This is a genomic window from Marinomonas communis (assembly GCF_004363305.1).
In the GTDB taxonomy this organism is placed as follows: Bacteria; Pseudomonadota; Gammaproteobacteria; order Pseudomonadales; family Marinomonadaceae; genus Marinomonas; species Marinomonas communis.
This window is the reverse complement of sequence record NZ_SNZA01000002.1, coordinates 461,374-575,095: the sequence shown is the minus strand read 5'-3', so window position 1 is coordinate 575,095 and position 113,722 is coordinate 461,374. Positions and strand designations below refer to the sequence as shown.

Sequence of the window (113,722 nt, the reverse complement as noted above, 5' to 3'; positions counted from 1 at the left end):
AGCCTGCCGCCAGCGTTCAATCTGAGCCATGATCAAACTCTTCAGTTTAAAAAAGCTTGCTCAAACTCATGAATCACGTCTGACTTTAACTATATCCTTCAACCCGAAGATTAAAGAACGTAAAGCGAATTGACATGGTCACTCATTTAAGACTTCTAAAGTTTTGAGAAGTCTCCAGCGAGCGCCCACACAAATTATCTGATTATCTATTTTAAAGAGCGTTGACACATTTTCTTAACCCTTAGGGCTAATAACTTACCGTTTCCAGTTCGCAATGCAGTCCGTGGTGGTCTGCCGTGTCAGTGGGTGCGTATAATACGCATCAGAATTTTCAGCGCAAGCACTTTTTTAAACTTTTAATAAAAAAGTCATTCCTTTGTCATAAAACATCCAAGGGATGTAAGTTTTAGTTCGTTTATTAATCAAAATCAAGAAAAAGGGGCACAAAATTCGCCCCTTTTCTATAAATATCACTACAACCCACCGGTCAGGTTGACTGCTTTTGTTCTTTGCGCCGCTTGAGTTCATACGCGACCGCTAAAGCAACCGTGATCAGAATCAGAACTAAACCAAGAGCATTGACTGCAGGTGTCAGGCCTGTCCTTACTTTTGAAGCAATGTAAACGGTTAACGTCGTGTCATAGCCTTTCACAAACAGAGTCGTATTGTAGTTCTCGAATGACTGTAGAAAAGCAATCACGGCCGCGGAGTAAATCGCAGGATTAAGGTAAGGCAGCAAGATTTTTCTAAATGCCTGCCATTGCGTTGCTCCCAAACTTAGCGCAGCTTGTTCCAACGTTCTGTCAAAACGTTGCAGTCTCGCCAATACCATCAGCATCACATAAGCAGCTATAAATGTTGTTTGAGCAATCACCGTCAACACAATGCCACCACTCACATCTAAGCTACGCCAGAATATGAGGGTTGAAATCCCGACAATAACACCTGGGGTTAACAGCGGAGACATCATTAAAGAGTAAAGGAATGTTTTCCCCTTCCCTTCAACCGTAGATAGAAAGAGCGCACAACTGACACCAATCGGTACCGCCACGATTAACACACCAATTGCCACAACAATACTATTACCTAATGCAGCCCACATAGCGCCATCTTGTGCAAGTGCTTCAAACCATTTTAAGGTGGCACCTTTCCAAGGAGATATGGTTGGGAAGCGGCTGTCATTGAAAGTCGCCAATCCCATCACTATCAGTGGCGTAAACAGATACAGAAAGAAGATGCCTATATAAAAGCGTACGCCTACTTTAAAAAGGGTTTCAGATTTCATCGCGCGATATCCCCCAACCCAACTTTAAAGACTTTCATAACTAGACCAATGAACCCAATACAAATCACCAGCAGCAAGAATGCGTAAGCCGCACCTTGGTTCCAGTCACCCCCTTCAAAGAACCAGTTATAAATAATCTGGGTAAACCATCGACTTCCAGGTGACCCTAACAATGCCGGCACAGCATAACTCCCCGCCGCCAGCATAAATGTCATGATGCAGCCTGTTGCAATACCCGGTTTCGCATGAGGAACGATGACGCGATAGTGTGTTCTAATCCAACCCGCACCCAAGTTACGCGCAGCTTTGATTTGATTACCATCCAAGCTTTCAATCGCGTTATAAATAGGAAAGATCATAAATAGAATGTATGCGTACACCATCCCGATCAATACTCCACCATCCCCCGAAAGAAAGCGTATAGGTCGATCGATAAACCCCAGCCCTAGTAGCAGTGCATTCAAAGGACCTTTGTAGGCAAGAATGATGTACCACGAGAACGTACGTAATATTTCATTGATCCAGAACGGAATTAATAGCAGCAAGAGACATAATGCAGCCTGTTTTGGTGTAGCTACCTTGGCAAGATAAAAGGCTAATGGGTAACTCACAAAAAGTGTTAAAAACGTCACTAGAACGCTCGACCAGATCGTCTTAAAGAAAATGGTCAAATGAATCGTGTTACCAAACAGTGTTGCATAGTTTTCTAACGTGTAGCGATCTTTATCAGATCCTATTTCACTGGGAAGTAAATTAGGCTTGAAGGAGTAATCGACCATTAATAATTGCGGCAAGATAACCATGCCAATCAGCCAAACCGCAATCAATGCCACAACCCCAACAGATAAGGGCGCACCAAATCGAGCTTTGAGCTGACTAAACATCACCCACCTCCCCCGCAATCACAATAGCATCCACCACACTATATGAAAGCGCGAGTTCTTTCCCTGACACCATATCCGACTGATATTGATTAGCGCCAAGTTGAATAGACAGCGCTCGTTGATCCAGTGTCCTACTATTAAGCGTCAGATAAGAACCCTCAAAATTCACTTCATCCAACTGTGTCATGATTTGGCAATCACGCTGTACATCCAAATGCAGTGATTCAGGACGAATGAATAATGTCGCGGTATCCCCAGTATTAAGCGGCTTATGTGCTTTCCCTATTAACTGGCCCAATGCACCAGCATCAATAACCGCCTCGCCATTGGCGTACGATAATACTTTCCCTGTAATGCCATTATTTTCTCCAACAAACGATGCCACAAAAGCTGTATCTGGCTGCTTATAAAGAGAAATAGGGTCCGCGACTTGCTGCAATTTGCCAGCGGACATGACCGCAACACGATCCGACATCGTCAGGGCTTCACCTTGATCGTGCGTTATATAAATGAAGGTTATTCCTGTCTTACGTTGAATTTCTTTTAGCTCCGTACGCATATGCTGGCGCAATTTCAGATCCAATGCAGACAGCGGTTCATCTAACAGCAACACCTGCGGCTCGACAGCCAAGGCACGAGCGATAGCGATACGTTGCTTTTGACCACCTGATAACTCTGATACTTTCTTAGTTCCACTACCTTCTAAGGCAACTAATTCAAGTAGACGGTCTGACGTTTTTCGGCGCTCAGCTTTGGATACACCACGAACCTCCAAACCGAACTCAATGTTCTCAGCAACCGTCATCAAAGGAAAAAGCGCCAAGTTTTGAAAAATCATTGAGGTTGGGCGTTTATTTGCCGGCACACCACGCATATCTTGACCACCTATGCGCACAGCTCCCTTTGTGGGCTCAAGAAAGCCACTTACCATATTTAGAATCGTGGTTTTGCCACAACCAGAAGGCCCTAGAAAACTAAAAAATTCTCCTGACTCAATTTTAAGATCCATTTGCTGAACGGCGGTAAAGTCACCAAACTGCATAACGACATTATCTAAGTGAACACTGCTGTCCATATTTCCTCTCAATCTTATTTTTGAAACGCGAAAAGCCCGCTGAATACTCAGCAGGCTTTATTAGGGTTAAAACAGCCTAGGCAGATAGGTAACGGTCTTGGTATTCGTTACGCAGCGCAACGTACCAAGGTTCCTGAATAGGCCACCACCACAGATTCGCTAAATCTTGTTGAGAGTATGAGTTGTTAAAGAATGCTTTCGTTGACTCAGGAAGAAGCTCTGAAGCACCTTTTGCTGTAGAGTTGTAGCCTGTTGCTTTGACGAACATCGCACCCGCTTCAGGCGTGTAATACCAGTTAATAAACTCGTACACCGCATCAACGTTGTTTGCATTTTTCGGAATAACAAAGCCCTCCATCCAGGCAAGGGCACCTTCTTTAGGCGCACCGTAGGCAATCGGCTCACCCTCTTCGCCCAATTTGAATGCCGTGCTATCCCATGTTTGGCCAATGACTGCCCCGTTGGTACGGAATGCACCCTGAGCTTCATTCTCTGTTGACCAGAACTGAGCAATCATATCTTTGTGAGCAACCGCTTCTTTAAGAATGACATCAAAGTTGGCACGCATGGCTTTTTCAGACTTGTATGACTCAAGCAATGGGAAAGGCAGCTTACCCATTTTCTCTAACCACAAACCAATCCCAACCAAGGCAGAATGGCCGCGCACCGTCACACCACTTGCATGCTCAGGCTTCCAAAGGTCGCCATAACTTAAATTCTTCGGATCCACGTCAGCATAGTCTTTATGATAAGCAATCGCCTCCGTGCCCCAATCAGATGGAGCAAAGTAGCGCTTACCTTCCACAACACCGCCCACTTCTGAGCCAGACATCGCACTGTCTAGACAGCCATCCCATTTGATGCGAGTTGTATCAAGCGGCTGCACCAAGTCATAGTCCACATAACCAGGCACTCGGTCAACGGTCGGCATGATGATATCAAAGCCTGTACCATCCGTTGCTCGAAGGGAGTTCATCAACTCATCGTTCGTACCATAAGGTGTAAACGTTGCATTGATACCTGTTTTTGCTTTGAAATCTGCCAACATTTCATCAGTAATGTAGCCCGCCCACGCATAAATCTTCAGTTCTTTATTCGCGGCAACAGCTTTGCTGATAGAAAAAGGGGTTGCGGCAACAGCGCCTGCAACAGAGGCCCCTTTAAGAAATTGACGACGAGAGATGCTCATGATTGCTCCTTGTATCCTTGTGACATTTGTTTCCAAGTGGAAGTCAGAAGCCACCTTATTATTAAATAGGTGTTCAATTATTGGCGGCTAATGTGTCAATTTAGTGACGAAAAAATGAACAGTCAATCAAAATCTAGACCAAATGGACAGGATCGTACGCACCTCAAAATATTAGCACCCGCTTACATATCGCTACATTAAAGGGGTGAAACGTACATTTCACTACATTACCCAGTAGCTGAAATATATCTGTCACATTTTCATAATATTGTTACCCCCATCGTCTCATTTCCTAGAAAGTAGAGAGAATATCTTGAAAATTTCCCACGTCACACGCGCAACAACCATCAGTTATTTTGTGATCGCTGTCGCTTTAGCGGCGCTTTTGCTCTGGAGTACGCAAAGCTATCGGATGGCTTTTGAGCAAAACAGTACGTTCAATCAGGTATGGGAAGCCTCTGCGATCAAACTAGAGCAGAAAATTGAACGCTATCTCACATCGGGTGAAGCATCACTTTTGCAAGAATCAGAAGCCTTCATTCTTGACGATATTCAACCAATGCTTGCGCAGCTTCCCGAATCGCTGCAAACATCGCTTAACGCTCGATTTAGCGCCATTGTAGAAAGCCTGCAAACCGACGTGCGCGCCGCAGGTAAATTGTCAGGAAATCCATATGCCTTAATTGAAAACAATGAGCGCCAAATGCAGCTCTCTCTCGCCTACTTAAACCAAACCATTAATGATTCTGGTGACACGGTAGAGTCTTCAGTGAAGATGCAGTATTTAGTTAGCCAAGCCAACATTTTTGCTGCGCTGGCCTCATTACAACAGGCGACAAAAGACTACTTAAACAGCTCAACCACCGAAAACCGAGCACTTGTCGATCAAGCGAATCGTTCTTTGATCGCTCAGGTGGATCGCCTTATTTCATTACCAGCTTGGCATAAAGCAGACTCAGATGAAGGTAGCGGCGCCGATGATCTTTCTGCATTGATGGGTTGGGGCAGCAGTGAAGAAAGCGAAGAAGAATCTGATGCTTTCGAAGAAACAAAGAGCGAGCTAAACACTTGGTCAAACCGCTATCTAAAAGATATCGACAATAGCCTCGCGGTCATTGAGCAAGCAGATCAAGCCAAGGGCGCCATGCGTGAGCTTATCGAAGGGCTCAGTTCTGACTTAGAAAAAGGTACCGCGACCATTCAAGCAGCTACAGCAGAAACCGAGCGAAACACTCTAATTGCTTTTGGTGCGTTCGTAATCGTGATGGTACTAACCACTATTATTGCTCACCTGTTCCAAAGTCGAGTAGTCGTACAAAGCGCCAAAGACCTTTACAACGCAGTCAAGGCATTGGTTGAAAGCGACGACATTCATACGCTCACCGTATCGAATAGTAAAAATGAATTATCTGACGTTGCCCGCTACCTGAATCGCTACCTTGAACAGATCGCGGTACAGCGTCAGCAACGAGATACCGAGCTTAAAAACATCTCCACATCGTTGAATGAAATGCTAAACGCCTTTGGCCAGGTACATGAGATAAGTGTTGCCTCCAAAGCTGCTCTTGAGCATACGGTCGAGCAAGCATCCCATGTGGATGTGCTGGCTAATAAAGCAGAAGTCAGAGCAAAAGAAGTGGAAAGCTACGCCAATGACACAAGTGTCGCGATGGAGCTTAGCTCTAAGCAAGTGGCACGTCTTGAGGATGCCAACAGCATCACAGTAGAGCGACTAGATAGCAGCAAATCAGCCCTACAAAGCCTTGAAACTTCCGTATCAAGCGCGAACTCCATTGTGAGTGGCATTCGAGACATCGCAGAGCAAACGAACTTATTGGCACTGAATGCGGCAATTGAAGCGGCCCGTGCGGGCGAAGCAGGGCGTGGGTTTGCAGTGGTTGCCGATGAAGTTCGTACCCTATCAGGCAGAACTCAGCACTCACTAGAAGAGATCACTTCTATCTTCGACTCATTAAACAGCTCTACCACCAACTTACGCAAAAACTTAGAGCTTATTGAGTCCTCTTCTTCCGAGCAGCGTACATTGACACTCGACTTAGGACACTCCGCGCAAGAAGTGCAGGAAAAGTCCCATCAGTCGACTGTCCTATCGCGCAAAGCCTCAGGCTATGCCGAAGACCAAAAGCGCAGCGTTAGCCTGCTGACAGAAACCGTCGAAAAGGTTCGCTCTCAAGCGGATGAATCAGAACGATTCTTAGCGCAAATGACAACGAATGTCAGACAAAAAATCGATGACATTACCTCAACTCTGGGCATTCGCTAACATTTAGACATAAAAAAGCCAGCACTAATATGCTGGCTTTTTTTCATCTTGCTACATAGAAGAGCTTAGAAAAGTACGCGGGCCTTAATCGTGCCGTCGACTTCTTTCACTTTCTCTAATGCAATTTCACCCATGTCCGCATCCACTTCCATCACCATGTAACCAAGTTTCTCGGTCGTACGAAGGAATTGGCCAGAGATGTTAATGCCATTGTCAGAGAAGATAGAGTTAATCTTAGACAATACACCTGGACGGTTTTCATGGATGTGAAGAATACGGTGCGTGTCCGCTTGCGCAGGCAGTGCCACTTCAGGGAAGTTAACTGCAGCCGTTGTTGTACCGATGTCAGAGTACTGAATCAGTTTCACTGCCACTTCAACACCGATGTTTTCCTGAGCTTCCATTGTCGAGCCACCAATGTGCGGCGTCAAAATCACATTATCCAAGCCACGTAGCGGTGATACAAACTCTTCCGCATTACCCTTCGGCTCCACTGGGAATACGTCAATCGCTGCACCAGCAATATTGCCTGCCTTGATTGATTCAGCTAATGCTTCAAGGTCGACTACCGTACCGCGAGAAGCGTTTAAGAAGATTGCGCCCTTCTTAATTTGCGCAATTTCTTCCGCGCCAATCATCATCTTAGTGCTTGGGGTTTCTGGCACATGCAGAGAGATCACATCACAGGTAGACAATAATTCTTCTAGAGACTTCACTTGACGTGCATTACCTAATGGTAGCTTAGTGATGATGTCATAGAAGCATACTTCCATACCCAACGACTCAGCCAACACGCTCAACTGAGTACCAATGCTACCGTAACCAACAATGCCTAAACGCTTGCCACGTGTCTCGAAAGAACCAACCGCAGATTTCATCCAACCACCACGGTGGGAAACCGCATTTTTCTCAGGAATGCCACGCAAAAGCAAAATCAACTCACCAAGCACCAATTCCGCAACACTACGTGTATTAGAGTACGGCGCATTGAATACCACGATACCTTTGCTAGAAGCCGCTTCCAGATCCACTTGGTTAGTACCAATACAGAAACAACCAATCGCAACCAACTTATTTGCGTGCTCAAGCACTTTTGCTGTCAGTTGTGTACGGGAACGGATACCAATGAAGTGTGCTTCAGAGATTTTCTCAATCAACTCATCTTCTGGCAGAGCGGTTTTATGGTACTCAATGTTTTCGTAACCAGCGGCATTCAACGCCTCAATGGCTGACTGATGCACGCCTTCTAATAACAAAATTTTGATTTTTGCTTTTTCTAAAGAAGTGTTGCTCATGGCTTTTTTCGTGTCTCTATGGTTTTTTGTGGGGGAATTTTAGGCGCTATGTTAACACACTAGTGTACGCGGCAAACCCAAAGAAACCGGAAAGTCGCTCATCTAAAGGGGAGTAATCCTCAACTCTACAAGAATTTACACCTTAGCTACGCATTTTAACTGGCAAGCGGCGTCCTTCGACACTAGAATGAGATTGTACAAAAGTTAAACGAAGAGGTGCGCTATGGCCATCGAAGGTATCAACAACAGCTACGTCAGCCCGTATGAAAATGAGCTTAGCGTTCCTGCTGTTCAACCCAGCACAGAGAATACAAGCGCTCAATCCGCTAGTGCTCCAGCCTCTGTGGACGTTGCCGTTACGCTATCACCGCAAGCTCAGCAATTGGCACAAGACAACATTGCGCAACAAACAGTAGCTCAGACGAACGAAACGGATGTTGGAGCAGACACCACAACAGCCTCTCAATTCGGAGCAAATGCAACGGCTAACAATTCTTCTGTAGCAGCGGAAGTTAACGGATCTTCAGGCAGCACATTGAATGCAGCACCATCGAACACCAGTCAAAGTGCCAGCGTAGCTTCTCAATACAACATCAGTCCCGACTCTTCACTGGGGCAGACCATCGACTTTTCCGCTTAGACAAGACCATTTCTAGAGTCGTCTAACGACGCTCTAGAAATACACCCGCTTCTACGTGATGGGTATAAGGAAACTGATCAAACATCGCAAACCGAGTCACCTTGTGGGTAGAAGATAACGCTTCAAGGTTGTTTTTTAATGTCTCAGGGTTACAAGATATATAAAGAATTTGATCAACTTTCCTGACTAACTCAACGGTGCCATCGTCCAACCCTGCTCGTGGAGGATCAACCAGAACCGTTGCTGGAGACAGTGTATCCATTCCTGCTTGCAATAATGCTTTCGGCAATTCACCTTCCCCATTCAATGCAGCGGACACATCTTCACTGGCCATCTTCACGACTTGAACATTGCTGACACCGTTCATGGCAATATTTAGAGAAGCTGAATTGACTGACACTTTAGCGATTTCTGTACCAATCACTCGATCAAAGCGACGCGCCAAAGGAATCGAGAAGTTACCATTACCACAGTACATTTCCAGTAAGTCACCAGAACAGCCCTGTGTAACATCTAACGCCCACTCCAGCATCTTTTCACTAATGCCAGCGTTAGGCTGAGTGAAGCTGTTTTCAACTTGCTGATAATGGTACTTGCGACCATTCACCGTCAGAGTTTCCATGACGAAATCACGAGTTAAGATTTGTTTGCGCTTACGGCTACGGCCAATGAAGTGACAGGATGGGAACAGGTCATTCAATTCATGAGCAGCTTGGTTCCAAACGTCGTCAATGGGTTTGTGATAAAGCATGCTAATCAGTGCTTCACCTGTTGTAGTCGTCAAAAAATCTACTTGGAATAGCTTATGACGCAACACAGGAATATCTTTAATCGCGGCCAGTAACTTTGGCATTAGTTCATTGATAAGAGTCGACGCTGCTAAAAACTGGTCGACACGAATCGGAGTACGAGGGTCAGCGGAGTCAAACATTGCATAGTAGAGATCATCCCCTTCATGCCAAATACGAAACTCTGCACGCATACGGTAATGGCTTGGCGCACTCTCAAAGACTTCCATTAATGGTAACTCTAAGTCTGCCATCAATTCAGATAAAGAAGCCTGCTTAGCCTGTAACTGTGCCGCGTAGTGTTCAGGATGTATTTGGTCGGGTCTCATGCAAAAGTCCACTAAACTAGTATTCAAAAAGGGCGCGAATTATACAAAGAGTTCGCCTATTTTGCGAACAATGACTTTTACAAAAAGCCTGGCCCGAGCAGCACTTCCAGTGACGCCGTCAACGATGCTTCTGACTGGTAATCATTTTCTCGCTCGTAAGTCACTTGTGGTTTAATTTGCCCTATTAACCAATTCCCGTACAAAATTCTTTGGTACTCTAAAAAGTACAAGAAGCTTTCAGCATGTGGTCGCGAGCCTTCTTGCAAATAACTGATTTGATATCGGAGTTTGCTAATATCTGACAGGGCGTGATTCACATAGAGGTTCTGACGCCAATAGGTTTCAGAGTCAAATTCTAAATAAGTAGCACCGAGTTCTGCCCCAAACTCAAATCGATCAGCGAAAGGAAGACGAGCAGCCAAACTGTAACGTCCTCCATTTCCTAAGGAATAATAAGCAAACAGGGTTTCATTTTGCTCAACCCCCCATCGCCCAAGATCATATTCCTGTTTGAACTTAACACGCACAAAAGGATCCATTGGCATGCGGACTAGCACCCCTAGATCAATATTGGCATTCCATTCATCTTTGATGTATCGCAGCATGGTAGCAAAACGCGTGTCCTGAGCAGATTGGAGAATATTTTGGCCAGGTTCGTTATCCATCAGACGATTATCTTGAGTCAACTCGTCTGCATCGGACTCAATGATCAGGTCAAGCCGGTTCTCAGTATTAGGAAGATGTAACCGCGCATCCAAATTAAAAAAGCCAGATACACCATCTTCGCTTTCGAGAATTGAGCCGAAACGCATGCTAACAAAGCTTTTCTCGTCGCTCTCATGACGCTGACCAGAGAAAAAGGCATCCAAGCCATTGGACCACTCTCCTACCTTATAAGACATGGTCTCATGAGTTGTCTGCCACCATTCTCTTTGGTCCGCTTCATCCGCTATTGAATCTGCCATTGCACTGTTCAAGGAGGCCCCTAACAGGCCCACTATCATCATGCAGCGCATTGCGCGTGATCTTCCTTGAATATGCTCCATCATAGTTCGCGTAGCATTTCTCGAATCATCAAAGAAGAGTTCTTGGCAGCCACACTTAAGTACTCTTCAAAGCTTGTAGGTGATTCTTTGTCGGCAACGTCCGAAAGAGATCGCACCACAACAAAGGGAATTGCGAACTTATGGCATACCTGAGCCACTGCAGCAGCTTCCATTTCGACCGCTTTTAGCGTTGGAAATGCCTCACGAACTTGCGCCACTCGGCTTGCTTCGCACATAAACACATCACCAGTACCGATCAAACCTACCTTGGCTTTCACTTGACCAACTCTCGCGACGGCATTTTTTGCAGTACTCACCAACGAAGCATCCGCAGTAAATGTTTCCGGCATACTAGGCAGCTGTCCTAAACGGTAGCCAAACGCCGTTACATCAACATCGTGATGAACCACTGCATCAGAGATAATGACATCGCCAACTTCTAATTCGGGATCAAAACCACCTGCCGAACCGATGTTAATCACGACCGCAGGATCAAAGCTGGCCATTAAGAGGGTTGTCGACACCGCGGCATTGACCTTACCAATACCAGACTTAAGAAGTACGACGTCTTTACCGTCAAGCTGTCCAGTAAAAAAGGCACAACCGGCAATAGAGGTTTCCTGAACATCTGTCATCCATTCTTTGATTACGGCAACTTCTTCGTCCATTGCCCCAATTAAACCAATTACACTCATAATGCTCTAACCCTATATGTTGAATATTCTCAGCAAGGACGCAATCACTGCACCATCAGGAACACGCCCGTCTAAATCCATAAAATGCATTGTATCAGGTCGTTCTGAAAAGTCCTCTAATACCACCCAACGAGTGTTCACAAGCTTCACCAAATGAAGTTTTTGAGCTCGCATGGCTGTTTCGTGATCCAGCACAATAATATTCACTGGACTGGTGTGGCGTAACACAGATACCAAGTTATCAATCTCTACCTCTCGCCTAACCACAAAACCATGGGCACTTAGCTCTGACTGCCAGATAACCTGACTCATTGACGAGCCACCAGTAATAATGAAATTGGTATCTTGTGTGGCCCAATCCCCCATATTGATAGCAGAGCAATGACGAAGGCTCTCCATCACTTTCGCTAAGGAATAAGCCATCAGCTGATGGGCATACAGTATTTGACCTTCCATTTGCTCTGCCGCATGATCAGCGAGATATAAAATCGGCAGTTGATCAGAACCACTCGTGTGCAGCAGTTTTTGTACATGGGTTTGCGCCAGCGTCTCATCCCCCAGCCCAATCATCAAGACATTATACTGACAGTGGTAAGGTTGGCTCGCACTCATAAACTCCGCAAACGAAGCATAACCGTCCCACTTGATAGCTAATTCGTTCAGCAGTTGCTTGACTCGGCTGACGTCGACATAATCGTTTTCGATAAACGCGACTCGTCCTTTTGCAGGAAGTTCTTCTGCAGCACTTCCTAGTTCGCGTTTCACTGTCGCCGTCATCTTGATAAAGCCGCCTTTTGCAGACTCAGTGCGCCCTTTCAGTACTTTAGGATATTCCTGACATAGCCAACCAAGCACTGCACTGCTTTCCTCAGCGCCATATACCTTAATCACCAGACCTTTCTTATCCCATGAAAATACCAGATGGCGGCCAGACAAAGAGCTGTCTAAGCACAACATGTACGCCAATCGGATCAATGCAGCATGATCTGATGTCCAATTTGCTTGCACCAACGTATCCTCGAGTGCTGCTTCGACAGTGCAATCACATCGTTTTAAACATACGCCTAGTTCTCGTTCCAACCATTCCTGCTGCTCACACAGCAGGTCACCTAAAGTTTGCACTTGCGATATTTCCTGCGCTGGCTCTGAGATTTGCTTCAGTAACTGCCCCAACACCCCGAACCAAGCAATCGCCTCTTCTGGGGCTTTTAACACGGCTTCAGAACGTTCTGAAATCTCATCAAAAATAAGGTGGGGGGATGGTTGAGGTCGATCAATAGCTTGACGGGGGAAACGATGGGTCAAATGCCAACGCAAACGCCTTACTTCACTCACGTCACGACCCACAAGCATGACGCTACGAAAACCATGCTCATTTACAAAAGTATGGGTTTGGAAAGCATAAACTTTCGGCTGATCTTTTAACTCCAACTCAAAACCACCCCCATACTCCCCTTTCAAGGCACGCTGTATGGGTTGATGACAGGCAATTGGCGTCATATCAAAAATAGTCTTAGCTGTTGGCGATTCAGGGAATAACAAGGCCGCTTCATCATTAATATCCGTGACCCTTGCCGATTCGTCACAAAATAGAATGGCTGCTTGTAGGGAGTTCAACAACAAATCTAAATGCTGGTCACGCGCTTTTAAACGCGTCTGAAAGTAGTTCATCTGAGCTAACAGGGGCTCAAATTCTTGATAGTTAAGTGTATCCATGCGACCAATCGCAGGCAGCCCAGCAATTGGCATAAACAAAGTACGTTGCGCATACCATCGAACTGCCCAGTTCAGCAGCAACAAGCCAGCCAAAATAGCTAGACTGCCTATTACAGCCCAGCTACTAAAAGACTCAAACAGCGGTCTTGAGTAACGCACCTCCACGGCCAACTTGTCTTTCAATACGGGCAGCGACAAAGTGCTTTCATGATGGACAAATGGTGTCTCATCACTAAAAGAGTTAAGTTGTTCGATCAGCAAGGGCTTTCCAACCACATCGTTGATCTTTAAATAGTCCGCACCTGCGCTACCAATTAAATCACTTGCCAACGCTAAGTTATTATCGAGAGATATAAAGCCATAGAAAAAGCCTTTACTTAACTTATCCTCATCGCTTGCTAAAGGCTTTTTATAGACTAACAACTCACTCTGATCCGTCGTGGATACATGCAACCAAACATCCGACTCAGCATTCTTGATTAAATCTGATAGTGCATCGCGGGTATAAAGACGCACGCGGGGATCCTCCATAGAGGTGCCATCCTCGAGCGCCACATAAAAGAAATCCAGCCCACCAAAGAACAACACATCATGCAGCTGGAAAAGGCGATCGATCGTTTCCCCATCACTAATCTGCTCTGATAGGTATTTCACCTCGAAATTTGCTCTATCAAGATACGCTGCAAAACTCACATGAACCGATTCGGCTCGCTGCTGCAGAACCTCTTGTGAATAGTAGCGTTGCGTAAAGAAGTCCATCACCCAAACCACCGAGCACAACAAAAAGCCAATAATTAGGAAAGCGGGTGAGATTGAGCGCGAAAAACGCTTACGGAGACTTAACGAGGCCATAACGTAGAAGAGTACTGCAAAGCTTGTTGAAAGATTATATTACGCGTTTGCTGGTCCATTTCTTGCGTTAAGAATGTGACCGTTTCAGAGAAAACTCTTGGCAGTAACCTCGACTCCATGTCTGCTTTGATCGCTTCCGCCGCTGCTATAGCCATATAATCCTTCATCTCTAAAACTGTAACCATTAACAATCCTTTTTGATGAGCATTTTCTAATCCATTTTGGCCCAGCCAAGCATTCGTCGTTGCACGACTCTGACTCGCTTCTAAAGCCGCTACAACGCCCTCACTAATTTCTGGAGTGCAAGAAAAAATGAATTGCTGAGCATCGTCTTTTGGGACACTTTGCAAAAGATTGTTAGCTACGTCATGAGCCTCAGACTTCGAATTCACGGATTGATATCGATAACGCACGTCTCTGTCAAAATGATTTAATTCATTTAGAAACATTTGGCATCGACTTTGGTCCATAACCTCATCAGAAGACAATATTGCATCAATAATGGTGTCCTCAGACAAGGCCCTGTGCAACAAGCTAGCCAAACGCTGCATCATACGTGAGACGTCCGTCCCAATATAAAGTAATGGAGGATGCAAATGCCAGTCAGGATATGGAGCAAAGCTGTTTAGAAGAATAACCTGCTGACTATCATCTCTTAACAAACGTTCGATCAAGGGACGACTGTAATCATCTACGCCATCCACAATAACATAATCAAAGTCCGCACTCTGAATCTTCTCGTAAATTTGCACTATCGACGCAGTACCAGCTGACCGCGGTGCATAAAACACATCTAGACGGAAATCAATGTTGAGTTCTTGCATACGTCGTTTAAACACAAAGAACCAAGCTTGATTCGGTGGTAAATCCGGACTATCGCGTAGTACTACCGCAATCTTCTGAGTTTCTGCATAGGTTGTCACCAACTGGACTGGCTGAGAATGGACTCGTACCGAGAACTGCTCTATCAGCGGAAGCTGACTTGGGTTTTCTTCCAAGAAGCGCTGTAGGCTCGTTGCAGGCTGATTGAACGTAAACGTCCAGCCAGCGCCAGTAAACACCAATGGCAATATGAAAAGAAAGATACGGAACAACTGCTGTCGCCTCACCAAATCCACTCCTAGAGTAGACATTCTAACGATAAGGCTTAACAAAGGTACATTGAAAGCATAAAAAGGCATAAAAAAAGCCGAGTCACTAAGTAACTCGGCTTTTTTTAATTTGGTGCGGAAGGAGAGACTCGAACTCTCACGCCGTGAAGCACTGGAACCTAAATCCAGCGTGTCTACCAATTCCACCACTCCCGCTTGGAATGGCGAGCATTATAGGTGAACCATTTTTCAGGTCAACACTTTTTTTAAAATAAATTTTAAAAGTCACTCGCTCATTCTTTTAATTAAAAACGACGGCCGTTTGAGTACTCACCATGCTCGTAACGGATCGCCATTTCTTCAAGATCGATCGTATGAATACGTGATGCTTGACCTGCTGAACCAAACGCTTCGTAACGGTCGATACATACCGCTTTCATTGCTTTGATACTTTCAGTTAAGTATTTACGTGGATCGAAGTTACCTTTGTGCTCTGCTAGGCTACGACGGATCGCACCGGTTGCAGCTAGACGCAGGTCTGTATCAATGTTGACTTTACGAACACCGTAACGAATCGCTTTCACGATCTCTTCTACTGGCACACCGTAAGTTTCTGGAATCTCACCACCGAATTCGTTGATGATTTCTAACCAGTCTTGTGGCACTGATGAAGAACCGTGCAACACGATGTGTGTGTTAGGCAATCGTTCTGCGATGCGGTTGATACGTTCGATGTCTAGAATGTCACCGGTTGGTGGACGGGTGAACTTGTACGCACCATGACTTGTGCCGATCGCTACCGCTAGGGCATCAATACCTGTTGCTTCAACAAAATCAAACGCTTCGTCTGGATCAGTCAACATCTGTGAGTGATCTAGAATGCCTTCTGCACCCACTCCGTCTTCTTCACCTGCTTGGCCAGTTTCTAGAGAACCTAGACAGCCCAATTCACCTTCTACAGAGACGCCACATGCGTGAGCGAACTCTACTGTACGACGTGTCACATCAACGTTGTATTCGTAGCTTGCTGGCGTTTTACCGTCAGCCATCAAAGAGCCGTCCATCATCACTGATGAAAAACCAAGCTGGATTGAACGTTGACAAATTGCTGGGCTCGTACCGTGATCCTGGTGCATGACTACCGGGATGTGTGGGTAATCTTCGATCGCCGCTGCGATTAAGTGGCGAAGGAAGTGAGAGCCTGCGTACTTACGCGCGCCAGCAGAAGCTTGCATGATAACAGGCGAGTTTACCTCGTCTGCGGCTTCCATGATCGCTTTTACCTGCTCCATGTTGTTCACGTTGAACGCAGGTAAGCCGTAATCATGCTCTGCTGCATGGTCCAGCAATTGACGCATACTAATTAAAGGCATAAAAGTTTCCTCTGACAATGAAGTTGATTGGTGTCTTTGCTAATAACAAAGCACCCATTAATGTTTATCCATGCGCATGTGTGTCACATGTGGCTTTACGCCTTATCGCTATATTGTCATTCTGTCTAATGACAGACCGGTCACTCTCTAAGTGTTAGTTATTATAGTGATGAGATGGTCATCATGACGCATCTCATCGTGCAGGGTTTTCCCTGTCTTATTCAAGTGTAAGCATTTAGCTTTACACTAATTTTGCGTGCGCGACTCTAACATAGCAACAGCTGGAAGCACTTTTCCTTCAACAAATTCTAGGAAAGCACCACCACCAGTGGAAATGTAAGACACTTTTTCAGCGATGTCATATTTGTCGACTGCTGCTAGCGTATCACCACCACCAGCGATTGAAAAACCTTCGCTATTCGCAATCGCCATAGAAAGCGCTTTGGTACCTTCACCAAACTGATCAAACTCGAATACGCCAACTGGGCCGTTCCAAATGATCGTTTGAGCACTTTCCAGTAGACCAGCAAGTTTCGCCGCCGCTTTTGGACCGATATCCAGAATCATATCGTCTGCAGCAACATCTTTCGCGTCTTTCACCGTCGCTTCAGCATCGGCAGAGAACTCCGTTGCGACAACCACGTCTTCAGGCAATGGGATGTTTACTTTTTCCATCAGCGCTTTTGCTTGCGGAATCAAATCTTCTTCGTACAAAGATTTACCCACAGGGAAACCTGCCGCCGCAAGGAAGGTGTTAGCGATACCACCACCAACAATAAGCTGGTCTACTTTGTCAGATAGAGACTCAAGTACCGTTAGCTTAGTGGATACTTTTGAACCACCTACAATCGCAGCCATTGGGCGTGCTGGTTTCGCTAACGCTTTTTCAAGGGCTTCAAGTTCTGCTGCTAACAATGGGCCGGCACAAGCGACTGGAGCGAACTTACCCACGCCGTGCGTTGATGCTTGAGCACGGTGCGCCGTACCAAAGGCATCCATCACGTAGATGTCACATAGCTCAGCCATTTGCTTAGACAATGCTTCATCGTCTTTCTTCTCGCCCTTGTTGAAACGTACGTTCTCAACTAGAACAAGCTGACCCGCTTCGACTTCAACGCCATCCAACCAGTCTTTCACTAGTGGAACGTCTTGACCTAGAAGACCTGCTAAATGATCGGCAACTGGCTGCATTGAGTACTGTTCTTCGTACTCACCTTCAGTTGGGCGACCAAGGTGAGACATTACGATCACTTTGGCACCCGCTTCTAGCGCAAGCTTAAGCGTTGGCAGCGCCGCACGAATGCGCGCATCGCTGGTTACTTTGCCATCCTTTACTGGCACGTTAAGGTCTTCACGAATCAACACTCGTTTGTTCGCAAGATCCAAATCGGTCATTTTAATTACGGTCATGCACGATTCCTCGTCGTTTTTAAAATCAATTAGTGCTGAGCACTATCTTCCAATAACTGTTGCCAATAGCATGCCACATCTAACATACGATTCGCGTAGCCCCATTCGTTATCAAACCAACATAGCAGTTTCACTAAGCGGCCATCGACCACTTGTGTCTGAGTACCATCAATGATCACCGAGCGTGGATCATGGTTAAAGTCCACCGAAGCATGGGCTTCCTGAGTGTAACCAAGTAGGCTGGCGTACTTGGATGAAGCAGCCACTTGCAACGCAGTATTCACCTGCTCCGCGGTCACATCTTCCTTCGTACGCACCACCATATCGATCAAAGAGACATTGATGGTGGGAACACGAACGGCATTTGAGCTGATCTTACCCGCTAGACTCGGGATCAAACGTGCGATACCACGGTCAAGACCAGTATTAACAGGAATAATCGAACTCATTGCCGAACGGGTTAAGCGCAAGTCTTTGGTGTGATACGCATCAATAATCGGCTGATCGTTCATCGCAGAGTGAATGGTTTGCGTTGCACCGTGCTCGACACCTGCTAACGCTTCTAGCGTATCTAATACAGGAATTACACAGTTTGTGGTACAAGAAGCCGCAGAGACAATCGAGTGCTCCGCACTGACATCGCTTTCGTGATTAAAACCATACACAATCGTCGCATCTACATCTGCCGAGGCAGGCTGGGACAACAGCACTCGTGGCACTCCTGCATCGATAAAACGCTGAATCTGCTCACGTTCTGCAAAGACACCCGAGCATTCAAGCACCATATCAACGTTCAAAGATGACCAATCTAACTCTTCAGGCGTCGGCGCACTGAAGCATTGAATTTCATCTTCACCAATCATCAGGCTACTGCCTTTAATCGATACAGGCTTAGGAAAGCGGCCATGAGTGGTATCGTAGCGCGTCAAATAACTGATCGTTTCAATATCCGATAATTCATTGATCGCCACCACATGCATTCGGCCTTGATAACCGTTTTCGTAGATTGCACGAAGCACTGATCGGCCAATGCGGCCATAGCCATTAATCGCTACTCGCAACATAGTTCTCTTAAATCAAATCAAAGCAACAAAAAAGAGGAGCCAGAAGCTCCTCTTTCGTTGTGAAGCCGTTAGGCGTTCAACAGTTTTTCTGCTGTGGCTACCACGTTCTCTACGGTGAAGCCGAAGTGTTTCAGTAGATCGCCGCCCGGTGCTGATTCACCGAAAGTGCGCATACCCACCATCGCACCACCAAAACCAACGTACTTGTACCAGTAATCAACGTGTGCCGCTTCAATCGCAACACGCTTCGTCACGCTGCTAGGCAGTACAGACTCTTGGTACGCTGCATCTTGTGCATCAAACGCATCCGTAGATGGCATAGACACAACACGAACTTTCGTGCCTTTTTCTGACAATGCTTGCGCAGAGTCTAGCGCTAGCGCTACTTCAGAGCCCGTCGCAATTAGGATTAGCTCAGGAGTGCCTTCACAATCAGACAATACGTAACCACCTTTGGCGATGTCCGCTACTTGTGCATCAGTGCGAGCAAGTGCTGGCAAACCTTGACGGCTGAATACCAAAGACGTTGGACCAGAGCGACGCTGAATACCCGCAGCCCATGCAACCGCTGTTTCCGTTGCATCTGCTGGACGCCATACTGACATGTTTGGTGTCATACGAAGGTTCGCAAGTTGCTCAACAGGTTGGTGAGTAGGACCGTCTTCACCTTGACCGATAGAGTCGTGGGTGTAAACGAAGATGTTCTGAATACCCATCAATGCCGACATACGTACTGCGTTACGAGCGTATTCCATGAACATCATGAAGGTTGCGCCGTAGTTGATGAAACCACCGTGTAGAGACACACCATTCATGATGCCGCTCATACCAAATTCACGCACACCGTAGAATACGTAGTTGCCCGCTGGGTCTTCTTGAATGCCTTTTGAACCAGACCATAGAGTTAGGTTGGAACCCGCAAGGTCAGCTGAGCCACCTAGTAGTTCAGGTAAGATTGCACCGAACGTACCGATCGCGTTTTGAGACGCTTTACGGCTAGCAATGTTTTCGCCTTTTTCTTGGCACTCTTTGATGTAAGCCGCCGCTTTTTCAGCGAAGTCAGCTGGCAATTCGCCTTTGATTACACGACGTTCAAATTCTGCTGCAAGCTCTGGGTAAGCCGCTTGGTAAGCTTCGAATTTCGCTTCCCATTCTGTTTGAGCTGACGCACCTTTTGATTTCGCGTCCCAACCTTCGTAAACATCAGCAGGGATTTCAAATGGTGCTTCTTTCCAACCAAGGAATTCACGTGCTGCAGCGATTTCTTCATCACCTAGTGGCGCACCGTGACAGTCGTGAGAACCGGATTTGTTTGGTGAACCAAAACCGATGATTGTTTTACAACAGATCAACGTTGGCTTAGACGTTTCAGCTTGTGCTGCTTCGATGGCTGCTTTGATCGCTTCTGGATCGTGACCATCTACATCAGCAATCACGTGCCAGCCGTAAGACTCAAAACGTTTTGGGGTATCGTCTGTGAACCAGCCTTCAACATGACCGTCGATAGAGATGCCGTTGTCATCCCAGAATGCGATCAGTTTACCAAGACCTAACGTACCCGCTAGTGAACATGCCTCGTGTGAGATACCTTCCATCATACAGCCATCGCCTAGGAAGCAGTATGTGTTGTGATCAACAACGTTGTGGCCTTCACGGTTAAATTGTGCTGCTAGGGTTTTCTCAGCGATCGCCATACCGACAGCGTTACTGATACCCGCACCTAGAGGACCAGTCGTTGTTTCAACACCTTCCGTATAACCATACTCAGGGTGACCAGGAGTTTTTGAGTGCAGTTGACGGAATTGCTTCAGATCTTCAATAGAAAGGTTGTAGCCTGAAAGGTGAAGCAAAGAGTAAATCAACATAGAGCCATGGCCGTTCGACAATACGAAACGGTCACGGTCGACCCATTTAGCGTCAGTTGGGTTGTGTTTTAGAAAGTCATTCCAAAGCACTTCTGCAATATCAGCCATGCCCATAGGCGCGCCTGGGTGTCCAGATTTTGCTTTTTGAACCGCGTCCATACTAAGTACGCGAATAGCATTAGCAAGTTGTTTACGAGACGGCATTGATTATCCACTCCTGGTTTGTATACGAAATGTCGTTTCATTCTCCATGCTAACCCCAGTTCTTGCAACGGCCTCGGGTAATGCACGCCCAATAAATGAGCAAAGAGAATGAAATTGCACAAAGATGGCAAAGATCATAGCAAAAAAGCAGCACTAACACTCTACCTTAAACGCTTAATTGCTTGAATTTTAGTCGTTGTTAGTCCATTATCCGTACCACAGCGTCGATTTGTTTCGGCTTGCGGACGCTATATAAAATCAGCTAAACAGAAGCAGGACAGCCTGTTTAGCAAATCCTTCAGCTAAGCGGGTTTTTTTATGCCTGTTTGGCGCTCTAGAATCTACATTTATAGAGGCACAAACATGTCAGAATATTCTTTATTTACTTCAGAATCGGTTTCTGAAGGCCACCCAGATAAAATCGCAGACCAAGTATCTGATGCCATCCTTGATGCCATTTTAAAAGAAGACTCAGAAGCACGTGTTGCATGTGAGACACTTGTGAAAACTGGCATGGTGTTGGTCGCTGGTGAAGTCCGTACTAATGCTTGGGTTGATATCGAAGACATCGCTCGCGGCGTGATTCGTGAAATTGGCTACAACAGCTCAGACATGGGCTTTGACTGGGAATCCTGCGCCGTACTTAATGCCATCGGTAAACAATCTGTGGATATCGCAGTTGGTGTCGATGAAGCGGATGCAAAAGAGCAAGGCGCTGGTGACCAAGGTCTAATGTTTGGTTTTGCTACCAACGAAACCGATGTTCTAATGCCTGCACCGATCACTTACTCACACCGTTTGGTACAGCGCCAAGCAGAAGTTCGTAAAAACGGTACACTAGACTTCCTTCGTCCAGATGCGAAAAGCCAGGTGACATTCCGCTACGACGAAAACGGTAAGCCATGCGCTATCGATGCTGTGGTACTTTCCACTCAGCACAGCGCTGCGATTAAGCAAGCAGACCTTCGCGAAGCGGTGATGGAAGAAATCATCAAGCCGGTTCTGCCAGAAGAGTGGTTGTCTAAAGACACTAAGTACTTCATCAATCCCACTGGCCAATTCATCATTGGTGGCCCAGTAGGTGACTGTGGTCTGACTGGCCGTAAAATCATCGTAGATACTTACGGTGGTATGGCACGTCACGGTGGTGGCGCATTCTCTGGTAAAGATCCATCAAAAGTTGACCGCTCTGCAGCGTATGCAGGTCGTTACGTAGCAAAAAACATCGTTGCTGCAGGCCTTGCTGACAAGTGTGAGATCCAAGTGTCATACGCTATCGGTGTCGCTGAACCTACCTCTATCAGTATCAACACATTTGGTACTGGTAAAGTAAGTGACGAGCTAATTTCTCAACTAGTACGCGAACACTTCGAACTTCGCCCAGCAGGCCTAATCAAGATGCTTGACCTTAAGCGTCCGATCTACCTGCCAACAGCGGCTTACGGCCACTTCGGTCGCGAAGGTGAGAACTTTACTTGGGAACGCACAGATAAAGCCGACGCACTTCGTAAAGCTGCCGGTTTATAATCTCTCGGATTTCCGTTATAAAAGCCCTCTCAACAGAGGGCTTTTTTATTTATGCGCATTCCACGTATCTACGTCGATCTACCACTTGCTGAACACTCCACATTCGACCTTCCCGACGGTGCTTTTCAACATTGTTGTAAAGTTTTACGTCTAAAGGACGATCACCCTATTATAGTGTTCAATGGTTTAGGTGGTCAGTACCACGCAAAATTAGCTAATGTTCAAAAGCGCAGTGCACAACTTACGGTAGAAAACTTTGTCACACTGGATAATGAATCCCCCTTAAAGGTAACCATAGGGCAATCAATTTCTCGCGGCGAACGCATGGACTATGCTGTACAAAAAGCCGTCGAAGCAGGTGTGTATAGAATACAGCCTTTGTTTAGCGAACGTTGTGAGGTTCGTTTGAACGATGCCCGCTTAGAGAAGCGCGTTCAGCATTGGCAACAAGTAGCCATCAGCGCAGCAGAACAGTCAGGTCGTGGGGTGGTGCCGGAAGTATGCTTTCCGATACCTTTAGAAGAGTGGGTAGTTAATTGTAACGATATGTTAAAACTAACACTTCACCACCACAGCGCTAGACCATTGCAAGACTTTTCAGAGCCTAAAAACCAACAAATAGCCCTGCTCATTGGCCCAGAAGGTGGTTTATCTGAAGATGAGGTTCGTTTCGCACAGCAGCATGAATTTACAGCTATCGCGCTAGGGCCTCGTGTATTACGGACAGAAACAGCCCCCGTTGTGGCGTTAACAGCACTTAATATGCGGTGGGGAGATATTTAGAATTACATTTCGTTACATTTATAAGGCACATGTAACACTAAGATGTTGTTAATAGACACATCTGTTTTCTAAACTTTAAAATTGGCATTGAACTAAAACAACGATCACGCGTTTATCAGATAGGTGGAGCCCATGTTTCGACAAAAACTAATTGCCAGCAGTGTTGCTTTGGCCACAACTCTTTGTGCCCTTCCTGCACTAGGCATCACCCTTGAAGAAGCAACCTATATGGCGGTGGAAAACAACCCGCGTGTTCGACAAGCCATTGCCCTTTATCAAGAAAGCCTTCAAAGCACGGAAGTGACTCGACGCAGTGGTTACTACCCTTCCATCGATTTGAACGCAGGCATAGGTCATGAAACCACTTACGATTATCAGAATTCCAATCAAGATGTTTCACTTACAAGACGTGAGCTTGGCCTAACTTTGACACAACCCTTATTCAGTGGGTTTGATACCAAGTACAACGTAAAGCGCCTAGAAGCTGAGGCCGAAGCCAACCGTTGGAATGCCCTAATACAGATCGAAAACAAAGCTTTAGAAGTTTCTGAAGCTTATACAAATGTGTTACGAAATCGTGAATTAGTAGAACTAGCAGAGTCTAATCTCGAGACACACAACCGAATTTACGATCAAATCCGAACTGCTACAGAATCAGGTGTTGGTCGCCAGTCTGATTTCAGCCAAATCTCAGCGCGACTTGCCAAAGCTGAAGCCAATCGCCTGTCCGCATTAGATAATCTGCGAGGTGCAGAGGCGAATTACAAAAATGTTGTCGGTGAATTGCCACCCGCTGAACTGGTGTACCCCGAACCAGATCGCTCACTACTGCCAACAAGTATGGGAGAAGCGGTTGACCAAGCTGTTCAACATAACCCAGCCATTGACTCCGCTCGCTGGGATGTTGAAGCGACAGAGCAATCCATTGAGGCCTCCAAATCCAACTACTACCCAGAGCTAAATTTCGTGGTAGAGCGTACATTCGACCACAATATCGATGGTAGCGAAGGTGCGAATGAAGACCTCACTGCAATGCTCCGCCTAAACTACAATCTATATAACGGTGGTGCAGACAGCAGAGCTAAGCAAGTGGCAGTCCAACAGAATGTTCAAGCCACAGAGATTCAACGTAATGCAGTACGCGAAGCCGAACTATCAGCGCGTTTGTCATGGGCTGCGTATGAAGCAGCTTTGGGCTCCAAAAGCCATTTACAACAATATGTCACTGCAACAAAAGAATCACAGTTATCCTACGCCCAGCAGTTTAACTTAGGTCGCCGAACATTGTTGGACGTATTAGACAGTGAAAACGAGCTATTTGAAGCGCGCCAAGATTACGTTAATGCAGATTACGATGAGCTTTACGCCGTTTTCCGCCTATTTAATACCAAGGGTGATTTGATGCGTGCTTTGCGAATCTACCAACCAGAAGAGCTTGGTTTCGAACAAGAATTTTTGCCACGTGAGCGTACCGCCAGCACAGCCCAAGCCAAAACAGCGGAAGCATTAGGCACCAATACAACACAGGCTGCTGTCACAGCCCCCGCTACCGCCCCTTATACACCTGCACAAAGCTTCCAGTCCACTCAACCTCAAGCAGGATCAGGTGTAACAGGCAGCTATCAAATACCTGTGCAACAACAGCTTTCGGCTCCAGTACAAAGTTACCAAATTCCAGCACCCCAACCGGTTAACCAAGCGCCTGCCGTATCGCCTGCTACGACCATTCCACCTACTAACAGTCAGCCTCAAAGTAACACTAGCCTAAGTGATGACGGTGTTATCTTTATTGATGCAACAGAAAGCATGGGCGGCTGGTAAGCTCTCTACTCGTAGCGGCGTGGCAAGATAGCCACGCCGCTTTGTTTGTCTTATATTTTCTTACTCGATACTTATCTTTCCCGTCCTGAGTCCTTATACTCATGCTTATATACACCGATATATAGGCAATTCATGCCTAGCAGCCGAAACAGGAAACGAATTTTATGACCATAAAACTCGGCATTGTGATGGATCCGATCCATACGATTAACTACAAAAAAGACACTTCACTAGCCATGCTTTGGGCAGCCGCAGACAAAGGTTGGTCTATCTACTATATGGAAGCCAAAGACCTGTATCTTCAAAATGGCAAAGCCCATGCTTTCACTCAACTGTTAAACGTCTATAAAGACCCTGATCACTTCTACGATCTTGGTGAAGAACAAAGTATCGAGCTTGGCGAGCTTGATGTCATTTTAATGCGCAAGGATCCACCTTTTGATATCCCATTTATGCACGCAACCATGATCCTAGATCAAGCTCAGCGTGATGGCGCGATAGTCGTGAATAACCCTAAGGCTTTGCTTGAGTGTAATGAGAAGTTATTCGCTACCCAGTTTCCACAATGCTGCCCAGAAGTATTGGTGACACGCCGCTCGGACTTACTAAAAGCATTCCACAAAGAACATAAAGACGTTATTTTCAAACCGCTTGATGGAATGGGTGGTAGCTCTATTTTCCGCGTTAAAGAAGACGATAGTAACGTCAGTGTTATCATCGAAACACTGACGAACATGGGCGCAGAGCAAATCATGGCGCAAAAATACATTCCTGAGATCAAAGATGGCGATAAGCGAATTTTGATTGTGGATGGCAAACCCATTCCTTATGGGCTTTCACGCATTCCAGCCTCTGGAGAAACTCGCGGTAATCTTGCGGCAGGCGGAAGAGGCGAAGGTCGCCCTCTTACAGAACGTGAGCTATGGATCTGTGATCAAGTCATCCCGACTCTGAAAGAGAAAGACTTAATGTTTGTCGGATTGGATGTTATCGGTGACTACCTCACTGAAATCAATGTCACCAGTCCAACCTGTGTACGCCAATTAGACGAACAGTTTGGCTTAAACATTGGCATGACATTATTGGATGCCATTGAGGCTCGTTTAGCGACACACTAACTCCTCTATGCGTACAGCCGATCGTTTCTCCATCACCTTGTTTATCGCCATCAGTTTGCACCTGTTGGCGATAACATTGGTCAACTTTGACTTTTCACTGGGTCAGCCGCCGGCTCGTAAAACGCTTGAAGTCACATTAGTTCAGCATATAACAGACGCCCCGAAAGAGGCGGATTTTATTGCTCAAGCAAACCAGCAGGCTAGCGGCACAGAGTTACGCAAGCAAAAGCTAACCACAACGGAGACGGCTCAATTTCGCGCTGATACCGTTCAAGATATCACCCCACCAGTTCAACCTGAGTTGGCCTCCGCAGAGCCCGTCAACGACCCCGATTTGATTGCCAGTCAAAATCAGAATGATGTTTTCCAAGTGCTCAAAGAACCTGAGCAGCAAAACAAAACCCTTGAAGAACAATTCTTAGGCAAAACACAGGTCCCTAGCCGCCTATCAAGTGATATTGCGACACTTGAAGCACTGCTTGATCAACAGCGCCAGGAGTACGCCAAACGCCCTCGTATTCGTCGCCTGACATCGGTTTCAGCAAAGTCAGCCATCGACGCAAAATATCTAGATGATTGGCGTCGACGAATTGAGCGAATAGGTAATATTCACTACCCTTCAGAAGCGAAACAGAAGCATCTGTATGGGCAACTAAGGCTTGCGGTATCGATCCTACCGAATGGCTATGTCGATGATATTGAGATTCTGCATTCATCCGGCATCCGTATTCTCGACGACGCTGCGATGCGTATTGTCCGTTTAGCTGAACCCTTCGACACCTTCCCAACTGAGCTGAAAAAAGAAGTGGATCAATTAGAAATCATTCGTACTTGGCAATTTGTGCCTGGGGACCGTTTACGTAGCCAGTAGGCGTTAAACTTACAGGCTTAACGCTGCATATACTCTCTATGGCTAAGGTGCTCTCAGTACTTTAGATAGGGCCACACTTGTCGATACTCTGAAGCCATTTACGCACAAAAAAGCCCTCACAATGGAGGGCTTCTTCGGTATCTGTAAACGCGGTAGCGGTTAGTGAAATTCCGCTTCGCCCATGGCCAGTCGGATTTTCTTCATAGCATTCTTCTCAAGCTGTCGAATACGCTCAGCAGAAACACCGTACTCATCCGCTAAATCATGCAACGTTGCTTTATTCTCGTTCAACCAACGCTTGATCAGAATGTCTCGGCTACGATCGTCTAGCTCAAGCATTGCGCTTTCAAGACGACGGTTGGAATCTGCTTCCCAGTTACCGTGCTCAAGCACAATCGCAGGGTCGTAGCTGGAATCTTCTAAGAAGTTAGCGGGTGCTTGGAAAGCATTGTCGTCATCGTCATCGCTGCCAGCGTCAAATGCCATATCAGTGGAGCTCATACGACCTTCCATCTGACGTACCACTTCAGGCGTTACCCCTAAATCGCTGGCCACTGACTCAACTTCGGAATTACTCAACCAAGTCAGACTTTTCTTAGCGCTACGAAGGTTAAAGAACATTTTACGTTGTGCTTTTGTGGTCGCCACTTTCACAATACGCCAGTTCTTCAAGATAAATTCGTGAATTTCTGCTTTGATCCAATGCACAGCAAAAGACACCAAACGTACCCCAACTTCAGGGTTGAATCGTTTAACTGCCTTCATCAGACCTACGTTACCCTCTTGAATCAGGTCGCCCTGATTAAGGCCATAGCCCGAGTAACTTTTCGCAATATGTACCACAAAGCGTAGGTGAGACATGACCAGTGAGCGCGCAGCTTCAAGATCGCCTTGGTAATAAAGACGTTCGGCTAATTCATGTTCCTCTTCCGCTGACAAAATCGGAATGGTACTAACGGCCTGAACATACGACTCAAGATTCTGTCCTGGAGTCATCATGTCGATTGGCTGGAGAGCTTTACCCATTTCTATTTCACCTCTTCGTGTTCATACTGAGTATGAGCAAATACTAGCAACAAAGTTCACACTATGTGTGCCGTAAATGTGGAGATTTTCGCGTTATTCGTCAATATAAACGCGCTTTTTCTTCCTCATTTACTGTAATTCAATATCGCGAATATGACGACTCACCGCTATCCAAGATCCGATCACGCCAATAAACGCGCTAATAGTTAAACACATTATAATTTCGACTGCATTAAAACTTTGCAACTCAAAGCCTGCATGGTATAGCTCAATCAAACGCTCTGCTGGAGCACTCACCCACCACGCTAAAATCATAATGCATAAGCATGCAAACACGCCCCCTAAGACACCGAACCAAAACCCCATGTAAAGGAAAGGACGACGGATATAGCTGTTCGTCGCGCCGACCAGCTTCATCACTAACACCTCATCGCGACGACTTTCCACGGCCATGCGTATGGTGTTACCGACGATTAAAAGTACGGCAATGACTAACAATGCAGAGATGGCGTATACAAAGCGTTGACCAAAGTTAATCATGGTTGCCAAACGCTGCAACCACTCGGCATCTAATTGCGCATATTCAACCTGAGGCAAGCTTTGTAGGTGGTCACGCAAAGACTGTAGCTCAGGCAGTGTATTCAAGTCTACGATCGCTTTGGGAATGACTTTGAGCACAATCGGCAGAGGGTTTTCAGGCAGTGTTGACATAATCTGCTCGTAACCACTGGACTGCTCAAAATAGCGCAACCCCTCTTCTTTAGAAATGTACTCCACCGACTCAACGTCAGCACGACTCGAGAGTTGGTGGGAAAGTGCCAACGCTTCGGTATCTTCCAAGTTGGAAAACAGATACAGCGAGATCACCGATTGCTGCTCCCACTGATCCGTCACTGACTGCACATTTTTTAACAGTACAAACAAGCCACCAGGTAATGAGAGGGAAATCGCCAACACCATTACTGTCATAAGGCTCGCGAGGGGATGAGCGATTAGGCGCGTAAAGCTTTCAATGAGGAAAGCTTGGTGCTGGCGTAAATACAGCTTGAAATCAAAGCTTGGTGCGCGCCACGCCGATTGACGATTATTGCTGAGGCTTTGGCGGGTCGCCCCTCTTTGCGCTGGGCGCTGCTGTGGAGGCTTGGCCATTTAAGCGAACCCTCCATCATTAACCATACGCCCTTGGTTTAGGGTTAAAACACGATGACGCATTCTCGCAACCAAGGCTAGATCGTGACTGGCAACCAATACTGTCACCCCCACACGATTAAACTCTTGGAACAAGTTCATAATCTCTGCTGAGAGTCGCGGGTCTAAGTTACCTGTCGGCTCATCGGCCAGTAGCAACTGCGGTTTATTCACAACCGCCCGGGCAATACCAATACGCTGCTGCTCACCACCGGATAACGCCATAGGGTTGAGCTTTTCTTTGCCAAGTAGACCCACTTTGTCTAACGCTGCACGAACACGCTTGCCTGTTTGCTCATCGTCAGCGCCACTGACTTGTAACGGCAACGCCACATTGTGAAACACACTGCGATCAAATAAGAGTTGGTGGTTTTGGAAAACAACCCCCACGCGACGTCGGTGAAATGGGATGGCGCTTTTGCCAAGCGTACGTAGATCAACGCCATCCACCAAGATTTTGCCCGTAGTTTGGCGCTCAATCATCATAATGAGTTTCATCAAGGTACTTTTACCAGCCCCTGAGTGACCTGTGAGAAATGCCATTTCACCCTGCTGCAAGTGGAAACTCACCTGCGACAAGGCATCATGGCCGCTCTCGTATTTCTTACCTACACGTTGAAACTCAATTTCCACGCCAACATCCCCTGTGGTTGATCGACTAAATCTACCTGTTACTCGCTATCAAATAAAGCGTCGATAAACTCTTGGGATTTAAACGGACGTAAATCATCAGCCTGCTCACCAACTCCAATGTAACGAATCGGTAAACCAAACTGCTTCGCAATGGCAAAAATAATACCGCCTTTAGCCGTACCGTCTAATTTCGTCAAAGTGATGCCCGAGACACCTACCGCTTCGGTAAACAGTTTCGCTTGGCTAAGCGCGTTTTGACCTGTTGCCGCGTCCAATACCAACATCACTTCATGTGGTGCTTCAACATCTAGCTTCTTCATAACACGAACCACTTTTTCCAGCTCAGTCATCAAGTTCGCTTTGTTTTGTAGACGTCCAGCCGTATCTGCGATGACAATATCCACGCCTTTGGATTTAGCCGACTCAATAGCGTCATAAATCACCGAAGCAGAGTCCGCGCCGGTATGCTGAGCAACCACAGGTACGTTGTTACGTTCACCCCAGACTTGTAACTGTTCAACCGCCGCCGCACGGAACGTATCGCCCGCAGCCAGCATCACGCTCTTACCTTCCGCTTGGTATTTCTTCGCTAACTTACCGATCGTGGTGGTTTTACCAACACCGTTCACACCCACCATTAAAATGACAAATGGGCCTGGCTTAGCAGTAGGGTCTAATGGCTCTTCAGAATTCACTAGAATGTCTTTTAACTCTCCTTTTAGGGTCGCCATCAAAGCATCGGTGTCTTTCAGTTCTTTACGGTTCAGTTTTTCTGTCAGTGTATTAATCAAAGATTGCGTTGCTTCTACACCCACATCGGCCATTAATAGCTGTGTTTCGAGGTCTTCCAGAAGATCATCATCGACCTTTTTGCCGCCCATCAATAGCGATGACAAGCCAAAGCCACCGCGGGTACGAGAAAGGCCAGCTTTAATACGCTGAGACCAAGACAATGCTGGCACGGACTCCGCGGCTTTTGGCGCTTCAACCTCTGCTACTGGCTCAGGTTGGGCTGATGGCTCAACTGCTGCGCCCGGCTTAGAGACTTCTGTGGTTTGTGCTTCGTCAGTCGACACAATAGGCTGTTCGGTTGAATCCGCTTCAGCTTTCACAGAGGTCTGGCTTACTGCTTCTTCATCCGCTGGCTCGGCAGACTCCTTTGCTTCGGCAACAGGCTCTGCAGGCTTTTGTTTCGCTGCTTTGATATCGGCATCCATGCTTTTCATTACTGAACGCTTGATATAAAAAGCAATGATAGCCAGTAAAACACCCAAGCCAATCGGCGCAAAACGAGCGTATTCACCAAAGTAAGGGGTTAAATAAGCGATAATCTGATCTACAAGTTCCATTCACATCTCTCTAAATTGATCCCAATGGATGGGTAACTGAATCGCGACGTCTCAAGCAGGTCTAGCCGTTTTAGACGATGGGTGCGTTAAAAGCGGTGATTTTAGCATCATTCCTAATGGCAAAAAGCCCCAGTTTCATGGAAAAATGTACCTAATCTTTCTCATTCAGCGACTTTTACCATGTTTCATCGCGATAAACCGTTATTTAGCCGTCCTGTTCTGGCCGTCATTATTGTCGCCTCGACATTGGCCGTTTGGCTGCTCAACCTAACCGATCCCAAAACCGTGTTAGAGCAGCCTAACATTAGGTCGTGGCAAACCAGCAGTCATATTCCGGTGTATTGGGTTGCACAGGACACTTGGTCTGGTAGCGACAAAGTAGAAATGACCATTGTCTTTCATGGTGAGTCTCAATATTCAGCGCTAACGAAAGCAACATGGGAATTGTTAACAGGCCCTACTCTCCCTTTGAGTACCGCCACAATTAATCAACGCTTAACGCCGTTAGCCGCCAAGGCTGAGAGCCACTTCACAGCGCAGCAACAGACGCTGCAAATATCCTTTAGCAACCAACCACAGTACCTCAGTGCCACCATGAAGGTACTGGATACTTGGTTAAATCAAACTCAATTCAAGTATTCAGCACTGCAAAATAGAGCCCGCAACAATGTACCGGACTCAGTGTCGCAACAACTTTTAATGCAGCTATGGCCTGAATACGATATTTCCGATACCGCCAACAGTCCCCTAACAACGGCTATGTTGGAACAACATTTGGCCAACATTAAACAGTCGGTTTCACATATTATCGTCGCGGGCGCATTAACCGAGTCCGCGCAATCACAGTTGCAGACGGCACTTGATCAACTGACGCAAACCATGGCGCACAGGACTATACATTCTTCTTTGGCCAATGCTTCAGAGCCTCAAACTAAAGTACTTGGTAACCATGATCTACAGGCCTTATATGGCGCGATTGCGTTAACTCCATTGCAATCGGTTACCGATTGGCTAGCACTGCAAATCTGGGCCAAGGACTCTCTGGAGCGTCAAAAACAACAGCTGCACAGCAACATCGGCCAATGGCAGCTGCATTTATCCCCTTGGCAACCTTATGTGACTTGGCAACTGCAAGCGGCCCAATCTGTCTTGGCAGCTGATGCCAGCACTCCAGCCCCTGAATCCAGCTGGATCCTCCCCAATACCCTACCCAGTTATCAAGACAGCAAAGCCTTCTCTGATCTAAAAGCTCAGCTGTTGGCTCAACTGGCCAATCTGAGTCAAAACCCCACATGGTGGAGCGCAATCGGAAGCCGTGTCGCCTACCCAAACTCCCCATTGGATCTGGCTACCTTCGCTGAGCACTACAGTGAGGCGGCAAACTCTTTTACAATGTCGCAATATCAAGCTGCAATTGACCGATTGCTCGTTATTTCATCTCGCCAAGAAGTGTTAGTTAAATTATGAAGAAATCTCCCTCTCGTGCCCGCCCCAAAACAGCCAGCAAAGGCGGCGCTTCCAAGCTTCGTATTATTGGTGGCGAGTGGCGCTCTAGGCAGTTGCCTATCATCGAGCTGGATGGCTTACGCCCGACCACGGATCGCGTTCGAGAAACCGTGTTCAACTGGTTAAGCTTTGAGGTTCCGGGCGCTCGCTGCTTAGACTTATTCAGCGGTTCTGGTGCACTGGGTTTAGAAGCGCTCTCTCGTGGTGCGAAGGAATGCACGTTCGTGGAACTGAATCGCTCCGTTGCACAACAAATCGAGCGCAACCTAAGCACCTTGCAGGCGAGCAATGGTACCGTATATAACACGGATGCTTTAAGTTTCTTACAAGCCAATCCAGCACCCTTTGATGTCATCTTCTTGGACCCACCTTTTCGAAAAGGGCTCCTAGAGCAAGTACTGCCAAAACTTGATGAGCGGTGGTTAGCAGCCAATGCTTACATCTACATTGAGAGAGAAAGCGAAGCTCAGTTGAGTCAACTCCCAGATCATTGGCAACTCAAAAAAGAAAAGCGTGCTGGGCAATTGACGTTTGCACTGTATCAAGTGTCCACTTAATTTAACTTCGTAAACTGTGCACGAAGCTTGCATACCCTAATCAAACTGCTCTACTTTTGAACAAGGCAGTACAAAAATGATGAGGGTATGCGGTATGTTGAATAACTTGTCTTTTCGAGCCAAGCTTATGCTGTTGCTGGCATGTGCTATCGTTGGTTTTACACTTGTGACCTGGGTAGCGATCCAGGGTATGAATGCACAGCAAGAAGCCAATCGGCAACTCCGTCTTTACGGGGATATTGGTTCAGGCGTGGATAAAATCAGTCTGGGGATATTAGAAGCCGCAGACCAGTTGCGAAGTTTAAATGAAGAGAACTTCGCAGATTATCAAGCGATGCTATCTGGCCGTAAAAATGAAGATTTGGAGATTCTAGAAAAAGACATCCATCTAGTGAACCAACCCGAGCTTCAACAGGCGCTACAAGATTCGAAAGACAAACTCAGCGCCTACGCTGATTCCCTCTTAATGATTGCTGAAAACCTAAGTATTACAGGCTTTGACAACCAGTCTGGATTAAAAGGAGAAATCACCCGCTTAGGCGATGAGATTTCAACCAGTATCGAGCGCCTCAGCCTGCTTAAAAAAGAGTTCATCAATGCACGCAAGTTTGAAGCCGTTTATTTAAGCGAACCTTCCGAAGTGGTTCTTCAAGACTTTCAAAAAAGTTTTGCCCGCTTTGAATCCAAAGTAGATAACTTTGGTTTTAACGACTCGATAGGCCCCGTCGCTAAACAATACTACGAAGCCTTAATGGGGTATGGGCCTGCTTTTAGCGCGCTTCAGCAAGCAGAAGCTCAATTCGATGAGAACAAGCTATCTTTCGCACAAGCACAATTTCAGTTGGCGGAACTCATTGCTGAATTTGTGAAAGAAGCTGAGGTTGCCTCTGATCAACAAAGCCAACAGTCCTTAATTACTCTCCTAATCGTAAGCATTGGTGTCTCAATCGTTTCCATTTTGCTGATGTTGAGTATCGGCCGCAGTGCACGAAATACCTTGATGAAAGTCATCTCTGATTTAACCAAGGTAAAAGAAGGTGATATGACGGCACAGGCATCGATTAATCATAAGCGCAACGATGAGTTTGATGCCTTAAGCCAATCGCTTAATGAAATGACCGGAGGCTTAGGTGGCGTATTAACAGAGGTGGTCAATACCACTTCTAACGTTAGCACCATGATCGATGAACTCAATGGCGCCATTACTAATATTGCGGACAACAACCGTTCCGTCACAGATAGAACAAAATCGCTGGCCGTCGCCACAGACGATATTTCCAGTCGGATCACACACTTATCGTCTACTACCGATGAATTACGTGAACACTCAAGCGAGACATATGAGTCAGCCAAAGCGGGCGCGAAAACGATTCGCGTGGTGCTAGACAACCTCAATGGGACCGTGGAAGCAGTTAACCTAACAGGCAAACAATTAGATGAGCTAGGACGACTATCCTCAGACATTGATAACGTTATCGGCATGATCAATGATCTGGCCAACCAAACGAACCTTCTAGCGTTGAATGCTGCCATCGAAGCTGCCCGCGCAGGAGAAGCTGGACGAGGCTTCTCCGTGGTTGCAGACGAAGTGCGCTCACTGGCGGAGAAAACCGTCGATGCCACCTCGAAAATCACCGATATTGTCGGCACGATTCAAAGCTCAACTCAAACAGCCATTAGCACCATGGAGCAAGGTCAAGAACGCCTGCGTGTTATTGAACAAAATGGTGGTGAAGCGGAAGAAGCGATTCGAGTGATTGAGAATAATGCCCAAACCAGTTCGCAGGCTTCTGACAACATGGCCGCAGCCATTCAAGATGTGGCCAGTACAGCGGTACAGATGAGTTCAGAAATGGAGCAAATCGCTCATCAGTTAGGTGAGGACAGCCACTCAATTGAACTCATCGTTAACAGTGCACAGCAGATTCATGGCTTAGCCAACACACTGGCCGACAAAACACGCGTGTTCACCCTCAAAAATTCATAGCAATGCTGCCGCCCCCGTAGCCTCAGGGCGGCTTTTACCTGCATCCGCTTGAAGCCCTCTTGCGCAAACGCTAGACTGTGCCTCCATTTACGTAAAATGCGTTAGGCCGCGGTTCTGCGGTGTTCAAACTTTCATTGGGAAACGCTAAACCTATGCCGGATACCATTCCTGTCGATTCAGTTGGGCTTGTCACGCCTCAGGTGGCACATTTTGATGAGCCTCTAGTGCTTGCGTGCGGACAAACCTTGCCAAATTATCAGTTGATCTACGAAACGTATGGCCAGCTGAACGCTGACGCTAGCAATGCAGTGCTTATCTGCCATGCATTGAGCGGCGACCATCATGCGGCAGGCTACCACAGCATGGACGACAAAAAGCCAGGTTGGTGGGATACAGCGATTGGTCCAGGTAAGCCAATTGACACCAATACCTTTTTTGTTATCAGCTTAAATAACCTAGGCGGCTGCTGCGGCAGTACAGGGCCAACCTCTGTCAACCCAGCAACAGGAAAGGTTTGGGGAGCAGAATTCCCAATGGTGACCGTGGAAGACTGGGTTGAAACCCAAGCACGCCTTGCCGATCGTTTTGGTATTCAGCAATTCGCTGCCATCGTTGGTGGCAGTTTGGGGGGTATGCAAGTGCTTGAATGGAGCATTCGCTACCCTGATCGTTTACGTGGAGCAGCGATCATCGCCTCAGCACCTAAGCTTTCAACACAGAATATCGCCTTTAACGAAGTGGCACGTCAGTCGATCCGCCGTGATCCTGAGTTCCATGACGGGAACTATCAAAGCCATGACACTATCCCAACGAACGGTTTAGGTTTAGCACGCATGTTAGGGCACATCACCTATTTGTCAGACGACTCCATGGGTAATAAGTTTGGCCGACAAATGCGTCACGATACTTACCAGTACAACTACGAAGTCGAGTTCGAAGTAGAAAGCTACCTGCGCTACCAAGGCGAGGCCTTTACCAAACGCTTTGATGCCAACACCTATATGTTGATGACCAAAGCGTTGGATTACTTTGACCCGGCTGCTCGTGAAGGCGGTGACTTAGCTAAGGTGCTGAGCAAAGCACAATGTGAGTTCTTATTGGTATCGTTCACAACGGACTGGCGTTTCTCGCCAGAACGCAGCGAAGAAATTGTCGATGCCTTAATCCGTTCAGGAAAGCATGTAAGTTACACCAAAATCGAAGCGATTGAAGGCCACGATGCCTTCCTATTTCCGATTCCTCGTTACATGGCAGCCCTGCGTGGCTTCTTGGGTCGAGCAGCAAAACACCTTTCAAAGGAGAATGCCTAAATGCGCGCGGATCTCGAATTAATCAGCGATTGGGTTGCTCCCAATACTCGTGTGCTTGACTTGGGTTGTGGTAACGGTGCGTTATTAAGCCACCTTTCAGAGCATAAAAATGTCACCGGTTATGGCCTTGAAATCGATGCTGAGAATATCAACATCTGTATCGAAAAAGGCATTCCTGTGCTTGAGCAAGACATTGATGAAGGTCTTAAGAACTTTGATGACCAAGGCTTCGATGTGGTGATTATGGCCCACGCGCTACAGCAATTCCGTCGTCCTGATCTACTATTAGACGAAATGCTACGTATTGGTAAAGAAGCGATCATTACCTTTCCGAACTTTGGTCACTGGCGCAACCGTGTACACCTAGGTATCAAAGGTCATATGCCGGTGTCTGAGTTTTTGCCATACAACTGGTACGACACGCCAAACATCCACTTCTGTACTTTTAAAGATTTTCGCGACTTATGTCAGTCAAAAGGCTTAAAAGTACAACGTTGGGCTGCCGTTGACGGACAATTACGCGATCACTGGTGGACTCGCTTAATGCCCAACTTATTTAGCGAGACTGCTATCTTTAAAGTTAGCCGCTAAATTAGGAGCTCTGTTATGAAATGGTTATTAGGCGTTGTTAGCGCCTTGATGATGTCCGCTGTGCAAGCCGATCAAGTGACCCAGTTTGGTGACTACCAACTGCACTACAACACCTTTGAGTCCACTTTCCTAACGCCCGAGATTGCCCATCAATATGGCCTGACCCGCACCAAGGGTCAGGCGCTTTTAAACGTTGCCGTAACGACCCAGAGCCAAGGCGAGTTACCACTATCGCAACGGGCACTGGTCAGTGCAAATGTAAAAAACTTATTAGGACAAATTGTCTCACTATCTTTTATAACCATCGAAGAAGGCGATGCGGTGTACTATTTAGCACCGTTTACCAAGACCGATGACGAAATCTTAAAGTTCACTGTTAACGCAAAGTTAAGCGCCGACAGCGCCCCCATGACAGTGAATTTCCAACGCCACTTTTACGTGGACTGAAGGTATTCCTATGAGCCAAACCATCGTGCTTGCCAGCAACAATGCCGGCAAAATCAAAGAATTTAACGAACTGTTAAGCCAATTTAACTTTGAAGTAAAACCACAAGGTGACTTTCACGTCGCGGATGCAGAGGAAACAGGCTTAACGTTTGTAGAAAACGCGATCTTAAAAGCACGCCACGCCTGTGCCGAAACTGGTCTACCAGCTTTGGCTGACGATTCCGGTATTGAAGTCGATTTTCTTAACGGCGCACCGGGCATTTACTCAGCGCGCTTTGCTGGGGAACATGGCAACAATGAAGCCAACAATGCATTGCTACTCGAAAAGCTTGCTGGTGTTCCTGAAGAGCAACGTACGGCTCGCTTCCATTGCGTGCTGGCGTTTATGCGTCACAAAGACGATCCAACACCGATCATTGCCCATGGCTCATGGGAAGGTCGCATTCTGGAATCGGCTGAAGGCGTCGAGGGCTTTGGCTACGACCCGATTTTCTTTGTCCCTGAAAAAGGCTGCAGCTCAGCGAGTTTGCCAAAAGAAGTGAAAAACCAACTTAGCCACCGCGCTAAAGCGTTAGCGGAACTGGTTGAGGCGTTTAAAGCCCGTCAAATGCTATGAGCCAATTGCCACCTTTAAGCCTTTACATTCATGTGCCTTGGTGTGTACGAAAATGCCCTTACTGCGATTTCAACTCACACCAAGCCGACCGCTTTGAGGATCAAGGCAAGCTGCCAGAGCAAGCTTACCTTGATCAGCTGATTGCCGATTTAGAGGTGGATCTGCCCTATGTGGCCGATCGCCCTATTCAGACCGCGTTTATTGGTGGTGGCACACCGAGTTTGATGAGTGCTGATTTCTACTATCTGTTGTTCGATCGCCTACGTGAAAAACTGAACTGGGTCGAAGATGCTGAAATTACCATGGAAGCCAATCCTGGTACGTTCGAGCAAGAGAAATTCGCCCATTTTCGTAAAGCAGGCATCAATCGTTTGTCGATCGGTATCCAAAGTTTTCAGCCAAACCTGTTGAAAACCCTAGGAAGAATCCACAATCGCGAAGAAGCAATCGCCGCTGTGGATAAGTCTCGTCAGGCAGGATTTGATAATATCAATCTAGATTTGATGCATGGCCTGCCTGATCAAAGCGTTGCAATGGCCCTTGAGGATCTAAAATTGGCCATTGAATTGAACCCAGAGCATTTGTCTTGGTATCAATTAACCATCGAACCAAACACCGAATTCTACCGTCGTCCGCCAACCCTTCCGGAAGACAATACCCTTTGGAACATTCAAGACGAAGGCCTCACTTTGCTTGAGCAAAACGGTTATTCGCAGTATGAAATTTCTGCTAATGCCAAAACGGAACGCCAAGCACAACACAATTTGAACTACTGGCGTTTTGGCGATTATCTCGGCATTGGTGCGGGCGCACATGGCAAAATTACGCTAACAAATGGGGAAATATTTCGTACCCGAAAGACCCGACACCCCAATCATTACCTAAATAATCTACCAGAAGCCCTTTGTATCAAGGAGGCGATCGCTCCTGAAGAGCTACCTCTTGAATTCATGATGAACCGCTTACGTTTGTTTGAGGAATTCCCACTTAGTGATTATGAGAAATACGCCTATCACACTGTTCCAAAAGAACTTTTTGAATCTTGCCAGAAAGCGGTCAAGTTAGGATTATTAGAGCAGGATGCTTGGCATCAAGGCATCATCCGTACCAGTGAAAAGGGCAAATTGTTCTTAAATGAATTGCTCGAATTATTCTTAGAGAGCTAATATTCTCACTCCTTACGATTGTTTGACATCAAATTAATATACTGCCATCCTCCCCACGAATTGCTGTAATTGCCTCTTATTGAGGCGATTTACAGTTAGTAAAGTACTTCTACCTCTAAGTAGAAATAAGATTCAAATAAGGGTCCATTCTAACGAATAGACACTGCGACAATTGGAATGCAGACGCAAATCCGGTCCAAGAGACTCGGCCTTCATTCCAATTGTTACTGCCTTAACCGTTTGGGAGTAAGTAACACTATGAGTAAAGAGAAACCGGCAGTCGGTCGGGATGAGTACGATACGGACTATAAAGCCGGCCAGGATAACGTACAGTTCCTCGGTTTAGATGTGCACAACCCTGTGTTTGGTATTTCAGCCTTCATCATTTTTGCATTTGTCATTGGCTCTATTGCCTTTCCTGACAGTGCGAAAGAGGTGCTCATGGCAGCGCGTGGTTGGTCGATCAATAATTTTGATTGGTTCTACATGATTGCCGGCAACATTTTCGTGCTTTTCTGTTTGGCGCTCATCTTCTTGCCGATGGGTAAGATTCGTCTTGGCGGCACCGATGCCAAGGCCGAGCACTCCACCATTGCTTGGTTCTGTATGCTGTTCGCAGCGGGTATGGGTATCGGCTTAATGTTCTGGAGTGTTGCTGAGCCTGTGGCTTACTACACAGGCTGGTATGGCACGCCACTTAATGTTGAAGCCCGTTCACCGGAAGCTGAGTCTCTCGCCATGGGCGCGACCATGTTCCACTGGGGGCTTCACCCATGGGCAATCTATGCAGTAGTTGCCCTAGCTCTGGCTTTCTTCGCTTACAACAAGGGTCTGCCGCTCACGATCCGCTCTGCTTTTTACCCTCTTTTTGGTGAGCGTGTATGGGGTGTTCTTGGTCACTTTGTCGATATCCTCGCAGTGATTGCAACGATTTTTGGTTTGGCCACTTCACTAGGCTTTGGTGCACAACAAGCCACCAGTGGTCTGCATTTCCTATTTGATATTCCGAATACGCTGACCACTCAAATCGTTGTGATCGCAGTGGTGACAGGTGTTGCGATTATCTCTGTAGCGCGTGGTCTAGATGGCGGTGTAAAACTGCTATCTAATATCAACATGATCATTGCAGCGTTGTTGGCTATTTTCGTATTAATCGTTGGCCACACCGGTGCGATCTTTGGTGCCATGGGCACCACGTTAGTGGGTTATATCGAAAATATCCTACCGCTAAGTAACATGGTGGGCCGTGAAGATGAAACCTTCTACCACGGCTGGACAGTATTCTACTGGGCATGGTGGATTAGTTGGTCACCATTCGTAGGTATGTTTATCGCACGTGTTTCACGTGGTCGTACCGTTCGTGAATTCATCATCGCTGTACTACTTGTACCAACCTTAGTATCGGTTGTTTGGATGGCCATCTTCGGTGGTTCTGCAATTGAGCAAGTGCAACAGGGCACAGGTGCACTAGCAGATGGTATCGGTGAAGTATCACTCGCAATGTTCCAAATGTTTGAGCACCTACCACTGACGTCTGTGATTTCTTTCATCGCTATCGTGCTGGTATTGGTGTTCTTTGTCACATCTTCTGACTCAGGTTCTTTGGTGATTGATGGTATTACTGCAGGTGGTAAAACCGATGCGCCAATGTCGCAACGTATCTTCTGGGCCGTTTTAGAAGGCATCATTGCCGTAGCTCTGCTAGTGGGTGGTGGTTCTGAAGCCCTGACAGCCATTCAAGCCGCGGCGATCACCATTGGTCTACCGTTCACTCTGCTATTGTTAGTGATGTGTGTTAGCTTGTTCAAAGGACTTAAGTCAGATCTTAAGTTCGTCAAATAACATTTCGTTGGACAAGGCTTAAAAACATCAGCGATGGCACAACTTGATTGAGTTGTGCCATCGGCTTGGTTATACTGGCCGCCTCTTAAGGGAGTAATCTTCTTCTTTTACGAAGATTCTATGTCAACATAATTGAGCCTCAAGCTCATGGCATAGAAGTCCATAGTTGCCAGCTTTGGATTGATGAGACTTAAGACGAGTACTTGGCTCAGGTGGGCACAAGTGGTTCGTCTTATGTTTAATCGCCCACCGCAGGATACGACTAATGGAAGCCGTCCTTACTTCAATCTCCACTGTTGCTTTAGCCGAAATGGGTGATAAAACCCAGTTACTGGCTTTATTCTTGGCAGCACGCTTTTCTTCTAAATTTCAAATTGTACTGGGCATCGTTGCTGCGACAGTGATCAATCATCTGATCTCAGCTTGGTTTGGGGTACAAATCACCAATTGGATTCCGGGATCATGGTTAAACTGGCTCATTGGTGCTAGCTTTATTGCCGTAGGTTTGTGGATTTTAATCCCAGATAAAGACGATAGTGGAGAGAGCAACGTCTTAAAATCTGGAGCTTTGATAGCTACGTTCGTTCTGTTCTTCATCGCAGAAGTGGGCGACAAAACACAGATCGCTACCGTATTATTAGGGGCTAAGTACCATTCAGTATTGTGGGTAACGATTGGCTCTACTGTCGGTATGTTATTAGCTAATGTGCCTGTCGTTTACGCTGGGCAATGGCTATTAAAACGTATTGATCCAAAGAAAACCCGTATCGCAGCCTGTGTATTGTTTATCTTAATGGGCATAGCTGCCATTCTCTACCCAGCCGTCTAAACGAGGATTTTAATGGACGTCGAACTCTCAGAAATTCTGGATACCTTATGCGAATACGCGCCCTTCTCAGACCTGAAGGACGAGCCTATTTTGCAGGATATGGTCAAAGATATTGAGATCCAATATGTGCGTGCAGGAGAGTGGGTGATTGCACCCGAAGCACGCAATGACACCCTGTTTTTTATTCGCTCGGGCGCCATCGAGAACAAAAGCAAAAGTGGTAAGTTGCTGCGTCGTATGCACGAAGGGGACATCTTTGGCTCCTCTTCTTTGCTACGTGGCGGGCGCTCATCACAAACCATGCGTGCACTCGAAGACTCTTTGTTGTATCGCATTCCCGCTCGATGGTTTATTCAGTTTTACAGTGAGTTCGACGCATTTTCTGACTTTTTCGAGCTATCTCGCGAAGTACGCCTGAAAACCGCCATGGACAATCAGTCTTCTGATTTGTCTCTTATGACGTGTCCGGTGCACTCTCTGCTGCGTCGTCCCCCTATTACTGCCAGCCATACGGTGGATATTAAAACCGCAGCCAATATTATGGCCAACGAGCGTGTCTCTTCTTTGTTAATCACCGAAGATGACGCGCTTGTGGGCATTTTGACCGACCGAGATTTACGAAACCGAGTGGTTGCGCAAGGACTGCCTCTCGATGTTCGTGTCGATATGATTATGACGCAAAACCCCATCACCATTGATGCAGGAGATTTTGCCGCGGAAGCCGTGTTGAAAATGATGGCCACCAACATTCACCACTTACCTGTCATCAAGAATGATCGACCAGTTGGAGTGATCAGTACTGGCGATCTGGTTCAGCGTGAAAGCCATGGCTCAGTCTATGTGATCAGCGATATCTACAAACAAGAAGACGTCGAAGGTTTGGTTGCGATCAGTAAGAAAATGTCGCACATATTCACGCAACTCGTTAACGCGGACGCCAACACACAAATGATCGGCAACGCCATGTCCCATATCGGAGTCGCCTTTGTGAAGCGTTTGATTCAACTGGCGGAGCGACAACTGGGCCCTGCGCCGATTCCCTATTGCTTCTTAGCGTTAGGCTCGCAAGCTCGTGAAGAACAAATCATCAGCACCGACCAAGACAATGCGCTGATTCTGCATGACCGCTATGATCCAGCACTTCACGGGGATTACTTTCGCGAGCTAAGCGACTTTGTCTGTGACAACCTAGATCGCTGTGGCTACCCTTTGTGTACCGGCGATATCATGGCGAAAAACCCGAAATGGCGCTTATCTTTATCGGATTGGAAACGCACGTTCGGCGAGTGGATCGAAAAGCCTAAAGCCGAAGCTTTATTACACGTGTCTATTTTCTTCGATTTGCGCGGCATCTATGGCGATAAAACCTTAGCCCGCCAGTTAAACAGCCATATTCGTCAACTGGCGAAAGCCAATAAGGGCTTCTTATCTGCTCTGGCACGTAATGCGAACCAACGTACGCCACCGCTGGGCTTTTTCCGTCAGTTTGTACTAGACGGTGAAGGCAAACAATCTCGAACATTCAACTTGAAGTCTCGCGGCATCGCTCCTATTGCAGACCTAGTGCGCGTGCACGCTTTGGCACTGGGCTCCAATAAGCTTAATACGTTTGAGCGATTAGAAGACATCGAAGAGGCAGGCGTGATGCCAGATGGGCGCGCTCGTGATCTCATCCTCGCCCTAGAAATGATCGGCATGGTGCGCATTAAAAACCAGAAAACTCAGGTCGAAGCAGGAGAGGAACCAAATAACAAAGTGGACCCAGAAACCCTGTCCGAATTTGAGAAGCGCCATTTACGCGACGCATTTAACATTGTCTCTCGACAGCAAGAATTCTTAAAATACCGTTACCCAGGAAAAGGCTAACCACAGCGTATGACGCTCGACAATCTTCCAGAAAACTGGCAGCAAGCCTACCAAGAGATGGCCAACAGCACCCAATCCGACGCCTTAAAGCGGTTTTATCAAGCCGGCGTGAAGGGCCTTGATTGTCCTTTAGAGGAAGCCCCTTTGGTCGCCTTGGACATTGAAACCACTGGGCTTGATTCGGATGAGAATGAAATTGTCAGCATTGGCTTGGTGTCCTTCTCGTTGCAAGCCATCAAGCTGCGCAGCGCCCAATATTGGTTAGCCAAACCGCATTCGGCGTTGACTGCTGAGTCGGTTACTATTCATGAAATCACCCACTCTGAAATCCAAGATGCGCCACGCTTGTCGAGCTTTCTGGATGAAGTATTGGATGCGATCGCAGGGAAAATCGTGGTGGTGCACTGTGCCGCCATTGAGCGGCCATTTTTGTATCGTGCCGCCATGAAGCACTATGGGGAGCCGTTATTATTTCCGATGATCGATACCATGGCACTGGAGGCGAACATCACCTTTAAACCTTGGTGGAAACGCTTTGGTCGACAGCCTTCGTTGCGCCTAGATGCCTGCCGCCAACGCTATCACTTACCTCGCTATCGCGCCCATCAAGCATTGATGGACGCGGTATCCTGTGCTGAGCTGTTTCAAGCACAAGTGGCACATCAACATGTAAACAAACAAGATTTGACTAAGCTGTACTGCTATTAACAGCAGGGCAGCTCAATCCTACTTTTAACTTAGTTTGTAGTTCCACATTACACGAAGGACGCAAGCCCAAAAACATTTCTGCTGCGATACGCCCTTTCTCTACCGTTTGCTGATGCACGGTTGTGATGGAAGGATGAAAGGTATCACTCTCTGGAATACCGTCGAAGCCGACCACATGTAACTCTTCTGGTACACGCATCCCCATATGTAATGCAGCTTGTACTGCAGCTAAAGCAATCCGGTCACTCATACAAAGCAGCAGCTGGGGGCGATTAGCCATCATTAAGGCCTCGCGCGCCGCTTGATAAGCTAACTTATGAGTATTATGTGGAATGTTCCAAATCTGTTCCGAGGAGATTTGCATGCCGTTCTGTTCGAGAGCTCGGCGATAGCCATGCAAACGTTGGATCGAAATCGATGTATCAGCGTCCAATAATTCATCATCAAAAATACGACAAACACGATCGGTCTCTAATAGCTCAAGTCCCATGATCGCTACCGATTGGGGACGATGCTGTAATGCATGAACCGCAATATCAAAAGCCCCCTGCTCATTCGTCACGTTTACGGATGAAGCACCGGGAATATGACTGTCGACTACCACCACATTCTTGCTCTTATCTAGCCAAGGCGCATCACGATATTGTTGCGATTTATAACCATAAACGATGAATCCATCGACCATGGAAGACTGCATACGCCTTTGCGAGTCGGACGATAGCTCTGATGCAGAGAGCAGCAGCATATTGTAATTGTTCTTTTCTAATACCTCTGCCATGCCCGTAATAAACTGGTTGGCAACAGGATCTGAAAGCGAATAGCTCAACTCGTCAGACAAAACAATGCCGACAATGCCCGTGCGCCCGGTTCTCAAACTGCGTGCCGCGGCGTTGGGGCCGTAATACCCCATCTCCTTACAGCGAGAGAGAATACTCTCCTTAAGCTTGGCAGACAGCTGATCGGGGCGATTAAACGCATTGGAAATCGTTGCTGTCGAGACGTTCAATTGCTCCGCAACATCTTTAAGTGTTAATTTCTTTTCATTTTTCATAAACGCACAATATCAGGCGCCATAAGCGCCTGATATCCATTTTTAAGCTAATCGAACATAGCACGCCTGATAAGGTGGTAGCTCCAGCTCTCCTGCTTTTAGTGCCGATAAGAAACCATGGCCTTGCAATACTTCGCCGTATGGCACTGTCAGTTGGGCCGCTTGAGTCTCGCCCGTCATATTGAGCACGACTGCTACGTTACTGCCTTCATAGCTACGCACAAACGCAACCAACTGCTCATTGTTCACATCTAACAACTGCAGATCACCATTCACCAACTCAGGTTGTTGCTGACGCCATTTAATCAGGTTACGTACTTTATGTAATAAAGAGTCTGTATTGGCTTCCTGCTCGGCCACACTCATTGGCAGATGGCGCGCATCCACTGGCAACCACGGCTCAACAGAAGAGAAGCCGCCTTGAGCACTGTTTTCCCATACCATTGGCGTACGACAACCATCGCGCCCTTTGAAAACAGGCCATAGAGGAATGCCATATGGATCCTGAATGCGCTCAAAAGGCACATCAGCCTCTGGCAAGCCTAATTCTTCACCTTGATACAAACACACGCTACCACGTAAGGACAGAATCAGCGCCATGGCAATCAAAGGATACGCTTGGGCATCTTGACCTTCTCCCCAGCGAGTACTCACACGCACCACATCGTGGTTAGATAACGCCCAACAAGGCCAACCATCGCCCACTATCTCATTCATATTTTTCAGTACATTGCGAATGTACTCCGGTGAGTGAGGCTTATTGAGCAGGTCAAACGTATAAGCCATATGAAGCTTATCGCCGCCAGAAGTATATTGCGCCATTCGTTCTAACGGGAAGTCATCCCCAATTTCACCCACAGTAGTGGTACCAGGGTACTCATCCATCATGCGGCGCATTTCTTTTAGGAAGTCTAAATTTTCAGGGCGACTTAAATCGTATACGTGACGCTGGTAAGTGTATGGGTTGTCATGAGGCGCTCCCATCGTTTTAGGCTCACCAGGTGGCACAGGCGGATTATCCTCCAAGCCCTGACTGTGGAAGTAAAAGTTCACGGTATCAAGTCGGAAACCATCTACACCAAGATCTAGCCAAAAGCGCATATTATCTAAGCTTGCTTGACGCACTTCTGGGTTATGGAAGTTCAAATCAGGCTGCGATTCGAGGAAGTTGTGCAAGTAATACTGCAAACGACGGCTGTCCCACTTCCATGCACTGCCACCAAAGATAGATAACCAATTATTTGGCGGTGAACCATCAGGCTTAGGATCCGCCCAAACATACCAATCCGCTTTAGGGTTCGTCTTATCTTGGCGACTTTCTTCAAACCATGGGTGTTGATCCGATGAGTGACTAATCACTTGGTCGACCATGACTTTCAAGCCTAGCTCGTGAGCACGATTAACCATGTTTTTGAAATCGCTCAGTGAGCCAAACATAGGGTCAATATCGCGGTAATCTGAGACATCGTAACCAAAATCTTTCATTGGAGAAGTAAAGATTGGTGACAGCCAAATCGCATCAACACCTAACGACGCAACATAGTCGAGCTTGCTTGTGATCCCTTTTAAGTCACCCACACCATCGCCGTTGGAATCCATATAGCTGCGGGGATAAATTTGGTAAATGATTCCGCCTTTCCACCAATTCAGATTGCTTGTCATAACTGTCTCCATTAAATGATTAATCAAAAGCTTACAAGCAGCGATAAGATTGCTGGTCTTGATTAAAAAGATGTAGTTTTTCAGGTAATGCTGTTAGGCGTACTTTGTCGCCTTTATGGATATTAACCGTGCCTTGTTGCTTAGAAATCACAGCGTCTTTCACACCAGGAACATGAACATAAAGCAATGTCGCTTCGCCCAATGATTCGACAAATGAGACGTCACCTTCTAGAAGCGCAGCGTCCCCATCCTGCACCATAACAAGATCCTCAGGACGAACACCTAAGAAACCTGGTTTGCCATTGTCTTCGGTAGGAGAAGCGATAGGTGCTTGTATCATGAATTTGTCAGCGACCCTCACTGCTGTGCTTTCACCCGCGGACGCGATCACACATGGCATAACATTCATGGCAGGAGAGCCAATAAATTTCGCGACAAAGACGTTTTCTGGGTTCGAATACAACTCAAGTGGCGAACCGACTTGCTCAATATTACCCGCAGATAATAGAACGATACGATCGGCAAGGGTCATCGCCTCAATCTGATCATGGGTCACATAGATCATAGTCGAATCGGGCATACTTTCTTTCAGGTTGGCAATTTCCATACGCGTTGCAACACGCAATGCCGCATCTAGGTTAGAAAGCGGTTCGTCAAATAAGAACACTTTTGGACGACGCACAATCGCGCGACCAATTGCAACACGCTGACGCTGACCACCCGATAGCGCTTTCGGTAAACGATCTAAATAAGGCGTTAACTGAAGCATCTCAGCGGCACGACGCACCTGTGCATCGATTTCTTGTTTACCCATCTTCGCAATTTGAAGACTGAATGCCATGTTGTCGTACACCGTCATGTGTGGATAAAGCGCGTAGCTTTGAAATACCATCGCCACACCACGTAGAGAGGGAGGCACATGCGTCACATCTTGGTTATCGATTTCCAACGTACCGTCAGAGATTTCTTCCAAACCAGAAATCATTCGTAGTAGCGTGGATTTACCACAACCTGATGGGCCGACGAATACGATGAATTCACCTTGTTGAATATCGAGGTTAATGTCGCGCATGACTTCGACATTGTTCGAGTAGACTTTTTTTACATTGGTTAGCTTTACATTTGCCATCTTAATCTTGCTCCGTTGTCGCCCTACTTGGGCGTCATGCCTTCCGTTCTTGTTACTGATCAAATTCAATAGAAGGAAGACACAAGTTATTTTTTGCTGTTTTCTACTTAACAGAACCTGCTAGCAGGCCGCGAACCAAGTAACGTTGCAGACCAAAGAACACCAGCAGTGGGATAATAATCGTGATAAACGCCGATGCTGTGAGGATTTCCCAGTTGCCACCCCGTGACCCTAGAAGTTCACGCAAGCGCCCTGTTAAAACCAAGCTTTCTTCGGTGTTACCCAAGAATACCGTTGCAATCAACAGATCATTCCAGACCCAAAGGAACTGAAAGATCGCAAACGAAGCCAGCGCAGGAAACGACAAAGGCAGAATAATCTTGCGGAAAATCACAAAATCCGACGCGCCATCCACTCGTGCCGACTCGATGATTTCACCCGGCAAGCCCGAGATATAATTACGCAGAAGGTAAATAGCGAGGGGCAAGCCAAAACCGGTATGGGCGAGCCAAATGCCCACATAACCTTTCGCCTCAATACCGAAAATTGCGCCAATCTTACTGTAAGCCGTTAACAGTGGAATCAAAGACATTTGCAATGGCACGACCAGCAAGCCAACCACACCTGCGATCAACAAAGCTCGTCCAGGAAATTTCATCCATGCCAAGGCATAGGCAGCAAATGCGGCAATCAAAATAGGAATCACTGTCGCCGGAATCGTGACCGTTAGCGAGTTAATGAAGGATTGCCCTAATCCCTCAGAACTTAGTACCGTACGATAGTTATCAAGCGTAAAACGTGGTGGTACTTCGGCGGTGTAGAAGATACGTACACCGCGACGGAATGACTTATCTGACGTTACTTCATAATCGCCATTCGCCATAATCTTGAAGGTGACGCCGCGACGATCTTGGGTTTCGGTTCCTGGTTCAAATGCCTCAGGTTTTAGCGAGCTAATACCAAACTTAACAACTTTGCCACTTCCGCCTTCTAGCAGGTTGCCGCGTAGCACGTATAAACCATTCTCTTGAATTTCTGAGTCAGCATCGGGCGTTCGGTACACGATTTTCTGCTCAGAAGAAGACAAAGCCGTCCACCAGCCAGAAACTGACAGCTGGTCTTTATCTCGGATAGAAGAGATAAACAAGCCAGCGGTCGGAATCGTCCACATAATCACGAGGAAAAGCACCGTCGCATGAACCACCATAGTTAATGCAGAGCCTTTTTTTGACGTCACCATGATTATCGGCCCTCCATTTCAGCGTTCGCATTCTTAATGTTCCAAACCATAATCGGTACAACAAGGATCATAATGACCAACGCAATAACCGCGCTTCGACCGTAATCTCCTCCCCCCTGGAAGAGCCAACTAAACATCTGATTCGCAAGGACTTGCGTACCCCATTGTCCATTAGTCATGGCCAGTACAATATCGAACACTTTGAGCACAAGAATGGTAATAGTTGTCCAAACTACCGCGATCGTGCCCCAAATTTGCGGCACCATAATACGGAAGAAAATCTGTAACCCGCTTGCACCGTCTAGTACCGCCGCTTCAATGGTTTCATCAGGGATACCTCGCAGCGCCGCAGACAAAATCACCATCGCGAAACCGGTTTGAATCCAAACCAAAATAACCATCAAGAAGAAGTTGTTCCAAAATGGGATTTGAATCCAAGTCTGAGGCTCGCCACCAAAGAACACGACAAGCGCATTGAGCAAACCAATTTGCTCATCGCCACCGCTACGGTATTCGTAGATGAACTTCCAAATAATGGAAGCACCAATAAATGAAATCGCCATCGGCATAAAAATAAGCGTTTTTGCGATGTTGCCCCACCAAATACGGTCAGTCATCGTCGCAATAATCAAACCAAAAAAAGTCGACAACGTGGGAACGACGATCAACCACAACATGTTGTTGCGAAAGGACTCAAGAAATTCACCGCTTTGAAAAAGCCATAGGTAGTTATCTAATCCAACAAACTCTTCACCCGTACGGCCATAAAAAGAAAGGATCACAGACTGGACGACAGGGTAGAAAAGGTAAAAGAACAAAAGCAACAATGCTGGCCCTAAAAACAACCACGGACGCACTTGATTGACGATACGCAGATTACGCGCAACCACTTCAGGTGGGCGATTTTTTGAGGGAAAGATAACGTCCAAGAGTGCATTTGAGCCATAGAAGTAGCCAGCACAAGCCAGCACCCCTAGGGTCATGGTCACAAACGCTACAGCGAGCTGTCCCATAGAGACTCCGTTTTACTATATTGATGGATGGTATCGGGTGAAAACAGGGTAAGAAGTGACTAACTTCTTCGAAAAGGCGGGAGGAATGCGTCAAATCAAGAGGATTTGACGCAAACGCCCTAACTCAATTACTTCAGTGCATCCCAGGTTTTCTGAATCTCTTGTGCGACCGATTCGGCACTGTCACCATTTGAGTAATTGACCATACCGGTCCAGAATGCACCGGCACCGATTTTGCCTGGCATCAGATCAGAGGCATCAAAACGGAATGTCGTTGCATAACGCAGGATCTCACCTTGTTTCTTAGCCGTTTCCGTTGCGTAAAGCTCTGGATTCGCTCCAAGGTGCGCACTTAGGAAGCCTTTTTGAGCCATCCAAAGCTCGTGAGCAATCGGAGAACGCATGAAGTCGATGAACTCACGAGCCGCTTCAGAGTCATTAGTGATACTCACCAAGGTCCCTGCGCCAAGGACTGGATTGCCCAAGTCTTTATCAGCATAAGACGGGAAGTAGAAGAAATCTGCGTCGATACCCAGCTCAATTTCATCTGGGAAAAACGCTGGTACGAAAGACGCCTGACGGTGCATGTAACATTTTGGCGGAGACGCGAATAAGCCTTTAGGGCTGTCACGGAAGTCTGTCGCCGCAACCGCTTTAATACCACCGTCTACAAATGCATCGTTGTGAGCAAACCAGCCGAACTCTTCGATTGCACCCACCACACGAGGGTCATCAAATTTGACCTCATTTTTCACCCACTGATCGTAGACATCGGCAGGCTGTGTACGAAGCATAAGGTCTTCCACCCAATCGGTCGCAGGCCACCCAGTTGCTGCACCAGAACCCAGACCAATACACCAAGGCGTGCCACCATCGGCAGCGATTTGCTCGGTCAAGGCTTTCAAGTCTTCCATGGTTTCAGGCACGTCATAGCCTGCATCATAGAAATTATCGGGTGAGTACCAAACCAAGGACTTTAAGTCAGCACGGTAAAATACACCGTAAAACTCGTTATTGCCGTCTTGGTCTTTAAACGTAGCAAGGTCGACCCAAGACTGACCTGCAGCGTAGTCTTTCTTAACCGCCGCTTCGTCTTCTGCATCAAGAGGTGTTAATAGACCTTTGGCCGCTAAATCTGCCGCTAAGCCAGGCTGTGGAAAGATCGAGATATTCGGTGCGCTACCAGCTTGAGCATCAATAACAATCTGCTGTTCAAAGGAATCCGAACCTGCGTAACTAACTTTTGCACCGGTTGCCTTCGCAAAATAGGCAATAACGTTATCGAAACGCTCTTTCTCTGAGCCTAACCATGGGCCAAATACTGTGAGTTCTTGACCTGAAAGATCAATTGCTTTCAGTTGCTCAAAACTCGCCCAATTGAACCGTGTATCAGCACCTGGTTTAAAGATGAGCTCATCTTGACTAGCCCAAGTATTGGTCGTGCTAGCAAGTGATAAAGCGATAAACATAGAGAGGGTGGACTTCTTCATTTTCACTCCTTTAAGGGCACCAAACGTTGCGTGCTCTATAGTTTTTATTATCAGTTAGGATTGAATCGTCTTAATTTTAAAAAACATCTTTAAGGATTAAGAATGTGCAAATTATTGTCAAAGTGACTTGTAACTTCAAGGCGACAACTATCTTAAAAACAACTTAAATATAGACTTTTAACGAAGATATGCAGGAAAAAGTAATAGTTTTACTACTTTTAATGTGAGTTTTTAAAGGGATAGTATAAAAATCAGACAACTAAATAAGGGGGTGTGAAACGGTAGAACAAGAGAGGAATGTCGCACCTTATCGGGCTAACCCCTCTCCTAATTAAGTTTTTCTTAATGCTTTAAGTGAAATCAGAAAAGCTCTAAACGAGCATTCGCTTCTGCTAACGTTGGTAATGATGGGTACGCGCCAGGCTTCGTCACGGCTTGTGCGCCACAGGCCACTGCAAAGCGAATACACGCTTTTAGCTCATCTTGGCTAAAATGAGACAGAGACTCACGATCACCGCCACGCTCAGCCAGTTGATACAGCAAGCCACCGACAAAGGCATCACCGGCTGCCGTGGTATCTTTCACATCCACTTTAGGTGTCGCAATTTCACCTTGTCCTGAGGCCGTGAAATAACGCACAGGCTGAGCGCCATCGGTTAGAACAAACAAAGACACGCCACCTTTTAATAGCTCTTGAATCAGCGCTAAGGGCTCGCTTGATAGCACTTCAAGCTCTTCCAAGCTGGCTTTGATCACATCACCCTGACGCATCCATGCAATCACTCGATCCGTATCGACCTGATGATTAGGCCATAGGTTAATACGCAGGTTGACATCAATGCTGACAATCCATCCAGCTGCTTTTGCCATCACAATCCCAGCCATGGTTGCCGAGCTGATATCGCTGTCTGTCAGTGTGTTCGAACAGGTGTGGAACACGCCACGAGGTGCGTAGAACCATTCGCTTTTGAAATCTTCTCGACGAAACAACATATCAGCAGAAGGATTGCGGTAGAACTCAAAACTGCGCTCGCCCGTTGCATCCAAGCTGACAAATGCCAAAGCGGTTTTCGCCTCCTTAGTCATCAGCATACTGTCTGTTTTGACACCGTAATGTTCCAGTGACTCTTTCAGGAAGTGGCCAAACGAGTCGTCTCCAACTTGGCCAGCAAAATGGCTATCGCCACCCAATCGCGCAACGGCCACAGCAACGTTAGCTGGTGCACCGCCAGGGTATTTCGCAAACGACTCCAATCCATCGAGGCCTGTTTGTCCATTCGACAAGAAATCAATCAGGGCTTCCCCGAATGCCATTACTTTTGTAGTCATCGTACTATCTCTCTCTTATTGTTAAGATGCGCCACTTATTCAAGCAATACATGTTACTGATACATGCTATTATAGCGATCACAGATGGTTACCGACTCTATTATCTCGGCCGTTGGTTAACAAACGGTTTCTTGCTAGACTCTTTTCCTTATCTGCTTATTTACTATTCAAAATAGGTTTTTATGACAAAAACGAAATGCGTCTATGTTGTGGATGACGATGATGAGATCCGCTCACTCCTCAAATCCTACTTAGAAAAAAACCAGTATCAGGTACTGACTGCCGATTCTGGCGAATCCTTTTTAGCCGCATTTAACCCCGATCTTGGGGTCGACTTAGTGATTTTAGACGTGCGTCTGCCAGGCGCTGATGGTTTCTCTGTGTGCCGCACGCTACGCACGCAATCCAACGTTCCCGTCATTATGCTAACCGCTAACTCAGATGAGATGGACCGTATCATAGGCCTAGAAATTGGTGCCGATGACTATCTGGCCAAGCCTTTTAATCCTCGTGAACTGTTGGCACGCATCAAAGCCATTCATCGTCGAATGGAACATATTGCGGAAGTGCCTGAAACCGTTGTCGAGCCTATTCCTGAGTCCTATCGTTTTTATCGTTTTGCGCAATTTGTCTTAGACACACTCACACGCGAATTATGGGTGGAAGGAGTCAAAGAGCCGTTAAGTGGCGCGGACTACAACTTGCTTATGTTGTTTGTCACCAACCCTGGCACGGTTCTGTCGCGGGACTATATTGCCGAGAACACGCGAGGTCGTGATACCACACCACTGGACCGCTTCATCGACGTTCATGTCAGCCGCTTACGTCAGCGTTTACGTGAAGACGCACGTCAGCCTCAGCTGATTAAAACTGTGCGTGGACAGGGCTATATTTTGACGGCACATGTCGACGCCAACGACCATGACGACACTATTGAAGATTAAACAGTGGCTGCAATCCCTAACAGGACAAATCGTCATCATCATGACCTTTGGTGTGGCCGCTGTGCAGTTAATCGGTTCCACGATCTGGCTACATCAAGTCGAGGCTGACACCCGTGAAAATGTGCGTGAAGTCTCGAAACATATGGCGTTTCGCATCGCTGCAACGGTCAGCTACTTTTCATCACTGCCCCAGAATTACCGCCATATTGTCATTGATCAATTGCAGGATATGGGAGGAACGCGCTTCTTCGTTACCTTAAATCGCGAAGAAATCCTCATCAATCCGATTCCCAGTTCCCCCCTTAAAGACATCGTCAAAGACGAGGTGCAGAGCACCTTGGTTAAGCAGTTGGGCATTAGTAATGCCAAGATTGCGTTTTCTAGCCCAGACGATTTGCATGTGATTAATAATCACACTCGATTGGTGGACTTACCGGAGCGCTGGGGGCACCACAGCCTTTTAGTTAAACCGCTCACACCGCCTATTATCGTCATTCAGATACCAATCAATGACTCTGATTGGCTATACCTCGCCAGCTTGATGCCGGATCCATACTTCTTAGAGGAAACGTCTCCTCTAAGTCAGGACCGTGTGTTTTCTCTGGTGGTCTCAGTCACGACGGTACTGCTACTGACGCTCTTGATTTTACGCCGCACGACACGACCTTTAGCGGTGCTGGCACGCGCTGCAGAGCGCTTTGGTCAGGGTGACTTTAAACCACTACGAGAAGTCGGGGCTTTAGAAGTACGTCATACAGCACACGCCTTTAACGATATGCAGGCACGCATTCAGCGCTATCTCAACGACCGCGAGAAACTGTTCGCTGCGATTTCCCATGATTTAAAAACGCCTATTACTCGGCTGAGACTTCGAGCAGAGATGCTCGATGATGACGACTCTCGCGAAGCCATGATTCGTGATCTTGAAGATTTGGATATGCTAGTAAAAGGCGCTATTCAGAGTGTTAAAGAGACAGATATTCATGAAAATCGCGTCGAAATCGACATTATGCGCTTTCTCCATGACATTCAAAAAAGTACCCAGCACACGCCGCAAACTCTGGTGATCCAAGGTACATTAAAAGCCCCCTATACAGGCAAGCCACTGGCGATTAGGCGTTGCCTTGGCAACCTCATCGATAATGCGTTGTACTATGGCCACAAAGCCGATGTGATCTTGGAAGATAGTGACAGCGAACTATGCATTCGCATTTGTGACAACGGCCCAGGTATTCCGGATGCAAAAATCGATCGTGTTTTTGAGCCCTATACGCAATTAGCAACTGCTCGAGGCAGTCGCCCCGGTAGTGTCGGACTTGGCTTAAGCATTGCTCGAAACATTGCTCGCGCCCATGGTGGAGAAGTCACCCTGAGAAACCGTGAACAAGGCGGTCTAGAGGTGCGCTTACGCCTGCCTCGTCATTGATCAATGATTCGCCCTTAATAAATTAATTAGTACGTGGTTTGGCAAAGGTCTAGCAAATAAAAAACCTTGCCCTTTTTGACAACCTTGCGCTTTTAAAGCTGCCACTTGCTCAGGTGTTTCAATGCCCTCGGCAACTAGGTCTAAGTCCAAACCTTCCGCCAGGAAGCCGATTGCTTGAGTAATCATCGGGTCAGACAAATGAACTCCACCTCCGCCTGATATAAAACAGCGATCGATCTTGATACGATCAATTGGCAAACTCTTTAGATAGCGCATAGATGAATAGCCCGTACCGAAGTCATCAATCGCAATGCGCACCCCAACTTTACGGATTTCATTGAGTACATAGAGGCTGGAAATACCACTATCGACAAACACCTCCTCTGTCAGTTCAAGCATCAATCGCCCTTCAGGAATCTGGTAACGCTTTACCGTTTCAATCACTAGTTCGTCAAAACCTGCTTGACGTAAATGTCGTGGGGAGACATTGATCGACATGTTTAAATCAACATCATTGTCTAACCACACTCGCAACTGCTTGCAAGCGGCTTCCAGGACCCACTCCCCCAAAGCACCTATCAGGCCAACACGATTGACCTCTTCAATGAACTCTCCCGGTAGTAATAGCTTGCCATCAGCTTGACGCCAACGAATCAGAGCTTCTACTCCCTGGATTCGTTGTGTATCTAGCTCAACAATCGGTTGGTAATGCAGTTCAAATTCATTATTAGCCAACGCTTGATGCAGACCATTTTCAACTCGTGTTTCCTTTTGCAAACGCGCCTGTAAGCTGTCACTAAACACCATATGGTGACAGCTACCTTCCTGCTTTTTACTTTCGTATAAGGCCATATCAGCCTTGCGCATTAGCTCAGACACACTGTTCCCTTGATCAGGGTATAAAGCGATGCCCATGCTGGCCGACACTTCGAGATGTTTGCAGTCTAGTACCGCATGACGTGTCACTTCTGCTAGAACTTTATTAGCAATAGCACTCAAACTCTCCACATCCTGAACATTGTCCAGAAGCAATGTGAATTCATCCCCGCCAATTCGCGCGACAAAATCGCTGGCTCGGATCGCATCTTGTATACGTTTCCCAACCAATGTGAGCAATAAGTCTCCCATGTGATGACCCAAGGTATCATTTACATTTTTAAAACGATCCAAGTCTAAGAAAGCTACTGCTAAGCGGGATTTATTGCGCTTGGCACGAGCAATGGCAAGCTCTGCATGCTCTTCGAAAATTAAGCGGTTACCAAGTCCTGTCAAAGGGTCTCGCTTAATTAGTTGGGAAATTTGTTGTTCCGCGCGCTTGCGCTCTATTGCGTGTCGGATACTGCGTTCTAACAATGCAGTAGTGAGCTCTTCCTTCGGGATAAAGTCCGAGGCACCTAATTGCATTAAGACATCATCTAGTTCAGATGCAGCCATACCGGTTAGCACGACAATAGGGGTGTCTATGCCGATCAGCTTCACATGTTTGAATAAGTCCGTCGCTGTATGACCATCCAGAAAATAGTCCGCCAAAATAATATCAAACGACTGTTCGACTAAGTATTTCATGGCGTCTTGGAAGCTCTGAGCATGACTTAGCTCAAACTGGGAACGGGTTGCTCGAGACAAATACGTTCGCAAAAGAATGAAATCTTCCAAGTCATCCTCAATGACCAAAATTGATAAACTCACTTTCTCCATCTTTACCCCTACCTACGGTGTCCAATCCAGCGGTGATATAAATCCGTCAGTCTATGAGCCAGCTCTCGAACGCTATCAGGTTTCCCCAAATGGTCATTAGCTCCCAAGGATAAGCTTCGAGCTCTCTCTTCTGCCATATTCGACGTCGAAAAGACTACAATAATAAGTCCTTCGTAACGACTGTCTGAGCGTAGTTCTTCAAGCCATTCCAAGCCCCCTTTACAAGGCATGTTTAAGTCTAATAAAAGCACTACGACCTCGTTCTCATGACTCACTAATGAAGTGCGATGCAAATATTGGGAAAACGCTTCACTGGTTTGAAAGTACATAAAAGACAGCGGTAAACACGAGCGTTTTATAGCCGTTCTCACTAAAAATGCATCTTCTGGATCATCATCCAGCATCAATATTCTCATTAATGTTTCATTATGACTCTTCATGGCTCCCAACCTGCTTTGAAAGCTCAATGTACATGGTCGTCCCAACATTTTCTTTTGAGCGCGCTACAATCGTGCCACCATGGCGCTGCACAATTTTTCGACAAATTGCTAACCCCATTCCGGTGCCAGAGAACGACTGTTTATCATGTAAGCGTTTGAAGATTTCAAACACTTGTTCCGAGTACTGTTGATTAAAACCGATGCCATTGTCTGATACTTCATAACGAACGAAGTAATCGTCTTCACTACCTGCGATGCGAATACGAGGAGGTCTATCTGGATCATGATATTTTAGGCTGTTGCCAATTAAGTTCTGAAATAGCTGGCGCATTTGAACTTGGTCAGCTATGGCATCAGGCAACTCCGCAACATCAACCTGAGCATGAACTTCATCGATAGCAAGCTGCAAATCATCCAATACTTCAGCAATCAAAAGGTTAACCCGCACCCTCTTAAATGGATTCGCCTTTGAGGTCACACGACTGTACGCCAATAAGTCAGTTAACAAATCACGCATGCGCTGAGCGGCATTAACGATATAGCCCGAGAACACCTTCCCCTCTTCGTTAAACTCGCCGTATTCACCCTCTTGTAACAAGGTCGAGAAGGAAATGATTTTACGCAACGGCTCCCGTAAATCGTGCGAAGCAATAAACGCAAACTCTTGTAACTCACGGTTGGACGTTTCGAGGGCTTCATTACGCTCGTGAATACGCTTTTCGTAGGCTTTTCGTTCGCTGATATCAACCACTGCGGCCACAATTTCAGTCCCTCCGTCCAGTGCAACGGGATGTAATCCGACCTCTAATGGCACATAGGAGCCATCAAACCGCGCGCCAAAAAGATCCCGGCGCGCCCCCATTTTGCGTTTAGACGGTTTGTCTTGAAACTCTTGTCGGTCTGTCACATGTTGGTGGCGAATTTCATTTGGCACCAAACGCTCCACCGACTGACCAATTAAATCGTCTACCGCACACCGGAAAATCGACGCGACCATAGAATTTGCCTGAGTAATGACGCCCTCTTTGTTGACGACGAGCATGCCGTTGGGTGCCGCATCAAAAATACTGGTCATGCGTTTGTTAGCCTGCTCCGTCGCTAACACTTCTTGCTCTAGACGGTCTTTGATGTCTTCTAACTCGCGAGTACGTTGCGCGACTTCGTTCTCAAGGGAATCTGACACTTGGCGCAACTTTTTCTCTACCGCCTGACGCCTTTCAACTTCTTGTTTCAAAAGTAGGTTGTTGTCCTGCAGTGCTTGGGAACGCTGTCGGTCACTCTTATTAAGCAACACAAATAAAGCAACTAAACAGGCGCCTACAATGTAGACCATCCCCATACCGGCAGTCAGGGTGTTTAACAGCGAATCAAATTGTCCGTAGCGAGTGGTATCCAGTAATACATCGCTTACAGATAAAATCACTAACGTAAGCGAAATGCCTTGCAGAGAGGTTACATCGGATTGGCGCGACTCAGCACGGCTCAGACGCCAAAGCCACCAGAGCAATGCGCTGTAGCAAATGAGGAAAAATACATCGACCCCTGTCTGAATTGGCGTGCTCATGGCGCCCCCTTGGCATCATTTTTTTAGACGGACACATTTATGTGAGTATAGATGAAGATTCTTGAGTCACTAGGGCAGCAAAAGAAGTGTTACAAATCTTACCTTTGCAAGACTTTGATACAATTGGTTGCTCTACTTTACTACCTGCGTGCATAAGGTTTGCTACATTTACTCCGTCTAAGGTGAGCATTTTTTATGCACATAACCTAGATTAAATAAAACGTTAGTCAGAAAGTCCCATAACAATAACAAGGGTTACTAATCATGAAGAAAATTGCATTAGGTTTGTCTAGTCTTGCCATTTCTGTTGCTGCGGCGACAGCTCATGCAGGTGAAGTAGAAGTTCTACACTGGTGGACATCCGGTGGCGAAGCGAAGTCTATCAACGTTCTTAAAGAGTTGATGACAGAGCAAGGCCACACTTGGAAAGACTTCGCTGTTGCTGGTGGCGGCGGTGAATCTGCAATGACCGTTCTAAAATCTCGCGCAATCGCTGGTAATCCACCTGCGGCTGCCCAAATCAAAGGCCCTACTATTCAAGAATGGGGTGACCTAGGCTTCCTAACCAATCTTGATGCTGTTGCTGAAAAAGGCCAGTGGGACGTTGTTCTTCCTCAGGTTGTTAGTGATGTCATGAAATATGATGGCCACTACGTAGCGGCTCCAGTTAACGTACACCGCGTAAACTGGCTATGGGCGAACCCTGAAATCTTCAAAAAAGCCGGCGCTTCAATCCCAAGCACTTGGGAGCAATTCTTTGAAGCAGCAGACAAAATCAAAGCAGCAGGCTTCACGCCACTTGCTCACGGTGGTCAAGCTTGGCAAGACGCTACTTTGTTCGAAGCCATCGCTTTGGCAAAAGGCTCTCAGTTCTACAGCGCAGCATTCGTCGGTCTTGATGATGCGACACTTCGTGGCGCAGACATGATCGATGTATTCAAGACGTTCAAGAAAACACGCGAATACGTTGACCCAGGTTTCTCTGGTCGTGACTGGAACATCGCTACGTCTATGGTGATCAATGGTGATGCAGCAATGCAAATCATGGGTGACTGGGCGAAAGGTGAATTCACAGCAGCGGGCAAGAAAGCGGGTATCGATTACGTTTGTTACGCAGCGCCTGGCACAAGCGGCCAGTTCACTTTCAACATCGACTCTCTAGCAATGTTCCAAGTGGATGACGAAAGCGCTCAAGGTGCTCAGCAAGATCTTGCTAAGCTAATGCTTGAACCAACTTTCCAAGAAACGTTCAACCTTAACAAAGGTTCGATTCCTGCTCGTCTAAACATGCCTCGTGATAAGTTCGACACTTGTGCACACGCTTCTATGGATGCCTTCCTAGCAAGCTCAACAACAGGCGACCTAGTACCAAGTATGGCGCACGGCATGGCCGTAAGCTCAATGGTACAAGGTGCGATTTATGACGTTGTCACTAACTTCTACAACAGCGACTCTATGACTGCTGAAGAAGCCGTTGACCGTCTAGCTCGTGCTGTTAAAGCAAGCATGTAATTTGTGTTAAAAAAACGAGGCTAGCCAATAGGTTAGCCTCTCTTCTCTCCCTTAAGTAGAAGCACCCATTATGAATAAAAATGCCGCCAACGCTGGGTCTGGAGCGACTCCAGCTGGTCGTCCTGCACGCCTAAGTTTGGCTGATTGGATGCCCAAAATTGTTATGGCACCGACGGTTATTGCTGCCATCGTGTGTATTTACGGCTACATGATATGGACCGCCGTACTCTCTTTCACCAACTCTCGTATGCTGCCAACGTATAAGTTCGTCGGCTTTGATCAATACGAGCGTTTGTTCATGAATGATCGCTGGATGGTAGCCCTATCAAACCTGGGTATCTTTGGCGGCCTATTCATTCTGATCTGTCTATTTCTTGGTGTCATGCTGGCCATTTTCTTGGACCAGAAAATCCGCGCAGAAGGGGCGATCCGTACGATTTACCTTTACCCAATGGCGATCTCATTCATCGTAACGGGTACCGCTTGGAAGTGGCTATTAAACCCAACCAACGGTATCGAAAAAATGATGATCGAGTTGGGCTTTGAAGATTTCCGTTTCAATTGGTTATCTGACCCTGACATGGTGGTGTACTGTTTGGTCATCGCAGCAGTATGGCAAGCATCTGGCTTCGTCATGGCTCTGTTCCTAGCGGGCCTTCGTGGCGTCGACAGTGAAATGATTAAAGCAGCACAACTAGATGGCGCAAGCACCATTACGACCTACCGTCGTATCATTTTGCCATCACTAAAACCGGTATTCTTCAGTGCCTTGGTTATCCTGTCGCACATCGCGATCAAGTCATTCGACTTGGTAGCCGCGTTGACCAATGGTGGTCCAGGTTATTCATCAGACCTACCAGCAAACTTCATGTACGCACACGCCTTCACACGTAGCCAAATCGGCTTAGGTGCCGCGTCTGCGATGGTAATGTTGGGCTGTGTATTGGCCATCCTAATTCCTTACTTGTACTCAGAATTACGAGGTGAGCGCCATGAGTAATGTAGCAAAACGCCAAACCTCTACGTTAGATAAAGTGCTTCGTATCGCGCTATATGTCTGCCTTTTTGGCATGGCAGCTGTTTACCTAGCGCCTTTCTTAGTCATGCTGTTAACGTCTCTTAAAGACGTAGAAGAAATCCGCTCTGGCACGTTGCTGTCGCTGCCAAGCTCGCTGAACTTTGATGCTTGGTCTAAGGCATGGAGTGGTGCGTGTACTGGTAGCCAGTGTGAAGGTATGGCGCCGTACTTCTTTAACTCGTTCCAGATCGTTATCCCTGCCGTTGCCATCTCTACATTGCTGGGTGCTTTAAACGGCTACGTGATTTCACACTGGAAATTCAAAGGCAGCGACGTGTTCTTCGCAGCATTGCTAGTGGGCTGTTTCATCCCATTCCAAGTAATCCTATTACCAATGGCGCGTACTCTGGGTTGGTTGGGCATTGCGAACACGACAACAGGCTTGGTCATGGTACACGTGGTGTACGGTGTGGCATTTACCACATTGTTCTTCCGTAACTTCTACCAGTCTATTCCAGTAGAACTTGTGAAAGCAGCACGTCTAGACGGTGCCGGCTTCTTCACTATCTTCTACCGTATTATCTTGCCGGTATCGACGCCAATCATCGTCGTAACGGTTATTTGGCAGTTCACGCAAATCTGGAACGACTTCCTATTTGGCGTGGCGTTCTCTGGCTTCGACACACAACCTGTGACGGTAGCTCTTAACAACCTTGTAAACACCAGCTTCGGCGGTAAGGAATACAACGTCGACATGGCTGCTGCCATCATCGCCGCCCTACCGACATTGGTGGTTTACATCTTAGCGGGTAAATACTTCGTTCGCGGTCTAACAGCGGGCGCAGTGAAAGGCTAAGTCTTAAGGTTCAATTTAAAGGTTGACGGCCGGCGACAACATCCGCCGGCCAGTGAAAGAATTTGGAGAAAAAATCATGGCAAGTTTAACGATTGATAATGTAAAAAAACGCTACGGCCAAACGGAAATCCTAAAAGGCATTAACATCTCGATTGAAGCAGGTGAATTCCTAATTTTGGTCGGCCCTTCTGGTTGTGGTAAATCGACTCTGATGAACTCGATTGCCGGCCTAGAAGACGTATCTGAAGGTCGTATCCTAATCGGTGATAACGACGTTACTTACGCAAGTCCAAAAGACCGTGACATCGCGATGGTGTTCCAGTCTTACGCCCTATACCCAAACATGACCGTTGCTGAGAACATCTCATTCGGTTTGGAAATGCGTAAAGTGCCAAAAGAAGAGCGTGAAGCGGAAGTGGAACGCGTTGCAGAGATGCTACAAATCGGCCACCTGTTGAAGCGTAAACCAGCGCAGCTATCAGGCGGTCAGCGTCAGCGTGTGGCCATGGGCCGTGCCCTAGCGCGTCGTCCTAAGATGTACCTATTCGACGAACCGCTATCGAACCTAGACGCGAAACTTCGTGTGGAAATGCGTACTGAAATCAAGAAGCTACACCAGAAGCTTGGTACCACGATCGTCTACGTTACCCACGATCAGATCGAAGCGATGACCCTTGCGGATCGCATCGCGGTTATGAAAGACGGCGAAGTACAGCAACTGGGTACACCACAAGAAATCTACGACAACCCAACCAACTTGTTCGTGGCAGGTTTCATGGGTTCACCAGCGATGAACTTCATCCCAGCAAAAGTGGTTGAGCAAAACGGTTCATACGCACTGGAGCTACAAGCGGCAACACCAACCGTTGTTCCTTTCCCGAAACCAGACAGCCTAAAAGCACACGTTGGCAAAGAAATCCTACTAGGCCTTCGTCCAGAGATGATCACCGAGCCACAGCCACACAAAGAAGGCAAAGAGTTCGTCGTCACAGCAGACATTGATGTGGAAGTAACAGAGCCAATGGGTGCCGACACAATGGTACTGACACGCATTCAAAGCGCGGAAGTGAACTGTCGTTGTAACCCTGCTTACCCAGCTCGTGCAGGGGAAGCGATTGCTATGATGTTTGATACATCAAAAGCCGTTGCCTTCGACAAAGACAACGGTCAACGTATTGATAACTAACGTTTTGTAGGTAAGACTCACAGAACTTTTCGCCGGCGCAAGCCGGCTTTTTTTTGCCTGCTTAAGACATTTTTGTACATAAGGTCAGGTTTAGTCTCGCAGTTGTCATCTTGTTGGGTTACATTGTTTTACAAGTGAGCGCCCGTCTCATGTTGGAATCTTGAATAATACAAACTCACGCAAAGGACAAAAGAATGAACGCACATCGATTGATTGCGCCACTCGCCTTATCAGGTGTTGTGATCGCTTTGGCTGGCTGTTCAACCATGAACAGCGAAATGACTTCCAGCCCAATGTGGCAAGAAGGCAAGGAATATCACCTAACCATCCTACACACCAATGACCACCACGGTCGTTTCTGGCAAAACAGTAATGGCGAGTACGGTATGGCGGCTCGTAAAACCTTGATCGACAACATTCGTGAAGAGGTTATGTTAGAAGACGGCAATACCCTGCTATTGTCAGGTGGTGATATCAACACCGGTGTGCCTGAATCCGATTTACAAGATGCCGAGCCAGATTTTAAAGGCATGAACATGCTGCAGTACGATGCCATGGCTCTAGGTAACCATGAGTTTGATAACCCTCTGACCGTATTGAAGCAACAGCGTGAATGGGCAGGCTTCCCATTCTTATCTGCTAACATCATCGACAATAAGACGGGCAAGCCGTTATTTGATGCTTACAAGATCTTCACTGTTGATGACCTACGTGTAGCCGTTGTCGGCTTCACTACCGACGATACGGCTAAGATCGGTAACCCTGAGTACCTAGACGGCCTGACCATAAAGTCACCGATCGAAGTGGCGCAAGACCTGATTCCAGTACTGGAAAAGAAAGCGGACCTGATCGTCGCGGTCACCCATATGGGCCACTACGATAACGGCAACCATGGTGGTAATGCCCCAGGTGATGTGACATTAGCACGCACCGTTCCTGGTATTGATGTGATCGTGGGTGGTCACTCGCAAAACCCGCTGTTTGAGCCTGACGTACAGAGCGGCACTTTGATTCTTCAAGCCCACGAATGGGGTAAATACGTAGGCCGCCTCGATATGACCATTAAAGATGGCATGATCGTCGCGTCGGACTACGAACTGATCCCAGTCAACCTGAAGAAAAAAGTGAAAAAAGCCGACGGCTCCAGTGAGCGTGTTTTCATCGATAAAGAAATCGCCCAAGACCCAACCATGCTGTCTATGTTGCAGCCTTACCAAGACATCGGCCAAGAAAAACTGGGTGTCAAAATTGGCTTCACCGACGGTAAGTTGGTCGGCGAACGTGGCATTGTCCGTTCACAAGAAACCAACCTTGGTAACCTTATCGCGGCGGCCATGATGAAGAAAGTGAACGCAGACGTCGCGGTCATGAACTCTGGTGGTATCCGTGACGATATTCCAGCAGGCGACATCACTTACAAATCTGTATTACAGGTTCAACCATTTGGTAACGCTCTAGCTTACGTTGATCTAACGGCAGACGAGCTGACTGATTACCTGTCTGCGGCAGCCGCTAAAGAAGCGGGCTCTGGTGCCTTTGCTCAATTCCAAGGCGTGTCTTTGGTATTAATGGACGGTAAAGCGACCAATATCAAAGTCGGTGGTAAAGCATTGGAAGCAGGCAAAACATACCGTATTGCCATGAACAGCTTTACAGCAACCGGTGGCGACGGTTACCCGAAAGTCACTGATCACAAAAACTACGTGAACTCAGGTTACGTAGATGCTGACGTATTGGTTGAGTACATCAAAGATTACTCGCCAATCATGATCAATAACTACAAACCAACGGGTGCGGTGATTCGTTAAACACACCAAGCTCTAGGCACAAAAAAGCGAGCTTAGGCTCGCTTTTTTAATGTGTGATGGTGAAGTAATTATCGATATTGAAGCGACCATTCGAGGGGCTTAGGTAGCTTCTCAGACTCTAAAATAGAGCGATACATCACCCCGTCTGCTTGTCGCTGCCACTGGTGAGTACGTACACCTCGTTCAGAGCGTAACGTCACTGAAACGCTGTCCCCTAGCTGGGTGAACGTCGCCCGAATATCCCTTCCGTCGTCGCCTTTTAACGCAGTGTCACCTTGGGTATTTACTGTCCACATTGCCCCGTCTTCACATTGCCAAGAGAAAGACTGCTCGATACGTTTAATGCGCCATTCTGGACACACTTGCGCCTCTTCTTCTAATCGAGAACGAGCAATACCGCGAACAAAGAAGTTCATCTCTTTCACGACACCTTCAATAGCAACCGCTGTGTCTTTGGACGCTTGGTCCATATTAGCGATTTGCCAGTTTCCTGTTAAACCAGAGTCTGATAACACAGGCAGAGAGAACCCCAGCCCAACGATCAGCGCGAGTTTTTTCTTATTGTTCATTGCGTGCCTCCGTTTTTTTAAGGATTAAGCATGGCATAATCAAGCGATCAAAAAACGTACAAGTTAACGCAATTCAAATAACAATTCGGTTCATGAGCGCATTTCACAGGCACAAAAAAAGGGAGCGAATATCACTCCCTTTGATTACCTATCTAGCGATAGATTAAGCTTCTTGGAACAGGGCTTCACGCTGCATTTCCATGATTTCGCTGATGCCTTTACGCGCCACAGACAGCATCCCCATCATATGCTCATCGCTGAATGCTTCGCCTTCTGCTGTGCCTTGGATCTCGATAAAGCCGCCTTTATCGTTCATGATCACGTTCATATCCGTTTCCGCGCTAGAATCTTCTGGGTAATCCAAATCCAATACTGGCGTACCTTGGTAAACGCCCACAGAGATCGCTGCGATCTGCGATACAATTGGGTTCTCTTTGACCTTTTTGCTTTCTACCAGTGTTTTCACCGCATCCGCTAGAGCAACGAAACCGCCTGAGATCGATGCAGTACGGGTACCACCGTCGGCTTGAATCACATCACAGTCAATCGTGATGGTGTATTCGCCCAGCTTTTTCAGATCCAAAGCGGCACGCAAAGAACGACCGATCAAACGTTGAATCTCAACCGTACGGCCACCTTGTTTGCCGCGCGCCGCTTCACGGTCCATGCGGCTATGGGTCGAGCGTGGCAACATGCCGTATTCTGCTGTGATCCAGCCTTGGCCTTTGCCTTTCAAGAAACGTGGTACGCCTTGCACAACCGTTGCCGTACAAATGACCTTGGTATCACCGCATTCCACTAATACGGAACCTTCCGCGTGCTTTGTAAAGTTACGCGTAAACTTCATTGGACGTAATTGATCTGCTGCTCTACCGCTTGGACGCATAAAAGTCTCACTGTTATTCGTTTCTAAAGTGGGGATTATAACGAACCTTGGCAAAAATGACTGCCCATCCTGACGGGAAAGTCAGTCTTAGGTTACACTAACCGCATCTTTTATTTCGCTGTTAGGAATCAACATGACTGCAAGCATGACCGCGTTCTCGCGCCAAGAAGCCGTATACGACTGGGGCACCATCAGCTGGGAAATCCGCTCAGTAAACCAACGTTACCTTGAGCCACACTTCCGCCTACCGGAACAATTCCGTGAATTGGAATTTGGCTTCCGTGACAGCCTACGTAAAAAGCTAAACCGCGGTAAAGTGGAATGCCAGCTACGTTTCTACGCTGAAGACACCGCTGCCAAAGGTCTTAACATCAATGCTGAAAATGCCCAAGCACTGGCTAACGCAGTGAAAGAACTGGGTACTTGGTTTGATGGCATCAAAACCCCATCACCACTGCAAATCCTACAATGGCCAGGCATTCTAAGCGATGAAAGCGCCGATGCCGACGAAGTGAAAAAGGCCGTAATCGCTTTGTTCAACAAAGCCCTAGACGACATGATCAGTGTACGTCAGCGCGAAGGCGAGCAACTCAACGCCATCATCGAAGAGCGCCTAGACAGCATCGACGCCATCGTTGCCGATGTAAAAGAGAAACTACCGACCATCATCGCCGCACAAAAACAAAACCTACTGGATAAGCTAGAAGCCGCTAAAGTCGAACTCGACCCAATGCGCGTTGAAGCAGAAATCGTCATGCTAGCGCAAAAAGCCGACGTGGCTGAAGAAGTGGATCGCCTAGCGACCCACACCAAAGAAGTCCGCCGCCAGCTTAAAGAAAAAGGGCCAATCGGCCGCCGCCTAGACTTCCTCATGCAAGAGCTAAACCGCGAAGCCAATACGCTTTCTTCTAAGTCTATTGTGGTTGAGACAACGAACAGCGCTGTTGAGCTGAAGGTATTGATTGAGCAAATGCGAGAGCAGATTCAGAATATCGAGTAATTTCGATTGGTAAGTGGATAGCTGTGCTATCCACTTTAATCATTTCAGTTTCTATGTCCCTCAATATCTTCATAACCCCAAATCCAGCAGTGCTTGTCGCATTACCTTAGGATCGGCGTCGATGCCAGTCCAATATTTGAGGCCGATCACGCCTTGACCCACGAGCATTTGTAGTCCGTCGACGGTTTGACAGCCTTGAGCCTGCGCCGCTTGTAGCAATTTGGTTTGCGATGGGTTATGGATACCATCGGCGACGACCATGTTTGGCAGTAGTGATTGATGGTCAATGTCCGGCGTGTCATCGATGTTGGGGAACAGCCCGATAGACGTCGCTTGGATCACGATGTCGGTATCCGCTGGAATTTGGTAAGTGGTATCCCAGACATGATATTCAGCCTGGGTTGGGGTTTTGCCATTAAGCAATGCCGTGAGGCCATTGCCACGATCAGGGTTACGATTCACGACCGTAATGTGTGTTGCACCAGCAAGGGCCATTTCCACCGCAACAGCGCGGGCAGCACCGCCAGCTCCGAACAATACAACCCGTTTGCTGGATGGGTCGACGACTTTCGATAACGCCTGAACAAAGCCTTTACCATCGGTATTCTCTCCGATCAATCGGCCATCGTCCTGACGCACGATGGTGTTCACCGCACCAATAATTTGCGCCGATTCTCCAAGCCCATCCAGATGTTCAATCACTGCGACTTTATGCGGAATAGAGCAATTAAAACCGCGCCATCCCATAGCACGTGCGCCCTCCACCGCCGCAGCGAGATTGTCTGGCGACACTTCGGTATTGATATAACGCCAATCTAAACCATGATGAACGAACGCCGCTTCAATCATGGCGACGGTAGGGTTTTCCGCCGCAGGTTGTGCAAAGGAGCCGGTCAGCGGAAGTAAGAAGTTATGTGTCATAACGTGCATCTCATGCTATTAGCTTTTTAAAACGAATGTTCCGATAAGCGTAGACCGATGGCTACAGCAGTGCATTCATAAAACACGCATTGATTTGTACAATTACCGCATAGAAAATAACTTCTCAGTTTTAACTCGGTCACGATTCATGAAACCATGGCTAGAAACCGTTAGCATCCCTACTTCACAGTCCTGTCTTATTTATGATCGGCAACTGCCAGAGTTTGGATTCAATTGGCATTTCCATCCAGAATACGAACTGACCTTTACGTTAGATAGCGAAGGAAAACGTTTTGTGGGTGGATCTGTTGAGCAATACACCGATGGGGACTTGGTGCTCGTTGGGCCAAATTTACCTCATGCTTGGCAATCACAGTCTACGACAAATCAAGGCAATACCCACCGGGCAGTGGTTTGCTGGTTCACTCTGTCATGGATCGAGGGTTTGATTAAGCTAATGCCCGAGTACAACAGCCTCTCTTCCATGCTTTCTCAAGCATCCGGTGGCCTAGCTTTTAATCAAGACATTTCCAAAGATCTTCGGGACATCATTCTTACCCTACCCCACATTTCACAAGCGGAGAAAGCGCTCTCTTTACAGAGTATTCTGCTGAATTTAGCAACACAGAAAGCAACTTGCAGCCGTATCTTGAACCCAGAACGCTTGCCAGAACCCTACTATGATAAACACCGCATGACGAGAGTTTTGGCTTGGTTACATCAGCACTATGCCGCCCCCATACGACTTGCCCCACTATGTCAGAACATTCACTTGTCAGAGAGTCAATTACAGCGGATTTTTAAACGCAGCACCGGCGTCAGCATCAGCCATTACGTGGCACGTTTAAGGATTGCAAAGGCCTGTAGTTTGCTGACAGAGACCGATTTGGCGATGGCAGACATCGCCGTACAAAGTGGCTTCTTCGATAGCGCGCATTTCTCACGTAGCTTCAGTAAAACCGTTGGCATAACGCCAACGCAATACCGAAGACACCATAAGGACTTGGTGCATCACACACCAGATCGTAATTTGGAGCTTTAACTCATTAGAGTCAGTCTTTCGCTTCAATACAAACCAAGGCTTTTTGCAAAGCTTGTTCGCGGGTTTCGCAGTCGTTGCCTTCTTGAATAAAGCTCATCACGTGGAATTTATCAAGCTGCTCACGGGTGCGTTCATTCGGGCACAACAGTAAAACTTCGCAGTTCACGTCGTTGGCGTCTTTGATGGCGTTTTCAAGTGCTAAACCTACGGTGACGTCGATCATAGGCACGTCGCTCAAGTCTAAAATCATGACATCGTATTCATCAATGCTGGCATGTTGGCGTGAGATAGCTTTGGACACACTAAAGATCATTGGGCCTGATAAGTAGAAGAACAGCACCTTGCCTTGAGCTTGATCCAGCATGGCGCGTTCTTCATCGGTTAGAGGAACGTTGTTGTTATCCGAGTCACTGATGGCTTTTACATGACGGGTTTGTTCGCGGCTCAGTTTTTCGATAATGATGATGTTAGAAATAAATACACCAAGGCCGACCGCTGCAATTAAGTCGACAAACACCGTCAGTAGCATCACACCGTACATAATCGCCATGCCTGACAAGCTGACTTTATGAGCCCGTTGAATAAAGCTCCAATCGAGAATATTAAAGCCTACATAAACCGCAATACCCGCCAAGACCGCCATTGGAATCGGTTCGGTGAGTCCACCCGCAACCAGAACCACTAGTGCTAGTACCAATGCTCGTACAATACCCGATATTGGAGAGCGCGCGCCCACTTGGATATTGGTTACCGTACCCATAGTTGCCCCTGCGCCTGGCAACGCGCCGAACAAGCCTGAAATCATGTTCGCAAGACCTTGGCCGCGTAGCTCTTTATCAGAGTCGTGCTCGGTACGCGTCAAAGAATCGCCAATCACCGCAGTTAGCAAGGTATCAATACAACCCAGAGTACCTAGAACTAAGGCATCAATGACCATTTTGGTGAACATATCCGCGCTAAAATGCGGCAACACCAATGATGGCAAACCAGAGGGGATTTCACCGATACGACGGATGCTATCGCTATCAAATAGAATGACCGAAATCAAAGTGATCGCCACCAGCGCCACCAATTGAGCGGGAACGTATTTTCGATACTGCTTCGGAAAGAAAAATAACACTGCCAACGTCAAGACACCGAGTAACAGCTCGCGCCATTGCAAGTTCGCTAGAGTCTCAGGGATTGCCATCAACGTGCCGCCAACGCCACCTGGAGGTGCTGGGGACCCTAGCAAGGGGGATAACTGCAAGATAATCAGAATAACGCCGATACCGGACATAAAGCCCGACACAACACTGTAGGGCATTAAGGTGACGTACTTACCGAGTTTGAGCCAGCCAAGTAGCATCTGGAAGGCCCCCGCCATCATGACCACGGTAAAAGCCATCGCCATGCCGTGTTCTGGGTACTCAGCCATCATGCTGGTCAAGACCGCTGTCATAATCACGGTCATTGGGCCAGTCGGTTCAGAAATCAGCGTGGTAGAACCACCAAATAACGCTGCAAAAAAGCCGACCATAATCGCGCCCCAAAGGCCTGCTTCTGCCCCAGCACCGGATGCCACACCAAATGCCAATGCCAATGGGAGAGAGATGATTGCAGTGGTCACACCACCAAACACATCCCCTTTAAAATCGAATGCAGCAAAACGCTGAGAATCTAACAACAAACACCCCCAATGGTTGCGAGAAAAACACGAATAACAAAGGCTAAAACGTTATAAGAATAACATATTTCGAGGGGCAGAAAGACAAAAGACTCATCCTGACGACAGGATCTCCGCCAATGCTTTAAAAATAGTGTCGTAGCGTTTTGGTAAGGTTCGGTAACGCTTGTGCACCAAATATAAGGTCTCTTCGACTGGCTGTTTCGGCACCACGACATGCAAGCTCTCCTGATGCGCAAAGCTCGCCACGGCCGCTTCTGGTAAAACAGTAAACCCTAGCCCTTTTGCAACGGGTAAGAGAATCTGACTCAGCTGGTTAATATAACCCGTTACAGCAAGGCGTTCGGTATCTAACTCAGCTAAGGCTGGGTCACCACAGCGTTCTAAGTACAAGGGAAGGTAATGCTTAGCATCTGGGTGATTAATCAGCCCTACTTGATGCAATAACTCTGGCTGTATCACCGCATCTTGATAGGCACTAGGCAACACCAGGCATAAAGTTTCACTGCCGATGACGCTACTTTGATATTGGGTCTCGTTAGGTTGATGGGTCACGATTCCCAAATCGACCGCGCCTGTTTGCAGATCCTGCAATGTCTTATGATTGGGAGCGACTTCTAGTTGGACGATTAAGTTGGGATGCTGTTTCTGTAACGCCAGCAACGGTGTGTACAACAGCAGTGCTAGGGCGCCAGAGCACGACAATTTGCAGACACCGGAAAAGGGGTCATCAAAGCTTAGGCGTTCTAGTAAAGTGGCTTCGTCCTTTGTGACCTTTAACGCATAGTCGTACATCAAACGCCCCTGCTCGGTCAGCTCAAAGCGCTTCCCTTCTCGCTTAATCAGAAGATGGCCGCAGGCGCTTTCCAATTTATGAATGTGTTGACTCACACCAGGCTGAGTCATGTGCAGCGCATCAGCCGTCTGAGTAAAGTGCCCCACTTCCACTAAAGTTTTAAACGTATTCAGCCAAATAGGGTTTAGCATTGACGCCCCTTGATAACAATAAATTATTATTTTGAGAATAAATGATAATTTTTAATTTATCAGCCTCGATCTTATAGTGACCTCATCGAATCACATAGTATCTATAGCGAGGTTAATATGTCTGTTCACGCAACGACGCCCTATCCAAGAACATTCTCACACATTGGTATCTCGGTACCGGACCTAGAAGCAGCAGTGAAGTTTTATACCGAAGTTTTGGGCTGGTATCTGATCATGGAGCCGACCGAAATCGTCGAAGATGATTCTGCCATTGGTGAGATGTGTACCGATGTCTTTGGCGCAGGCTGGGACAAGTTTCGCATTGCCCACCTGTCAACAGGTGACCGCATTGGTGTTGAGCTTTTTGAGTTTAAAAACCAAGAGAATCCAGAGGACAACTTTGAGTACTGGAAAACGGGTATTTTTCACTTCTGTGTTCAAGACCCAAATGTCGAAGAGCTGGCTGAACGCATCGTCGCAGCAGGCGGCAAGAAACGCATGAAGGCTCCGCGTTACTACTACCCTGGGGAAAAGCCATATCGAATGATCTACATGGAAGACCCATTTGGCAACATTCTTGAAATCTACAGCCACAGCTACGAGCTACATTACGCTAGCGGAGCCTACACAGGTTAATGCTTTATCGCGTCACAGATGCCAGCGTCCATGCTGGCATCTGCACGATAATCTAGACGATTATTTCTTTTCCCAAGCATACACTTTGAACACATCGTCCACTGGTGTTTGCGCTAAATGATTAACGTAGTTGCTCATCACTTTTTGCGACAATCCCAAGATAATTTCCAGCAACTGCTTCGGACCATAGCCCGCCGCAAAGAAGGTCTCGACCTCTTGCTCTGATAAATTACCGCGGCTTCGTACCATGGCCAGAGTCGTATCATGAAGAGCTTGCAACTTAGCCGTTGGCATCGGTGCTTCATTACGTAGGGCTTCCGTTAGTGCTGGATCCACCTTCATCATATTGGCAATCCCTGTATGGGCTGGCACACAGTAATGGCATTCATGCTCAACGTTAATGGTTTGCCAGACGACGGTGAGCTCTTCTGCATCAAAGGATGTGTCTTGAAACAACTTGTGCAGCACCTGATAGCCTTCTAACAACTGTGGCGATTCTGCCATCACCTTATGTAACCCTGGTAAACGACCGAATGCTTTCACTGAATTTTCGATCAGCGGCTGACTCTCTTGCGGCGCAGTCTCAATAGTATGAAATGTAAAATGACTCATCATAATCTCCTCACCTTTGACAAAAGGCGCTCTTTGAATGAATAGAACCAAAGCACATTAACTGGATTTGAACGATCGTTCAAGCCATAATTGAACAAATGTTCAAGCAATTATTCGACTCCCTATGAAATTCGATCGACAAGAAGCATTACATCAAGCCACCGACTTATTCTGGGCCAAGGGTTTCCATGCCACGTCTATGCGTACCATTCAGCAAGCCATGGACATGCGCCCAGGTAGCATTTACGCCAGCTTTGGCAGTAAAGAAGCACTCTTTAAGCAGGCGCTGCAGTACTACGCCGCCAACAGTCAGGCACGGCTCGCCGCTTGCGTCGAACAGGCAGACTCGCCACTAGCAGGGCTAAAGCGTTTTATCACTGAAGTGGTTATGGGCTGTGACCAAGCGCCAAGCAGCATGTGCATGTTAGTCAAAAGCATTACTGAGCTAACCGAAGACAACGCCGAGCTGCTTCTAGAAGCCAAGCGATTGTTAAATGGTATGGAACAGGCGTTTGCAGAAGTGCTCGCCCAAGCTCAAGCGCAGCAGCAACTTTCAGGCGACGTAGACAGCACGCGTCTAGCACGCTACTTGCAAATGCAGTTAATGGGGTTACGTGCTTACGTGCGCGCTAATGGCGATGCGAAAGAACACTTAGAAAGCTTGATTGATGATGTGTTTCAATTCCCGCAAGGCGAGTCGTAACACACAGGGAAGACAATAAAAAAGCCTAGGAAGTCATATTCCTAGGCTTTCGAACATCACCGCTACGTCAAACGATCTTAGAACGTGTACGATGCAGAGACTTTGATGTTACGACCTGGCTCTAGGTCTGCTTCACCGCGTGCTACATCACTTGAGTGAGAGGCATACGCTTTATCAAATAGGTTATCAATACCAGCTGTTACAGTTAGGCCAGCGACTTGTTCTGGGTTCCATGTCGCAGCAATGTTATGAACATTATAACCTTCTTTGTGCTCATCACCTTCATCGAAGTCTAGAGTAATCATGGAAGTCCAGCTTAGGCTAAGATTAGCTGTTGGCACATCAGTCGATACTCCAAACGCAATACTGTCACCAACGTACTTCCCACCGATGTTCGAGCCATCTGTAGAATCTGAATGTGCGTAAGTTAGACGAGCGCTTGTATTACCAAGGCGAGCCGTTAGCTTGGATTCAAAACCTTCGATGGTTAATGTCCCATTGTTGCTAACACCACGCATAGTCACACGGTCATTGATGTAGTCGTCAATCTCTGTACGGAACACTGTAGTAGAGAAACCAAAATCATCAAGACCAGCAAAATCCGCTTGCTGGAAGCTAAAGCCAATTTCACTGTTTACACCTGTTTCAGGTTTAATATCAGTCGAAACAGTACCTGCTTCAGCATTGAATGCTTCACGTGCCGCAGGTCCCTCAAACAAAGTGGTAGTACTTGCTTTTAATGTCCATTGATCGTTCACCAAATACTTACCAGCTAATCCGTAAGTAACTTCGGTGAATTTCTTACTGAATTGCCCAGTGTAATCAATTTCATGAGAGTTAAAACGAACCCCAGGCGTTACAAACAGCTTTGAGCTTAATGCAATTTCGTCTTCAGCATAGATCGCAAACTTAGTGACTTCATCTTTACCTGCGTCTTCGCGGCCAGCTTCTAGTGCATCGAACTCAAAACCGTAACGTACTTCATGATTATTTAGAGTCGTTTCAGCAAGTGACTTGATACCATTGTGCTCGGAAATAGCAGGGTTACCGTCATTTCCTCGCTCATGAGAAAGCTGAGTGTTATAAACAGTTGTCTTAACGAATGTATCTAAGCCATCGTATTCATGAGCAACCAACATTGTCTCGCGAGTATATTTCGTATCGTCTGGTGCAGATCGAGTAAAGCTACTGTTGAACGCTGAGCCAAAGTTAGTACGAAGGTAGTAGTAACCTTCATCTTGATATCTGTCGTACTTTGCTTCTAAACGATGACGTTCATTGACATCCCAACCGACTTTTACCATGCCATTTTGGATCGTACCGGCATTATTATCTAATTCGAAGCCATTACCATCTTCAGGGTTATTCTTGTCTGTGTGAGATAGATAGATCAAACCATCTACTTCTTCTGTTAGCTGAGAGTAAGCTGTAACCGAGGCACCAGCAGAATCATTGCTGTTGTAGCTAGTATGAAGACGCGCACCTGCCTTTTGACCTGGGGCTAGCAGTTCCTGCGCATCTTTAGTTTCAAATGCTGCTCCACCTCCTAAACCGCCTGTCAAAACCGAGTTGGTGCCCACTTGGATATCAACACTTTTAAGGATATCAGGAGCAATTAGCAGGTTACCCACATGGTGGAAAATATTGTTACTTTGCGTCACACCATCTGTCGTGATGTCTAAATCTGAGTCGTCCAATCCTCGGATATTTAGCACTTGGTGAGTTGTGTGAGTCCCACCTACATCCACACCTGCTTGATCACGCAAAAGGCCACTTAGATGGGTCGCTTGCTTAGTTTCAATATCGTCGGTCAAAAGAGAGTTATCAGAGGTTACCTGAGTACCCCAAACTTGAAGGGTATCTAGCTCCTCTGCCGTAGCATGTAGAGAGATGCCGCCTAGTGTCGAAGCAACAAGAATAGCCAAAGGGGTTCGCGTGAAGGAAATGGTTTTATCCACAATAGATCCTAAAATATTATAGTAATGATAATGCCTATCATTACTATACTCAAAACTGACACTAGATTCTATTATTTTGTCATTTTATCAATAAGAGATCAGACTGATATTCCCTTAAGTTATAACAAGAGGAGCAAGCAGTTGCTTAGAAAATGATTTTATCGCGTCCCGTATTTTTGGCTTGGTAGAGTTTGGAATCTACATCATGGATCAGATCAGCCAGACTCATATCTTGGATGCTTGCAAGGTAGGTCATACCAAAACTCAGTGTGATGGGCATTTCTTGTAATATCGGCTTATTTGATAGGGTTTGACGGACATTTTGTAGACGTTCCATCAATTCTTGCTGAGAAATCCCCACTAACACCAGCATAAACTCTTCGCCACCATATCTGGCGATCATATCTTGAGAACGGAAATGGCCCTTTAATACTTTAGCCACCGCATGCAGGGCTTTATCACCCACACTGTGTCCTAAAGAGTCATTAACATGCTTAAAGTGGTCGATATCGCAGAGTACTAGAGCGAAGGACTCATGATCGTGCTCCGCTCGTTGCAGTGCTTGTTCTGACAACACATTAAAGCCACGACGATTATAAAGCCCGGTTAATTCGTCCGTCGTACTTTGCTCTAAAAGCACTTCATTTTCGTCTTTCAACTGGGAAGTGCGTTGTGCGACTTTCTGCTCAAGGTTTTGCAAAATATCCGACAACTCGCTGGCCATCCCCTTCAACCCCTGCCCGAGTGAGTGGATCTCTCGCACGTGACTAAGAGAGTTCGGCAAAGCACCTATTTGGCGTAACGAATCCGCATTAACGGCGTTATTCAACCGCATAATCGGCACACCAATAAACCGTGCAATCAGCGACCCAACTAAGGCAATACTGATAAAAATCATCGCGACCATTACCAGTAAACCCTCTGAAAAATCAGACAGCATGTTTTGATAATACGCATCTGGAATCATGACACCGATTAACCAGGTCTGACCATAGGGCAATTCAATCGGCCGAATGTTGTATAAATAACGCTCTCCAGCCACCTCAATACGGTGAATGCCTGGCTCTAATTGCTGAGCAGCTTCTCTAAGTATCGGGTTTTGATGAGAAACAAGTGACACACGCTGAACGACACCATCAACGTTGGTATATAAGGGGTCATTGCTTGATGCAGCAATCAAATCTCCGTTTGGCTCGGCTAAAAAGACAAAAGCACCATCGACCAACTCTATGCTTTGCAAATAACTATCTAATGCCACCAGCGCAACACTGGTCGCCATCACAGCCAGTAACTGGCGATCGGTATCGTATATAGGAACAGATAGCCCTACACCAAGCGACTGATATCCATAATAAGGTGTGATACGACTCCAAGCGGTATCCCCTTTTCGAACAGCATCTAGGTAAAAAGGTCGTGTTCTGGGATCATAGTTTTCATACACTGGTTCGCTTTCAATACGTCGACCAACATAGTGGATAGGGTCATACTCAAACGCTTCAAGCTGTCCGGGCCTAGAGGTGTAGTTGGTTGCAACGTGGTGGCTGGTAGTACCAAACGGGGCTCGAGTGGAATTGACGTAACGACCATCTGCAGCAGTGGCCAACGAGATAAACGTCACATAGGGGTATGGAATAGCTTGCTCGTAAAAACGCCCCGCCAAAAGATCTAAGTTATCTAACCATTCAGGGTGATGGGTGATGGCATCTCGATTTAGCTCTGCAAGGATGCTCAAAGGCGCCATAAAGGCGGTCACACGATCGTTTACTCGGTTTTCAACTTCTCGAATGTAATGCAGACCGACATTATCCGAAACATTCGACAATGTGACGTTGGAAAACAAATAAATGGTGGTGCCCGCCAACGCTGCGAGCAACACAAATGGAATGACAATTAACCCTCGTAACGACACCAACTTCATGTCTACACACCTTTTTAACCTTCCTGGTAGGGGGTTGCGTCGTTCAGCGCCTTCTTAATGAAAAAGCAACGCTGAACGAATCAAGGCGTTTATCATCAGCTTATATGTGGATCAAATCAACCCAATATTGGCATTAGCGTTGTCGTTCGTACACACTCAGGTTAACTGCTGTTGCTAGGTTGAGCGATTCAATTAGCCCAACGCCAGGGATGGTAAAGGCTTTCGCCTTTAGGCTATCCAAATGCTCACGTGGTACGCCACGGGCTTCGTTGCCAAAGATGTAGCAATCACGCTGTTTGAACTCTAGCGAGCTTAATGGCTCACCTTGCATATCCAAGCAGCCAATCGCCTCAAAGCGCTCAGGTAACGTCGTAATGTCCACATCCAGTTCCATTGGCACATGGAACAAAGCGCCCATGCTGGAGCGAATTACTTTTGGATTAAACGGATCGACACTGCCAGGGCTGAGTAATAAGCGAAAACCACCAAACCACGCTAACGTGCGCAAAATAGTGCCTAAATTGCCGGGATCTTGGATTTCATACAGATATATGCCAACCGCCTTCTCATCTGCTACAGGTGAGATAGCAGCCATTGGTACAACCGCCAAAATGCCCTGTGGACTCTTGGTATCGGACATGCCCGCCATCTGCTTGGTGCTAACTTCGACCTTTTCAAACTGAGTTGACCAATCGGCATAGTCCGCCGTGACATAAAGCTTGGCCGCCGCCAATTTAGGGTTGTGCTTGGCCGCATTTTCCAGCTCCAGCACCAAATGTTCGCCTTCCACTAGGCAATGACCTAGCTCTTGACGGTATTTCTTTTGGTGCAGCTTTTTGATCTGGTCAATTTTCATCTTAAGCACCTTGTTGCTTCAGAATGTCCAATGCCACGGCCTCCGCGACTTTGATACCATCGATGCCCGCAGACAAGATACCGCCCGCGTAACCCGCGCCCTCACCCGCTGGGTATAGACCCTGAGTGTTCAAGCTTTGGTAGCCTTGATTATCGCGAGTAATGCGGATTGGTGATGAAGTACGGGTTTCGATACCGGTTAAGATCGCATCATCGCGGTCAAAACCACGGATTTTCTTACCAAACGCTGGCAACGCTTCACGTACCGCTTCGATAATAAAGTCAGGCAGTGCATCCGCTAAATCACATAACTGAATGCCAGGCTTGTAAGACGGCTCAACTTCCCCCAACTCAGTCGATGCTTGGCCTTTGATAAAGTCGCCAACAAGCTGCGCTGGCGCTTTGTAGTCTGAACCGCCCAGTTTGTAAGCCGCTGCTTCCAAGCGTTCTTGCAGTTCGACACCGGCCAAAATGCCATCTGGGTAATCTTGTTCTGGGTTAATGCCCACGACGATGCCAGAGTTCGCGTTACGCTCGTTACGCGAGTACTGACTCATACCGTTGGTCACCACGCGGCCTTCTTCAGACGTCGCAGCTACTACAGTACCGCCAGGACACATACAGAAGCTGTAGACCGCGCGACCGTTTTTCGCATGGTGAATCAGTTTGTAATCCGCTGCGCCCAGCTCAGGGTGACCGGCGTATTTGCCCAAACGTGCTTTGTCGATCAACGACTGCGGGTGCTCGATACGAAAACCGATGGCAAATGGCTTCGGCTCAATAAACACTTCTTGCTTGTGCAGCATACGGAAGGTATCGCGAGCACTGTGACCCAGCGCCATCACCACATGCTTGCTGTGCAGTTCGGTACCGTCAGCCAGCACCACCCCAGTTACTTTTTGGTCTTCCAGCAGCAAGTCCGTGACTTTCGATTCAAAGCGAATTTCGCCGCCTAGCTCGATGATTTCTTCACGCATTTTCGCGACCACGCCGGTTAGACGGAAAGTACCGATATGCGGCTTGCTAACGTACATGATTTCTTCTGGCGCGCCAGCGCGAACGAATTCGCTCATAACCTTACGGCCATAGAATTTTGGATCTTTGACTTGGCTGTATAGCTTACCATCCGAAAACAGGCCTGCACCGCCTTCGCCGTACTGAACGTTCGATTCCGTATCCAGTTTCTTTTGACGCCATAGCGCCCAAGTATCTTTAGTACGTTGACGCACATTGCGACCACGTTCTAAGACAATCGGCTTAAAGCCCATTTGAGCAAGGGTCAGAGCCGCAAACAAACCGCAAGGACCAAAGCCCACCACGATTGGGCGCTCGGTTAGATTTTCAGGCGCTGTCGCCACAGGGTGGTATTCGATATCCGGTGCCACTTTCACATGCACATCGTCTTCAAAACGAGCCAAGACTGCTACATCATTGCTGGTAGTTAAGTGAATGATGTAAACGAAGGTGATTTCCGTATTCTTTTTACGCGCATCGTAGCTGCGTTTAAACACAAAGAAATCCAGCAGTTCTTCGTCTACAAGGTTCAGGCGCTTGATAATCGCCTCACGCAATGCAGCTTCTGGATGGTCTAGGGGTAGAGAAAGTTCAGATAAACGAATCATGGAAAGGTCCTGGCCGATTGACTCGGCAAAAGATAGTCCGGCGACAAATGTCGAAAAGTAAATTGTGGTCGCATTATACGCCTGCCTTGATTACAAGTCAGTCAGAAGCGTTATCTATCACGGAAAAACTGTTATGTTAAAGCCTTTAATGCGCGTGACGAGAACACCCCATGCATCAGAATATTAACCTTAACTTGCTGCGATCGTTAAAAGTCCTCTTGGAGGAATGCCATGTCAGTCATGCGGCACACCGACTCAACCTGACTCAATCCGCTGTCAGCCGCCATTTAAGTGTTCTGAGAGAAATGTTTGCAGACCCCTTGTTAGTGCGCGATGGCAACCTGCTGATTCCGACCCCCAAAGCGCTACTTTTACAACAGAAACTGGAAGGCTGGTTCATTGAGCTGGATGACTTGATGAGCGATGAGGTGTTCGACCCCAAGCTGTGGCAAGGGGAGTTTGTGTTCTCTTCTAGCGACTACGTTGCGCAGTATATTTTGCCAGAAATTACCAAGACCTTGATGCAAGAAGCACCGCAAGTCACCTTAACCTATCGCTTATGGCAGCCGAGTTTGCTCCATCAATTGCATGATGAAGGTATCCAACTAGCTTCCAGCATGTCCCTAGAAGCACCAGCTGGGCTATCCTCGGTTCAAATCGGTGAAGATCATTCTGTGTGTTTAATGGGCGCTCATCATCCACTGGCGTCAGCAGAGTCGATTAGCCTTGATCAGGTTCTTCATTATCCGCATATCAAAATAGTCGGGGGCGGTGATAAAGATGGGCTGTTCGATGTTGCGCTTAAAGCAAAAGGTAAACAACGCCGAATCGCACTGAATGTACCGTTCTTCTTTGCTGCAGCCCAAGCGCTTTGTGACAGTCAACTGCTACTGGTGACACCAGAGCACATTGCTAAAAACCTTTCCGAACGCTATGACCTAACCTATCACCAACTCCCTTTGAAAACACCAAAGCATAAATACTGGCTCACATGGCACAGCAAATACGACCTAGACCCTGCCCATCTTTGGGCTCGAAGCGTGATTGAGGAGATCATGACGCGGGTAAAAGGTTCGGTAGCTTATGATTTTAAATCATAGCCATATTGATTAATCATGATTTCATTTGATATTCACGACTTGCTAAAGTGCATTTCTTCAAAAGGAGAACATCATGACACTAACACTCTGGCTTTCTTTATTAGCGATTTGTTTACTGGGTGCCATGTCACCAGGCCCAAGCTTGGTAATGGTCACCAAACACAGCTTAGCGGGCGGTAAAGCCAATGGCCTAGCGGCCGCGTGGGCCCATGCGTTTGGTATTGGGGTTTACGCGTTTATTTCTATGGTTGGCTTGGCGGTGATTTTCCATCAATTGCCTTGGCTCTATCAGATCATCAGCTATGCGGGCGCAGCGTATTTAATCTATTTAGGTGTGAACGCCATTCGCTCCAAAGGCGGTATTGCTGCCAAGCTAGAAGCGGGTCAAACCATGTCTGTTTGGCAATCCGCCAAAGAAGGCCTGCTGATTTCATTGTTAAGCCCTAAAATTTCACTTTTTTTCGCTGCGCTGTTTAGCCCCTTTGTCGCCTCCGTACATTCGATCGATGGCAAAATATTAATGGTGATGACGCCTTTCATTATCGATGGTTTGTGGTACACCCTGATTACCTTAATGCTTTCAAATCAACGCCTTCTGAATGGACTACGTAAAAAAGCGGTGCTTATTGATCGCCTCTCTGGGCTGATCCTGGTTGCCTTGGCTGGCAAAATTATCTTGTCCGCTTAGAGCTCTGTCAGAGCCTTGCTTCCTTTGCTGATTGGCTGTCAGCGGTTACAATAGCGTTTTTATTCAATCCGGCAGCGAAATCACCATGGCTCGATCAAAAAGCAGTAACCGTTGGCTCGAAGAACACGTCAACGACCCGTACGTTAAAAAAGCTCAAATAGACGGTTACCGTTCCCGCGCCAGTTACAAACTGCTGACCCTGAACGAGAAAGATAAGCTGATCAAACCAGGCAACTTGGTACTGGATTTAGGTTCCGCTCCAGGCGGCTGGTCACAGGTGGCATCTAAGCTAGTGGGCGACAAAGGCAAAGTCATCGCATCGGATATCTTGCCGATGGACACCATTGCAGGGGTCGAGTTTATCCAAGGTGACTTTACCGAGCAGGAAGTGTTCGACCAGATCATGACCGCGGTCGATGGTGCACCGGTGGACGTGGTGATTTCTGATATGGCACCGAATATGAGCGGTGTCTCAGCGGTCGATCAAGCCTCTTCTATGTACCTTGTTGAGCTTGCATTGGATATGGCCATCCAAACACTTAAGCCGAAAGGCTTATTCGCAGTGAAAGTGTTCCAAGGGGAAGGCTACGAAGAATTCGTTAAGCAAATGCGCCCACACTTTGACAGTGTCGTGGTACGTAAGCCCGAGTCTTCACGCGCTCGCTCTCGTGAAGTATACCTAGTCGGCCGTGGCTTTAAAGGCTAATTCGATGCAGTTAAAAACTTCCATTCGTCTGAATAAATACATCAGTGAAAGCGGTCTTTGCTCACGTCGTGAAGCGGATCGTTTTATTGAGCAAGGCAGTGTTTACATCAACGGTAAGCGGGCTGGCATTGGCGATCAAGTCACCCCTGGTGACTTGGTGAAAGTCAACGGCCAAACCATTGAGCCAATGGAAGCCGAAGACCTGATCTTTATCGCGGTGAACAAACCTGTCGGTATCGTCAGCACCACTGAGTCGAGCGAACCGAACAACATTGTTAGCTTCGTAAAACACGGTGCGCGTATCTTCCCGATCGGTCGTTTAGACAAAGACTCTCAGGGGCTGATCTTTATGACCAACAACGGTGACTTGGTTAACAAGATCCTGCGTGCGTCGAACAACCACGAAAAAGAATACCTAGTAACGGTCAACAAACCGATCACCGATGCCTTTATCGAAGGCATGAGTAATGGGGTGCCGATCTTGGGTCAGATGACCAAGAAATGTAAGGTGCACAAAGAGTCGACCTTTGTTTTTAACATCACCTTGGTGCAAGGCTTAAACCGTCAGATTCGTCGTATGGCGGAGCACTTTGGCTACGAAGTCGTTCAACTTGAACGTATTCGCATCATGAACGTTTCTCTTAAAGGACTCGCCTTGGGTGACTGGCGTGACCTGACGCAAAAAGAGATCGCCACCATTGCCGAAATGACCAAAGACTCAGACGGCAATGCCGCACCAAAAGCCTCTAACCCACGTAAACCTAAACCACGTCCTCAAGGACAAGGCAAAGGCAACCGTGACGGCAAACCTCGTGTGGGCAGCCCAGGCACGGGTGGTCAGAATCGAGGTGGTCAAGGTCGTTCAGGTGATTCGCGTGGCAATGGTAAGCCCGCCGCAGGCGGTCGTGGTAAGCCTGCGAATGGACGTGGTGCACCCGCTCAAGGTAAGCCAAACGGCAAAGGCGGAAAACCTCAAAGCAACGGTGGTAAACCAACTTCAGCAGGAAAAGGCGGAGCAGGACGCAGTAAACCCATGCCGAATGGCAAAGGTAAGCCTGCTACTGGCGGTTCACGCCGAGGCCCAAAACCACGTTAATGCTGCCAGCGTTGACGCTGATACTGCTTCGGTGTGCAGCCAAATTGCTTTTTAAAGAATGTAATAAACGCCCCAACGGATTCGTAGCCTAACTCATCAGAGATGCGTTGTATTGGTCGCTGTTGGGCCAACTTTTCAAGGGCGAGTACGGTATGTAAACGTGCTCGCCACTGTCCAAACGTAAGTTGTACATGCTGACGGATTAAGCGTGCTAACGTTCGTTCACTCATTGCATAGTCCTGTGCCCATTGCGCCAAGGTACGGCGATCGTCTGGCTGATTTAAAAGCCGTCGCGCTAAGTCTCGCAACCTAGGTTCTTCTGGGATCGGAAAATCAAACGACTCCTGTGGCGCCTGTTCTAACAACTCCATCAATACCTGCACCATGCGCTCTGCTTGGCTACCAGGCTCATGCTTAATGGGCAAAGTCGCAATATGTAAGATCAGCTCGCGCATCAAGGGCGTCAGCGCCAAGGTACAGACGCTATCTGGTAAGCGAGTGACTGCCACATCGATAAACACCATGCAGACGTCTGAGTTAGGCGCAAATGCATTGCGGTGCACTTGTTGACTTGGAATCCATACCGCGCATTTTGGTGGCACAAGCCACATACCTTGTTCTACATAGCTTGTGACCGTGCCCTGCAAAGCAAGAATCAGCTGGCCTTTCTTATGTTTGTGCCATGGCGTTTCTTGGTGATGGCTCTCACGCTGGAGGATCATCGGCTGGGCCAATGTATCGGCCGGACCAAAGTCCGTTAGTACAGATTGCTCATCTTGTCTGAATTTCGTCATTTTTTGTCTTAATTTCACAATACCGTAAAGCACGCTATCCCATATACTGCTCGTGATTCAAGCTTTAACACCTATGGAATGCGAAACATGCCTACCTACATTCGGCGCGACACCCTTTTATTGCTAGCGTTTATCATGTTGCTAGCCCTTTGTTTAAGGGGGCCTGTGGTCGGTATTGCGCCTTTGATTGAGCGCATCGAACATGACTTGTCACTGAGCAGTTCCGCATCCGGTTTATTGACCACACTGCCTTTGCTTAGCTTTGCCTTTTTTGCCCCGGTGGCCACTTGGCTCGCTCGTCGTTGGCAAATTGAAACAGCACTGCTCATCGGCGCTGTGTGTATTCTGATCGGTATGACACTGCGCTCCTTGGGCATGCTGCCCTCGCTCTATTTGGGGGTGTTTTTAATCGGAGCTGGCATCGCTGTGGGCAATGTTCTACTGCCCATTTTGCTAAAGCGGGATTTTGCGCAGCACATCATTCAGCTCACAGCACTGTATGTTCTGATGATGAATGTAGGCGGCGCACTGATGACGGGAACCGCTATGCCCATCGCGCTGTTCTCAGAACAGCATTTATCTGCACTGGGACAAAGTTGGTCACTGTCCTTGGCTAGCCAAATGCTGTTGGTACTGGTGCCTGTTGTATTGTGGTTCTGGTTGCCAAAACCGGAGTCCAGCTCTTCTCCTGCACCCGCTACCGCACCACATATTAATTTATGGCGTTCACCATTGGCTTGGCTCATTACGCTGTTCATTGCTTTAGATTCAGTGATCAACTACATCGTCAATGCATGGCTACCGACTATTTATATAGATCAAGGCATTGCACCAGTCACCGCAGGGATTTACCACAGCTATGTTCAAGTAGGAGGAGCCTTGCCTGGCTTGCTGTTGCCCTTCCTCCAACGCGTACTCAAAAGCAACCGCCAACTAAGCGTAGCGGCTTGTATTTGTACGTTAGTCGGATTGTTTGGCATTGCTGAATTCAGTGCTTGGGCCGCTTATTGGTCGCTATTATTTGGTTTTGGCATCACCTTAGGGTTTGTCATTGGTATCGCGTTAATCAGCTTACGTACGGATAGTATTAAACAAGCCGCCGCGCTGTCTGGTATGGCGCAGCTGGTCGGTTATACCTTGGCAGCGATGGGGCCTGTCGCGATGGGCGGTTTACATGACTGGTTAGGGCAATGGCAAACAGGGCTCTATGCGCTCATCGCCCTGTGCCTCATTTGGAGTGTGCTAGGCTGGTATGCAAGCAAAGAAGCCTAAGGCTCATTGCTCTCAGGAATCGGAAGGTACAAGGTAAAGCGAGTCTGTCCAGGCTCGCTATGGACCGTCACACGCCCCTTTAAGAGCTTCGTTACCCACTGATGCACCATAAATAATCCCAGCCCAGAGTGCTGCTTTATACCACGCTCCGTCGTAACAAATGGCTCCCATATATGATCAATGATGTCTTTGCGAATCCCTTTGCCATTATCGGAGACCTCAATAACGTATTCGCTTTCACAAATGGCCGTAAGGGTAATCACACCGGATTGCTCGTTGTCGAAAGCATGGTCTAACGCATTCATGATCAAGTTTTGTAATACTTGAGAGATAACGCCTTGCGCAGCAATGATCTCATCTGTGGGATCACAATGACGCTCAACTCTTACATTTGGGTGTTTTTTTAACACGGCTTTCAAAGGAGCTAATGTGTCATCAAACATAGCATTCACTGAAAAGCATTCGCTATTAGGGCTCATCTGATTCTCAGTAATACGCTTAAACTGCGCTACCACTTGCACCGCACGATTTAAGTTTTGAGTCGCCAAGTTCAGACTATTCTGAAATAAAGTGGACTGCTGTTCACTTAATTCAGACTGAATTTGTTTTATCAAATGCTCCAAAGAAGAAAGGCTTAAACGTACGCCACCCAAAGGCGTATTCAACTCATGGCCAACCCCAGCAACCATCAAACCAAGCGAAGACAGTTTACCTTTTTCAACCAACTCATTCTGCAGCGTCACAAGATCTCTATTGTTGTTTTGCAGTTCCGATTGGGCGATTTCCAGCTGCTGTTTTTCATGTTGCAAAGCCTGCATGTACGCACGTTTTTGCTCAGCGTTTTTCCACCACAACAACATTATGGCAACCAGTAATCCGTAAACAATCAAACTTGTCGATATCACACTAAACATCGCAAGCTGTGCACGTTGTTGCCAAACGTTAGCTCGAACTTTTGATAAGAAGAAATAGCTGGGAACCCCACCTTGCCTATCATCCACAAAGCTGGGCAGCACTGTTAATGGTCGACCACCTGCTAACTCGATCCCTTGTAATGTTCGACTTTGTTTAATGTTTGGCCAGCTGTTTGGAAATTGATTAGCGAAAGAAGATAAAATATCGCCATAAAGATGCAACCACTCAATCTCCGGCGTCTGAGACAGCAACCAGAAGCCTTCAGAGTCGATCATTTCAAAGGTGTTGGTCGCTGTTTGCATGGCGCGCAGTCGAGCAAACAGGTAATTAAGATTGTAATTGACCACTAACAGACCAAGTTCGCTACCAGCGTCATCAAGAATCTTCATGCTCGCCCGCACGGTGATTTCATATGGGGTAACAATGGAGCCACGTTCTACATTCAGATCTATTGGCGAGAAAGAGGCACTCTCACCATCCCCCGCCATGCCATCCAGGAAGTAATATCGGTTGGACTTATCCTGTAACTCAGAATTAGCAACGACCTCCGCTTGCTCACCTGCAATATTCACTCGAACAGCTTCTAAGCCTTCAGGTGTCAGCCAACGGACCTGCGAAATGTAATCTGACAGACCTGCCGCTCTGATAAAGTAGCTCGCTACCCCGTCTTGCCAGCGTTCCATGTCGTCAAACTGATCTGGGCGATAGTATTTCCCTAGTACTTGGTCCATATAAGCCAGCGTTTTCTGTATGTGCCCAAGCTCTCTGGACATCAACACTGCCCCTCGGTTCAAGAGGTCTACTTGCTCCTCACGCCACTGCTCTCTTGAACGGTCTTGCCAGAAGCCCCAGGACAGGTAGCCCAAACTCGCCACCAACAACAGTGGCAATAATACAATCGCTAATAGTGGGCGCTTCATCAATTAAGCGTTACCTTGATGATGTGACAGCCACTCTTGTACTGCCTTCAGAGACATAGGTCGGCCAATAAAATAGCCTTGCCCAGCATCGCACCCTAATTGCTGCAAGACTTGGTACTGCTGTTCGGTCTCAATCCCCTCGGCAATCACTTCCATTTTTAAAAGGTGCCCCAGCTCAATAATCATTTTTACGATCTGCTGATCCTGACTAGACTGGGTCATACGAGCAATAAAGTGTCGATCAATTTTGAGAACAGATGCATTCAACATGGATAAATACGACAACGACGAATAACCCGCACCAAAGTCATCAATGCTAACTCGCACGCCTAATTCACCCAACCGATCCAGGCAACCTGACGCCGTGCGCATGACTTCAATAAGCTGAGTTTCCGTGACTTCAATCTCAATTTCTTTGGTGGATATACCCATTTCCTTGAGAGTTGCTTCAAAGCGCGCCACAAAATCAGAACGGGATATTTCCGAACCCGCCACGTTGACGGATAATGGCACCTCAATACCTAACGTTCGCAACGTTTTAATCGCCTCGCAAGCTCGTCGAGTGACATAATCATCCAGTTTATCAATTAGACCCGACGTTTCTGCGAGGGGGACAAAACGATCTGGCGGAATAATGTTTCCTTCCTCATCGCGCCAACGCACAAGCACTTCGAAACCTTGTAATGCCCCATTATCCAAGTCAATTTTCGGCTGTAGATGAATAAAAATTTGCTCATCCGCGAGGGCACAGCGCATTTTTTTCATCAGCTCATAGCGTTCTTGCATCCCTTCCATTTCAGTCGAGTCAAACAGGCCAAAATCAACATTGCGGTGCTTCGTCTGCTCCAAGAAGCTTTTCGCTATGCCCAATACCTGTGAAGAAGATTGATGCGGAGGTAGATCAGATAATTTTAGAATAGTGCCAGTCAAATCAATGGTATGGACAGCACCATCGATATTCAGCTGTGGGTGCAGCACATGCTCTAGCTCTTCACGCTGGTAATCTTTGTTATCGTAAACCAATAACAGCAAGGTATCGCGCTCGTATAAGACAACATCAATAGCTTTAACAAAACAAGCTTTGAGATGGGCAGCGAGGTGGGTCATCAAGGTACGACCAAACTGCACCCCGAGCAGCACTTCACTGTAAGACAAGTCCTCAACGTAGAGCATTAGTAACTTGGTATTCTGACGCTCGTTTAAGGTCAATCCATCTAGCTGCTTTAAGAACCAGTTTTTGTTGTGAAGCCCAGTGGTACTGTCTTGATACGCCAGCTCAGAGAGACGGTTGTGCAGCGCGACATTACTAAAACCAGCATTGATGTTTTCACCAAAAATCTGCAGTAAATCAATTTCGAATTCGGTCAGGGGCTGGTCACATTTCACGACCACCACATAGTCTCGCTGATCTACTTCATCGCTGGAGAAATACAGTGCGGATAGTGGAGTTTCAATAATATGTCCCTGAGTTGAGAGGCTTTGCTGCACGATGCGAAGCAGTTCTGCTTCTGGAGTGACTCGCCCTAAGAACTGATTAGCCCAAGCACTAAATTGACCCGCTGCAGCGAACACTAGCGCTTGCTCAGGGGATTCATCGTGTTTGTGAGCAATACAAACAATGCCACCTTTGTTTAGGTTAAACACTCTCGCCAGCTCATTAAGAATAGATTGGGTGTAACTTTTTAAATCCAGCTGACTACTAATACGCTGGCTTGACTCGATCAACATTTGCAGGCCATGACGGGCTTGTTGCATGGCATACAAATGCTCCCAAGTACGTAAATTGCCAAGTACAATGGTCTGTAAGTGGTCGTGACTCAGTTCACTTTTATTCCAGTAGTCATCGATATCATAATTGGCCATTAGATCATCAAGCGGCATCATGCCCGGCTGCCCAGTTAGCAAAATGATGCGAACCAGCTGATTGCCTAAACTGTGGCGTACACTGCGCACCAACTTTAAACCGGAATCATCATCCTCCATCACCACATCCAGCAATACCAGACTGATATCGGGGTGCTTAGCGATGACAGAGGCCGCTTCTTGTGCGCTATTTGCAGACAGAAGCTCAATCTCACGACCACCATAATTCAATGTTTGCAGCGATAATAATAGTGCTGCTTGGTAATCTACGTCATCTTCGACTGATAGTATTTTGCAGAGTTTTTTGGTTTTTCGGGTTGCTTCCATGTTCCGAGAGTCACTCATTATGATGCCTTTCAATATGAACGATTTGTCTCATAAACTTAGCACTAATTATTAATACTTGTAGTGAAAACTCAAAAGTTAACCCTGCCTGCATGAAACTCACACAATAGATTGCATGGACTCCAACTTAACACCCTTATATATGTGCTATAGTGGCGGTTTCATTCGACTTATTTCTAAAGCAACATCTTGCTCGGCAAGGTAGGGTTATGATTAAACAAAAAGGCAATCTATATATTCTTTCGGCGCCATCGGGTGCAGGTAAATCGTCGCTGTACAAAGCGCTTCTACAGGCAGATCAGCAGGTTCGTATATCGGTTTCTCATACCACTCGAGCACCGCGCACTGGTGAAGAGCATGGGCGAGAATACTTTTTTGTTGATGTGGACAGTTTTCTCGACATGATCGCCGAAGATGCCTTCTTTGAGCACGCACAAGTGTTCGATAACTACTACGGCACATCGAAACAAGCTATTTTCGATATGTTGGATCAAGGCTTAGATGTGATTCTAGAGATTGATTGGCAAGGAGCGCGACAAGTTCGTGAGCAATACCCTGATGCCATCGGTATCTTTATCCTGCCTCCGTCCCTTGCTGCACTAGAAGAGCGCCTAACAGGCCGCGGAACGGATGCAGCCGACGTCATCGCGCGCCGTATGTCGAAAGCAGTCAGTGAAATGTCCCATTACGATGAGTACGAATACGTGATCATCAACGATGATTTTGAGCAAGCATTAGGGCAATTAAAGGCGATTTTCGCTGCTAACCGCGCGAGAACAGCATTAATACAAGATATTCACCGTGATCTGATCAATGATCTCTTGTCATAGAGAGTGCCCGTTAAGTAAAATTAACCACACTAATTAGTGATCAATCCTTACCCTATATAGAGGTCTAACATGGCTCGAGTGACAGTTGAAGATTGTCTTGAAAACGTAGACAACCGTTTTGAACTAGTAATGGTGGCAGCAAAGCGCGCTCGCCAATTGGCAACAGGTGGTGCCGACGCAAAAGTGCCACTAGAAGAAGATAAAGTGACCGTTGTGGCGTTGCGTGAAATCGCAGAGGATCTAATCAACGCAAAGAACGTCGATTTCCAGACCAAGCCAACAACTGAGTTCTAATTGTATGGTATGCATCGCTCAACGCACGATTTTCTGGTTTAGCTTTTCCTGATGTGAGGTGAGCGGTGTCGACTATTGAACAATTAGCTGAGACTCTCAGCCAATACTTGCCTCAAGAGCAAGTCGCCACAGTAAAGCGAGCGTATTATTACGCTGAACAAGCCCATGACGGGCAAAAGCGTAAAAGTGGTGAACACTATGTCACGCATCCTTTAGCGGTGGCATTTATCCTGGCAGACCTAAGAATGGACTGCGAAGGACTCACAGCCGCCTTACTGCACGACGTCATTGAAGATACTGGAATTTCCCGAGAGTCTTTAGCGGAGCAGTTTGGTGAAGGCGTTGCAGGTCTAGTTGACGGTGTGAGTAAGCTGACACACCTTGAGTTCAACAGCCAGCTTGAGAAACAAGCGCATAACTTCCAAAAAATGGCCATGGCCATGGCTGATGACATACGCGTCATCATGGTGAAGTTAGCGGACCGTTTGCATAATATGCGTACACTCGACGCTATGCCTGGCCACAAAAAACGCCGCATCGCTCGAGAAACCCTAGATATCTACGCGCCGATCGCCAACCGACTCGGTATGTACGATGTCAAAGTCGATCTAGAATCTCTCGCCTTCGAAGCTTACTACCCAATGCGCTCGCGCATGCTGAAACGCGCGATCAACAAGCGTTACGGTCAGCGTGAAAAAGCCATGCAAAAGCTTGAGGATTTTATTCGCTCAGAGTTGGCAGCGGACTATATTGATTCATCCATCAGTATTCGCGAGAAACACACTTACAGCATCTATCAAAAGATGAAGAAAAAGCGTCGCTCGCTAGAAGAAATCATGGATGTTATGGGCGTTCGCATTGTCACCGATCGACAGGACAGCTGCTATCGCATTTTGGGTGTGATCCACGCCCTATTTAAGCCGATCGAAGGTCGCTTTAAAGATTATATTGCCGTACCGAAATCCAACGGCTATCAGTCCCTTCATACAACAGTGGTAGGCAACAATGGTCTACCATTAGAAGTGCAAATCCGCACTCAAGAAATGGACGTGGTTGCGATTAATGGTATTGCAGCCCATTGGTCTTACAAATCCAATGGCCAGTCTGGTATTTCCCAGACAAACCATGAACGCGCAACAAAGTGGGTAAAAAGCTTACTTGAGATTCAAGAAAAAGCGCATAACCCGATGGAATTCATCGACAACGTTAAGAGTGATTTATTCCCTGACGAAGTCTATGTATTCACTCCCAAAGGGCAAATTATCGAGTTGCCTTCTGGCGCAACCCCAGTTGATTTTGCCTACGGGGTTCACACAGAGATCGGCAACACCTGTATTTCATGCCGTATCAACCGTCGCTTAGCACCACTGAGCACTCAGCTTGAAAGTGGTCAGACCGTTGAGATCATTACCGCTAAGAGCGCCCAACCGAACGTTGCGTGGCTAAGCTTCGCGATTACGGGTAAAGCACGAACGAATATTCGTCACTACTTAAAATCGAAACAGCGCGAGAACGCCATTTCCTTTGGTTATCGCTTGCTAACACGGTCACTCAATGCCTTCCGCACAACAGTAGAAGAGCTAGCACAAGATTCCGTTCAAGTAGTGTTGGACCATTACCAGCTAGAAAATATGGATGACCTGTTGGAATCCATTGGTAAAGGTCGTTTGGTGGGTTATGTAGTCGCACGACAATTGTTCCCGAACTTCAATGAAGAAGAGCTGATCACACCTAAGTCGTTCAAAGTAAACGGCTCTGAGGGCATGCTGATCTCATATGCGAAGTGTTGCTCTCCGATTCCTGGGGATCCGATTGTCGGCTACGTTCAGGTTGAGAAAGGCATCATCATTCACCACCAGAACTGTCCAAATATTCAGGACCATTTAGCGGCGCCTGAGCGTTACATTCGCATGACATGGAGTAAAGAGATCGAAGAAGAGCTCAATGTCAGCTTGATTGTCTCGTATGTGAATGAACGGGGCGCGGTGGCAAAAATAGCCAGCTCTATTACGGACACCGACTTCCAAGTGTCCAATCTGGACATTATCGAACGCGGCAAAATTTCTCGTTTACGCTTAAACATCGCGATCTCAAGTCGTGTTGGCTTGGCCGATGTGATGCGTCGTATTAAGGCAGTTCGCTGTGTGGAAAAAGTCACCCGCGAAACGCTAGTGGGACGTTAATACGTCCCCTATTCGATTAACTCAATAAGGATACTTAACATGGCAAAACAAGTGATTTTCTCTGAAAACGCACCTGCAGCAATCGGCCCATACTCTCAAGCGGTTCGCGCTGGCAACACTGTGTACCTTTCAGGCCAAATCCCATTGGTTCCAGCGACAATGGAAATCGTCAGTGAAGACGTTGCAGAGCAAACCACTCAGGTTTTCAAAAACCTTCAAGCGGTTTGTGAAGCGGCAGGCGGTTCTTTAAAAGACATCGTTAAGCTAAACATCTACATGACGGATCTTGGCAACTTCGCCACTGTTAACGAAGTGATGACTCAGTTCTTCGAGCAACCTTACCCAGCTCGTGCAGCACTTGGCGTTCGTGCGCTACCAAAAGACGTTGCCGTAGAAATCGAAGGCGTGATGGTTCTAGAAGACTAATCTTCTGCAACCTAGTCAAAAAGAAAGGCGCTTGGGATAACTCAAGCGCCTTTTTTTGTGGTTGGATCAAGGGTTGTTACTCCCTTCAATCAAGCCACTCATGGTAAGCATCCATCATACTTTCATAACCCGCCACATAAGATGGATATTGCGGTGCCCAACCTAATGCTCGTAAAACGTGCGGCACAATACGCTTACCGCGAGCAGGCAAATAATCCGCACGGTTGATGGTTTCACACAGCGGGGTCGATACCTGCAATCGCTCAGCCAACCACAATTTGACCTCCCACATAGACGTCGGTTGTCCATCACTGGCGATGATATGTGATGGTAGCGACTCTTCTGCCAATGCTCGTTCTCCCAACAAACACAGTGCGGACACCACATCATCACGATGAATGCGATTAGTCCATTGATTCGCTCCCCAAGCGTCCTTTCGCTGTACACCTTGCAATAAACGGTAACGACCTGGGCCATAAATACCCGAGCAGCGCAGCGCAACCGTTGATAGATTCGAAAGCAATAGATTTTCCGCTTCAAGCAGCTTGCTGGCCGTCTCCGATGCCGCCACGGCTTGCGTTTGATCATCAACCCACTCGCCATTGTTTTGCCCGTAAACACTGGTACTGGAAACAAAGATCACTTTTGGCTGACGTCTACCTTGGTACGCCGCAACCACTGCCGCAGCAGTCATGACGTAAGCCGTATGGTAAGCCTCTGCAGTTCGACCTTGGGGCGTCATGATCAAATACAGCAAATCCACGTCTGGCCATTGCTCAGCAGGCAATGTGAGTAAATCGTGGGTCATACCACGCACCCCATCCGGGAAGACGGTACCAGAGCGACGAATACCCGTTACCTGTGCCTGTTTCTTCACAAAGTACTGCGCAACCCCTTGTCCTAAGTCACCACAGCCCGCAATCAACACTTGTGTCATGTTCGCCTCAATCATTGCAAATAAAACGCATCTTTTCAGAAGCAGTACACTTTATCAAATTATGTATTATCATAGTTAATACCAATCAAAAGGGTAAATGACTATGACGCTAACAGAACTCAAATACATCGTGATGCTAGCAGAAGAAAAGCATTTTGGTCGTGCAGCGGAACGCTGCCACGTTTCTCAGCCAACTTTAAGCGTGGCGGTCAAAAAGCTGGAAGATGAGCTCGGCGCTGCGATTTTCGAACGTAGTAAAAGTTCGGTATACATCACACCGATCGGCGAACAGATTGTTGCCCAAGCTCGTCGTGTGCTTGAGCAAGCCAACATGATTAAAGAGTTAGCGTCATCAGGGAAAAACCAACTTAGAGGCCCTCTAAAGGTCGGTGCAATCTTCACGATTGCCCCGTATTTATTCCCATCAATGATCCCTGAGCTGAAGCGCATTGCCGAAGGCATGCCACTGCTGATTGAAGAAGATCTAACAGAAAACCTTCGCCCTAAACTACGCAACGGTGAATTGGATGCCATCATCGTGGCGTTACCATTTCGTGAGCCGGACGTGGTGACTCGTCCGATTTATGAAGAAGAATTCGTTGTGTTAATGCCTAAAGATCACCCGTGGACTCAGCTGGAGCACATTAGCACGGATCAGCTCACCACCGACAACTTACTGCTGTTGGGTAAAGGCCATTGTTTCAGCGATCAGGTAATGGAAGCCTGCCCGATTGTTGGTGAAAACGAGCTAAACGAAGGCCATACGATTGTTAATGGCAGTTCACTGGAGACCATTCGTTACATGGTGTCTTCTGGCTTAGGAGTGACGGTTCTACCCAAGTCTGCGGTCACCCATGTGGATGAGCAAATCTTAGCCGTACGCCCATTCAAATCCCCTGTTCCTAAAAGAACGGTGGCCTTGGCGTGGCGCGCTAGTTTCCCGCGTCCCAAAGCCATCGAATCACTGAGCCAGTCGATCAAAGAAGCGTGCCAGAAGCTTAACCTAGATTAACGTTGGACCAACATGATTGACGCACTTGAAACACTAGATATTAAAGAGCTAAAAGGAGTGGGAGCAGCCATGGCTGAAAAGCTCGCTAAGCTCCACATTCATACCGTTCAAGACGCTTTGTTTCATTTGCCAATCCGTTACCAAGATCGTACCCGCGTCGTGCCTATCGGGCAGCTACGCTTTGGCGATGAAGCCGTGATCGAAGGCGAAGTGAGCGGCTGTGAAATCAAAATGGGCAAACGCCGCAGTTTGATTTGCCGTGTAAGAGATCATTCTGGCTCGCTGTGTCTGCGTTTCTTTCATTTCAACGCCGCGCAAAAAAAGCAACTGGAGCAATCTGGGCGTGTACGCTGTTTTGGCGAAATTCGCCGCGGCAGTACAGGGTTTGAAATGTACCACCCTGAATATACGGTGCTCAAAGACGATGAACCCCATGAAGGCAGTGAGCAACTGACCCCCATTTATCCGCTGACGGAAGGGGTGACACAAACAAAGATTCGCCAGATTTGTGAGCAGGCCCTAGAGCGTTTGACGCCTTACAACCTGCGCGAGTGGCTACCAGACAACATGCGTCAGCAGTTCAGCCTCCCCTCCTTGGCGGACGCCATTCACTTTTTGCATCACCCCACTCGCGGAACCGATTTAGAACAATTGAAACGCGGTGCGCACCCAGCCCAATATCGCTTATCTTTCGAAGAGTTAATGGCACACCAATTATCGTTGATCGGCAAACGCCAAATGGCTAAGCATGATCGAGCGATTGTAGTACCAGAGCCTGGTCAACTGGTCGATCAACTTCTGGCTGAGCTGCCCTTTTCTCCCACTGGAGCACAACAGCGTGTCAGCCAAGAGATTCTTCAGGATCTTGGCACAGGACACCCCATGCTGCGCCTAGTACAAGGGGACGTGGGTTCAGGGAAAACTCTAGTGGCTGCCATGGCAGCAGCGGCAGTCGTTCAACAAGGGTATCAAGTAGCCGTCATGGCACCGACGGAAATCCTTGCAGAACAACACTACTTAAACTTTAAGCAATGGTTTGAGCCACTCGGTATTGAGGTGGCTTGGATGATTGGTAAGCTCAAAGGTAAGCAGCGGGAGGCGGAGCTTGAGCGGATTGCCTCAGGCAGCGCAAGCATCGTCGTCGGTACTCACGCACTGTTCCAAGAAACCGTGTCATTCAAAGGCTTAGCCCTCGCTATTATTGATGAACAGCATCGTTTCGGTGTGCATCAACGAATGGCATTGCGTGAAAAAGGTTTACAAGCAGGCTTCCAACCCCATCAACTGATCATGACGGCGACCCCTATTCCGCGAACACTGGCCATGTCTGCCTACGCGGACTTGGATTGCTCCATCATTGATGAGCTGCCACCAGGGCGTACTCCAGTAAATACCATTGTTGTGTCTGACCAAAGGCGTGAGGAAGTGATTCAGCGCGTACGTCACGCCTGTGAGGAAGGTAAACAAGCCTATTGGGTATGTACCCTGATCGAAGAGTCTGAGGCACTTCAGTGTCAAGCCGCCGAAGACACGGCTATCTTGTTACAAGAGCATCTTGCCGGCCTTTCCATTGGCTTAGTTCATGGACGACTAAAAGCTCAGGAGAAGGCGGATATTATGGCTCGTTTCAAAGCCGGAGAAATTCAGCTGTTGGTAGCAACCACCGTCATTGAAGTCGGTGTTGATGTCCCAAACGCCAGCCTAATGGTGATCGAAAATCCTGAACGCCTTGGCTTAGCACAGCTGCACCAGTTACGCGGCCGTGTCGGACGTGGCCAGGCAGCCAGTCATTGTGTGTTGTTATACCACGCACCACTAGGACAACAAGGCAAAGCGCGCCTATCTACCATGCGCGAAACCACAGATGGTTTTAAAATCGCAGAGAAAGACCTCGAACTGCGTGGGCCAGGCGAATTGCTTGGTGCTCGCCAAACCGGTTTGTTGGAATTCAAAGTGGCCGACTTACAGCGGGATAAAGCACTGTTGAGTCAGGTTCAACAAGCCGCTGCACAACTCTACAAAGAGTATCCTGAACACGTATCTCCCCTACTTTCTCGTTGGTTGCCAAAGCATCAGCAATACTTAAATGTCTAAACGCAAAAGCACCACAAATATCGGTTGATTTTTAACCATCTTGTCATATATTGATCCGAATATACGCTCTATTACTGCAGCCTTGCAAAGGAATCATAGGGGGAAATCAACGTGTCTGCTTTAGCCTCATCCATCGCACCAGCAAAAGAACTGACGCTTAGCGGCGACTTCGGTTACCGTATCGAACAAGACCGCATCATCATCAACATTGGTCAGATCAACAACCAGCGAGCACTGGATAATGTAAGTGGTACCTTGTCCATTGAACTGCACGGATACTCGGATGACGGTCGAGAGACGGTTCTCGCCAGTACCACCATAGGTCAAATTACCGGACAACACTTTCTCGAACACTGTGTTTATGACTTGGTATTCCATCAACCTAATGAAGGTTCATGGACACTGGCTCTAGAGCTGCGAGAGTGGGATGGCCATCAATTTGCTTTACAGGCACGTCAGCTTTTCGACCAGAGCTACTGGGTCGATCGACAACCTGAAAAGCCCATCACATCACCAAGTAACAATGTCATCGTGGCAGACTTCGCGCCATCAGAAAATCTGCTTGATGTTATGGAACCAACCCCAATTGAGGCCAGAAGTGATACGCAACCTACTGCCAAGAAGCCGAAACAAATAAAGCCAAGTAAAGTAAAAGATAAGCCAAAGAAAACGTTAGCGAGCATTAACAAAAGCAGTCTTGAAGAGCTGTCCAGTGTTAAAGGGATGCCTAAGAAGCTGGCAAAAGAAATTGTTGATAAACGCCCACACAAAACCTGGGACAGCTTATTAAAACTTAAAGGGATGGGGCCAAAACTGTTAAAAAAGTTAAGCGAAGCGTTAAAGCTCAACTAGATCGCTTCTGACCTACTACGGCTAAACCACGCTTCTTTGTACTACTAAGGCATTTGGGATAAGCGTGGTTTAGATCCTACTTGAGGTTGCGATGGGGCTTGCTAGGCAGTTTATGGGATTTTCACAACCGTTGTGTTCTTAACTTCCTCCATCGCTACATAGGTACGCGACTCGCGAACATGTGGCAGGGTTAGAAGTGTTTCACCCAATAAGTGACGGTATGCATCCATATTCGATACACGAGCTTTGAGTAAGTACTCAAAATCACCGGCGATCAAGTGACACTCGAGCACTTCTGGAATCTCAGCGACGGCTTCCTTGAACTCGTTGAAACCCTCAGGTGAGGTGGCTTTTAGACGGATCTCTACGAATACCAGCAAGCCAGCATCAACTTTGCGAGGATCCACCAACGCACAGTAGCCAGTGATGTAACCATTGCGCTCTAGACGGCGCACACGCTCTAAACACGGTGTGGCACTCAAACCAACGCGGCTAGCAAGTTCTACATTCGACAAACGTCCGTTTATTTGAAGCTCACGCAGGATCTTCTTATCCAATCTGTCTAAAGGCTTTGCAGACGTTTCCATTTATACGACTCTCCGAAGATAACTGACTACTAATTTAGCGCGATTCTATCACGTGGCAAATACCTTAGGAAAAATAAGCTAAACTGAACCATTTGGTCAGCCAAGATAAAAACGTCGCACCAAATCCAAACAAAAAGCATCAAATAGCACCATAAAATATCTATTTACGCTATTTTGTATGTTTATCCATCAGAAACTGGTTGATTTTTGCATTATTCGAGTGCGTAAAAATAATTTCACGCACCAAATCAACACAAAATAACAAAAAACTATCAGAATAAAGAAAGATATTGCTCTATAGTTATTAAAGCACCCCAAAAAAGGAAAAAATTCGCACAAAACCAGTGATTTCAGCTTGACGAAAGGGGGCAAACAGTAATTCCATAGGGTAGTTCCGTGCTAATTCAGAAGATTGCACTAGACTAGAGAAACAACAAAAACAATTAAAAATGTTGGCAAGCTAATTGCTTTAAAGTTAATTGAAAGTGAATTAAACGAATCTTCAGTGGATTCAACTTTGCAAACATAACAACTAGTAACGTAACGCCTGGAGGCAAAATCATGAAATCGAACGTTGGTAAAATTCTAACCACCGCAGCAGTAGCGGCAACGATCAGTACCGGTGCTGCAGCAGCAACATTGGACGATGTAAAAGCAAAAGGCTTTGTTCAGTGTGGCGTGAGTCAGGGTGTTCCAGGATTTTCAAACGCTGATGATGCAGGTAACTGGACAGGTATCGACGTAGATGCATGTCGTGCAACCGCAGCAGCAATTTTTGGCGATGCGCAAAAAGTAAAATTCACACCACTTTCTGCGAAAGAGCGTTTCACAGCTCTACAATCAGGCGAAATCGATGTTTTATCTCGTAACACGACTTGGACTTATACTCGTGATACGTCTCTAGGTTTAGACTTCACTACGACAAACTTCTACGACGGCCAAGGTTTCATGGTGCGTAAAGATCTAGGTGTATCTTCTGCAATGGAACTTGACGGTGCAACGGTTTGTACTGAGCAAGGTACAACAACTGAATTGAACATGGCTGACTTCTTCCGTAAGCACCAGCTTTCATACGTTCCAGTAATTGTACAGAAAGCGGACGAAGCACTTGCTGCTTACGCATCTGGTCGTTGTGACGTATTCACTACTGATAAATCAGGTCTAGCAGCTCACCGTTCTAAGCTGTCTGATCCTGCTGCACACGTAATCCTACCTGAAACAATTTCTAAAGAGCCTCTAGGCCCTGTTGTTCGTCACGGCGACAACCAGTGGAAAGACATCGTTACTTGGGCGCTATTCGTTCAGATTAACGCTGAAGAAATGGGCATCTCTTCTAAGAACGTTGCTAAGATCAAGTCTGAGTCAACTGACCCAGGTATCCGTCGTCTACTAGGCGCTGAAGGTAACATGGGTGAAGCACTAGGTCTAAACGCTGACTGGGCTTACAACATCATCGCTGAAGTAGGTAACTACGGTGAAGTGTTCGAGCGTAACGTTGGTCCTAACACTCCTGTAGGTCTACCACGTGGCGTAAACAACCTATGGACTGAAGGCGGCGTTCTATACGCGCCACCAGTACGTTAATACGTATCCATCCCTTACCTACCAGGGATTAAACCCAGCGGCAGATGCCGCTGGGTACCCCCTTCCGATTTTACATCTGACGAGCATTTCATTGCCTGAACCAAGATGAGCGAAAAAACAACGACGAATACGAGCTTCTTGAACGATGCTGGCAACCGCGCCATGCTGTTTCAAGCTGTGCTCCTAATTGCTGTGGTCGCTGTGGGTTATTACTTATTCCATAACCTTCAAGCGAACCTTGAAAATCAAGGGATCTCGACTGGTTTCGCCTTTTTAAACGAACCAGCTGGCTTCCCAATCCTGATCCACCTTATTGAATACACTGAGGCCAATTCATACGGCCGTGCCTTTTTAGTCGCATTGATCAATACCATTTTGATTTCCTTAATGGGGATTATCTTGGCTACTGTGATCGGTGTGGTCATGGGTCTGGCACGTTTATCACAAAACTGGCTGGTCGCGCGTTTAGCGACGGTTTATATCGAAACATTGCGTAACATCCCATTACTGTTACAAATGTTCTTCTGGTACTTTGCCGTACTCGCAACTTTGCCACATCCACGCGATAGCATAATTTTTGGTGATTTCTTCCTAAACAAACGTGGTATTTACTCACCGGAGCCGATTGCACAAGACGGATTTGGTGTCGTCATCTTTGGCTTCCTAGCGTGTGTCATGGCAGCCATTGCCCTAGTCGTTTGGGCTAAAAAACGCCAAAAGCAAACCGGCGTTTGGTTCCCTGCCTACTGGACATCTTTGGCGATCATTATTGTTGGCACGGTTGTGTTCTACTTCCTTGCAGGCTCTCCAGTAGAATTTGATGCCCCAACTAAGAGCCGATTTAACGTAACAGGCGGTATGGTACTGGTACCTGAGTTTGTTGCTGTGCTAGTCGCATTGTCTACGTACACAGGCGCGTTCATTGCTGAAATCGTACGTGCAGGTATTTTGTCTGTGAACTGGGGACAGACGGAAGCATCGCGCTCATTGGGCTTACCTGACGGTTTGACACAGCGCTTGATCGTATTGCCGCAGGCACTACGCGTTATCATTCCACCACTAACAAGCCAATACTTGAACCTTGCAAAGAACTCTTCTTTGGGTGCAGCCATTGCCTACCCAGAGCTAGTAGCCGTTGTTATGGGTACCACATTGAACCAAACTGGTCAGGCTATTGAGACCATCGGTTTATGTATGTTGGTTTACGGTTCTTTAAGTTTGTCCATTTCAGTCTTTATGAACTGGTACAACAAGAAAATGTCATTAATTGAGCGATAAGGGGGCACACATGGCGATTGAATTTAAACCTTCTCCTAGCCTACCACCACCGAGTAATGCTGTCGGTCCGGTCGCTTGGGTTCGTAAAAACTTTTTCTCTTCACCGCTGAACATCTTTTTAACGTTCTTCAGCTTTTACATTCTTTATTTGTTAATCCCTCCTGCTCTAGAGTGGGCGGTCTTTGACGCAACATGGGAAGGCACATCAAAAGCCGCTTGTACTGCTGGTGGCGCTTGTTGGGCGTTCATTAGGGTTCGTTTCGATCAGTTCATGTACGGACTGTACCCAGCGACGGAATATTGGCGTGTCAATGTAGCAGCGATTTTGCTGGTGGTTCTGGTGGGCATGTTTGCCATCAAAGCGATCAATAAGCTATTGCTGTCGATTGCCATCATCGTGGTCTACCCGATCATCGCCTACTTCTTATTCGCTGGCGGTGTGCTGGGCTTAGAAGTGGTAGAAACGTCGCTTTGGGGTGGTCTATTCTTGACCATGCTGCTGGGTATCATCGGTATCGTAGCATCTTTCCCACTGGGTATTATTTTGGCGCTAGGTCGCCAGTCTAAAATGCCAGTAGCGAAATCTGTTTGTGTCATCTTTATCGAGACCATTCGTGCCGTACCTTTGATCACAATCTTGTTCATGGCGTCGGTGATGATTCCATTGTTCCTGCCAGACGGCATGAACTTTAACAAGCTTCTACGTGTTCTAATCGGTATTACCTTGTTCTCTGCAGCCTACATGGCTGAGGTAATTCGTGGTGGCCTACAGGCCATTCCGAAAGGTCAGTATGAGGCCGCTGATGCCATGGGACTTACCTACTGGCAATCAATGATTCTGGTAATTTTGCCACAAGCATTGAAACTGGTTATCCCAGGTATTGTGAACACTTTCATCGGTCTATTTAAAGACACCACGCTGGTTTACATCGTGGGTATGTTCGACTTCTTAGGCATCATCCAGATGGCAAACCACGATGCCAACTGGCTAGGAACGACGACTGAAGGTTATGCCTTCGCAGGCTTTGTATATTGGGCTATCTGCTTCGGTATGTCCCGCTACTCTATGGCGGTTGAGCGTAAGTTAGATACCGGACACAAGCGGAATTAATAAGAGAATTTGAGGCCTTTACACATGACAGAACAAAATATGGCACTTGCCCAACTTGAGCCGGGCGAAGAAGCAATCATTCAATTTAGCGATGTAAACAAGTGGTACGGTGAATTCCACGTACTAAAAAACATCAACTTCAGCGTTAAAAAAGGTGAGCGTATCGTTGTCTGTGGACCATCAGGTTCCGGTAAATCAACAATGACTCGCTGTATCAACCGTCTAGAAGAACACCAAAAGGGCCAAATTTTGGTCGATGGTATCGAGATGAACGATAACCTAAAAAACATTGAAGCGATTCGTAAAGACGTGGGCATGGTGTTCCAGCACTTTAACTTGTTCCCGCACTTGACCATCCTTGAAAACCTGACACTTGCGCCAATCTGGGTTCGTAAAATGCCTAAGAAAGAAGCGGAAGCCATGGCAATGCATTACTTGGAGCGTGTAAAAATCGCTAACCAAGCAAATAAGTACCCAGGTCAGCTTTCTGGTGGTCAGCAGCAACGTGTAGCGATTGCTCGTGGCTTGTGTATGAAACCGCGCATCATGCTGTTCGATGAGCCAACCTCTGCACTTGATCCAGAGATGATCAAGGAAGTATTGGACGTTATGATCCAGCTAGCGGATGAAGGCATGACCATGGTCTGTGTAACCCACGAAATGGGCTTCGCGAAAACCGTTGCCGACCGTGTGGTATTCATGGATGCCGGAGAAATTGTAGAAGCGAATACGCCACATGAGTTCTTTGAGAACCCGCAACATGACCGTACACAATTGTTCTTGAGCCAAATTTTGAACCACTAATCATTTGCTATTTCGCTCAAACACGACTAAAAAGCCCCGTATGGGGCTTTTTCATTTTGTTAATCATGCCCTAATATTAGAAGTAGTATAATTCACTTGGGGATGTAGAGTGTCTGAGCAAGCCATCGAACAACCGATTCGCACTCGGGTAAGGATCGTTCATTTAGCCGACCACACAGGAAAGCTACAGGTTATTTTCCCATACGAAAGTATGCTGGATATGGCCGCTTTATCGCGCTTAACAAAACGGCGTTTTGACCCTGTCGCAAATTATAATGTAGAAGGTGACCCCCTCGTAAAACCTAATGCCTGCAACACGATTATCGACGATTCATTACATAACAGCGACGTTATTGAACTTCGTAGCAGCGCGCAGCATCCGTATAAAGACTTTACGCACACAGAATTTCTCTCACGATTTGAAGGACCACTGACTCGCTATGAGCAAATTGCTATACCGTTGAAGTCAATTGAAAAACCTGCGTCTGAGCAGAACCAAGATGCACAACAAATGCTGGCGGCACTAGGTAAATTCCAATCCATGCGTTTGCAACAACGTCTCGAAGAAACCTTAGAAATCCCTCCTCTGCCAGCCTCTTCGCACCGCATCATTCAACTATGCTCCAATGAAAATGCAGGTACAGACGATCTATGTGATGTAATCAGTCTGGATCCTTCTTTGTCTGCACAAGTCATCAGTTGGGCCTCTTCACCTTATTATGGGGTACGCGGGGAAATTGAATCGGTCGAAGATGCCATTATTAGGGTATTAGGCTTTGATATGGTGATGAACCTCGCCCTCGGCCTGTCTATGGGGAGTGCTTTCCAATTACCCAAAAATGGACCTCGACATTACGAAGATTTTTGGTTTAGTGCAGTTTCTCACGCGGTCTTGATGGAAGAATTGGTTCGCAAAATGCCCAGTGGCGACCGTCCTCGTTTAGGACATGCATATTTGGCAGGTTTACTCCATAACTTTGGCTATTTAGCCATCGCCGTTGTGTTACCCCCTCACTTTGGCATTTTGTCGCGCTACATTGAAGCCAATGCTCACTTGTCTTCTGATATTATTGAAATGCAGACCTTAAGATTTACGAAGGAACAGCTTGGCGCTTGGCTGCTAAAGCATTGGGGTCTACCTGAAAGCATTTACACTGCAGTACGCTACAGCAAAAGCCCTGACTATGAAGGCCCCCATTGCAAACTCGCTTTGGCCTTGCAGTTATGTCATCAGTTGTTTAATGATGAGCAGCCGAATGCAGCGTTGCTCGAAGCGCTAGGTATCTCAGAGGATGATGCGACCTCAAGTCATCACAAAGTCATCAGTTCTTCCAGCGAGTTATCAAAGATGGTGGATTTAATAAGCGGATCTAAATGAACCTGCTCGATTCAAAAAAAACACAGCAACTAGACTATCGCTGGCACGCCATTGCACAGGTTCGTCGATCAGCCATACCCAAAGACATATTTCCTTGGTTAATTACGCGATTTTCGATCACCGCTAAGCTTCGACATGCGGGTAAGCTACGTGTCGAAGTACTCGAAGATCGCTGGCAATCTCCAACCCCTAGGGAACGTATTCGATTACGTCTCAAGTCTCGTGAAACAGCGCGAGTTCGTTCCGTGATTCTGTATTTAGACAATGAACCCGTCGTCTATGCTCGCTCAATTATTCCCGCCCGCTCATTGAAGGGCTCATGGCGATACCTTCCCTACCTTGGAAGCCAACCATTGGGAGGTTATGTTTATCAGTCTAAAGCCCTGCGACGCAGCCCAACAGAAGTTGTAAAATTGCCTGCTGGCCTGATCCAAAACAGCCACGAAGCATTATGGGCACGGCGCTCCGTATTTATTGAATTTGGCCCAGGTATTCTCGTCAATGAAGCGTTCTACCCTGCTATCGGCAAAGCAACCAAAGCCGCAGGACAACTTTAAACCCATAAGATGTAACATCATGAGTAAACTACAAGACTACGCAGACTTAACTCGCTTTAATCGACCGATCGGCTCTTTACTACTGATGTGGCCAACATTATGGGCTCTGTGGCTTGCTGCAGATGGCTGGCCTGAATGGCATCTAGTCATCATTTTCGTACTGGGTGTTTTCAGTATGCGCTCAGCAGGCTGTGTCATTAATGACTTTGCTGACCGTAAGGTTGACGGTTTTGTCGACCGAACAAAAAACCGTCCACTTCCATCGGGCCGTGTGAGCGAAAAAGAAGCCCTATTATTGTTTGCAGGGTTGTCATTATTAAGCTTTGTATTAGTGCTGCTGACCGACTGGAAAACCATTCTTTTGTCGTTTGTTGGCTTGTTTCTAGCGGCGCTCTACCCGTTTATGAAACGTTACACTCACTTACCGCAACTGTTTCTTGGGTTGGCCTTTTCTTGGGCCATTCCGATGGCATACAGCGCACAGGGGGGTAGTTTACAGGATCCTGAACTATGGATGTTATTTGTTGCCAATAGTTTCTGGACCATTGCGTACGATACTTACTACGCCATGACAGATCGCCCAGATGATCTAAAGGTAGGTATTAAATCGACCGCCATCTTATTTGGTCGTTATGACCTATTCGTGATATTAGTGTTACAAGGATTAACCTTGTCTCTCATGATGTGGATTGGGGTGCTCGCTGAGCTAAGTGCACCCTACTTTATCAGCTTACTCATCGCTGTTTGGCTGTTTTACCAGCAGTACCAGCAAGCCAAAGATCGTGAGCGCCAAGCCTGCTTTAAATCCTTTTTAGATAATAACCGCGTTGGCTACTGCCTATTTGCAGGATTATTACTGAGCTATTACATTTGAATATGGCACTGATATGACAATTTAACACAGTTGTCATATTTAGCGGCTTTAATATCTACCGTTCCTGAGATGAGGGTATGTCCTGTGACCGGTAAAAAAGTACTGATTATTGATGATGAAGCACCAATCCGCGAGATGATAGCCGTCGCGCTGGAAATGGCTGGCTATGAATACATGGAAGCGGAAAATAGCCAACAGGCGCATGAAATGATCGTAGATCATCGTCCTGACTTGGTTTTAGTCGACTGGATGATGCCCGGAGGCAGCGGTGTCGAGCTCACTCGTCGTTTGAAGAAAGATGCGACGACAGCAGAAATTCCAGTGATTATGTTGACTGCGAAAAGTGAAGAAGACAATAAAATCCAAGGCCTCGAAGTGGGTGCGGATGATTACATCACTAAGCCATTCTCACCACGTGAATTGGTCGCGCGCTTGAAGGCTGTGCTTCGTCGAGCGACACCTCAAGGTGTCGATGACCCAATTGAAGTAGAAGGCTTATTGCTTGATCCCATCAGCCAGCGTGTTTCAATTGGTACCACCCCCATCGAAATGGGGCCAACGGAATACCGTTTGTTAAAATTCCTCATGACACATCAAGAACGTGCCTATTCTCGCGCACAGTTGCTTGATCAAGTCTGGGGCGGTAACGTTTACGTAGAAGAACGTACGGTTGATGTACATATTCGTCGCCTACGTAAAGCCATTGGTGAAACCCATGACTTTTTGATTCAAACCGTCCGCGGAACAGGTTACCGTTTTTCGGCAAAACGCACGGCATAAGATTTTATGAAGCGAACTTGGCAACGAGCTTTCATTACATGGATTATTGGACTGATGGCTGTGATCACCATCGGTTTCGTACTGGGCCACATTCTCGCACTCGTTTTGATTTATACACTCGGTACACTGTATTGGCAGCTGTACCAATTGTATCAATTTCATTCTTGGCTGCGCCGCTCCGGCAAAGCAGCGCCTCCTGAAGCCACTGGCATCTGGGGGGAGATTTTCGATGCGGTCTACCGTCTGCAAAAGAAACAACGCAAATCTAAGCGTCGCATGCGCCAAGCGCTCAACCGAATCGAAAATTCAACGGCCGCGCTGAAAGAAGGCGTCATCATGGCCGACAGTAATGGCAATTTAGAATGGTGGAATAACTCCGCCGGATTGCTATTAGGCTTGCAGCGTCCGGTGGACCGAGGTCAACCAATCACCAACATTCTGCGTAACCCAGACTTCTTTAAATACTTCACGCAAAAGCGCTTTGGCGAGCCTTTGGTTATGAAGTCGCCATCAAAAGAAGGGGTGTACCTAGAAGTACAAACCACACTGTATGATCAAAACGATCATCTGATTTTCGTACGAGATGTGACACGTTTGCACCTACTGGAGCAGATGCGTAAAGACTTTGTCGCCAACGCCTCACATGAGCTGAAAACACCTTTAACGGTCATCAAAGGCTACCTTGAAACATTATCGATGTTTAAAGACAGTCTGCCGCAATCCATGCAGCGTGGTATCGTGAATATGAGCGATCAGTCACTGCGTATGGAGCATCTAATTGAAGACCTATTGTTGCTCTCTCGGTTAGAGACCAACGATAAGCGAGAAGCCCATCAATGGCTAAAGCTTGAGGACTTGTGTGAGACGATTAAGAAAACCGCATTACCAACGCTTTCTGACAGCCATAAACTGAGTTTTGATATTCCTGAAAACAGCTATATCTATGGCGCCTATAACGAGCTTTACAGCGCGTTTTCAAACCTTGTCTTCAACGCTATCAAGTACTCTCCTGAAGGAGGTCACATTGAAGTGCAATGGGTGCAAAATGAATTCAGTGGCATTTTTTCAGTAGACGACCAAGGACTTGGTATCGATCCGCGCCATATTCCTCGTTTAACCGAACGTTTCTTCCGAGTAGACAAGGGACGAGGGTCCGGTACTGGCGGCACAGGACTGGGGCTTGCGATCGTCAAGCATGTACTGATACACCACAATGCCAAGCTGCAAATCCGCAGCCAGCCTGGTGTGGGTAGTACATTCTCTTGTCACTTCCCGACTGACCGCGTGCGCCAAGAAGCCTTACTCGCAACCGTGGCCAGTGACGCCCCAGACAGTCACGCTACTTCCGTCGAGCAAGAACCATCTCAGCCTTAAATAGACTCTCAGTCTAATCAGCCGCCTCTAGTATTCTCTGGGTGCGGCTGAATAGGACACCTACTATTGGCACTTATAAAGACTGAAATAGACGACTAATGAACGCTTCTTTCTCAGCGTCTTGGTCAATCAGAGATAAGGTGACGGTTAAGAATGCGGAATCAGCTTTCTTCTCAGTGGTCGCCACCGCCTGAACATAATAATTCAAACGGTTTACTTGCTTGTCATGGGATAAGTCCAAGACCGCTTGATCCAGTACCGTTGGAATCACATCGTCACTCTTGATCAACATAGTGGCCTCATCCTTGGCAAAATGTACCACCATGCAACGGAACTCCTTGCCCGCAAAACGTACTTTGGTTGGGATTTTAACGTCTTTAGAGGATGCCTCAGGGTTAGTTATCTTAGGCGTCGGAGCAGCCTTAGCCGAAGCATTTCCCGCCATCAAAACATCTAATGAGCCAGAGGCAACACCGCCTGTGCTGCCAGAAGGAGCCTTTGCTGGTGCACCAAGCTTCTTCTCAATACCGTGTCGTTTTGCCGCCGACTGTACTTTCTGAATAAGTTGCTCTGCCGAAAATGGCTTTCCCAAATAGTCCGTCACACCCGACTGTACCGCTTCCACGACATGAGACTTATCGCCACGGCTGGTGATCATCACAAAGGGTAATGCTTCTTTCTTGTAATTAGGTTGCTCACGACACCATTGCAGCAGCTCTACCCCTGTCATTTCTGGCATTTCCCAGTCACAAAGCACCATATCAAATGGCACTTTTTGCAGCAGTTGCTGCGCCTTTCGGCCATTGACTGCTTCCTCTACTGTCACAGAAGGAAAGCGCTTTCTTAGAGTGCGTTTAATAAGGTCTCGAGTAAACGAAGCATCATCGACTACCAAAATTTTCAAAATAAGCTCCTATCGCGTCTGAGACAGCAAATCCGCATAATTAACAAAGCGCTCGCTAAACAACTTAATCCATAACAAGGTCGCTGCTACCGCCGCTATCGGCATGACAAATAAGTTCAAGAAGGGAATGGTCACCCCTAACATAACGATAAAGCCGAATGTCCAACATAGAAGCGGCTTTTCGCGAAGTGCAGCACGCATATCGTGAAACGGCACTTTATTGTTATCAAAAGCGTAGTCCATGTACTGTAACGCCAACATCCACGCAGAAAACATCACAATCAGCACCGATGTCACCACGTTTACCACAGGGATGAACGACAACAGCAACAGCCCTAAAAAACGCGGAATAAAATACGCGAGCTTTTGCAGCTCTCGCTTCAGGCTTCGCCCTGCAATCTTCATAAGCCCCATGGCACTAAAATCTTCATCGAACTGCTTGCCTGTTTGGTGCTCTTCCACTTTTTCTGCGAGAAACGCCATAAAGGGTGCAGCCAAAATATTAACGCCCACAGAAAAGCTGTAAAACATCAGCAAACCAATGGCAATGTTTAGCAAGACATAAAACAGCCAGTTTAAAAACGACATCCATTCAGGGACATAGCCCATTATCTCATCCACTGCGATCCCCATATAGCTCAACGCAACGGTATACAAAAGGCCCATTAAAGCAATATTGGCGAGTATGGGGGCGAGCAAGAACAGTCGCAAACGACGCGACAGCAATAGAGGTAAAGCCTTTGCGAACGCGCTTATGGCACTAAACGGGTGAGTAATCACGAAATGAGTTTCCTCTTATAAACATCTGATAGCTAAAAGGGTGCGTTTATTTAAGCATATTTTCCAATGTGGCGGGATTATCAATCTGTACGGCTCTAGATTTTTGCTTTTGATCCTGATCACAGGGATTTGTTCTAGCCCATCCAAGGAAATTTGATACACTTTAAATGTCGATCAAAAAAACATCACCCAAAACATCGGATTAAAAAGATGAAACGTTTTGCTATTTGGATACTCCTATTTGGCCTTTCTAGTGCAACTTTTGCTGCCATCGATGCTCCAACAGGCCGAGTCGTATTAACCGTTTCTGGCGCTATCGATCACACCAATGTCCCAGAGCGCCCATTGGCTCAGTTCGATTTAGCCATGCTCAAGCAGCTCCCAGCCCACGAAATTACTACCCATAACCCTTGGGAAGAAGGTGAGCATCATTATGTTGGCTTCAACCCCAAAGATCTACTTGCGTTGCTGAAGTCACGTGGTGACTTGATACGTCTAACCGCTTTTAACCAATACATTACTGAGATCCCGATGTCGGATTTCGAAGACTGGGATACGATTATCGCCTATGAAATGGATGGCAAGCCGATTCCGGTCCGCAACAAGGGACCATTGATGGTCATTTACAATTTTGACCAACATCCAGAGTTGCGTAATGAAGCATACTATGGCCGTTCCATTTGGCAGATTCAAAGCTTAAAAGTCATGGAGCCATAGCATTTGATGGATAAAGGTCATGTTACGCAACCGCCCATTTCCTTTTTCGAGCGTTCGCTTGGAAAGCTATTACTGTTATGTGTGCTGGTGTCTTCACTGCTGACCTTTTTGCTGATCCCTCTGGCTGACAGCAGTGCCCGCTTAAACGCTCGTCAAGTGTTTGATAGCTCCCGCTGGCATTCACTGCAGCTACAACTGCAGACATACCGTTTGATGGATTACCTATCAGGCATCACTGAAAGGGATCTGCCTTTACAAGGCAATGCGTATTTCCAATACGATCTAGTGTTAAGTCGTGTAGATTTACTACGTAAAGGAGATCTTGGGCGACATATTCGAAGTTTTGCCAATGGCCGTGCCACGCGTCTGCTGAACATAATTTCTGGTGAGTTGGAACTCATCAGTTTAAACATCGAGCACCTTGAGCAGGGCAAACTTGATCAAATACCCATTTTGGTAGAACGCCTAAGAGCATTGGACTCTCAAGTGACGGACTTTGTCGTGATCGTCAATCAAGGTGCTAACGATTATGTAACAGGTAAACGAGGTGAATTAGATTCGCAGCTTCAGTTCATTCAAATCATTTCGATGGTCTTGCTGGGTCTTTCCGCTGCCCTATTGCTGATCACCTTCAAACTTTCGAAAAAGCTTGAACGTGCTTTTAAACGTAATCTTCGCTTGGAAAAGCGGGTCAAAGATGTCCAAGCGGCTAAATTCGAAATCGTAAGGCGTATTAGCTCAGAGCTGAAACCTTCCCTGATGGGGACTCTAAATAGCAGTGCCTCGTTGCTGCAGCAGTCTCTGCCTGAAGACCTGCGCATCGCTTTAGAGCGGATCACTAGCAACCATCAGCAAATGCTGACACAGCTGGACTGCTATCACGACCTCACTCTGATAGAAGCCAATCAGTTACAGCCTCAACTCAGCCAAGATAGTCTGCGTAAACACTTGAGTCATAGTGTCGACAGTTTAGTTCAAACCATGTCTACTTACCGTATTCGCGCTCTATGTTGTGTAGATTCACGTCTGGCAGACCAAGTTGAAACCGACTTCAGTCGGCTACATGAAATACTGATCACTTTACTCAATCACCTTGCCCC

General features: G+C 47.1%; 98 protein-coding genes, 1 tRNA gene and 2 riboswitches (1 of these 101 cut by a window edge). Of the genes, 53 read left to right on the top strand and 46 right to left on the bottom strand.

Annotation, left to right across the window (positions count from 1 at the left end; genetic code table 11):
* Window positions 1-487: 487 nt before the first annotated feature.
* From C8D85_RS09085 to C8D85_RS09070, 4 genes are all read right to left on the bottom strand, one after another.
* The gene (locus C8D85_RS09085) at window positions 488-1,285 is read right to left on the bottom strand and encodes an ABC transporter permease (RefSeq protein ID WP_133561837.1); all 798 of its coding nucleotides are present in this window, start codon (window positions 1,283-1,285) and stop codon (window positions 488-490) included.
* The gene (locus C8D85_RS09080; RefSeq protein WP_133561835.1) at window positions 1,282-2,169 is read right to left on the bottom strand and encodes an ABC transporter permease; all 888 of its coding nucleotides are present in this window, start codon (window positions 2,167-2,169) and stop codon (window positions 1,282-1,284) included. Before C8D85_RS09080 ends, C8D85_RS09085 begins: the two co-directional genes overlap by 4 nt.
* Window positions 2,162-3,244 (bottom strand): ABC transporter ATP-binding protein, encoded by a 1,083-nt coding sequence (locus C8D85_RS09075; RefSeq protein WP_133561833.1) that lies wholly within the window; start codon window positions 3,242-3,244, stop codon window positions 2,162-2,164. Before C8D85_RS09075 ends, C8D85_RS09080 begins: the two co-directional genes overlap by 8 nt.
* 76 nt (window positions 3,245-3,320) lie before the next feature.
* Window positions 3,321-4,433, bottom strand: coding sequence for an extracellular solute-binding protein (locus C8D85_RS09070; protein ID WP_133561831.1), 1,113 nt, complete (start codon window positions 4,431-4,433; stop codon window positions 3,321-3,323).
* Between the two features lie 313 nt (window positions 4,434-4,746).
* Between C8D85_RS09070 and C8D85_RS09065 the strand changes: the two genes are divergently transcribed.
* Window positions 4,747-6,717: a methyl-accepting chemotaxis protein gene (locus C8D85_RS09065; protein WP_244936977.1), complete on the top strand. Its 1,971-nt coding sequence runs from the start codon at window positions 4,747-4,749 to the stop codon at window positions 6,715-6,717.
* A gap of 65 nt (window positions 6,718-6,782) precedes the next feature.
* Here C8D85_RS09065 and serA read toward each other — a convergent pair whose 3' ends face one another.
* On the bottom strand, window positions 6,783-8,012 hold the full coding sequence (gene serA / locus C8D85_RS09060; RefSeq protein ID WP_133561829.1) for a phosphoglycerate dehydrogenase: 1,230 nt from the start codon (window positions 8,010-8,012) through the stop codon (window positions 6,783-6,785).
* A gap of 223 nt (window positions 8,013-8,235) precedes the next feature.
* Between serA and C8D85_RS09055 the strand changes: the two genes are divergently transcribed.
* Complete coding sequence (locus tag C8D85_RS09055; RefSeq protein ID WP_133561827.1) at window positions 8,236-8,652, top strand: hypothetical protein; 417 nt, start codon at window positions 8,236-8,238, stop codon at window positions 8,650-8,652.
* 22 nt (window positions 8,653-8,674) lie between these two features.
* On the opposite strand, the gene trmA is transcribed toward C8D85_RS09055, so the two are convergent.
* The 10 genes from trmA to tkt form a co-directional block, all read right to left on the bottom strand.
* Window positions 8,675-9,769 carry a tRNA (uridine(54)-C5)-methyltransferase TrmA gene (gene trmA, locus C8D85_RS09050; protein WP_133561825.1) on the bottom strand — a complete coding sequence of 365 codons (1,095 nt, stop codon included), beginning with the start codon at window positions 9,767-9,769 and terminating at the stop codon, window positions 8,675-8,677.
* 77 nt (window positions 9,770-9,846) lie between these two features.
* Window positions 9,847-10,734: a hypothetical protein gene (locus C8D85_RS09045; protein WP_133561823.1), complete on the bottom strand. Its 888-nt coding sequence runs from the start codon at window positions 10,732-10,734 to the stop codon at window positions 9,847-9,849.
* An 80-nt stretch (window positions 10,735-10,814) separates the two neighbouring features.
* Complete coding sequence (mtnN, locus tag C8D85_RS09040; protein WP_133561821.1) at window positions 10,815-11,510, bottom strand: 5'-methylthioadenosine/S-adenosylhomocysteine nucleosidase; 696 nt, start codon at window positions 11,508-11,510, stop codon at window positions 10,815-10,817.
* Between the two features lie 12 nt (window positions 11,511-11,522).
* A complete protein-coding gene (locus C8D85_RS09035) occupies window positions 11,523-13,985 on the bottom strand; it encodes a PAS domain-containing protein (RefSeq protein WP_211342162.1) in 2,463 nt (820 codons plus the stop codon).
* Window positions 13,986-14,065: 80 nt separating this feature from the next.
* Window positions 14,066-15,211: a type 1 periplasmic-binding domain-containing protein gene (locus tag C8D85_RS09030; protein ID WP_133561817.1), complete on the bottom strand. Its 1,146-nt coding sequence runs from the start codon at window positions 15,209-15,211 to the stop codon at window positions 14,066-14,068.
* Between the two features lie 89 nt (window positions 15,212-15,300).
* Window positions 15,301-15,385 (bottom strand) — tRNA-Leu (locus C8D85_RS09025).
* A gap of 89 nt (window positions 15,386-15,474) precedes the next feature.
* Complete coding sequence (gene fba, locus C8D85_RS09020; protein ID WP_133561815.1) at window positions 15,475-16,542, bottom strand: class II fructose-bisphosphate aldolase; 1,068 nt, start codon at window positions 16,540-16,542, stop codon at window positions 15,475-15,477.
* 246 nt (window positions 16,543-16,788) lie between these two features.
* A complete protein-coding gene (locus C8D85_RS09015; protein WP_133561813.1) occupies window positions 16,789-17,952 on the bottom strand; it encodes a phosphoglycerate kinase in 1,164 nt (387 codons plus the stop codon).
* Window positions 17,953-17,981: 29 nt separating this feature from the next.
* Complete coding sequence (locus tag C8D85_RS09010) at window positions 17,982-19,016, bottom strand: type I glyceraldehyde-3-phosphate dehydrogenase (RefSeq protein WP_133561811.1); 1,035 nt, start codon at window positions 19,014-19,016, stop codon at window positions 17,982-17,984.
* A 68-nt stretch (window positions 19,017-19,084) separates the two neighbouring features.
* Window positions 19,085-21,085 carry a transketolase gene (tkt, locus tag C8D85_RS09005; protein ID WP_133561809.1) on the bottom strand — a complete coding sequence of 667 codons (2,001 nt, stop codon included), beginning with the start codon at window positions 21,083-21,085 and terminating at the stop codon, window positions 19,085-19,087.
* Between the two features lie 211 nt (window positions 21,086-21,296).
* Window positions 21,297-21,372, top strand: a riboswitch (SAM riboswitch).
* 76 nt (window positions 21,373-21,448) lie between these two features.
* Between tkt and metK the strand changes: the two genes are divergently transcribed.
* The 5 genes from metK to C8D85_RS08980 all read left to right on the top strand — a co-directional run bounded on the left by metK (window position 21,449) and on the right by C8D85_RS08980 (window position 27,205).
* On the top strand, window positions 21,449-22,612 hold the full coding sequence (gene metK, locus C8D85_RS09000) for a methionine adenosyltransferase (RefSeq protein WP_133561807.1): 1,164 nt from the start codon (window positions 21,449-21,451) through the stop codon (window positions 22,610-22,612).
* Window positions 22,613-22,663: 51 nt separating this feature from the next.
* Window positions 22,664-23,395: a 16S rRNA (uracil(1498)-N(3))-methyltransferase gene (locus tag C8D85_RS08995; protein ID WP_133561805.1), complete on the top strand. Its 732-nt coding sequence runs from the start codon at window positions 22,664-22,666 to the stop codon at window positions 23,393-23,395.
* A gap of 132 nt (window positions 23,396-23,527) precedes the next feature.
* Window positions 23,528-25,216: a TolC family outer membrane protein gene (locus C8D85_RS08990; protein WP_133561803.1), complete on the top strand. Its 1,689-nt coding sequence runs from the start codon at window positions 23,528-23,530 to the stop codon at window positions 25,214-25,216.
* Between the two features lie 164 nt (window positions 25,217-25,380).
* Window positions 25,381-26,334: a glutathione synthase gene (gene gshB / locus C8D85_RS08985; RefSeq protein ID WP_133561801.1), complete on the top strand. Its 954-nt coding sequence runs from the start codon at window positions 25,381-25,383 to the stop codon at window positions 26,332-26,334.
* 7 nt (window positions 26,335-26,341) lie between these two features.
* A complete protein-coding gene (locus tag C8D85_RS08980; RefSeq protein ID WP_133561799.1) occupies window positions 26,342-27,205 on the top strand; it encodes an energy transducer TonB in 864 nt (287 codons plus the stop codon).
* 159 nt (window positions 27,206-27,364) lie between these two features.
* Here C8D85_RS08980 and rpoH read toward each other — a convergent pair whose 3' ends face one another.
* The 4 genes from rpoH to ftsY all read right to left on the bottom strand — a co-directional run bounded on the left by rpoH (window position 27,365) and on the right by ftsY (window position 31,401).
* Window positions 27,365-28,231 (bottom strand): RNA polymerase sigma factor RpoH, encoded by an 867-nt coding sequence (gene rpoH, locus C8D85_RS08975; protein ID WP_133561797.1) that lies wholly within the window; start codon window positions 28,229-28,231, stop codon window positions 27,365-27,367.
* Between the two features lie 129 nt (window positions 28,232-28,360).
* Window positions 28,361-29,380, bottom strand: a complete 1,020-nt coding sequence (gene ftsX / locus C8D85_RS08970; protein WP_133561795.1) for a permease-like cell division protein FtsX — start codon at window positions 29,378-29,380, stop codon at window positions 28,361-28,363.
* Entirely contained in the window at window positions 29,381-30,052 is a 672-nt protein-coding gene (gene ftsE, locus C8D85_RS08965) for a cell division ATP-binding protein FtsE (protein WP_133561793.1), read from the bottom strand.
* Window positions 30,053-30,090: 38 nt separating this feature from the next.
* Window positions 30,091-31,401 carry a signal recognition particle-docking protein FtsY gene (gene ftsY / locus C8D85_RS08960; protein WP_133561791.1) on the bottom strand — a complete coding sequence of 437 codons (1,311 nt, stop codon included), beginning with the start codon at window positions 31,399-31,401 and terminating at the stop codon, window positions 30,091-30,093.
* A gap of 180 nt (window positions 31,402-31,581) precedes the next feature.
* On the opposite strand from ftsY, the gene C8D85_RS08955 reads away from it, so the two are divergent.
* The 12 genes from C8D85_RS08955 to C8D85_RS08900 all read left to right on the top strand — a co-directional run bounded on the left by C8D85_RS08955 (window position 31,582) and on the right by C8D85_RS08900 (window position 44,826).
* A complete protein-coding gene (locus tag C8D85_RS08955; RefSeq protein WP_133561789.1) occupies window positions 31,582-32,868 on the top strand; it encodes a hypothetical protein in 1,287 nt (428 codons plus the stop codon).
* Window positions 32,865-33,464 (top strand): 16S rRNA (guanine(966)-N(2))-methyltransferase RsmD, encoded by a 600-nt coding sequence (gene rsmD, locus C8D85_RS08950; protein ID WP_133561787.1) that lies wholly within the window; start codon window positions 32,865-32,867, stop codon window positions 33,462-33,464. The genes C8D85_RS08955 and rsmD overlap by 4 nt, the downstream gene beginning before the upstream one ends.
* Window positions 33,465-33,558: 94 nt before the next feature.
* On the top strand, window positions 33,559-35,451 hold the full coding sequence (locus C8D85_RS08945; RefSeq protein WP_133561785.1) for a methyl-accepting chemotaxis protein: 1,893 nt from the start codon (window positions 33,559-33,561) through the stop codon (window positions 35,449-35,451).
* Between the two features lie 152 nt (window positions 35,452-35,603).
* Window positions 35,604-36,761 carry a homoserine O-succinyltransferase MetX gene (gene metX / locus C8D85_RS08940; protein ID WP_133561783.1) on the top strand — a complete coding sequence of 386 codons (1,158 nt, stop codon included), beginning with the start codon at window positions 35,604-35,606 and terminating at the stop codon, window positions 36,759-36,761.
* On the top strand, window positions 36,762-37,352 hold the full coding sequence (gene metW, locus C8D85_RS08935; RefSeq protein WP_133561781.1) for a methionine biosynthesis protein MetW: 591 nt from the start codon (window positions 36,762-36,764) through the stop codon (window positions 37,350-37,352).
* A gap of 15 nt (window positions 37,353-37,367) precedes the next feature.
* Window positions 37,368-37,799, top strand: coding sequence for a DUF4426 domain-containing protein (locus C8D85_RS08930; RefSeq protein WP_133561779.1), 432 nt, complete (start codon window positions 37,368-37,370; stop codon window positions 37,797-37,799).
* Between the two features lie 10 nt (window positions 37,800-37,809).
* Window positions 37,810-38,415, top strand: a complete 606-nt coding sequence (locus C8D85_RS08925) for an XTP/dITP diphosphatase (protein ID WP_133561777.1) — start codon at window positions 37,810-37,812, stop codon at window positions 38,413-38,415.
* Window positions 38,412-39,581, top strand: coding sequence for a radical SAM family heme chaperone HemW (gene hemW, locus C8D85_RS08920; protein WP_133561775.1), 1,170 nt, complete (start codon window positions 38,412-38,414; stop codon window positions 39,579-39,581). Before C8D85_RS08925 ends, hemW begins: the two co-directional genes overlap by 4 nt.
* A 258-nt stretch (window positions 39,582-39,839) precedes the next feature.
* Entirely contained in the window at window positions 39,840-41,423 is a 1,584-nt protein-coding gene (locus C8D85_RS08915; protein ID WP_133561773.1) for a BCCT family transporter, read from the top strand.
* 84 nt (window positions 41,424-41,507) lie between these two features.
* Window positions 41,508-41,605: riboswitch (yybP-ykoY riboswitch) on the top strand.
* 83 nt (window positions 41,606-41,688) lie between these two features.
* Entirely contained in the window at window positions 41,689-42,252 is a 564-nt protein-coding gene (locus C8D85_RS08910; protein WP_133561771.1) for a TMEM165/GDT1 family protein, read from the top strand.
* Window positions 42,253-42,264: 12 nt separating this feature from the next.
* Window positions 42,265-44,118: a DUF294 nucleotidyltransferase-like domain-containing protein gene (locus C8D85_RS08905; RefSeq protein ID WP_133561769.1), complete on the top strand. Its 1,854-nt coding sequence runs from the start codon at window positions 42,265-42,267 to the stop codon at window positions 44,116-44,118.
* A gap of 9 nt (window positions 44,119-44,127) precedes the next feature.
* The gene (locus C8D85_RS08900) at window positions 44,128-44,826 is read left to right on the top strand and encodes a 3'-5' exonuclease (RefSeq protein ID WP_133561767.1); all 699 of its coding nucleotides are present in this window, start codon (window positions 44,128-44,130) and stop codon (window positions 44,824-44,826) included.
* Here C8D85_RS08900 and C8D85_RS08895 read toward each other — a convergent pair.
* The 7 genes from C8D85_RS08895 to C8D85_RS08865 all read right to left on the bottom strand — a co-directional run bounded on the left by C8D85_RS08895 (window position 44,807) and on the right by C8D85_RS08865 (window position 53,740).
* Entirely contained in the window at window positions 44,807-45,877 is a 1,071-nt protein-coding gene (locus C8D85_RS08895; protein WP_133561765.1) for a LacI family DNA-binding transcriptional regulator, read from the bottom strand. The genes C8D85_RS08900 and C8D85_RS08895 overlap by 20 nt on opposite strands.
* Before the next feature lie 42 nt (window positions 45,878-45,919).
* Window positions 45,920-47,539 (bottom strand): alpha-glucosidase family protein, encoded by a 1,620-nt coding sequence (locus tag C8D85_RS08890; RefSeq protein WP_133561763.1) that lies wholly within the window; start codon window positions 47,537-47,539, stop codon window positions 45,920-45,922.
* A gap of 31 nt (window positions 47,540-47,570) precedes the next feature.
* Complete coding sequence (locus C8D85_RS08885; RefSeq protein WP_133561761.1) at window positions 47,571-48,668, bottom strand: ABC transporter ATP-binding protein; 1,098 nt, start codon at window positions 48,666-48,668, stop codon at window positions 47,571-47,573.
* A gap of 103 nt (window positions 48,669-48,771) precedes the next feature.
* Entirely contained in the window at window positions 48,772-49,908 is a 1,137-nt protein-coding gene (locus C8D85_RS08880; protein ID WP_133561759.1) for a carbohydrate ABC transporter permease, read from the bottom strand.
* A gap of 2 nt (window positions 49,909-49,910) precedes the next feature.
* The gene (locus tag C8D85_RS08875; protein ID WP_133561757.1) at window positions 49,911-50,921 is read right to left on the bottom strand and encodes a carbohydrate ABC transporter permease; all 1,011 of its coding nucleotides are present in this window, start codon (window positions 50,919-50,921) and stop codon (window positions 49,911-49,913) included.
* Between the two features lie 128 nt (window positions 50,922-51,049).
* Window positions 51,050-52,411, bottom strand: coding sequence for an ABC transporter substrate-binding protein (locus C8D85_RS08870; protein ID WP_133561755.1), 1,362 nt, complete (start codon window positions 52,409-52,411; stop codon window positions 51,050-51,052).
* Window positions 52,412-52,771: 360 nt separating this feature from the next.
* Window positions 52,772-53,740, bottom strand: a complete 969-nt coding sequence (locus C8D85_RS08865) for a carbohydrate kinase family protein (RefSeq protein WP_133561753.1) — start codon at window positions 53,738-53,740, stop codon at window positions 52,772-52,774.
* A gap of 182 nt (window positions 53,741-53,922) precedes the next feature.
* Here C8D85_RS08865 and C8D85_RS08860 point away from each other — a divergent pair, with 182 nt between their 5' ends.
* Both C8D85_RS08860 and C8D85_RS08855 read left to right on the top strand, forming a co-directional pair.
* A complete protein-coding gene (locus tag C8D85_RS08860; RefSeq protein WP_133561751.1) occupies window positions 53,923-54,684 on the top strand; it encodes a response regulator in 762 nt (253 codons plus the stop codon).
* On the top strand, window positions 54,644-56,110 hold the full coding sequence (locus C8D85_RS08855) for an ATP-binding protein (RefSeq protein ID WP_244936976.1): 1,467 nt from the start codon (window positions 54,644-54,646) through the stop codon (window positions 56,108-56,110). Before C8D85_RS08860 ends, C8D85_RS08855 begins: the two co-directional genes overlap by 41 nt.
* Here C8D85_RS08855 and C8D85_RS08850 read toward each other — a convergent pair whose 3' ends face one another.
* Genes C8D85_RS08850 through C8D85_RS08840 form a run of 3 tightly spaced genes read right to left on the bottom strand, consistent with a single transcriptional unit; the run spans window position 56,111 to window position 59,812 of the window.
* Window positions 56,111-57,808 carry a GGDEF domain-containing response regulator gene (locus C8D85_RS08850; protein ID WP_133561749.1) on the bottom strand — a complete coding sequence of 566 codons (1,698 nt, stop codon included), beginning with the start codon at window positions 57,806-57,808 and terminating at the stop codon, window positions 56,111-56,113. It lies immediately after the preceding gene.
* An 8-nt stretch (window positions 57,809-57,816) separates the two neighbouring features.
* A complete protein-coding gene (locus tag C8D85_RS08845; protein WP_162847561.1) occupies window positions 57,817-58,248 on the bottom strand; it encodes a response regulator in 432 nt (143 codons plus the stop codon).
* Window positions 58,235-59,812 (bottom strand): sensor histidine kinase, encoded by a 1,578-nt coding sequence (locus C8D85_RS08840; RefSeq protein WP_133561745.1) that lies wholly within the window; start codon window positions 59,810-59,812, stop codon window positions 58,235-58,237. The genes C8D85_RS08845 and C8D85_RS08840 overlap by 14 nt, the downstream gene beginning before the upstream one ends.
* 264 nt (window positions 59,813-60,076) lie before the next feature.
* On the opposite strand from C8D85_RS08840, the gene C8D85_RS08835 reads away from it, so the two are divergent.
* The 5 genes from C8D85_RS08835 (at window position 60,077) to ushA (ending at window position 66,192) form a co-directional block, all read left to right on the top strand.
* Window positions 60,077-61,324 carry an ABC transporter substrate-binding protein gene (locus tag C8D85_RS08835; protein WP_133561743.1) on the top strand — a complete coding sequence of 416 codons (1,248 nt, stop codon included), beginning with the start codon at window positions 60,077-60,079 and terminating at the stop codon, window positions 61,322-61,324.
* Window positions 61,325-61,394: 70 nt separating this feature from the next.
* Complete coding sequence (locus tag C8D85_RS08830; RefSeq protein WP_133561741.1) at window positions 61,395-62,324, top strand: carbohydrate ABC transporter permease; 930 nt, start codon at window positions 61,395-61,397, stop codon at window positions 62,322-62,324.
* Window positions 62,317-63,198, top strand: a complete 882-nt coding sequence (locus tag C8D85_RS08825) for a carbohydrate ABC transporter permease (protein ID WP_133561739.1) — start codon at window positions 62,317-62,319, stop codon at window positions 63,196-63,198. The genes C8D85_RS08830 and C8D85_RS08825 overlap by 8 nt, the downstream gene beginning before the upstream one ends.
* Window positions 63,199-63,274: 76 nt before the next feature.
* Window positions 63,275-64,384 (top strand): ABC transporter ATP-binding protein, encoded by a 1,110-nt coding sequence (locus C8D85_RS08820; protein WP_133561737.1) that lies wholly within the window; start codon window positions 63,275-63,277, stop codon window positions 64,382-64,384.
* Window positions 64,385-64,578: 194 nt separating this feature from the next.
* Window positions 64,579-66,192 carry a bifunctional UDP-sugar hydrolase/5'-nucleotidase UshA gene (gene ushA, locus C8D85_RS08815; protein ID WP_133561735.1) on the top strand — a complete coding sequence of 538 codons (1,614 nt, stop codon included), beginning with the start codon at window positions 64,579-64,581 and terminating at the stop codon, window positions 66,190-66,192.
* A 68-nt stretch (window positions 66,193-66,260) separates the two neighbouring features.
* Here ushA and C8D85_RS08810 read toward each other — a convergent pair whose 3' ends face one another.
* Together C8D85_RS08810 and rph are read right to left on the bottom strand one after the other, a co-directional pair.
* Window positions 66,261-66,761 carry a hypothetical protein gene (locus C8D85_RS08810; protein WP_133561733.1) on the bottom strand — a complete coding sequence of 167 codons (501 nt, stop codon included), beginning with the start codon at window positions 66,759-66,761 and terminating at the stop codon, window positions 66,261-66,263.
* A gap of 163 nt (window positions 66,762-66,924) precedes the next feature.
* The gene (rph, locus tag C8D85_RS08805) at window positions 66,925-67,647 is read right to left on the bottom strand and encodes a ribonuclease PH (RefSeq protein WP_133561731.1); all 723 of its coding nucleotides are present in this window, start codon (window positions 67,645-67,647) and stop codon (window positions 66,925-66,927) included.
* Window positions 67,648-67,780: 133 nt separating this feature from the next.
* Here rph and C8D85_RS08800 point away from each other — a divergent pair, with 133 nt between their 5' ends.
* Window positions 67,781-68,647 carry a YicC/YloC family endoribonuclease gene (locus tag C8D85_RS08800; RefSeq protein ID WP_133561729.1) on the top strand — a complete coding sequence of 289 codons (867 nt, stop codon included), beginning with the start codon at window positions 67,781-67,783 and terminating at the stop codon, window positions 68,645-68,647.
* Window positions 68,648-68,716: 69 nt separating this feature from the next.
* On the opposite strand, the gene aroE is transcribed toward C8D85_RS08800, so the two are convergent.
* A complete protein-coding gene (aroE, locus tag C8D85_RS08795; protein ID WP_133561727.1) occupies window positions 68,717-69,568 on the bottom strand; it encodes a shikimate dehydrogenase in 852 nt (283 codons plus the stop codon).
* Window positions 69,569-69,716: 148 nt separating this feature from the next.
* On the opposite strand from aroE, the gene C8D85_RS08790 reads away from it, so the two are divergent.
* Window positions 69,717-70,610, top strand: coding sequence for a helix-turn-helix domain-containing protein (locus tag C8D85_RS08790; protein WP_133561725.1), 894 nt, complete (start codon window positions 69,717-69,719; stop codon window positions 70,608-70,610).
* Window positions 70,611-70,620: 10 nt separating this feature from the next.
* Here the strand turns inward: C8D85_RS08790 and C8D85_RS08785 are convergent, their stop codons facing one another.
* Window positions 70,621-72,276: a SulP family inorganic anion transporter gene (locus C8D85_RS08785; RefSeq protein ID WP_133561723.1), complete on the bottom strand. Its 1,656-nt coding sequence runs from the start codon at window positions 72,274-72,276 to the stop codon at window positions 70,621-70,623.
* Window positions 72,277-72,369: 93 nt separating this feature from the next.
* Window positions 72,370-73,263: a LysR family transcriptional regulator gene (locus C8D85_RS08780; RefSeq protein ID WP_133561721.1), complete on the bottom strand. Its 894-nt coding sequence runs from the start codon at window positions 73,261-73,263 to the stop codon at window positions 72,370-72,372.
* Window positions 73,264-73,380: 117 nt separating this feature from the next.
* Here C8D85_RS08780 and C8D85_RS08775 point away from each other — a divergent pair, with 117 nt between their 5' ends.
* On the top strand, window positions 73,381-73,899 hold the full coding sequence (locus C8D85_RS08775) for a lactoylglutathione lyase family protein (protein ID WP_133561719.1): 519 nt from the start codon (window positions 73,381-73,383) through the stop codon (window positions 73,897-73,899).
* 60 nt (window positions 73,900-73,959) lie between these two features.
* On the opposite strand, the gene C8D85_RS08770 is transcribed toward C8D85_RS08775, so the two are convergent.
* A complete protein-coding gene (locus C8D85_RS08770; protein ID WP_133561893.1) occupies window positions 73,960-74,511 on the bottom strand; it encodes a carboxymuconolactone decarboxylase family protein in 552 nt (183 codons plus the stop codon).
* A gap of 124 nt (window positions 74,512-74,635) precedes the next feature.
* Between C8D85_RS08770 and C8D85_RS08765 the strand changes: the two genes are divergently transcribed.
* Window positions 74,636-75,214 carry a TetR/AcrR family transcriptional regulator gene (locus C8D85_RS08765; protein ID WP_133561717.1) on the top strand — a complete coding sequence of 193 codons (579 nt, stop codon included), beginning with the start codon at window positions 74,636-74,638 and terminating at the stop codon, window positions 75,212-75,214.
* A 77-nt stretch (window positions 75,215-75,291) separates the two neighbouring features.
* Here the strand turns inward: C8D85_RS08765 and C8D85_RS08760 are convergent, their stop codons facing one another.
* The 4 genes from C8D85_RS08760 to C8D85_RS08745 all read right to left on the bottom strand — a co-directional run bounded on the left by C8D85_RS08760 (window position 75,292) and on the right by C8D85_RS08745 (window position 81,567).
* Entirely contained in the window at window positions 75,292-77,172 is a 1,881-nt protein-coding gene (locus C8D85_RS08760; RefSeq protein WP_162847560.1) for a TonB-dependent receptor domain-containing protein, read from the bottom strand.
* Between the two features lie 145 nt (window positions 77,173-77,317).
* Complete coding sequence (locus tag C8D85_RS08755) at window positions 77,318-79,090, bottom strand: sensor domain-containing diguanylate cyclase (protein ID WP_133561713.1); 1,773 nt, start codon at window positions 79,088-79,090, stop codon at window positions 77,318-77,320.
* 133 nt (window positions 79,091-79,223) lie between these two features.
* Complete coding sequence (locus tag C8D85_RS08750; RefSeq protein ID WP_133561711.1) at window positions 79,224-79,946, bottom strand: TrmH family RNA methyltransferase; 723 nt, start codon at window positions 79,944-79,946, stop codon at window positions 79,224-79,226.
* A 1-nt stretch (window position 79,947) separates the two neighbouring features.
* Window positions 79,948-81,567, bottom strand: a complete 1,620-nt coding sequence (locus C8D85_RS08745) for an NAD(P)/FAD-dependent oxidoreductase (protein WP_133561709.1) — start codon at window positions 81,565-81,567, stop codon at window positions 79,948-79,950.
* Between the two features lie 170 nt (window positions 81,568-81,737).
* On the opposite strand from C8D85_RS08745, the gene C8D85_RS08740 reads away from it, so the two are divergent.
* The 4 genes from C8D85_RS08740 to rluF all read left to right on the top strand — a co-directional run bounded on the left by C8D85_RS08740 (window position 81,738) and on the right by rluF (window position 85,157).
* A complete protein-coding gene (locus C8D85_RS08740) occupies window positions 81,738-82,667 on the top strand; it encodes a LysR family transcriptional regulator (RefSeq protein ID WP_133561707.1) in 930 nt (309 codons plus the stop codon).
* Window positions 82,668-82,740: 73 nt separating this feature from the next.
* On the top strand, window positions 82,741-83,355 hold the full coding sequence (locus tag C8D85_RS08735; RefSeq protein WP_133561705.1) for a LysE family translocator: 615 nt from the start codon (window positions 82,741-82,743) through the stop codon (window positions 83,353-83,355).
* A gap of 85 nt (window positions 83,356-83,440) precedes the next feature.
* On the top strand, window positions 83,441-84,061 hold the full coding sequence (rlmE, locus tag C8D85_RS08730; protein WP_133561703.1) for a 23S rRNA (uridine(2552)-2'-O)-methyltransferase RlmE: 621 nt from the start codon (window positions 83,441-83,443) through the stop codon (window positions 84,059-84,061).
* Window positions 84,062-84,065: 4 nt separating this feature from the next.
* A complete protein-coding gene (gene rluF / locus C8D85_RS08725; RefSeq protein ID WP_133561701.1) occupies window positions 84,066-85,157 on the top strand; it encodes a 23S rRNA pseudouridine(2604) synthase RluF in 1,092 nt (363 codons plus the stop codon).
* Here the strand turns inward: rluF and C8D85_RS08720 are convergent.
* Window positions 85,154-85,951 carry an AraC family transcriptional regulator gene (locus tag C8D85_RS08720; protein WP_211342161.1) on the bottom strand — a complete coding sequence of 266 codons (798 nt, stop codon included), beginning with the start codon at window positions 85,949-85,951 and terminating at the stop codon, window positions 85,154-85,156. The two genes, rluF and C8D85_RS08720, sit on opposite strands and share 4 nt — an antisense overlap.
* 87 nt (window positions 85,952-86,038) lie before the next feature.
* Here C8D85_RS08720 and C8D85_RS08715 point away from each other — a divergent pair, with 87 nt between their 5' ends.
* Window positions 86,039-87,223, top strand: coding sequence for an MFS transporter (locus tag C8D85_RS08715; protein ID WP_244936975.1), 1,185 nt, complete (start codon window positions 86,039-86,041; stop codon window positions 87,221-87,223).
* On the opposite strand, the gene C8D85_RS08710 is transcribed toward C8D85_RS08715, so the two are convergent.
* Window positions 87,220-89,058 (bottom strand): sensor histidine kinase, encoded by a 1,839-nt coding sequence (locus tag C8D85_RS08710; protein WP_133561697.1) that lies wholly within the window; start codon window positions 89,056-89,058, stop codon window positions 87,220-87,222. The genes C8D85_RS08715 and C8D85_RS08710 overlap by 4 nt on opposite strands.
* Window positions 89,059-89,061: 3 nt before the next feature.
* Window positions 89,062-91,266: a GGDEF/EAL domain-containing response regulator gene (locus tag C8D85_RS08705; RefSeq protein ID WP_133561695.1), complete on the bottom strand. Its 2,205-nt coding sequence runs from the start codon at window positions 91,264-91,266 to the stop codon at window positions 89,062-89,064.
* Between the two features lie 209 nt (window positions 91,267-91,475).
* Between C8D85_RS08705 and gmk the strand changes: the two genes are divergently transcribed.
* The 4 genes from gmk to C8D85_RS08685 all read left to right on the top strand — a co-directional run bounded on the left by gmk (window position 91,476) and on the right by C8D85_RS08685 (window position 94,999).
* Entirely contained in the window at window positions 91,476-92,096 is a 621-nt protein-coding gene (gene gmk, locus C8D85_RS08700; protein ID WP_133561693.1) for a guanylate kinase, read from the top strand.
* A 69-nt stretch (window positions 92,097-92,165) separates the two neighbouring features.
* The gene (rpoZ, locus tag C8D85_RS08695) at window positions 92,166-92,390 is read left to right on the top strand and encodes a DNA-directed RNA polymerase subunit omega (RefSeq protein WP_133561691.1); all 225 of its coding nucleotides are present in this window, start codon (window positions 92,166-92,168) and stop codon (window positions 92,388-92,390) included.
* A gap of 65 nt (window positions 92,391-92,455) precedes the next feature.
* Complete coding sequence (locus C8D85_RS08690; protein ID WP_133561689.1) at window positions 92,456-94,573, top strand: RelA/SpoT family protein; 2,118 nt, start codon at window positions 92,456-92,458, stop codon at window positions 94,571-94,573.
* A gap of 39 nt (window positions 94,574-94,612) precedes the next feature.
* Entirely contained in the window at window positions 94,613-94,999 is a 387-nt protein-coding gene (locus C8D85_RS08685) for a RidA family protein (protein WP_133561687.1), read from the top strand.
* 85 nt (window positions 95,000-95,084) lie between these two features.
* Here C8D85_RS08685 and C8D85_RS08680 read toward each other — a convergent pair whose 3' ends face one another.
* Window positions 95,085-95,936: a Rossmann-fold NAD(P)-binding domain-containing protein gene (locus C8D85_RS08680; protein ID WP_133561685.1), complete on the bottom strand. Its 852-nt coding sequence runs from the start codon at window positions 95,934-95,936 to the stop codon at window positions 95,085-95,087.
* Window positions 95,937-96,039: 103 nt separating this feature from the next.
* On the opposite strand from C8D85_RS08680, the gene C8D85_RS08675 reads away from it, so the two are divergent.
* The 3 genes from C8D85_RS08675 to C8D85_RS08665 all read left to right on the top strand — a co-directional run bounded on the left by C8D85_RS08675 (window position 96,040) and on the right by C8D85_RS08665 (window position 99,894).
* Window positions 96,040-96,948, top strand: coding sequence for a hydrogen peroxide-inducible genes activator (locus tag C8D85_RS08675; protein WP_133561683.1), 909 nt, complete (start codon window positions 96,040-96,042; stop codon window positions 96,946-96,948).
* 12 nt (window positions 96,949-96,960) lie between these two features.
* Complete coding sequence (gene recG / locus C8D85_RS08670) at window positions 96,961-99,042, top strand: ATP-dependent DNA helicase RecG (RefSeq protein ID WP_133561681.1); 2,082 nt, start codon at window positions 96,961-96,963, stop codon at window positions 99,040-99,042.
* 111 nt (window positions 99,043-99,153) lie between these two features.
* Entirely contained in the window at window positions 99,154-99,894 is a 741-nt protein-coding gene (locus C8D85_RS08665; protein WP_133561679.1) for a ComEA family DNA-binding protein, read from the top strand.
* A 110-nt stretch (window positions 99,895-100,004) separates the two neighbouring features.
* On the opposite strand, the gene lrp is transcribed toward C8D85_RS08665, so the two are convergent.
* On the bottom strand, window positions 100,005-100,481 hold the full coding sequence (gene lrp, locus C8D85_RS08660) for a leucine-responsive transcriptional regulator Lrp (RefSeq protein ID WP_133561677.1): 477 nt from the start codon (window positions 100,479-100,481) through the stop codon (window positions 100,005-100,007).
* 561 nt (window positions 100,482-101,042) lie between these two features.
* Here lrp and C8D85_RS08655 point away from each other — a divergent pair.
* The 9 genes from C8D85_RS08655 (at window position 101,043) to phoR (ending at window position 110,221) form a co-directional block, all read left to right on the top strand.
* Entirely contained in the window at window positions 101,043-102,065 is a 1,023-nt protein-coding gene (locus C8D85_RS08655) for an amino acid ABC transporter substrate-binding protein (RefSeq protein WP_133561675.1), read from the top strand.
* A 105-nt stretch (window positions 102,066-102,170) separates the two neighbouring features.
* A complete protein-coding gene (locus C8D85_RS08650; RefSeq protein WP_133561673.1) occupies window positions 102,171-103,343 on the top strand; it encodes an amino acid ABC transporter permease in 1,173 nt (390 codons plus the stop codon).
* Between the two features lie 10 nt (window positions 103,344-103,353).
* Window positions 103,354-104,454 carry an amino acid ABC transporter permease gene (locus C8D85_RS08645; protein ID WP_133561671.1) on the top strand — a complete coding sequence of 367 codons (1,101 nt, stop codon included), beginning with the start codon at window positions 103,354-103,356 and terminating at the stop codon, window positions 104,452-104,454.
* A gap of 24 nt (window positions 104,455-104,478) precedes the next feature.
* On the top strand, window positions 104,479-105,258 hold the full coding sequence (locus C8D85_RS08640; protein ID WP_133561669.1) for an amino acid ABC transporter ATP-binding protein: 780 nt from the start codon (window positions 104,479-104,481) through the stop codon (window positions 105,256-105,258).
* Window positions 105,259-105,367: 109 nt separating this feature from the next.
* Window positions 105,368-106,636 (top strand): HDOD domain-containing protein, encoded by a 1,269-nt coding sequence (locus C8D85_RS08635; protein ID WP_244936973.1) that lies wholly within the window; start codon window positions 105,368-105,370, stop codon window positions 106,634-106,636.
* A complete protein-coding gene (locus tag C8D85_RS08630) occupies window positions 106,633-107,193 on the top strand; it encodes a chorismate--pyruvate lyase family protein (RefSeq protein ID WP_133561667.1) in 561 nt (186 codons plus the stop codon). The genes C8D85_RS08635 and C8D85_RS08630 overlap by 4 nt, the downstream gene beginning before the upstream one ends.
* A gap of 19 nt (window positions 107,194-107,212) precedes the next feature.
* Entirely contained in the window at window positions 107,213-108,067 is an 855-nt protein-coding gene (gene ubiA, locus C8D85_RS08625) for a 4-hydroxybenzoate octaprenyltransferase (RefSeq protein ID WP_133561665.1), read from the top strand.
* 84 nt (window positions 108,068-108,151) lie between these two features.
* Window positions 108,152-108,847 carry a phosphate regulon transcriptional regulator PhoB gene (phoB, locus tag C8D85_RS08620; protein WP_133561663.1) on the top strand — a complete coding sequence of 232 codons (696 nt, stop codon included), beginning with the start codon at window positions 108,152-108,154 and terminating at the stop codon, window positions 108,845-108,847.
* 6 nt (window positions 108,848-108,853) lie between these two features.
* A complete protein-coding gene (gene phoR / locus C8D85_RS08615; RefSeq protein WP_133561661.1) occupies window positions 108,854-110,221 on the top strand; it encodes a phosphate regulon sensor histidine kinase PhoR in 1,368 nt (455 codons plus the stop codon).
* 73 nt (window positions 110,222-110,294) lie between these two features.
* Here the strand turns inward: phoR and C8D85_RS08610 are convergent, their stop codons facing one another.
* Window positions 110,295-111,125, bottom strand: coding sequence for a response regulator (locus C8D85_RS08610; RefSeq protein WP_244936971.1), 831 nt, complete (start codon window positions 111,123-111,125; stop codon window positions 110,295-110,297).
* A 9-nt stretch (window positions 111,126-111,134) separates the two neighbouring features.
* Entirely contained in the window at window positions 111,135-111,905 is a 771-nt protein-coding gene (gene cysZ, locus C8D85_RS08605; protein WP_133561657.1) for a sulfate transporter CysZ, read from the bottom strand.
* A 210-nt stretch (window positions 111,906-112,115) separates the two neighbouring features.
* Here cysZ and C8D85_RS08600 point away from each other — a divergent pair, with 210 nt between their 5' ends.
* Window positions 112,116-112,622, top strand: a complete 507-nt coding sequence (locus tag C8D85_RS08600; RefSeq protein ID WP_133561655.1) for a putative pterin-binding protein — start codon at window positions 112,116-112,118, stop codon at window positions 112,620-112,622.
* A gap of 6 nt (window positions 112,623-112,628) precedes the next feature.
* Window positions 112,629-113,722, top strand: the 5' portion of a protein-coding gene (locus C8D85_RS08595; RefSeq protein WP_133561653.1) for a sensor histidine kinase. It continues 697 nt past the right edge of the window; only the first 1,094 of its 1,791 coding nucleotides appear in the window; its start codon is at window positions 112,629-112,631; its stop codon lies beyond the right edge, outside the window.

Coding starts and splice junctions, on each gene's coding strand:
- fba (WP_133561815.1), bottom strand. CDS start 16,542: ATGCCTTTAATTAGTATGCGTCAATTGCTGGACCATGCAGCAGAGCAT.
- C8D85_RS08880 (WP_133561759.1), bottom strand. CDS start 49,908: ATGGTGACGTCAAAAAAAGGCTCTGCATTAACTATGGTGGTTCATGCG.
- C8D85_RS08870 (WP_133561755.1), bottom strand. CDS start 52,411: ATGAAGAAGTCCACCCTCTCTATGTTTATCGCTTTATCACTTGCTAGC.
- lrp (WP_133561677.1), bottom strand. CDS start 100,481: ATGGAAACGTCTGCAAAGCCTTTAGACAGATTGGATAAGAAGATCCTG.
- C8D85_RS08860 (WP_133561751.1), top strand. CDS start 53,923: ATGACAAAAACGAAATGCGTCTATGTTGTGGATGACGATGATGAGATC.
- C8D85_RS08740 (WP_133561707.1), top strand. CDS start 81,738: ATGCATCAGAATATTAACCTTAACTTGCTGCGATCGTTAAAAGTCCTC.
- C8D85_RS09055 (WP_133561827.1), top strand. CDS start 8,236: ATGGCCATCGAAGGTATCAACAACAGCTACGTCAGCCCGTATGAAAAT.
- C8D85_RS08995 (WP_133561805.1), top strand. CDS start 22,664: ATGCGCATTCCACGTATCTACGTCGATCTACCACTTGCTGAACACTCC.
- rlmE (WP_133561703.1), top strand. CDS start 83,441: ATGGCTCGATCAAAAAGCAGTAACCGTTGGCTCGAAGAACACGTCAAC.
- C8D85_RS08830 (WP_133561741.1), top strand. CDS start 61,395: ATGAATAAAAATGCCGCCAACGCTGGGTCTGGAGCGACTCCAGCTGGT.
- C8D85_RS08990 (WP_133561803.1), top strand. CDS start 23,528: ATGTTTCGACAAAAACTAATTGCCAGCAGTGTTGCTTTGGCCACAACT.
- ushA (WP_133561735.1), top strand. CDS start 64,579: ATGAACGCACATCGATTGATTGCGCCACTCGCCTTATCAGGTGTTGTG.
- C8D85_RS08945 (WP_133561785.1), top strand. CDS start 33,559: ATGTTGAATAACTTGTCTTTTCGAGCCAAGCTTATGCTGTTGCTGGCA.
- recG (WP_133561681.1), top strand. CDS start 96,961: ATGATTGACGCACTTGAAACACTAGATATTAAAGAGCTAAAAGGAGTG.
- C8D85_RS08850 (WP_133561749.1), bottom strand. CDS start 57,808: ATGGAGAAAGTGAGTTTATCAATTTTGGTCATTGAGGATGACTTGGAA.
- C8D85_RS08680 (WP_133561685.1), bottom strand. CDS start 95,936: ATGACACAAGTGTTGATTGCGGGCTGTGGTGACTTAGGACAAGGGGTT.
- mtnN (WP_133561821.1), bottom strand. CDS start 11,510: ATGAGTGTAATTGGTTTAATTGGGGCAATGGACGAAGAAGTTGCCGTA.
- C8D85_RS08875 (WP_133561757.1), bottom strand. CDS start 50,921: ATGGGACAGCTCGCTGTAGCGTTTGTGACCATGACCCTAGGGGTGCTG.
- rluF (WP_133561701.1), top strand. CDS start 84,066: ATGCAGTTAAAAACTTCCATTCGTCTGAATAAATACATCAGTGAAAGC.
- C8D85_RS08925 (WP_133561777.1), top strand. CDS start 37,810: ATGAGCCAAACCATCGTGCTTGCCAGCAACAATGCCGGCAAAATCAAA.
- C8D85_RS08705 (WP_133561695.1), bottom strand. CDS start 91,266: ATGAGTGACTCTCGGAACATGGAAGCAACCCGAAAAACCAAAAAACTC.
- C8D85_RS08770 (WP_133561893.1), bottom strand. CDS start 74,511: ATGAGTCATTTTACATTTCATACTATTGAGACTGCGCCGCAAGAGAGT.
- C8D85_RS08865 (WP_133561753.1), bottom strand. CDS start 53,740: ATGACTACAAAAGTAATGGCATTCGGGGAAGCCCTGATTGATTTCTTG.
- C8D85_RS09080 (WP_133561835.1), bottom strand. CDS start 2,169: ATGTTTAGTCAGCTCAAAGCTCGATTTGGTGCGCCCTTATCTGTTGGG.
- C8D85_RS08780 (WP_133561721.1), bottom strand. CDS start 73,263: ATGCTAAACCCTATTTGGCTGAATACGTTTAAAACTTTAGTGGAAGTG.
- C8D85_RS08885 (WP_133561761.1), bottom strand. CDS start 48,668: ATGGCAAATGTAAAGCTAACCAATGTAAAAAAAGTCTACTCGAACAAT.
- C8D85_RS08645 (WP_133561671.1), top strand. CDS start 103,354: ATGGCGATTGAATTTAAACCTTCTCCTAGCCTACCACCACCGAGTAAT.
- C8D85_RS08820 (WP_133561737.1), top strand. CDS start 63,275: ATGGCAAGTTTAACGATTGATAATGTAAAAAAACGCTACGGCCAAACG.
- C8D85_RS08735 (WP_133561705.1), top strand. CDS start 82,741: ATGACACTAACACTCTGGCTTTCTTTATTAGCGATTTGTTTACTGGGT.
- C8D85_RS08715 (WP_244936975.1), top strand. CDS start 86,039: ATGCCTACCTACATTCGGCGCGACACCCTTTTATTGCTAGCGTTTATC.
- C8D85_RS08915 (WP_133561773.1), top strand. CDS start 39,840: ATGAGTAAAGAGAAACCGGCAGTCGGTCGGGATGAGTACGATACGGAC.
- C8D85_RS08905 (WP_133561769.1), top strand. CDS start 42,265: ATGGACGTCGAACTCTCAGAAATTCTGGATACCTTATGCGAATACGCG.
- ftsX (WP_133561795.1), bottom strand. CDS start 29,380: ATGGCCAAGCCTCCACAGCAGCGCCCAGCGCAAAGAGGGGCGACCCGC.
- C8D85_RS08710 (WP_133561697.1), bottom strand. CDS start 89,058: ATGAAGCGCCCACTATTAGCGATTGTATTATTGCCACTGTTGTTGGTG.
- C8D85_RS08840 (WP_133561745.1), bottom strand. CDS start 59,812: ATGAGCACGCCAATTCAGACAGGGGTCGATGTATTTTTCCTCATTTGC.
- C8D85_RS08630 (WP_133561667.1), top strand. CDS start 106,633: ATGAACCTGCTCGATTCAAAAAAAACACAGCAACTAGACTATCGCTGG.
- C8D85_RS08675 (WP_133561683.1), top strand. CDS start 96,040: ATGACGCTAACAGAACTCAAATACATCGTGATGCTAGCAGAAGAAAAG.
- serA (WP_133561829.1), bottom strand. CDS start 8,012: ATGAGCAACACTTCTTTAGAAAAAGCAAAAATCAAAATTTTGTTATTA.
- C8D85_RS09015 (WP_133561813.1), bottom strand. CDS start 17,952: ATGACCGTAATTAAAATGACCGATTTGGATCTTGCGAACAAACGAGTG.
- C8D85_RS09045 (WP_133561823.1), bottom strand. CDS start 10,734: ATGGCAGATTCAATAGCGGATGAAGCGGACCAAAGAGAATGGTGGCAG.
- C8D85_RS09030 (WP_133561817.1), bottom strand. CDS start 15,211: ATGTCTACTCTAGGAGTGGATTTGGTGAGGCGACAGCAGTTGTTCCGT.
- C8D85_RS08790 (WP_133561725.1), top strand. CDS start 69,717: ATGAAACCATGGCTAGAAACCGTTAGCATCCCTACTTCACAGTCCTGT.
- hemW (WP_133561775.1), top strand. CDS start 38,412: ATGAGCCAATTGCCACCTTTAAGCCTTTACATTCATGTGCCTTGGTGT.
- C8D85_RS08845 (WP_162847561.1), bottom strand. CDS start 58,248: ATGAAGAGTCATAATGAAACATTAATGAGAATATTGATGCTGGATGAT.
- C8D85_RS08775 (WP_133561719.1), top strand. CDS start 73,381: ATGTCTGTTCACGCAACGACGCCCTATCCAAGAACATTCTCACACATT.
- C8D85_RS09070 (WP_133561831.1), bottom strand. CDS start 4,433: ATGAGCATCTCTCGTCGTCAATTTCTTAAAGGGGCCTCTGTTGCAGGC.
- gshB (WP_133561801.1), top strand. CDS start 25,381: ATGACCATAAAACTCGGCATTGTGATGGATCCGATCCATACGATTAAC.
- C8D85_RS08765 (WP_133561717.1), top strand. CDS start 74,636: ATGAAATTCGATCGACAAGAAGCATTACATCAAGCCACCGACTTATTC.
- rpoZ (WP_133561691.1), top strand. CDS start 92,166: ATGGCTCGAGTGACAGTTGAAGATTGTCTTGAAAACGTAGACAACCGT.
- C8D85_RS08600 (WP_133561655.1), top strand. CDS start 112,116: ATGAAACGTTTTGCTATTTGGATACTCCTATTTGGCCTTTCTAGTGCA.
- phoR (WP_133561661.1), top strand. CDS start 108,854: ATGAAGCGAACTTGGCAACGAGCTTTCATTACATGGATTATTGGACTG.
- C8D85_RS08980 (WP_133561799.1), top strand. CDS start 26,342: ATGCGTACAGCCGATCGTTTCTCCATCACCTTGTTTATCGCCATCAGT.
- C8D85_RS08930 (WP_133561779.1), top strand. CDS start 37,368: ATGAAATGGTTATTAGGCGTTGTTAGCGCCTTGATGATGTCCGCTGTG.
- C8D85_RS08655 (WP_133561675.1), top strand. CDS start 101,043: ATGAAATCGAACGTTGGTAAAATTCTAACCACCGCAGCAGTAGCGGCA.
- C8D85_RS08750 (WP_133561711.1), bottom strand. CDS start 79,946: ATGAAAATTGACCAGATCAAAAAGCTGCACCAAAAGAAATACCGTCAA.
- metW (WP_133561781.1), top strand. CDS start 36,762: ATGCGCGCGGATCTCGAATTAATCAGCGATTGGGTTGCTCCCAATACT.
- C8D85_RS08825 (WP_133561739.1), top strand. CDS start 62,317: ATGAGTAATGTAGCAAAACGCCAAACCTCTACGTTAGATAAAGTGCTT.
- C8D85_RS08910 (WP_133561771.1), top strand. CDS start 41,689: ATGGAAGCCGTCCTTACTTCAATCTCCACTGTTGCTTTAGCCGAAATG.
- C8D85_RS08835 (WP_133561743.1), top strand. CDS start 60,077: ATGAAGAAAATTGCATTAGGTTTGTCTAGTCTTGCCATTTCTGTTGCT.
- C8D85_RS08890 (WP_133561763.1), bottom strand. CDS start 47,539: ATGACAAGCAATCTGAATTGGTGGAAAGGCGGAATCATTTACCAAATT.
- metX (WP_133561783.1), top strand. CDS start 35,604: ATGCCGGATACCATTCCTGTCGATTCAGTTGGGCTTGTCACGCCTCAG.
- metK (WP_133561807.1), top strand. CDS start 21,449: ATGTCAGAATATTCTTTATTTACTTCAGAATCGGTTTCTGAAGGCCAC.
- trmA (WP_133561825.1), bottom strand. CDS start 9,769: ATGAGACCCGACCAAATACATCCTGAACACTACGCGGCACAGTTACAG.
- ftsY (WP_133561791.1), bottom strand. CDS start 31,401: ATGGAACTTGTAGATCAGATTATCGCTTATTTAACCCCTTACTTTGGT.
- C8D85_RS09010 (WP_133561811.1), bottom strand. CDS start 19,016: ATGTTGCGAGTAGCGATTAATGGCTATGGCCGCATTGGCCGATCAGTG.
- C8D85_RS08640 (WP_133561669.1), top strand. CDS start 104,479: ATGACAGAACAAAATATGGCACTTGCCCAACTTGAGCCGGGCGAAGAA.
- C8D85_RS08650 (WP_133561673.1), top strand. CDS start 102,171: ATGAGCGAAAAAACAACGACGAATACGAGCTTCTTGAACGATGCTGGC.
- C8D85_RS09035 (WP_211342162.1), bottom strand. CDS start 13,985: ATGGACTTCTTTACGCAACGCTACTATTCACAAGAGGTTCTGCAGCAG.
- C8D85_RS08685 (WP_133561687.1), top strand. CDS start 94,613: ATGGCAAAACAAGTGATTTTCTCTGAAAACGCACCTGCAGCAATCGGC.
- C8D85_RS08855 (WP_244936976.1), top strand. CDS start 54,644: ATGTCGACGCCAACGACCATGACGACACTATTGAAGATTAAACAGTGG.
- C8D85_RS08955 (WP_133561789.1), top strand. CDS start 31,582: ATGTTTCATCGCGATAAACCGTTATTTAGCCGTCCTGTTCTGGCCGTC.
- rph (WP_133561731.1), bottom strand. CDS start 67,647: ATGCGTCCAAGCGGTAGAGCAGCAGATCAATTACGTCCAATGAAGTTT.
- C8D85_RS08895 (WP_133561765.1), bottom strand. CDS start 45,877: ATGAAAAATGAAAAGAAATTAACACTTAAAGATGTTGCGGAGCAATTG.
- C8D85_RS09085 (WP_133561837.1), bottom strand. CDS start 1,285: ATGAAATCTGAAACCCTTTTTAAAGTAGGCGTACGCTTTTATATAGGC.
- C8D85_RS08755 (WP_133561713.1), bottom strand. CDS start 79,090: ATGAAGTTGGTGTCGTTACGAGGGTTAATTGTCATTCCATTTGTGTTG.
- C8D85_RS08900 (WP_133561767.1), top strand. CDS start 44,128: ATGACGCTCGACAATCTTCCAGAAAACTGGCAGCAAGCCTACCAAGAG.
- tkt (WP_133561809.1), bottom strand. CDS start 21,085: ATGCCGTCTCGTAAACAACTTGCTAATGCTATTCGCGTACTTAGTATG.
- aroE (WP_133561727.1), bottom strand. CDS start 69,568: ATGACACATAACTTCTTACTTCCGCTGACCGGCTCCTTTGCACAACCT.
- C8D85_RS08720 (WP_211342161.1), bottom strand. CDS start 85,951: ATGACGAAATTCAGACAAGATGAGCAATCTGTACTAACGGACTTTGGT.
- C8D85_RS08745 (WP_133561709.1), bottom strand. CDS start 81,567: ATGATTCGTTTATCTGAACTTTCTCTACCCCTAGACCATCCAGAAGCT.
- gmk (WP_133561693.1), top strand. CDS start 91,476: ATGATTAAACAAAAAGGCAATCTATATATTCTTTCGGCGCCATCGGGT.
- rsmD (WP_133561787.1), top strand. CDS start 32,865: ATGAAGAAATCTCCCTCTCGTGCCCGCCCCAAAACAGCCAGCAAAGGC.
- ubiA (WP_133561665.1), top strand. CDS start 107,213: ATGAGTAAACTACAAGACTACGCAGACTTAACTCGCTTTAATCGACCG.
- rpoH (WP_133561797.1), bottom strand. CDS start 28,231: ATGGGTAAAGCTCTCCAGCCAATCGACATGATGACTCCAGGACAGAAT.
- C8D85_RS08800 (WP_133561729.1), top strand. CDS start 67,781: ATGACTGCAAGCATGACCGCGTTCTCGCGCCAAGAAGCCGTATACGAC.
- C8D85_RS09075 (WP_133561833.1), bottom strand. CDS start 3,244: ATGGACAGCAGTGTTCACTTAGATAATGTCGTTATGCAGTTTGGTGAC.
- C8D85_RS08810 (WP_133561733.1), bottom strand. CDS start 66,761: ATGAACAATAAGAAAAAACTCGCGCTGATCGTTGGGCTGGGGTTCTCT.